Raw genomic sequence first — 115,343 nt, forward strand, 5'->3', positions numbered from 1 at the left:
ATTAGATTTTAACGGATTTCCACAACCCTAAATTATTCATTTCTGGGCGAAAAACACCCTAAAGGAAGGTGATTAAAATTTGAACAAAATATGATATATATCATTTTCAGGTAATTATGAATAGTATCTCCGAATGGATGCTTTCCGGTTTGTGGAGGATTTCCGGAGTCAGTGAGGATAATTGGCTATATGTTTCCAATAATCCAAAGTCTTTTCTTTGAAATTCCAGGCATTGTCAATTCTTTAATAACCGCATTTTCTAACTCATAAACAGTAAAGCCATGGGCAAACATTCATTTGTACTAAGTCTTGTTTTTTATGCAGGGCTGTTGCTGCTCAATTATCCCAAGCCCAATTTGGGAGGAGACGGCGCCATGGGTTACGGACTTGGATTGGCTTTTCTGGGATTTGGCTTTGCTTTGAGCAGTATTGGTCTGTTTGTTGGCTTGGCACGCGTTGGGCTATTTGGATATTTCGTTCCGGATCCTTTTTGGAGAAATCTTTTGGCAGTAATACTCTGCGTCGCATTTGTAATTACTGTGTTTTTTTCAGCCGCACTAAAATGGGACAATATCACCGAGGCAGTGAGTTTTTCCCCTTGGCTAGCCAACATGAATTCCCTGATTTGGTTTCCTTTGTTGATTTTCATTCCCTCGTTTCTGGTGCTTTTTTTGGGGAAAGAGCTAAGTTTTGCACCAGTCAGAATCTTTTTCTCCATAGGATTTTTGTTCAGTCTTGTCTTTACGATCGGCATGTTGATTGATTGGCTTGTCTACCAAAGTAAGCAGCAAAAAGAAATGATTTCCCAAATCCAGACACAGGACAAAGAACAATATGAAACTTACATGAGGGAAATTGAGGGTTTGGATTCTACCCAAAGTATCCTTGGGATTTTGGCGCTCACGGGAAGGTATCACGATGCGGAGGTCAGGGAGGCGGCAGTGGCTAAAATCAAATCAAGGCCTGATTGGGAAAGTGAATTGATCGGGATCCTGGTGTCTGAGTACAATTACCATTATGCCTATGATTTTTTGGATGGCAACATGGTGGACCATCCGGCTTTGTTTACCGAGCCGGTCCGCCTCAGTATCCTGCAGATGGCCGCTGATATCCGTTCGGCAATACCCGATTCAAACAACCTTCAGGAATGGTCATTTGATCATTTTGGGATTGAAAGGTTACTCCGTGTGGTTGACGGGCAACTTGCGGGACAGGGTATGGATTTTTATCCTGCGATTCTCGAAGTCAGAGAAGCCTTGGACACAACACCTCCTGAGCGATTCAAGGGAGTCAAGTATTCAGTTATTCCTGTCTTGGATAAGTGGTTGAAAGATAATCCGCGGTAAGGGTGTTTTCAGTTTTGAAATAGTAGGTTGAGGAAAAAAGTGTTCAGTGTCCAGTTTACAGTGAGCAGAAATAGAAATTCATTTCTGGTTACATCGGTCTTCCGACTTCGGTCTTCCGTCATGACTGAAGCAGAATTTAGGGTCACTGGCAAAGAAGCAGATATCCTATAATTTTTAATACTCCCTCCACCCAAAAACCTCCAAATCAAACCTAGGCTTTTTCCCAAGGATTTTATCAGCAATACCTTCTCCAAGTCCGGCGGAGTGTTTGAACCCATGACCGCTGCAGGCAGACGCCACCAAAACCTCCGGGAAATCAGGCAATTCACCCACCACAAAATACGAATCGGAAGTAACGGTATAGATGCAGACTTTGGATTGGACCACCTTTTTTTCGATGTGGTTAAATCGGTTGCCAATTTTATTTTGGATAAAATCCTCACATTCTTTTTCTGAAACATCCCTCAAAATCGTGTCGGGATGGTTTCTTTCTACAAATGATTCCGATGCGACTTTGATTGTAGCGCCATCCAAAGAAGGAAAACCATAGATAAAATCTTCCGGACCCGAATCATAGCCCCACATGAAGATGGGGGTTTTTCCCAGTTCAAATGCTTTTCCTTTTTTGGGAATCCAATGCAGGATCTGTCTGCAGATTTTGAATTGGGTCTTGACAAAGGAAGGCAGGAAATCCTTGACCCACGGACCTGCGCTGATCACCGCCTGAGCTGCTTCAAAGGTTCCTTGGTTGGTTTGGATCTGCACACCTCCACTCGAAATAGGCGAGATACCCAATACTTTTGTATGGGTTTTGATGACTGCGTCATTTTGTGCGGCAAGTTGGAGTTGGGTCGAAATCGCCAACTCCGGTCTGAGAAATCCTGCACTCGGCTCGTAATAGACTTTGCCGCTCTCTTCCAAATTGAATTCCGAAAACCGCTTTCGGAGTTCTTGGGCATCAAAAATCTCGTAGAGAATGTTTCCCTCTTGGGCGAATTTCACTGTCCTTTCGAAAAACCCTTCCGAGCCATGCTTCGCCCAACTTTGGATTCCGGAGTCAAAAAGCAAACCGCCTGTGGTCGTCATGATGGTAGTCCCGGTTTGGGACTCCAGTTCTTTCCAGATTTCATGGGACCTCTTGACAATGGGCACAAAATCCATTCCTTCACCCACTGCAAGTCTGGTAATCCTTGTTTCCCCATGGGAAGAACCCATGGTATGTGGAGGGGAGAATTGGTCGATGCCAAGAATCCTTTTTCCTGACTTGCTCAGTTGCCAAAGGGTCGATGAGCCCAAAGCGCCAAGGCCTATCACTGCCACATCATACGTATTTCTTTCCATGAGGATTGGATGGATTTTTATTTGTCAAAAAAGGGAGGTCTTTTTTTCTGCCATTCGGTTTTTTCCTGATAAGCTTTGCCCAGCATGACCAGCTTCTCTTCGTCAAAAAGATTGGCGAGAAATGTAATGGAAGTCGGACTGCCGTTTTCAGCAAAACCGTTTGGCATGCAGAGGGCAGGATGTCCGGTCAGGTTGGTGATCTGAAGTTGGTTTCCCGCAAAGGAAGGAGTCACGATAACATCATATTCCTGAAACAAGGCGTGCATTTCTTCGATCAAAATGCTGCGATACCTGTTGGCTTGTATGTATTCGACCGCCGGGATGAACCTTGCTGCACGGAAGAGATTTGGCCAGGCATTGCGGTGTTGGGCGACCATTTGGTCATCGAGATTCAATCTTGTCAAGTCATCAAAAGCCGCGGCACCCTCCACATAGAGCGAAATCAACATGCTGCTCGGATCGACAGAAGTTTTGAGTTCGACAGGATGGAGTTCCAATCCCATCGCCCTCAGGTCTTCCAATACTTTTTTGTCTTTGTCTATATTTTGCCTGTCACCTTCGAAGAAAGGAGCAAAATATCCGATCTTGAGGTCTTTGATGGATTTTTTGGAGTTGTATTGAAATGCTGCGGCGATGGTGCTTTTGTCTTTGGAGTCAAATCCATTAATGATAGAAAGGACAATTCCGTTGTCCAAAGCTGACCTGGAAATTGGGCCGATTTTGTCCATGCTCCAACTCAGTGCCATGGCACCGTGTCGGCTTACCCTTCCAAATGTAGGTCTCAGTCCTGTCACTCCGTTTCTTGTGGAAGGCGAGACAATGCTTCCGAGTGTTTCTGTTCCGATGGCAAAAGGCACCAATCCCGCACTCACGGCAGAGGCCGATCCTGCCGATGAACCGCTTGAACCTTGCTTCATGTTCCATGGATTTTTGGTCACCCCTCCGTACCACACATCTCCCATGGCCAAGGCGCCCAAGGTAAATTTTCCCACCAAGACTGCGCCTGCTTCATTGAGTTTTTCTACTACCGTAGCCGTCTCATCGATCGTTTGATCTTTGTAAGGCATGGCGCCCCATGTGGTTTTGGTACCTTTCACTGCCAACAAATCCTTGATGCCATAAGGAATGCTATGCAGCGGACCACGGTCAATTCCTTTTGCAAGCTCGGCATCCATGGCTTTGGCTTTTTGCATGGCCTCTGTTTCCATTAAAGTGATAAGGCACTGAAGTGTATCCGAATAAGTTTTGATCCGGTCGAGGTAGATTTTTGTCAATCTTTCCGAGCTCAGCTTTTTGCTTTTGATCAAAGAAGAAAGTTCAGCAACAGAAAGGTAGGCGATGTCAGCTTCTTTTTTGGGTAGACTGACATTGACAGGTATTCCCCAATCAATTTCTTCCTGAATCTGGTTTGGTACAAAACCATGGGGAAGGGGGTTGAAACCAATGGCAGGAGCAACTGAATTTGTGATGGGCTGCTTGCGCATGGTCTCGTAACTTGTCCTGTAATTGGTCAGGTTTCGGTTCATGCTGTCCCTCTCGGCCGGAGAAAATTCAAGTCCGATCAGGATTTGGGCGTTGGCAATGTTTTCGGAAGTGATGTCCGCCATCATTTTGCCGCCGACAAACCCTGAAGACAAAAGAAGTATTCCTCCTAGAATTAAACCTATCCGGTTCCTATTTATGATTCTCTTCATGTAGATTTACGTTTGGGTAAAAAACCTATTCGGATGAGTAAATGTTATTTTCGAGGAATATAGCCAATTTAGATTATGGACAAAAACAGCATTACACCAAGTTTTCCAATGCCCCTGCGCGGCCTGTTATTGCTTACAGGGATGTACACCTTTGCTTGGTCGGCTTTCTTCCGATATTTTGGAGAAGACTTTTTGAAATGGCTGTCTATGAATCCGGATTACCTCGCTGAGTCCAATACCAACGTCTTCGGGATTTTCGGGATGATCTTGGGCTTTCTGATTTTTATGAGTGCCTTTTATCCGATCAGTTGGCAGTATTTGATTTTGGTCGGGATCGTCGGGCATCTGGCACTTCTTGTTTGGGTTTTCATTGCTTTTATTCCTGATTTGGGATGGAACAAAAGGACTGTGTTCCAAATCGGTTTCAATCAAATCATCTGGCTGGTGCTCTTGACAATTGTATATTTGAGATCTGTCAAAGTGAAAAAATATCTTCAAACGCTTGAAAGCAAATAACTTTTTGAAGGCCTTTTTTGACATTTAATAAAACGAAGAATCATTAAAATCAAAAATTAGCTGAGTTCAAACTGATTACCATTATTATTTCTGAAATTCGATTTCGCATCTTTAATTCTCAAACAGTAAACCTATGAACAGAAGAATTTTCATCCAAAAAAGTGCCGTTGCGGTAGCCGCAGGTAGCTTAATACCCCATTTGACCATGGCCGATGACATGCAAAAAATCAAATCCCTAGGAGTCGCCTTGTTTACGGTTCCCAAAGCCCTTTCGGCAGATTTTGAAGGAACGCTTAAAGTGATTTCGGAAATCGGCTATAAAGAGTTGGAGTTTTTTGGGCCATATACATTTTCGGATGAAGCGACCAAGGAAGGTTGGAAAATGGCAGCCAATGCATTGGGCTTTTCCGGAAGCGGGTATTTTGGAAAAACACCAAAAGAGGTGAAGGAAATTTTAAACAGGTATGGACTTTCTGCCCCGAGCATCCATGTGGATTTACCGACTTTGAGAAACAACATGGAAGGTGTTGCTGAAGCAGCACATGTTGTCGGGCACAAATATGTGGGTATCGCCATGATTCCGGATGACATGAGGAAAAGCCTCGACGACTACAAAAAAACCGCTGAGATCTTCAATCAGGTCGGTGAATCTGCCAAGAAAAACGGCTTGACTTTCTTCTATCATAACCATGGCTATGGCCACAAAGCCGTAGATGGCGTGGTTCCTTTCCAGATGATACTTGACAACACAGATGCTGATTTGGTCAAAATGCAGATGGATGTTTTTTGGTTTACCGCGGCAGGAATTGACCCCATCAAATACCTCAAGGAAAATCCAAAAAGGTTCCCTTTGCTCCATGTAAAAGACATGCGTGAGAAAAAGACTTTCCCAGGAGATGGTGGGAATATGGGTGAATGGATGGGGTTATTCCCGTACCTGGCGGATGCAGGTGATGGGGTTTTGGACTTGTCCGGTATCCTTTGCGAAGCAAAAAAATCAGGAGCCAAGCATTTTCTGTTAGAAAAAGACCTGACTCCTGACCATGTAAATGCCCTTCAAAAAAGCTTTGATTACCTCTCTGCTTTGAATCTGAAGTGTTGATATTATTCCGATTAAAGTAAGATAATCAATAGGATGATAATGATGATCAAAGCCCCTGTGGAAATGTAAAGACCTGTTCCACGGAGGGCTCTGGCTTCTTTTTCAAGGCTTTTCAATTCTGCTTTGATTTCGGCTTTTTCAGCTTTTTCAAGATTGGATAATTCCATATCTCGGATTTCAAGAACCCGGGCTTCGATTTCCTCAAGTTTTACCTGCTCTTCAGCGGTCAATACTTTTGGTTCTTTTTTGCCTTTGCCTTCAGCAAATGTAGGTGTGGTGGAAAACAGGAGCAATGCGGCCGCTGTCGTCATCAAAATGTTCGATTTTTTCATATGGGGGTAAAATTGATTTGTTTATTTAAGACTGCCGATCATGTCCTCTGGCTTCACCCATTCGTCAAACTGCTCGTTTGTCAATAGACCCAATGCCAAAGCAGCTTCCCTTAGGCTAGTGCCTTCTTTATGCGCTTTCTTCGCAATGGCTGCTGCATTTTCATAGCCAATGTATGGATTTAACGCTGTCACCAACATCAGGGAATTCTCCAAATGTCTCTTGATGAATGGTTTATTTGGCTCAATACCGATAGCACAGTTGTCATTGAAAGAAACACAGGCATCACCGATCAACCTGGCGGACTGAAGGAAGTTGGCAATCATCATCGGTTTGAATACATTCAGCTCAAAATGTCCGTTTGATCCGCCGATGGAAATAGCAACGTCGTTGCCCATGACCTGTGCGGCAACCATCGTCATGGCTTCCACTTGGGTAGGATTGACTTTGCCTGGCATAATGGAAGAACCCGGTTCATTTTCAGGGATCAGTATTTCACCGATACCGGATCTTGGGCCTGAAGAAAGCATCCGGATGTCATTGGCGATTTTCATCAGACTTACTGCCAATTGCTTCAAGGCGCCGTGGGTTTCCACAATGGCGTCATGGGCCGCAAGTGCTTCAAATTTGTTGGGGGCAGTGACCATCGGCTGTCCGGAGAATTGGGCGATCTTGGCGGCCACCAATTCAGAATAACCTGCAGGGGTATTCAATCCGGTGCCTACTGCAGTTCCGCCAAGGGCAAGTTCTGACAGGTGGGACAAAGTATTTCTCAATGCTTTCAGTCCATGTTCAAGTTGCGCTACATAGCCCGAAAACTCCTGTCCCAAAGTAAGCGGGGTGGCGTCCATAAAGTGGGTCCTGCCGATCTTTACGACACCCATAAACTCCTCTGATTTTGCTTTAAGCGTATTTTTGAGGAGCTCCACACCGGGGATGGTTGTTTCCAACACCATCTTGTAAGCCGCAATGTGCATGGCGGTAGGGAAAGTATCGTTCGAAGACTGTGATTTGTTCACATCATCATTGGGGTGGATTTTCTTTTTGGCATCTTCCAATGAACCTCCCAAAAGCACATGGGCCCTGTATGCGATTACTTCGTTTGCGTTCATGTTGGATTGTGTTCCAGAGCCTGTCTGCCAGATCACAAGTGGAAACTGATCGTCATGCTGACCTGTCAAGATTTCATCGCAGACCTTGGCAATGATATCGGCTTTGTCCTGAGTCAATACTCCGAGCTCGGCATTGGCGATGGCAGCGGATTTTTTGAGGATGGCAAATGCCCTGATGATTTCGATAGGCATCCTGTTTTTTTCGCCACCGATTTTGAAATTGTTGATGGACCTTTGGGTCTGCGCTCCCCAATATTTGTCAGCAGGAACCTCAACAGGCCCCATGGTATCTTTTTCTATCCTGATGCTCATATTTATTTGATCCTGTGGTTATTTTTTGATGCGCTAAATTACTACCTGATTGGAAGAATACATAAGGATAAGGGGAATTAATCCTTTCGATCCAAATTGAGCATCTCATGGAATATCTCCTGTGAGATTTTGATTTTCCTTTTGAAATAACTCCATGCAAAATAGTAGTTGCCAATGGCGGCAAGAAGACTGATGCCGGCATAAACCGGATTTTGGGAGACCAAGCCAAAAACCACAGCCAGACCCAAGGTCACCACGGTCCAAAAACCCAAGAAAAATGTAGAACTCGGGAATAGCCTATATCTGAGAAAAAGGATACAACCTTTGGGTGTGGCCTCGATTTTGCCCAAGATCAAGGGCAGAAAACTGTCCGGCTTATTGATGGCCAAGGAGAGTCTGAATGATTCTTTTTCCACTTTTCCGTTGAATTGAAATCCTTTTTGAAGTCTTTGCTCATAATCTAAAAAGTTGACATCCAGGGTTACTTTTTCTAACCGCTGTTCCACTTCCTTTTTGGACAATGCAGATACGAGCACTTCGCTGTGGTTTGGAAATGGATTCATTGGATTTTAACTCTAGCCCACCAAAAAAGTTAGATTCCTCTTTTAAAGTAAGATACCGATTGATGCCTTTAAAATTCTGATTTCCTATTTTACTGCAATACAGGAAATTTCCACATTGACATTCTTCGGAAGTTTGCTGACTTCGACGGTTTCTCTTGCGGGGGGATTGGTTTTGAAATACTGCCCGTATGCTTCATTGATTGTCGCAAACTGACCCATGTCCCTGATAAATATGGTGCATTTGACTACATCGGCAAAGGTAAAACCTCCGGCTCTCAGCACCGCGTCCATGTTTTTCATGACGGCGTGGGTTTCTTCGGTAATATTTTCATTGATCAACTCACCGGTGACAGGATCCAAGGCAATCTGACCTGACAGATAAAGCGTATTTCCGGTTTTAACAGCTTGGCTATAGGGCCCGATAGGCGCAGGGGCATCACTTGAGAAGATGATTTCTTTGGACATGGGATATCTATTTTTGTGCAAAATACAGATTCAGAAACAACCGCCGAAATCAAATCGGTTTTTTTCAAAACGGAAACATGGTAATTTTGATGATGGAGACAAACCTATTGCCTAGATGGTGGTTTAGTCTTTGCCAACACCCTTCTTTCCATTACTAAAAATGAAAAAAACAGACTATCGATTTTCAGAAGATTTTGCCAGAGAAATGGATGAAAAGGATCCTTTAGGTGGATTCCGGTCGAGATTTTATTTTCCCAAAGTCGATGGAAAGGAGGCGATTTATTTTTGTGGCAATTCCCTTGGGCTACAACCCAAAACCACAAAAAAATACATCCAAAAGGAGTTGGATAACTGGGCCAATCTGGCAGTTGACGGCCATTTTCTTGGGGAAGACGCATGGTATCATGTCCGCAAAAAATCCAAACCGGCTTTGGCTGAGATTGTCGGTGCACATGAGCATGAGGTCGTGGCGATGAATAACCTAAGTTCAAACCTTCATTTTTTGATGGTGTCATTTTACCAGCCTACCAAAGAGCGATTCAAAATCATCACTGAAGCTGGTGCTTTTCCTTCGGATATGTACATGCTAGAGACGCAGGTTAAGTTTCATGGCTTGGATCCCGATCTGACCATCATCGAATTAAAGCCAAGGGAGGGAGAATATACGCTGAGAACTGAAGACATCCTTAAAACCATTTCAGAAAATCAGGGCCAACTTGCCTTGGTCATGATGGGAGGTTTGCAATATTATACCGGGCAGGTGTTTGACATGGAGGCGATCACTGCCGCGGGGCATGCAGCAGGAGCAAAAGTGGGATTTGACCTGGCCCATGCTGCAGGAAATGTTCCCCTTCAGTTGCATGATTGGGGAGTTGATTTTGCCACTTGGTGCAGCTACAAATACATGAATTCAGGACCCGGCAACATCTCCGGTATTTTTGTTCATGAGCGCCATGCCGAAAGTCCCGACTTGCCGAGATTTGCAGGATGGTGGGGACATGATGAAGGGCAGCGATTCAAGATGGAAAAAGGTTTTAAGCCGATGTTTGGTGCAGACGGGTGGCAATTGGCCAATTCCAATGTACTTGCCTTGGCTGCACATCAGGCTTCCCTGGATATTTTTCTGGAAGCAGGCATGGAAAAACTGAGGCAAAAAAGTGAACTTTTGACAGGTTATTTGGAGTTTTTACTCCGGGAAATCAACGGTGAACGCGGTGTAATTGAAATAATTACCCCGAAAAACACCAATGAAAGAGGCTGTCAATTATCTTTGCTTGTCAAAAAAGGCGGAAAAGCTGTCTTTGATGAGCTTTACCAAAATGCAATAGTTGGGGATTGGCGTCATCCCAACGTAATCAGAATCGCACCCACACCGTTATATAACAGCTTTCTGGATGTCTATAGGTTTGCCAAAATCCTAGAACAATCCCTTCACAAATTTGCCTGACCAGGCAGAAAGTATCTCTCAAACCATGAAAAAAAATGAAATCAGCATCCTTGGTTCCGGTCTTATCGGGTCATTGTTGAGCATATATATGAAAAAAAGAGGTCTTGACGTAAATGTTTACGAGAAAAGACCCGACAACCGAAAAGGGCAGTACCAGGAAGAAGGCAGGTCTATCAACATGGCCTTGAGCGACAGAGGGTGGAATGCCTTGGAAAAAGCCGGTTTAAAGGAAAAAGTACTCCCCTTGACCATTCCCATGTACGGGCGAAAAGTCCACGATGAACATGGGAAAACGAGTTTTATACCCTACGGAAAAGAAGGTCAGGCGATCTACTCTATTTCCAGAGGGAGATTTACCCAGCTCTTGATTGATGAAGCGGAAAAATTAGGGGTCAAGCAAAATTTTGGATATAAAATAGAAGATGTGGACCTCAGGTCCAATGAGCTTTTGGTCGTGGATCCGGAAGGGAACAAAGAAACAATTTCCTCTAATGTCATTATTGGATCAGATGGAGCCTATTCTGCGCTTAGAAATGCCATGCTGAAGCAAGTCCGATTTGACTACAAGCAGGAATATATCACCCATGGTTATAAAGAACTCAGCATCCCTCCGACGGAATCCGGTGAATTTGCCATGGATCCCAATGCCCTCCATATCTGGCCTAGGGGAAGCTTTATGCTCATCGCACTTCCCAATCCGGACAAATCATTTACCTGTACCCTTTTTCTTCCATTCGAAGGTGAAAGGATAAGTTTTGAAAATATAAGGGATGAAAAGGATGTGGCGAATGTCTTTGAAACCTACTTTGATGATGCATTTAAGTTAATGCCCACCTTGAAGGAAGAATATTTCAAAAACCCTTCCTCTGCCCTTATCAATATAGAATGCTATCCTTGGATGCTCAAAAGCGCCCTTTTGATCGGGGATGCTTCTCATGCCATGGTTCCTTTTTATGGTCAGGGCATGAATTGTGGATTTGAGGATTGTTTTATTTTGGATGAATTGATTGAAAAATTCGGTACCAATGCTTGGGAGTTGGTTTTTGCCAAATTTCAGAAAAAGAGGAAAAGAGATACGGATGCCATCTGTCAGTTAGCAATGGAGAATTTCGAAGAAATGAGAAATGAAGTGTCTGACCCAAAATTCCTGATCAGAAAAAAAATAGAAGCCAAGTTGCATGCCCTTTACCCTAAAGAGTGGATTCCGCTCTATACCATGGTGACATTTTCCAATATGCCTTACTCAGAGGCATATGCCCAAGGGAAGCTGCAGGAAAAAATCATGGACAAGGTCATGTCAAGTCCATTGATTTCCCAAAATTGGGACAAACTGGATTATGAAGACATCCTGTATCAAATGGACAAAGCGAAGGCTGTATAAAATAAAAGACTGCTTCCAATCAAAGCAGTCTTTTTTTTCACCTTATTTATTACCTCCCTGCTAATTTTTCTGAATAGGAGTTTAAGATATGTTTTGAATTTTGAATTGAACATATCCTGTTAAAATTGTATTTTTATTAGAACATACTTGATTTTACAAACAGAAATTTTCTAAATGAGTTTTTAGTATTTTACATTAAGTTTTTTGTGGCGAATAAATCGCAATATTTTTTACTGATTTAGGTATAAAAAACCAATAGAAGGATTAAAAAACTGAAGGCCTTGAGTACTCAAAATTTCCAAAAACTTCTAAATCAGCCTTTAAAGACATATCTTAAAATGCAAGCCTTTTTTATCCACATTTTCGAATACTTTTCCACACACCCTAAAAAAAAGCACATAACCTATTGATAATCAATTAATTAAATCACTTCACTTTTATATGATTTTGTGGATAATTAACTGTAAATGAGAATTTTACGTAATCGTTGTATTTTTTTGGGTTGGAAATTTGGGGAAAAATAGCATAAAAACAGTGGCCTTTATTCTTGATTTTGTCGGATCAGTTTCTTCCTGTAGGCATGGAAAATTCGGGCTTTGGAGATAAATCCCAGGTATTTTCCTGACTCGATCACGGGAAGGTTCCAAGCACCGGATTTTTCGAACTTATCCATCACATTTTGCATATTTTCGTTACTGTTTATCACTTCTGGGGGAGAATGCATCAGTTGCTTGACCTTCAGCGTTTTCTGGCTTTCTGCATCAAACATGAGCTCTCTGATATCGTCTAGGGTGACTATTCCGGTCAGGTCGCCTTTGTCATTCACCACAGGAAAAATATTTCTTCTCGAGAGTTTGACCAGTTCACAGAGGTCGCCCAAGGTTGCTTCAGGCGAAACAGGCAAGAGGTCAGTTTCCATTATTTTTTTGATGTCCATAAGTTCGAGCACCTCTTCATCCTTGGTGGCAGGAAGAAAAGTACCTTTGGCTATCAGTTGCTTTTTGTAAAGTGAGTCCTTGTCAAAATAGGTCGTCGTAACATAGGAGACTGAAGAAACCAACATCAGCGGGATCAGCAATTCATAGCCTCCTGTCAATTCCGCTATCAAAAATATGGCTGATAGCGGCGCATGCTGTACCCCGCTCATGAGCGCGCACATGCCCACCAAGGTAAATGAGGCTAGGGGAAGTTCAATGGGTAGGTTAAAGAGGTTGGCAGTATAGGCAAAGAGAAACCCGGCAATTCCTCCAACAAACAAGGAAGGAGCAAAAATACCACCACTCCCCCCGATCCCAATGGTAATGGCAGATGCGATTGGCTTAATCAACAAGATCATGGATAAAAAAAGAATGATAAAATAAGGGTTGTCTATTTCTGAAAAAAATGGACTCTTCGAGAGGATATTATTGGGTTGACCGGAGACGAGGTGATTCAGCGTATCATATCCTTCTCCATAGATAGGGGGGAAAATAAATAGAATTAATCCCAAAAAGGCTCCGCCGTAAAGTAGTTTTAAATAGGGCTCATCGAATTTTTCCAGCAAACTCTCTGTACTCAGGATGGTTTTATTAAAGTATAGCGATACAAAACCGGTAAAAACAGCCAATAAAAAATAATAAGGGACGTGAGAGGCGATAAATTCTTCTGTGATGGAAAAATTGAACATGCTCTCATTGCCCTGCAACAGAATAGAGGTCAATGCCCCCGCAACGGATGCTATCAACAGAGGTATAAAACTTCCGATGCTTACCTCCATGAGGATTACCTCGATAGCGAAAATCACCGCACCGATGGGCGCGCCAAATATAGCCGAAATGGCCCCCGCGGCCCCGCAACCTATCAAGAGGGTCCGTTTTTTGGCATTGAGATGCATCAGTACTCCCACATTAGAACCGATGGAAGAACCTGTCATCACGATGGGTGCTTCCAATCCTACCGAGCCACCAAATCCGACAGTCAAGGCAGAGGTGATTACCCGGCTGTACATTTTTACCCTTGGAATCAAACTGCTTTTCTTTGAAATGCTCAGCAGGATATCTGCAATCCCATGCCCTCCTTTGTCTTTGAGCACGTAATGTCCAATCAAGTACGCAAGTGAAATCCCTATAATCGGATAGACGATATAAAAAAAATTGGCGTATTCTTCATAAAAGCTATTCGTAAGAAATTCTTGGATAGCATGGACCAACCACTTCAAAATCACAGCAGCAAAACCTGAAGCCACTCCGATCACCCCACTTACAATCAGGACAAAGTTTTTTGTACTCAGGTGGCGAAGCCTCCAAATCAAAAAACGTGTGATAAAGTCAGTTTTAGCCAATGTTACTTATTGATTTTCAGTTAAATATACCCGTTTCATTTTTCTAAAAATCTAATCTTTCTTTAGCTCCTGGTCAAAAGCAATGATTATATCCAAAATCAACCTGACGGCTCCTGTGTAGAATTCGGGTTGTATCCGGTCAAAAGTATCTGTGTCTTTGTGATAATCCTCGTGGTCTTCCACCCCAAAATAAATGAAAGGGATTCCGTTTTTATGAAATTGGGAATGGTCTGAAGCATTGGTCCAATCACCTTTTTGACCGGGGATGTCATGCCCAAACAATAATTTTGGAGAACGTCCTGCCGCGACCCTCTCTATGGTCTGTTTCAATTGAGGATAATGATATGTCCCGACAGCATAGATTTCATTGTTCACATTCCTACTGATCATGTCCATGTTGATGTTTAAAGCTATTTGAGTAAGCGGAAAAGGGAAATCGTTGACCAGTGCTTTTGCTCCTTGATGTCCCATTTCTTCCGCATCTAATGCCACAAACATCATGGAATGGTTTGGGCGGTTTTTAGAAAAATACTCGGCCAAAGCCAATAGTCCCCCTGTACCTGAAGCATTGTCATCGGCCCCGTTGAAAATTTTTTCGCCATCCATACCGATATGGTCATAGTGTGCTATGACCACGATCAGCTTGTCAGTTTCCTTTCCGCCGATAAAGCCGACTATATTGGCCGCCTTTTCATATAATTTGCCCTCTCTGCTGTTATTGAAATCAAAATATTGGGTATAATCCGGGTATTGGGATTTGAGTCCCAATGCCTGAAACCTTTCCTGAATGTATTTTCTGGCTTTCAGACTTCCCTCCGAAAGCGGTTTTCTTCCACCCAACTCATCAGAAGAAAGGTACTCGATATCTTTGAGCAACTTGTTTTGGTCGATTTTTTGTGCGTTCAGTGCAGAAGGGGCAACAAGAAAAAATAGGATTAAAAATTTCAATAAATTTTTCATATATCTATTTAAATTGGTCCGTTATGTATATTCGTAAAAATAGTAAGATATAATCGCTCGAATCTTAACACCTATGAAATATCTTTTGGCCTTGCTGACGGTTTTGGCGTTGATCCAACCTGGTATGGCTCAAAATGCCCTTCCTCAGACTTTTTTGGATGGGAAATCGGTAGTCCTTATATCAAATTCTCCCCAAGCCCGACCGCTGCTTTCCTGGGAGGCTTTGGCCCATGAATTCCATCCTGCTTTGGTTTCGGCTGGAGGAGATCCCATTGCTTATTATGAACTGGAATCGGTCGTGATATCCGAAGAGGTCCAAGCAGGTTTTGCCACCATGTTTTCCAAAAGAATGGTTTCCTCCATTGTGATCTTGACAAGAAAAGCCAATGGGAATGTGACATTAAATATTGGCCCTTTTTCCAATAATAAAAGCATGATTCCCACCAACGGGATGTGGAGCATGGAAGCAGGAAGTATTCAGCAGTTGAATGAAACATTGACAGTCATGGGCCAAAGCATCAAATCCAAAAACCTCATGGTTTTGGAAGTCCCGGAATTCCCCTCAGGAGCCAATGCTACCGCCTCTGCCGCACAAAGGTACCTTAATAGAAATCCGCTCAACCTGGATGTTTTCAAACTTGGAATACCGCTATCCGGCTCCGCAGGGGAAAGTGGCTACCTGAATACTTTTAGATATGACCTTTTGGGTAAATCTGAGGAAAGTGTCTTGGCAGAACAGAATGCCGAAAAGAACGGGCTGCAAGCAATTTTTTCGCAGTTGTATCCACATCAGGTCGAATTCCTCACCGTTCCTAAGACCGATGCGGCATTAATCGGTGAGCGGATTCAGTTTGTTTTGATGCGTGTGGAGGCGAGGGAAGCTGACCTGATGCAAAATATGGGCTTGGCCACCGACAATCTCACAGATGGTGACAGGATTGTGGTGAAATATTACATCCGGTTTTTGGTCCGTAATGAATTGTATATCGGTCCTGTGTGGGATGCTGATCCCGATTGGAGAAAATCCTTGGAGAATTTCCTGAATAACCTGAAAATAAAATGAGCCCAAATGCGGGCTCTTTAAAAATTATAGTTTACTGTTTTGGTGACCAAACACGCTCTGCTATTTATCTTTTTCGGTACTAAAGTAATTTCCTTGAGGGAATTTTAGGACCTATTTTTTTCAAATTTAATCTATCCAAACTTTCAACCACCGGCAAAGCAAAAGGTTTACCTTACTTTTACTATGCCAAAATCCGAACAAAATGCGTCGGGATTAATTCCTTGTAAGTTGGAAGATTTGAGACTTCAAAGCTATGTATATAACTGAGATAAAGCCAATTGAAAAAATCTATCACTTATATAAGGAATTTTAATATAGCTCTTCCTTCAGAAATGGGATCAATGCCAACACGACTGCTTGCTGGTAATAATTTTTTCTGTCGAGGGCTCCTTTGGTAAGAATCCCCACCGCACCGATTTGTTCTTTGGAATTTTCGAGCTTGAAAAATTTATCATCAGCTGCCCCGAGTTCCATGCCACCATCAACCAAATCCGCAATGCCTTTGGGCAAGAAAAACTGGGAAGTCTTGGCTTTGCCGATCTTGCCTTTTTTGTCCAAAACCACCACCCAAGCAAATGCCGTCAATTCTCCCTGGAATTTTTCCACACCGCCTTCTATGCCTACCCAATAATCCGCTTCAGGAAAAACGGCTTTGGAATTTTTGGCCCTGTTCATAGCACCTTTGAAAGTCTGTTCATTTCCGACAGGCTGGGCTTCTACGTCAGAACTTACATTCAGGCCTTCTACCAGGTAAGTACCCTCAAATACCTGATGAAAACCACCATCTGTACAACTGATTTTTACTGGATTTCTACTGCCAACAATTACTAGATTTTGCTTTTGTTGTTCTTGGATATTCTTTCTTTTTGGAAAACTCGTTGTTCCGGTCATGGATGATCAGATGTAAAGATGATATGAATGTGAAATGCTGGATTTTGGGCAATATTATGCGACGTTGGTGAATACTTGGTTTATGTCATCGTCTTCTTCAAGTCTCTCTATCATTTTGTTGATTTCTTCTTCCTGTTCTTCGGTAAGGTCGACAGTAGTAGAAGGAAACCATTGGAAATCAGCATTGATCACTTCGATATGTTTGTCTTCAAGGGCTTTTTGCATCTTTCCAAAATCTTCGAATTCAGTGTATGCAAATATTTCTCCTTCATTCTCAGCAATTTCTTCGAGTCCATGGTCTATCAGTTCCAATTCCAACTCCTCTACGTCCATGTCTTTTTGGGCAAAGCGGAATACTGCTTTTTTGGTAAACATGAAACTTACTGAGCCTGAGGTTCCCAAAGCTCCTCCGGATTTTGTGAAATAACTTCGGATATTGGCTACCGTGCGGTTGATATTATCGGTGGAGGTTTCGATGATAACAGCCACGCCATAGGGGCCATATCCCTCATAAACTATCTCCTCGTAATTTTTTTCGTCCTTGTTTGAGGCCCTTTTGATCGCAGCTTCGATCGTATGCTTAGGCATGGAGGCACCTTTCGCGTTTTGGATTACAGTACGGAGCTTGGTGTTATTGCTTGGGTCAGGCCCACCTGCTTTGACGGCCATGACGATTTCTTTTCCAAGGCGTGTAAAGACCTTGGACATCTGACTCCAACGCTTAAATTTTCTTTCTTTCCTGAATTCAAAGGCTCTTCCCATTTCTGATCTTTTTTAAAAGGTGGGTAAAAATAATAAATCTTTTTAAAGTGCCTAAAAACAAAGAAAACCAATACCAACAATTCTTCTTGGAACGGTAATCATAATGCAAAATTTAATAGATTTACAGGCGTTCTTTAATTAATTTCTTTTACCATGAGCTTTTCTGAGACACTTCCTATACCGAATATACCAACGCCAAAACACAAAAGAATCGTGATCGTAGGAGCAGGATTTGCAGGATTGAAAATTGCCCAAAATCTTGCTCATACTGACTATCAGGTGGTTTTGATGGACAAGAACAATTACCACCAATTCCAGCCTTTATTGTATCAGGTGGCTACTGCTGCGCTTTCTCCAAGTGCTGTTTCCTTTCCCTTAAGAAGGATTTTTCACCAAACAGACAATGTGATTTTCAGAATGGCTGTGGTCAAAGAAATTGATAAGACCCATAAAATTATCCATACCAATCTTGGCACAATTGGCTATGACATCCTGATTTTGTCCCAAGGGGCCAATACCAATTACTTCGGTAATCAGAACATCCAAAAATTCTGTGCCCCGATGAAGTCCACCTCAGAGGCATTGTACATCAGAAATAAAATTATTTCTAATTATGAGCGTGCAGTCAACATCGCTGATGTGGAGGAACGCAAACCCATCATGAATGTGGTTATTGTCGGAGGTGGGGCCACAGGTGTGGAACTTGCAGGGTCTATTGCAGAGTTGAGAAACAAAGTACTTCCCAAAGATTATCCGCAGTTAAGCTTTCAAAACATGAGGGTTATACTCGTTGAATCCGGAAGTTCACTCCTCAGTGGCTTGACGCCAAAGTCAAGGGAGAAGGCGCTTCAGTACCTTATTGAACTCGGAGTAGAAGTTATGCTCAATACTAGGGTCGAAGATTATGATGGGTTTATCGTGAAGCTTCTTGATAAAGAACCGATCAAAACACTGACTTTACTGTGGGCGGCGGGTATCAAAGCCAATTCACTGATCGGTGTGGAGGACGACCAAAAGGCGCCAAACGGAAGGCTTCTAGTGGATGAGTTTAACAGATTGGTCAATGAAAATGATATTTATGTGGTGGGTGACCAATGTGTCCAAAAAGAAGAGGCTTTTCCAAATGGCCATCCCCAAGTGGCCCAAGTGGCTATCCAACAAGCGCGCAATCTTGCCAAAAATCTCAAAAATGAATTGAAACAAAAGCCTTGGCATCCTTTCAAATACAAAGACTTGGGATCTATGGCAACCATAGGAAAAAAAATGGCTGTGGTCGACCTTCCATTTGTGAGTTTTCAAGGCTCTTTCGCTTGGTTGGTTTGGCTTTTTGTCCATTTGATGGCCATTCTGGGAGTGAAAAATAAACTCATGGTTTTCCTCACTTGGTCATGGAAGTATCTTTCTTTTGATCCGAGTCTGCGGCTTTTGATCAGGCCGAGATATGTCAAGGATTTCAAAAGGCAGTGGATGCTGGAGGAGAAAGATTATGAAGATTGATAAGTAATTTCATTAAGCCTTTTAAACATCTAATTTTATGAAAAATGCGATTTCCCTCATCATAATCCTGGTTGCCGCTTTTATATATTTTCCTGTTTCGGGTCAATCAGCCAAAAAAAGGATTCAACCCGGAAGGATGTATAATTCCCTGGATACGCTGTATGCGCCAAGTTATGGATTTACTTCTCAGGTTCCGGTTGGATGGATAGGGACCTTGCCCCGAGAAAGTGAGGTTTTTTTATTGACTTCCTCAAATGGCTCCTTTGGCGAGATATATGTCTTTGGTAGAGCCACGACCGACCTTCAGCAACTTTCGGAACTTTGGAAACAGGGTGTGGATGTCACAGAAACATTAAAGTTGAAAGCAATAGAACCGAAAATTTCAGGACAACTTCTTCAATCGGAAGTCGAGGCTGTAGGTAACTATGTGAAAAATCAAAATAAGGCCTTTGCTGCAACCAAATGTGGCAATCAGGGAACCTGTATCACGATTTTGGCGGTAGGGACAGAGGAATCCTACGAAGCTGTTTCAGGTGCTGCTCTAGAATTTTTAGAGAAAGGAACATTTGCAGTTCCATCATTTGAATCTCCTTTTGAGAATTTTGACTGGAAAGAGTTTCTTTCCAACAAACTGATGATCACCTATGACCAAGTAGTGGGAGGCGCCCGACAAACACAAATCAATCTCTGTGAGAACGGGACTTTTTCTGCCAATGTCAAAAAGCGAGGAATTATGAGAAACGTCAATCCTGAATACAAAAACAGGATGTCCGGCACTTGGACCGTCGTGGGAGAAGGTCCTCAAGCCACTCTGAATTTGACTTTCAACAAAAAGGGTTTGAGTCCATTGTCAGTCCCGCTGACTTTGAAAGAGGAGGCGCTATATGTAGGCGAAGAGCGGTATTATGCAAGTGAGGCCACCGGATGTAAAAAATAGGTAAATGGTATCAGAAAGATTTTCCGGGAAGGGACATTTCCGGAAAATCATATTTTCCCTACTCTGTTTATGATCTGGGCGAGATATGTTTCGGGAATTCCTGATTCTTTGCCCCCTTTCAAAATCACTTTCCAATATTCTTCTTTTGGGAATATGCCTTCCCTCGTTTCGGTGGAGATGAAGACCAAAGCATTGAGCCGTCCCTTTTTTGTAAATATTTCTTTTTCCACCAAATCATATCCCGGCTCAGAACTCAGGAAATAACCCAAGTCTTCATTTTTGATTTCAAAGACAAGCCCATACACCGATTCATTTTCACTTGGTACAATGTTGGCCCTTGCAGAACCGTCCTGATTGGGATGGTTGAACCGAAAACCAAAATGAGGCAATATGCCGATACCGATTTTTAGAGGTTTTGTTTGGAGCCTTCCTTCTAAGGTGCTTATATCCAAATTGCTCGCATACCCAAAATAGTAGAAACTGTCCATTTCCCAATTTAAGATTTGTTAACAGTATTTTCAAAACAAGGGATTAAACCAACTGTCGCAGCCTAAGTCTAATCTTCAAATTTACAGCTTATAGATTCCTTTGATTTGTCCGGGAAATCAAAATTTCTAAAGCTTTCCTTTTAAAAAATTTCTAAAAACAAAATAAAGACATGAAAAAGCTATTGATGATTGCCGCATTATTTACCCTGACAATTGCAGGTGCATTTGCCCAAAGAGGCCAAGGAGGTTCAAAAGAAGGTCAACCGAAAGAATCACTAACTCCCGAACAAAGAGCAGATAAAATGACGACCAGGATGACCGAAGAGTTGGGTCTTTCTGAAGATCAAAAACAAAAAATCTACAAGATCAACCTTGACAATGCTCAAAAAAGAGAGGCCCAAAGAGCAGCCATGGAAGAAGATAGAAAGGCAAAAAGAGCAGAAATGCAGGCTCAGAACCAAGTTCAAAACGAACAGATTGAGGCGGTTTTGACTCCTGATCAAAAAACCAAATGGGAGGAAGTCAAAAAAGAAAACCGAAAGGAAATCCAAGAACGTAGTGGAAGCGGAAGAGGTCACCGAGGAGGCAGAGGTTCATCAGGAGGAAAAGGCAGCTCCGGAAGCAATATTTAAAACAGATTGATTGGGTTTATTTGTAACGAAAAAGCAGGCTATTGGCCTGCTTTTTTTATGAACTCTTAATTTCTATCTCCGGAAGAAAGTGATTGGACCGGTGCACATTGCGTTGGGTGGGCAGGGACCAAAATCCAACACCAATTGAGACTTTCTTTCTTTTAGAGATATTGTTATTTCTGTTTCCCTGTTCCAGTCTCCTCCGACAAGTTTATCCATTCCAGTATACCAAACCGTACTTCCTTCAGGAATTGTTAAAAACTCTTTTTCTTGAAGAGATAGGGTATTCCCTACCAATGAATATGTTCCGCTAGTAAGAGAATTATATCCTAAATCAATGTTGGAATCCTGTTGTCGTGCGGTCACCCTAAGTTCAAATGTGCCGTCTTCATTGAATTCATATGCCTGAACTAAGAAGAGTCCTGATTCCTCCCAATAGGAACTCAGTTCCCATGTTCCATGAAGATTTTCCTGATTGAAATCGTTGTCATCAATACTACAGGAAAGCGTAATACATAGGATGGTGGCTAGAGCAAGTGAAGATGATAATTTCATAGGTTCTACAAGTTATGGTTTTTTGTAAGGACGTAATCAATTAAAAGGATGTCCTGATTGAAGATCATTTTTTTGAAAATGCTTATTTAGAGTGGTTTGCAAGATGGCATCATTGGGTTTTTACCAAAATTTTTAAATGTAATAAACCAAAAAGAGCAGGCCACCGACCTGCTCTTTCTGATTAGATTGCTAAAAAATCATAACAATCACAAACTAAACTTATTATCACGCTTACTCTTATTTTAGGCTTATTGCTTCATTGGATTCAATTATGGATTTGTTGCTCCACTTCATAATATCCTTCATCTTTTCTTGGTAATAAAGAGTTGCCCTGAAGGAATCCATCGACTTTGACTGCCGCTTCCCTTCCTTCAGATATGGCCCATACGACCAGAGATTGACCTCTTCGCATATCACCGGCAAGGAATACTTTCTTATTTGTGCTTTGGTATTCTTTGGATATTGGAAGTGTATTGTCCATGGTCTGTACTCCAAATGCCTCGAGCAAGCCATTCTGTGCCGGACCTCCATACCCGATAGCGATGAAGGCTAGGTCGCAAGGGACTGTTCTCGTGGTACCCGGAATTTCTACAAACTGCATCCTGCCGTTTTGTTCTTTCCATTCCAGATCTACCAATACCAACCCTGTGACTTCCCCCTTGTCATTGCCGACAAATTCCTTTGTCAACACAGAGAATACCCGATCCGCACCTTCTTCGTGGGAGCTTGAGGTCTTCAAAGTCATCGGCCATTCCGGCCAAGGATTCAGTACTGTTCTTTGTTTTGGAGGTTTGGGCAGCAATTCCAATTGGGTGATGCTCGCAGCACCATGCCTGTTGGAAGTGCCGATACAGTCACTTCCGGTGTCACCGCCACCGATGACAAGGACATGTTTTCCTTCCGCCGAAATCGGATTTGAGGGAATTTCTCCGGCTATGACCTGATTTTGTTTCCCAAGAAATTCCATCGCAAAATGGACTCCCTTTAGGTTGGATCCTTTTATTTTAAGTTCCCGGGGCTGCTGCGCCCCTGTGGAAAGTACGACAGCGTCAAAATTCCGCAGGATATTTTCGGCTTTGATATTGAAACCAACTTCGGTCCCTGTACTGAAAATCACCCCTTCTTTTTCCATTATTTCCACCCTACGTTCAATGACCCATTTCTCGAGTTTGAAATCAGGAATCCCATACCGCAGCAATCCACCTACTTTTTTGTCCTTTTCAAAAAGAGTGACTTCATGTCCGGCCTGATTGAGTTGGTCGGCGGCTGCCAATCCTGCAGGGCCCGAACCGATCACAGCTACTTTAAAACCTGTTTTAACTGTTGGCATCTTTGGCTTGACAAAGCCAAGCTCATAAGCTTTTTCCGCGATGTTTTTTTCGATGAGTTCAATGGCCACCGGATCTTTGTTGATACCAAGTACACAAGAACCCTCACAGGGTGCAGGACAGATTCTTCCTGTAAATTCCGGAAAGTTGTTGGTACTTCTCAAAATCTGAAAGGCTTCTTCCCATTCATTCCTGTATACCGCGTCATTGAAATCAGGTATGATATTTCCCAACGGGCATCCCTGATGACAAAACGGAACACCACAATCCATGCACCTTGCGGCCTGATGGTTGAGTTTTTCTCCCTCAAACGGCTTGTAGATTTCCTTATAATCGTGTATCCTTTCTTCCGGCTTTCTGGATTCCGGAAGCTCTCTTTTGAATAAAATAAATCCCTCTTTAGCTCCCATCTTACACCAATGTTGTTGATTTTTCCAATGCTTTCTTTCTCAAAACTTCTTTGTAATCCCTTGGAATCACTTTTAGGAAACGTTCCCTGTATTCATCCCAATTGTCGAGATATTCGATTGCCAATTGGCTATTGGTAAATGAAACGTGTTTGTTGAGTTGTTCTTTGATGGTTACATAATCATCCTCGTTCAGTGGATCGAGATCCACCATTTCCTGGTTGATCAGGTGGATATAATCCTTTAGAATGTATGCGATACCCCCGCTCATACCTGCGCCAAAGTTCCTGCCGATCTCACCGAGGTTGATCACAAGTCCTCCGGTCATGTATTCACAGCCATGGTCGCCGATACCTTCTATGACAGCAGCCACTCCGGAGTTTCTCACACAGAATCTTTCTCCTCCTTTTCCATTGATATAAGCTTCTCCAGAGGTAGCACCGTAAAATGCCACGTTGCCAATAATGATATTTTCATGGGCAAGGAAGTTGGCATTACGGCTAGGATACACAATCAGTTTTCCTCCAGAAAGCCCTTTCCCGAAGTAATCATTGGATTCCCCTTCGAGCTCAAAAGTCACTCCTTTTGTCAGAAAACCTCCAAATGTCTGTCCAGCTGACCCTGAGAAATTGAAATGAATTGTATCTTCAGGCAAACCCGGACTTCCATAAATTTTGGATATTTCGTTGGACAGCATCGCGCCGACAGTCCGGTCTGTATTGTTGATCTTGAACGTACCAACCACTGGACTCGCCTGTTCCAAAGCAGGAATAGCAGCCTGGATCAATTGTCTGTCCAAGACATTTTTTAAGTCAAATTCCTGGTCTATCTGCTTGTGGATCCCGACATGGTCAGGAACTTCCACTTTGTGGAATATCGGACTCAAATCTATTTTGTCCCATTTCCAATGGTTCATATGCCCTGTGGCTTTCAGCACGTCACTTTGTCCGACCATTTCGGATATGGTGCTGAATCCGAGTGAAGCCATGATTTCTCTCAAGTCCTGGGCAAGGAACATAAAGTAATTGACCACATGTTCAGGATCACCGGTAAAGAGTTTTCTCAGTTCCGGATCTTGGGTTGCTACACCGACAGGGCAGGTGTTGAGATGGCATTTACGCATCATGATGCAGCCTTCCACTACCAATGCTCCTGTTGAGATTCCCCATTCCTCAGCACCAAGCAAAGTGGCAATGGCAATATCCCTTCCTGTTCTCAGTTGGCCGTCGGTCTGTAATACCACACGGCTACGTAAGTTATTTTTGACCAATGTCTGATGAGCCTCAGACAATCCAAGTTCCCAAGGCAGTCCGGCGTGTCTGATCGAACTCAAAGGCGATGCTCCTGTACCCCCATCTGCGCCTGAAATCAGAATCACATCCGACATGGCTTTGGCAACGCCTGCAGCTACCGTTCCGACACCTGCCTGTGATACAAGCTTGACATTGATCCGTGCTTTTCTGTTTGCATTTTTCAGGTCAAAGATCAGCTGAGCCAAATCCTCGATGGAATAAATATCGTGGTGCGGTGGTGGGGAAATCAGCCCCACTCCAGGGGTGGAGTGTCTTACCCTTCCGATCCATTCATCTACTTTATGGCCGGGCAGCTGTCCGCCTTCCCCGGGTTTTGCACCTTGGGCCATTTTGATCTGAAGCTCGGCGGCATTGGTCAGGTAATTACTTGTGACTCCAAATCTTCCTGATGCGACCTGCTTGATGGCGGACCTTTCCCAATCACCGTTTGGCTTTTTCTCAAAACGGATCTCATCTTCTCCACCTTCACCGCTGTTGCTTTTGGCACCGATCCTATTCATGGCGATAGCCAAAGTAGAATGGGCTTCATGTGAAATAGACCCAAATGACATTGCACCCGTGGCAAAACGCTTCAGGATTGATTCGACAGGCTCCACTTCATCTATAGGTATGGAAATTCTTTTCTTGAATTCGAACAATCCCCTAAGCGTCAATGCATCTTTGGTTTGGTCATTGATTTTCTGGGCAAACTTCTTGTACATCCCATAATCATTGAGTTTGGTGGATTTCTGTAACAGGTGGATGGTTTCAGGATTGAACATGTGTTTTTCACCACGTCTTTTCCACTGGTACACTCCCCCGGTTTCCAAAATCGGGCTTTCGGTTTCATAGGCAGCATGGTGACGGATAAGCACCTCTTCGGCCAATTCATCAAATGAAATCCCCGAAATCCTGCTGACAGTCCCTTTAAAGCACCTGTCAATTACCTCAGGTCCAAGACCGATGGCTTCAAAGATCTGGGAACCCTGATAGGACTGGAGTGTACTGATTCCCATTTTGGAAAGAACTTTCAAAAGTCCGTTTCCTACCGCTTTCTGGAAGTTATAGAAAAGCTGATTTTGAGGAATGTCTTTTGCAAACGCCCCTTTTTCATTCAGGTGTATTAGGGATTCCAATGCCAGATAAGGATTGATAGCCGATGCGCCATATCCGATGACTGTGGCAAAATGGTGTGTTTCCCTGATGTCTCCGGCTTCCACTACCAAACCTGCGCGTGTTCTGAGTTTCTTCTTTACCAAGTGATGGTGTACTGCGCCGATTGCAAGAAGAGTAGGTATCGGTGCTTTGGATTCCGTACTGTTTCTATCAGAAATAATGATAATATTCTTACCTGCATAGATGGCACCTTCTGCTTCTTTGCACAGATGGTTCAAAGCCTCCAATAACCTGCCCGGCTGGTGATCAGTTTCAAAATGGGCATATAAAGTCACCGTCCTGTATCCCTGATCTTCTAAATGTTTGATCTTTTCCAGGTCTTCATTGAGTAAGACAGGTTGGGAAATGTGGATTTGCCTTGTATGACGCGGACTTTCTGCCAGGATATTGTGGCTTTCCCCGATTCTTGTAAACAATGACATGACCAATCTTTCTCTGATCGGATCAATGGGTGGGTTACTGACTTGGGCAAATAGTTGCTTGAAGTAATTGGATATATGTTGGCTTTGTTTTGAAAGAACGGCCAATGGAGTATCTGCTCCCATCGAACCGACAGCTTCATATCCCGCTTCACCCATCGGGGAAAGGATTACTTTCAGTTCTTCCGAAGTATAGCCGAATATCGTTTGGCGTTTTTTTATTTCTGCGGTAGTGTATGGATACTCTAATTTTTCGGGATCAGGCATCATCCTGAGCTTCAGACGCTCTTCCCTTACCCAAGCTTCATAAGGTTTATTGTCACAGACGGAGGATTTGATTTCATCATCGAAGGAAATTTTACCTTTTTCCAGATCCGCCCAAAGCATTCTTCCAGGGCTGATTCTCCCTTTTTCTTTGATGGTCGCTTCCCGGATGGGCAGAGCACCTGCCTCTGAGGATAAAATCAACCTGTCATCAGTTGTGATAAAATACCTTAGAGGCCTCAGCCCGTTTCTATCTAAAGTTGCCCCAAGGGATTTTCCATCTGTAAACAAGAGCGCTGCAGGTCCATCCCAAGGCTCCATGAGAGAAGCATGGAATTTATAGAATGCCTTGCGGTCTTTATCCATCATCTGATTGTCCTGCCAAGCTTCCGGAACCATCATCATCATCACATGGGGAAGGGTTCTGCTGCTCAAGGTCAGCAATTCCACCATAGCATCAAGATTGGCGCTATCGGAGTTTTTCTTATTGGTGATGGGCATCAGTTTTGAAAGCTCGTCATCTGTAAAGAAAATGGAGCGCATCAATGTCTCCTTGGACTTCATTTTATTGAGGTTACCGCGGATAGTATTGATTTCACCGTTGTGGGAAAGGTATCGGAATGGCTGTGCCAATCGCCAGTTTGGGAAAGTATTGGTCGAAAACCTAGAATGGACAATGGCCAATCCGGAAGTGATGTTTTTGTTTTGAAGGTCTTTATAAAAAGGAAGGACCTGATCGGTTCTTAGCTGACCTTTATAAATCAATGTAAATGCAGAAAAGCTTGCAAAATAAAAGGCAGAGTTGACACCGGGTATGGCCAGGTTGATGGTCCTGGAGGAATAATTTCTCAAAACATACAGTTTCCTCTCCAGCTCTAGGCCACTTAGTCCGTTTTTGTGGGTGACAAAGACCATTTCAATATTGGGCATGACATCCAAAGCACCTGAGCCTGGCACAGTCTCATCTACGGGTACATTTCTGTATCCAATAAGGTTAAAACCAAGTTCATCTATGATTTGGTTAAGCTGTTCTTTTGATTTTTTGTAGAGCTGCCTGTTTTTGGGAAAAAAAGTCATTCCAACGCCATAGCTTCCCTGCTCCGGCAATTGAAAACCTGCTCTAGCTGTTACTTCTCGGAGAAAGGAATGGGGAATCTGTATCAAGATACCTGCTCCATCGCCTGTCTTTGGATCACTACCTCGGCCCCCTCTATGTTCCATGTTGCTAAGCATAAAGAGCGCATCGCTGATTGTCTCATGGCTTTTGATGCCTTTGACATTCACTACAGCTCCTATACCGCAGGAATCATGTTCAAATTCCTCATGATAAAGTCCGTTATTCATTATAATCAGGTTTAATAGGTTTTAAAGATATTGTTGCGAATATTACAAAAAATTTTGTGTTTTTTAAAATACAAGCAACAAAACAGGCTTATAAATACATAGTTTGTACTTAAAAGCGGTATTGATTACATTTAATAAAAATTTTTATTTGGTAAAAATTCAAATCATATTTTGTCTAAATAACAAAATTTACCTGAAAACAGGTGTTCTTTTTATGAAATAATTCAAAATTTTTCGGCGAGGTTTTGAATTCAGGTACCTTGAAAAAAAGTTAAATTTTTTTAAAATTTTTTATATCGTAAAATATAGAAGGGAATCTCTGAAAAATCATCAAGGCTAAAAAGAGAAGAATAATAAGTATATATAGAAAAATTATACAGAATAATCTTCTTTCAAAAAAGTAGATTAATCCACATTATGTCCTCCGTTTTCCTTCTCATTGCCTAGGATTCGGACTTTCACTTTTTTGATCCTTTTGGTGTCAACTGCCAAGATGGTAAATTCAAATTGATTGAATAGTATTTTGGTTCCGTTTTTGGGGAAGCTGGAGTTAATTTCCAATAATAGTCCGCCGAGGGATTCACTTTCACCTTTGACTTCATCAAACAATTGTTGGTCAAGGTCCAGCTTTTTGCAAAAGTCATTCAGAGAAATTTTCCCTTCAAAAATGAATGTGGAAGGATCAAGTTCCTTGAAATAATAATCTTCTATATCATCAAATTCATCGTTGATTTCACCGATGATTTCTTCGATCAGGTCTTCAAGGGTGACCAATCCGGAGGTCCCGCCATATTCATCGACGACAATAGCCATGTGAACCCTTTTCTTCTGAAAATCTTTGAGCAAGGTATCCACCTTTTTGTTTTCAGGCACAAAAAAACCTTTTCGGATCAGAGCATGCCATTCAAAATTCTCATCCTGATCGATATGGGGAAGCAGGTCCTTGATGTATAAAATCCCTTCCACATTGTCAATAGTTTCTTTAAAGACCGGAATTCTTGAGTAGCCACTCTTGTTGATTTTATCCATCAATTCGTGAAAATCAGTGTCAATTTCAATGGCGGTAATATCCATTCTAGACTGCATGACTTGCTTTACGGATAGTGTACCAAAGTTTACAATACCTTTTAGGATGTCTTTTTCTTCTTCAGAAGTGTCTTCTGTGGTGATTTCCAATGCTTGATTGAGTTCATCGACTGACAAGGAATACCCTTTTTTCACAATCCTTTTTTCTACTACATTACTGATTGCCATTAAAAAAGCGGACAGGGGTCCCAAGAAAACCGAAAAAAAGTAAATAAAAGGCGCCATCATGAGCGAAAGCTCAATTTTTGCTTTGGTGGCATAGACTTTTGGGACAATTTCGCCAAAGAACACAATGGCAAAAGTGACCCCGATTGTCTGTATCAATATGACAAGGATTCCTGTTGCATTATTACCAAAAAACTTCCATGTTATAAAAGTCGTCAGGGTCACAATTCCAACATTGATGAGATTATTGAGAATCAGGATAGTACTTAGTAATTTCTTGGGAGACTCCACCAGCATAATGACCTTGGTTGCTCTAGAATCTGCCTTTTCGTCAAAAGAAGCGATATCATCAGAATTCAAGGAAAAAAACGCTACCTCAGAGCCCGAAACCAGCCCTGAGCCGATCAAAAGCAAAACAAAAACCACAGAATTAAACAAAATATAGCTGGCTGAAACCTCAACGATTTCAGCCAGTAAAATAAGACTCGGGTACGGGTCGTCCATTAATTCCAGAATATGATCCCTGCAAAATTAATCAAATACTCAGAAATTTTTCAACTTTTTGATTTAGAAGGGCAAATCGTCATCTTCCATCGGTGGTTCGCTCACTGTGGAAGGCTGATTTGAAGGCACGCTTGCGTTGTAATTTGAGGTATTGGAAGGAGCGCTTCCCCCGCCATCAGGCTTGCCGCCAAGCATGGTGAAACTCAATACCCTGATTTTGGTTCTTTTTCTGTTTTGACCTTGGTCATCCTGCCAGGTGTCGGATTTAATTTTCCCCTCTACAAAAAGTTGCATTCCTTTTTTCAGGTATTGTTCAGCGATACGGGCCTGTCCGTCCCAAAGCTCCAAATCATGCCATTCCGTGTTTTCAACGCGGTTTCCTGACTTGTCTTTATAGGCTTCAGTAGTGGCAAGCCTAAGGTTTGCTACCACTTTGTCTCCCTCCAAATGCTTCACTTCAGGATCTGCTCCCAAGTTGCCTACTAAAATGACTTTGTTTACTCCGGCCATATTGCTGTTTGTTTATATTGTTAACGAAAACTTTGTCTTTAATTTAATGATTATTTCTGATCCTCCAAAAATTTTAAAATCAACCGGGGTTTTCCCAATTGTTCTAATTTTTCGAGGCTTACCAATTGAAAACCGTTTCTCTCTGTCCAAGCATGAAGCGTGGTACGGTTTTCTTTGGGAACAGTTACCGATACAAAGTTGGCGAAAATTCTCTGATGGGTAAGGATATGCTTGTACCACTTTTTGGGTTCAGGGACAGAGATTGTCATAAATTCTCCTATTCCTCCCAAAAAACCTGGTTGATCCTGATTTTCATTTTGCCCTGATAATTCTTCCATAGGAAAATCATACAGTCCCTGCCAAATGTCTCCTTCTCCTCTCCTGCGAACCACCACTTCATGGTCACATATTATAAAGGCATATCTGAAATACCTTTCTTTGATTTTCAGCTTGTTGATTTTCACAGGTAACGAGTCCACCAAATCATTCTTGAAAGCAAAGCATCCTAACCTCATCGGGCAATTGGCGCAATCCGGGTTTTTTGGGACACACTGCAAGGCACCGAATTCCATGATGGCCTGATTGAATTCCGCCGGCCGGGCTTTTGGGATAAGCGTATTCGCCAACGCCTCAAATTCTTTTTTCCCGGAATTGCCCGCGATATCAGTGGAGATGCCAAAGTACCTGGCCAACACCCTGAAGACATTGCCGTCCACCACAGCCACCGGTTCATCAAAGGCAAAAGAAGCAATGGCTGCTGCGGTATAACTGCCTACACCTTTTAATTGAAGCAGAGATTGGTAATTACCCGGAAAGACGCCGCCATGGATATCTCTGATGTCTTTGGCACAGTTGTGGAGGTTTCGGGCACGACTATAATATCCTAAACCCTGCCAAAGCCGCATGACCGTTTCCTCATGTGCATTGGCAAGATCTTCCACATTTGGGAAGTTTTCTAAAAAATTTTCAAAATAAGGCAGGCCTTGGGCCACTCTTGTCTGCTGGAGAATAATTTCAGATAACCAAATGATATATGGGTTTTTGGTGTTTCTCCATGGTAATTCACGCTTATTATGGGGGTACCACTCTAATAAAGTATGGACAAATGGATCAGAAATCAAAATCTAAGCAGTTTAGGTGTTATGGCAATGTTAAACATTTCAATCTAATTTTGGGCATTTTGTTTTTATATTGGATTGCTTCCTTTAAATTTGCAGTCCCAAAAATAGTTGGTTAATAGGTCGTTAAGCTTATTCGATAATAAATTAAATTCATTAAACAGTGACTAAAGCAGAAGTAATCACCAAGATTTCGGAAAAAACCGGCATCCAAAAAGACGATGTAACTCAGACAATTGAGGCATTCTTCAAAGTGGTAAAAGATTCCATGGCGGAGGGAGATAATATTTATGTAAGAGGCTTTGGCAGCTTTGTGAATAAAAAGAGGGCTAAAAAAATCGCCCGTAACATCTCTAAAAACACAGCGATTGTGATCGATGAGCACTTTGTGCCATCTTTCAAACCTTCTAAAGTGTTCATTGAAAAAATCAAAAACAGTAAGAAAATCAAAGAACTAGCACCTCAGGATTAATCCTGAGTGCTTTTTTCCTTATGAAAAAATCCCAAATTCTAGTTCTAATCCTTGGGGTAGCCACGATTACGATACTGTATTTTCTTCCGCGTGTGGTGGTTGACAATGAGGAGGGTACCACCCAAATCACCGAAGAACAAACTTCGGCGCCTGCAACAGCCGAAGAATTGCATGACACGCCGATGGATGCCGCGGACAGAAATGTTCTCAACGGATTGTTATCTGAGCTGGAAAAACAGGATGATAAGGAGAAGATTGCCTCTCTGTCGGAAGAAATTGCCTCCCTTTACATCAAAGCGGGCAAATTTGACAGCGCTGCATACACCTTTGATCGGGCCGCTGCAAAACTTGAAACTCCAGAAAGCTGGGAAAAAGCAGGGGCTGCTTATTATGAAGCCTATACTTTTGCCCTAGATCAAGAAAAAGTTTCTCTTCTTGCAGAAAAAACCCGTACTTACCTCACCAAAGTTTTGGAGAAAGATCCAAAACGCCTTGACCTGAAAACAAAAATGGCGATGACCTATGTATCTTCGGCCAACCCGATGCAGGGAATCACCATGCTAAGGGAGGTATTGGAAGAAGATCCGACCAATGAAGACGGTCTCTTCAATATGGGTGTCTTGTCAATGCAGTCAGGTCAGTACAAAAGAGCTGCTGAAAGATTTGAAGAATTGGTAAAACACCATCCTGACAATGTGCAGGGGCAGTTTTATCTTGGCGTAAGCTACTTCGAATCCAAGCAAAACAACAAAGCAAAACAGCAATTCGAGTTGGTTCAAAACATGAGTAAAGACCCTATGGTTTTGGCAAGTGTAGAGGGTTACCTTGATAGGCTATAAATAATTGTTCAACTTTAAATCCTTAAAACTATGCCTTGCGGTAAAAAAAGAAAGAGACATAAAATCGCTACGCACAAGCGTAAGAAAAGACTTAGAAAAAACAGACATAAGAAGAAGTAGTACACTTCTTCTTTTTGAGTTTTTACACTAAACGTTCATTTACATCATATAAAAACAGACACGATTGAGCACAGAATTATTAATCGATTCTGCTCAGAACGGTAGTCGGATTGCCCTTCTCAAAGACAAAAACCTGGTAGAAATCCACTCAGAAGGTGGAGAAAATCAGTTTAAAGTCGGAGATATTTATCTGGGTACGGTCCGTAAAATTGTCAATGGTCTCAACGCCGCCTTCATTGATGTCGGTTATGAAAAGGATGCTTTCCTGCATTATCAGGATTTGGGTCCCCAAATCACAAGCCTTAACAAGTTTACAAAACTCGTACGCAACAATAATTATCCCAACTTGAATCTTAAAGGATTTGAGAAAGAACCTGATATAGAAAAACTTGGAAAAATTTCCAATGTGCTGACTAAAGGAAATCAGGTTTTGGTGCAGGTGGTCAAAGAGCCCATCTCTACCAAAGGCCCGAGATTATCGTGCGAGCTCTCCATCGCAGGTCGCTACTTGGTATTAGTCCCGTTTTCAGATACAGTCAACGTGTCCAAAAAGATACGCAGCGCTGAAGAAAGAAAAAGGCTGGTACGCTTAATTACCTCCATCAAGCCGGCCAATTTTGGTGTCATCATCAGAACGGTAGCTGAAAGTCAGTCAGTTTTAGAACTTGACAAAGACCTCAGAAACCTACTGTCGACCTGGGAAGAAGGCATGAAAAAACTGGCTAAAGCCAAAGGACGCGACAAAGTAATTGGAGAAATGAGTATGGCTTCCTCTATCATCAGAGACCTGCTCAACGAATCATTCGATGCAATCACCGTAGAGGATGAATTGACCTATGATCAAATCAGGTCTTACATCAGATCTATTGCCCCTGAAAAGGAAAAAATTGTGAAGCTTTACAACGGTAAAGCAAAGCTCTTTGAAAGTTTTGGAATAGAAAAGCAAATCAAAAGCTTGTTTGGACAGACGATAAGTCTTCCACAGGGCGGTTATGTCATTATCGAACATACCGAAGCCCTTCACGTCATCGACGTCAACAGTGGAAACAAGTCCAACCAAGAAAGTGATCAGGAAACAACAGCATTGAAAACCAACCTGGTCGCAGCAAAAGAAATTGCACGACAGCTTCGCCTCCGGGATATGGGAGGAATCATCGTCATAGACTTCATCGACATGAAAAAGGCCGACAATAAAAAGGCCATTTATGATGCCATGAGAGACGAAATGAAAGATGATAGGTCTAAAAACACCGTATTGCCATTGACCAAGTTTGGTCTTATGCAGATTACAAGGCAGCGCGTGAGACCCGAAGTCAACATTGTCACCAAAGAAACCTGTCCGTCATGTAACGGTACCGGAAAGATCCAGGCCTCCATTTTGGTGGCTGATCAATTGGAAAAAGACCTCGAGCATATTGCTACTATCCAGAATGTTTCCAACATCCAGATCGGATTACACCCTTACCTGTATGCGTACTTCACGCATGGAGTCATCTCTCAGAGAGTAAGGTGGTTTTTCAAATACTTTAAGTGGGTAAAGCTGACTAAAGACTCTTCACTCCCGGTGACGGAGTACAAATTCCTGGACGACTCAGGAGAAGAAATAGAACTAACCGTAAAAAGCGAGACCGAATAGGTCCCGCTTTTTTTTTGCCTCATGTATTCCACAAAGTTTCATTTTTTAATTTCACAAGAAAAAATTTTTCAGCGATTGTTGAACATTAGCAATTATGATATTTGAACATCTAGTTTTGAAAATAAAATGAAGGAAATATTTTTTTAATTAACTAAATTCCTTTTTATTGTTTAAAAAATTCACCCATTTTCTTCAAGAAATAAATTTATCGCTTAGTGTCAAATAGGTTCTCTATGAAAATCCATTTACTATTTTCATTTGTTGTTCTTTCTGTATTTCAAGGCTTTTCCCAATCTACCAAAGTTGAGATTAATCAAGTTCCAATAGGCTTCTCTTATTTTCACAATGATTCAATAAATGCCGTTGAATACCGATTTGAACAGATGATTATTGATTATTACCTAGACACACCAAGGAATACATTTACTCTAAAATTGAGGGAACTTAATAAGACTAGGACTAAGCTTTTGAACTCAGGAGAAATTCTATTTTATGATGTCTCTGGCGAGAAAATTAAATGGTCAAAGCCAATAAATTATGCGACCACTGAATTTAAACAATTTCCGGATTACCTTTTAGAATCAAGCCTGACTCATAGTTATAGTCTTACCCTAGATTCCGGAGAGATCAAATGGGAAGCCACATCTGATATTTACCATATTCATAAGCCAACGAATACTGGTATTGGTTATCCTTTTATAAAAGGTGCTCAAAAGCCCTCAAATGTTTTAAAAGGGATTGATATCAGGACGGGCGAAGAATTGTGGAAAAGAATCATTCACAGAGATTACGGCTGGAATGATGTCATTACCTTAAATGATTCAACTGTTGGTATTTTAGCTTCTGGGATTCAGGCAGTAAATATCCATGACGGTTCAGGATGGGCCTACTACACTACTACCGGAACAGAGAAGATTGACGGTAAAACTACTACTGCCATGAATGCGGTAGGATTGGGATTAGGCCTTCTTACAGGATTTTATGTTTACGGCGTTAGCTACAACATCGTAACGGGCGTGGTATCCAACGTGATTTATGAGGATGATAAGCTATTTATCTCTTCTTATGAAAAAATTTCCTGTATTGATGCCAAAACGGGAAAAGTAATTTGGAGCAATCCATTATCAAGTAAATTCGTCAGTTCGGGGCATCTTTATTTGGATAATGGGATATTGTTTCAATTAAATCTGGGCAAGGCACAAAACAACGGGAGGCTAATAAAAATGGGTGTTCCCTACATTGTAGTATATGACCAAAATACTGGCAAACAAGGTTTTTATACCCCCTTTACTTTTGATGGGTTTGTTATCGACCACCAAATGAATGAAGTTTCGATAGATATTATTTCAAATCAAGAATTTGTCAGAATTGATAAAATAACTGGAAAAATAATCAAAGAGCTTAATTTGACATTGGAAAAAGGAGAGGAATATGTGTCCCGTTTAGATTTTCCCATTTATTTTAAAGAAAATGATAAATTTTATAATCCTCAGGAGGAGAATCCAGATGACCATTTTATTATCACTGCCAAAAACCAACTGATAATGATAAATGATGAGTTGGAATATGAAGGTAAATTTTCTCTTAGTGATTTTTATACTGTGGTAGGGAGGTATAAAGACCTTTTGATTTTACAGAAAGATGGCATTATATCGGTAATTGATGAAAATCAAATAGAAATAGCTACAGTCAAGAATCTGGGAGCAGCAATGGTTTCCGACAAATTTTTGCTAATAATTCAGGATGAGGCGGTAAAAAAACTAAACCTAGATCTGCTGAAACAGCTATAGAATGGTTCAAATTTGTTTGATTCCAGATATGGTAATTTGGGTCTAAGGCTCTTATTATTGTTTGGTAAATCGACCAATCAAATTCCCACCTCACTTTTTCTACTTACCTGAAAATTAAGTTTGTCAGGAGAGGTTGTATAAAATTGTTGGGTCAGGTGATATATTTTTCCTTCTGGATCAACCAAAAATATGGTGTATTGCTACTTTTTAACCTATTTGTTATTTGGAACTGCCATTCCCATAATACTACCACTTGAAATATTAAAAAAGGTTTATCCTGAAACATATCAATTTCCTATCCTTTTGGATTTTACATTTTAGTCTAAAAAATTTCAATTGGTAGCAAAGGATTTTTACCTTCTCTTTTTTTGGCGGGAAGCATTTTTTCACTCTTTGTATTGTTTCGGCCAAAAAACCAGAATCGTTTTGTTTTTTTTATCCCCGAGTTTCGTACCTCACTCGGGGCTACCCATATTTGATCCCTATGGGATCATTCTTCGCCAATGTATGTGTTACAGACAAAAATTAAAAAAGTCAGTGGCGACACTGACTTTGGCAGAATTAATCACCTCACCCCATAACTCAACCGCATCGTGATCGAAGCGGTTTTTTCTTTGGAAGAGGTATTGAAAGTGCCACCCCAAGAATAGTCCTCAGCGGAATTTTGACCTGTGATCTGGAAAATTCCCATGTTGGCGGAAAGTAAGTTACCAAGTTTGGCTCCTGAGTTTTCGGCTATTTTTTCAGCCCTGACGCGTGCGTCCTCTGTTGCTTTGGAGATCATTTCGATCTTGAGGCTTTCCAATTGGGTATAGTAATAGCGCGGTGGTTGGGAATAGAATTTCACTCCCTGAAGCAGGAGTTCGGTGATTTCCCTGGATATTTTTTCTACTTTATCCACTTCAGTCGATTCTATCGAAAGATTTTGATTGAGTTGGTATCCCAAAAAAGTCTGTCCGGTGAAATTTCCGCTGCTGCTGTAGTTTTGTTGGTAAAGTGGGTTGGTGTTCACTGCCTGAAAAATGATTTTTTCCTTTGGAATGCCTTTGGAAACCAAGTAGTCTGTAACGGCTTTTCTGTCTTTCTCAAGATCAGAATAAGCTGTTTTGATATCAAAATTGTCCCTGCTAAAATTTCCCTCCCAAACTACCAAGTCAGAAGTAAAGTTCTTTTCACCCAAACCAGTGACATCGACAGTTCCTGATTTCTTGTTTCTGTTTACGATCGAATTACCAAGAATTGCAGCAGAAACAATGATGGCAGTAGCAAAGATGATTGCGGTCAGGTGTTTTCTCATGGTTTGCATAGTTTGGAAATAATAAGAAAGTGATTCTTAAATTTAGAATAAAACAGGAGGATTAACTTCAATTAAGTCAAATGATTTCAATTGACGCTCATTCTATAATTTTTCCCAATTGGCTTTTCAAGATCCACTAGGTATCCGTTCACCATTGCATATTTTAACACACCGTCTTTGGAAAGGAAGAAATTCGGACTTCCTCCTGTACGGATCCCAAAAGGTATTGAAGTGGCGTTTTTAAATACCAAAATCGGTAAACCATGTAATTCTCTGGCTTCCGATTCCTTTACTTTGACGGCTAGATAACCGGCTTTCAACAATTCCAAAGCTTTTTCAGCACTGATATCGGAGACTTTCGCAAAAGCAGTTTCATAAATTTTACCCTCTGTGATTTCCATTCCGCTTGCATCCAATTCTTCATAGCCATAGAAAATCGACAAATCACCCAAGTCGTCAATTCCTCCACTCACATAGAAAGCGCCATTGGCGTCTATTTCTCTTCTTCGGATACCCAAGTCAATTGGGTAGGACAATGAATCTTTTTTCATCGGAAGGTTTCTGATCATGACATCCATCAGCCTAGTGGCATTTTCGGGAATGGAGTCATATTCGTCCAAAGAATAATTCACAAATGACTGATCGGCGATTTCTTCCATGGCGTGGAGCATGATCATAAAATTGAGTTTGCGGATATATTGCTTTTCAGGATCGTTGGGATATCCGCCGGATTCGATCAGGATGGTGCTGGTACCCCATTTCTGGAAATTGTCTCCAAAAGCCCTCGGCTCAAAAGCATCGTCGTATTTGCCCACATGGCCCGGTGCGACGGCCTCCATCATCCTGTTCATCCCGACGATCACCTGCATGGCTTTTTTGCGGACATCGTTGATTTCTGTTTCGAAATTGTAGGCAGGCGCCAATATGGATATGGTTGCCGGAGTAGCTACTTCCCCTGCAGTGTAATAGGTCTGTTGGTCGTGAAGGTTAAACCCAAATGCCGGAGAAAATGTATCTCTTGCATTTTTCAAGATTACTGCTTCAGGTGAAGCGAGTTTTGCTGCATCTCTATTGAGGTCAATATCCAAAGCATTTCTCCTCATCCAATTATCCATGCCGTCGGGATTGACGATGGGAATAAAGCGGATGGTCAGCTTTTCCAACAGTTTATTTCTCAACTCATCCAAGCCATCATTTTCCCCTTCAAAAAAGTTGAAGAGGTCAAACAAGGCCATCGTCGCCGTGCTTTCATTGCCGTGCATCTGGGACCAAAGCATGACCTTGGTTTCGCCTGTGCCAATGGTCATCTGATAGATTTCCTTTCCTTCTACAGATTTCCCGATTTCTTCCACTGCGAATTTACCTTTTCTGTCTTTGACCAAATGGATCACATCCGCATGCTTAAACCTGCGTTCTGTGATGCTTTTTTCCTGGTATTTCTCATAGGCAAGGTCCAATTCGGTCACATCAACAGCCGTCGATGCTGTTTCCGATTCCTTTGGCTGACAAGAAATGCTGAAGTATAAAATCAAAGAAAAGGCAATCAGGGAAATGGATTTCTGAAGGATTTGCATGGTATCTTAGTGAATGAAATTAATTGTCTAAGTTATAAACTTAGCCAAAAAAATAAATTTACTTTTGCCACAATTCCAAAATAAACCGAAATGAAGCTTTCTTTCTTTGTCCGCGATTTAGTTCTCAAACATACTTTTACCATCGCCCATCAAAGCCGTGATGTGCAGGATACGATCATCGTCAAGCTGGAAGACGGGGATTTTTATGGTTTGGGAGAGACGACGACCAACCCTTTTTACGGGATGACGGCGGAGAATATCTGCAGCAAACTCGAAGAAAGCAGAAGCATTGTTGAGAATGGCAATTGGTCTTCACCAGAAGAACTTTGGGAGATGGGCAAAGGCGTTTTTAAAGACAATCCATTCGCTCAATGTGCTTTGGACTTGGCCGCTTGGGATATTTTTACCAAGAAAAAAGGAAAGAAACTCTACGAGTATTTGGGTTTGGATCCTCAAAATATTCCCCTGACCAATTTCACCATCGGGATTGATTCCCTTGAAAAAATGGTAGCTAAGATGAAAGAAGTCGATTGGCCGCTGTATAAGATCAAACTTGGAACAGGTAATGACCTTGAAATCATCCGTGAACTGAGGAAGCATACCAATTCAAAATTCAGGATTGACGCCAACTGCGCTTGGACTGCACAGCAGGCGATTGCTTATTCGGAAGAACTCGCCCGACTCGGTGTAGAATTTATGGAGCAGCCTTTGGCAAAAGATGACCTCGAAGGAATGAAGGAAGTTTTCAAATATTCCAAACTGCCTGTGATGGCGGATGAAAGCTGCATCGTCGAATCAGACGTCAAAAAATGCCATGGACTTTTTCACGGGATCAACGTGAAGTTGGTAAAGGCAGGAGGAATCACACCTGCCTTGAGTATGATCCGGGAGGCCAAGTCATTGGGCATGAAAACAATGGTCGGCTGTATGACCGAATCATCGATTGGCATCACGGCCATCGCCCATATTGCACCATTGTTGGATTATGTGGATATGGACGGCGCAATGTTGCTCGCAGAGGACATTGCTAAAGGCGTGGTCATTACTCCCGATAGCGTGACTTTTCCTGCGGGAAATGGAATCGGAGCGGAGTTGGATTAGAAATTTTGGATTCAGAGTGGTTCAGACCTTTCGCCACAAAGTGTTTTATTCCTTTTGATCGATTAATCCGTTGATAAGAGAAATTCTTATCGATTTAAACTGAGTTTAATCGTAAGTCCATTTTAAATTTCAAAATCATTAACTTAAAACATCTGCAGTTTATTCCAATATGGTTGTAAGAGACAATTATTGAAATTATAATCTTTGGATATTTCTATTTTTACCAATGATTTTTCATGATGGGCAAAAACCTGTATTTGGTCTTCCAAGACATTTAATTGGAGAGGTTTAATTACCCCTTCAATTGTTCTTTCTTTATTTTCCTCCCACCAATTCCAGGAACCACTTTTGGAAGATCTGAGAACCAAAAAATCGTAATACCCCCAAAACCCATCTGATAGCACATGAATATCCCCAGTAGAATCCATCTCGACATCTTTGATCCCTCCCATTGCAATTTTTTGTTGATTAGGAAATTCGAGTGGGCCCTTCATCGGAAATTCTCCAATTTTTTCTTTGGAAATGATAGTGTTCCCTTCTTTATCCAACAAATCATAAAACCAATAAGAAATCTCAACAATCGAGTTGTACTCAGAGTAGGCAAAGCCTAGAATATCTTCATCAGATTCAAAGTAGTTGCGTGTCACATTATCAGGCCATTGTCGTATTAAGGTTTTCTGGCCATCTTTATCTATTTTGAACAAATTGGGGATTTCCATTCCCAAAGCTCCAGTACAGAACACAGTACCATTCGTGAAAATCTTTTCAATCACAAACCCATGGTCTGCATTGAGTTTCCAAATCAATTGTCCTTCTGGGTCATATTTGATGAAATTATTTTCAGGAGGATTTCCCGTTTGATCAAAAAAGGAAAAATAAAAATCACCTTCAGGACCAAGCCCAAAAGAACCAACTTTCTTGTTTGTCGGAATATTAATTTCTTTAATCACATTCCCATCCAAGTCCAGGATTATTAGATTGGCATACCTTGCCCCCCCCACTTTAATCGCCTGTCCTGCCAGATATATCAATTGATCTTTGATCTTCAAAAACTCCGCATTACCCGTTCCCCAGGATTTTTTCCATTCCAAGACACCCTTGTTTGAGTATTTTTGCAATTCAAATTCATTGGTATTTTCATCTCCTCCATGTTGTTTGGAAGACATTAAAACTGAACCATCATCCAAAAATTTATATGGTCTTCCTTCGTCTTCATTATAAAATCCAAAAGGGGTTCTCGTAATAGAGCTTTTTAATTTTGATGGTGTATTGGCTTTTTCAATATCTAAATGGACTGTATTAGGACTGATAATTGACTTTGATTTATAGCTACCTAAAATGGGAATTATTGTTGCATCAGGTTTGATTTCCGGAGTAGCAGCAGTAAATATCCCCTCTGAATTAATTGAGCCTAATAGAGGGTCTATTGGATCAAAAGAAATTTGAGAAATAGGAATTTCAAGCTTTTGGGAAAGAGAGAAAGCCCTTATCTGAGTACTTTGACCGGCACAAATAGATTGGCGATCCGCAAAAAGGTAAATATCTTGGTCAAATCCCCCTAAATCAGGACCCATTTCACTTTCGTCACAGGAAATTAAAGCAATAAGAAAAACAATCAATAACCTTTTCATATCCTTTTTTTATGAAATTTCGACAATAAAAAAGCTATTAAATAGAATTAAAATTGATTGTTTTAGGAAAATATCCAAGTTAAGATTTTTATTTTTGCATTTTTTGCAAATTAAATATTGAAAGGATAAAGAAATTTGAACTCTTGAAATTTTGATTTTGGTTATTGATAATTTAATACTTTGGTTATCCGAAATCCAACTGTTAGTATTTCAAATAACCATATAGGTTTTCCTTCATATTCATTCTCTTACAACAAATCCTTAAAAAACCGGTGTCGCCAGTGACTTCACTGACGTCCTCCTCAATTCAACTTAAAACGAAATTGAATGAGGACACTCACTTTGGCTTAGAATCAATACTAAATCTGTTGGTATTTTAAAGAAAGGTTTTAAAAAACCGCTGACAGTTTTTGTAGGCTAATTTTTCCAATTGTGATGGAGGAAGAAGATCCGACAATTCATCCAAAAAGGAAGGATATTTGGAGGCGTCCTCGACCAAAGGGAAATAAAATGGATGGCGCTTTTTGTCAGGGAAATCCTTGGTATAGAAGAAATCTGCACCGAAACAGAGACAATCTTCCCCGCCGATTTCGATTCCGTGAAGGATATGGTCGATGATCGTTTCAGGATTTTTATCATCCAAAAATGCCCTCAGGAAGTTGATGCCGATGATTCCTTTCCTCCTGATTACCTCTTGGGCAAATTCATCCGTAAGGTTCCTCTTATGTTTCCAAATGCTCCGCATATTGGAATGGCTTGCGATGACAGGGATATGAAGTTTGTTGGTATCGATGTGCTTCAGGATTCCTTCCGCCAATAAATCAGAAGTATGCGACAGGTCAATGGCGATGTTCCTGCCTGAGATATAATCCAAAATCTTCTTTCCGTCATCTTTCAGGCCGATGCCTTCGGTGTAATTGCCGCCGCCAAACCTGTTTTCGGTATGGTGGGTAAGGCTGATGTAGACAATTTTAGAAGTCAGCTTGATCAGGTTTTCCAATTGGTCAAAAGCTGCCGCAATCGGTGCTTTTTCATCTGCCAATCCTGCAGCATTTTCAACCGCTGCGATCAGACCGATCTTACTGTCCAAATCCATGCTTTCCAAAAAACCTTTGTCCACCTGAGAAACGTCCTTTGCGTAATCCCTGAGCAGCATCCTGTACTTTTCTGCTTGGCGGGTGGCGGATTCCATGCTTCCCGCAGCGACATCTGTGTAGATGGCACAGACCTGCATTTTGACATTACCTTTTTTCAATAAAGGCAGCGCACAGGCAATGTCGCTGGATTTGTCAGGGGCGGCATTTGGGATTTTGGCCAGGTAAGATAGGATGTCGCAATGGGTATCGATGATGGGAAGATTCATAAATCAGAAGGATTGAGCCTCAAAGTAAGGCATAAAATGAGAGTTTTTTTATACTTTTAAAATTCATTGCAGATGAAAACCTAAGTCAGTCATCTGTTGTTTTTTTCTTTAAACCAATAAAAAAATGTCCATTTCCAAACCTATCAATTTTCAAAAGTGGATCGAAGAAAACCGTCACCTGCTCAAGCCCCCTATCGGAAATCAGGTCATCTATCAGGGCAATGATGATTTTATCGTCATGGTCGTCGGCGGACCCAATTCGAGGAAAGACTTCCACTATGATGCGGGCGAGGAATTTTTTTATCAGATCGAAGGGGATATCACCTTGAAGGTTGTCGATGAAGGCGAGGTAAAAGAGGTGCAGATCAAAGAAGGTGAAATGTTCCTCCTTCCGGCTAGAATGCCCCATTCACCAAGAAGACCTGCGAATACGATCGGGTTGGTTTTTGAGCGGTACCGAAGAGCGGGAGAGAAAGATGGATTTATCTGGCACTGTGAAAACTGCGGCAACAAGCTCTATGAGGAATATGCCGAAATCACCGATATCGTCAACCAACTTCCTCCGATCATGGAGCGGTTTTGGAATAATCCCGAGCAAACCAAGTGCAAAAAATGTGGAACGGTGATGCAGAAGTGAGTGAGAACACGGGGCTTTTTTTTAAGCGTTTATTGACACTACTCCTTCACTTTAGCGTGGTTTATTATGTCGTTTTCTGACCAAATCCATTTCCCGTTGTTATTTTATTTCATGAAAGGCCTCCTTTTGATCTTTATTGGATGGTCATTAAAAACATCTGAAAGATCAATTTATACGATTCCACTTTGGCTTTTTTTATTTTCGGAATCTTACCTTTTGGTTAGACTTCAAATACTTGGAAGTTGGAAACCGATATTTTCAATAATTGGGTTTTTAGCTGAGCTGTTTGTCGCAGTGATATTTATTTACGAGGGATTTAAAAGTAAAAAGCCGGAAAAAGATAGGCTGTTTCTGTTTGCGGTAGCATTACTTATTTTCCTCAGGTTTATTTTTATCGGGTTGTTTTTTCAGGAAATGGAAGCAGGAATGAATTACTTTCTTGTGTCAAACATAATGCTTTCGTTTTGCTGTATTGCTTTTATCGGAATTCCCAATGAGAAAGAGAATTTTGGAATTCAGTCTAAAATATGCGTTATTGTTTTGGTCAATTCAATGATCGGCTTTTTCAACCTAATTGTTTGATTGGGGCATTTTTCCCGACTTTTCTATTCAGGAAATCCATAAATTAGTTTGATGACGAGAAATCAAAAAGTTTCGCCGATCGCAAAATAGAATCCCCTAGAACCGTTTTGTCCAAAAGCCATATCCACGGCTAGATTCAGCCTTCCGGTTTTATTTAACATCACTCTTGCACCAAATCCTCCGGCCGGTTTTGTCGCTTCAAATAAATTAAGCTTGGGAGCGTCAATGTCAAATACCTGAAGTGCATTTCTGGAGGTAGAGGTGATACTTCCAAACAAAACCCCGCCAATCAGCCCATTTCTTGTAACAGGAAACCTATATTCTCCCTCTGCCGATACCCAATTTGGGCCTCTAAACCTTCCTGCAACATATCCTCTACCCATCCGATTCCTCATGTCACTTGCATTGAATGGCAAGTGCATGTAAGGAACTTCGCCCGACAAAATGAAATGTCCGATGCCCCAAAATCCAAGAATGTGCCGTGGCCTATTGGGGGACAAGGTTTTGAACAGACGGGTTTCCAGATACAACTGATCAAAATTCGTACTTGAGGCAAGAAATCTTGAATTGACACGGTAGGAAACCTGCAAAAATTTTCCTGAATAGGTATTGACAGTATGGTCCCTACTATCGAGGACAAAGTTGACACTAGTGCCGGAGGTTTTATATCCTGTGGGGTCGATTCCGTAAACCCATGAATACCCGTAGTGACTTGTAATGACCGGTTCTGGGGCCTCCAAATCAAGCAGGAGATCTTTGATATTGATATGCGCGTCGAGGTGATAACCGATCCCTGCGTATATTTTTTTGCCGATGGATCTTAAGGCCGTATAATGAAACCTGAGCTGATTGAATTCCAAAGGCTGAGATCCTTCAATTCCACTCGTCACAAATTCTCCAATATTCCAGGCATCCTGTACCGGTTGGTTGTTGTCGCTTCCCAAGCCATAGGTGTTCTCCGTAAACTTGGCATATTTGATATCGACGAGCATTTCCCATTTGTTCTCATTGGTCATGATGGTCCCCCGGATATTGGCAATGACCTGGTTTTTGGTGGTGAGAGAAACCGAGCTGGTGATGTTGGAAACATTGGTGGTCTTGGGATCCCCCAAATACATGGCTCCTGTGAATCCTACTCCGTAAAAGAATCCCAATAATGGATTGGACCCAATAGTCGGGACCAAAAAGTACATCAGTTTTCCTTTTTGGGGCATCCCGGATGCTGCATCTTTTGCGGCTTTATTTCTCCTGATGACTTGGATCAGATCGGTGGAGTCCATATAATTCAACACGTTGGGCTGAGTCCGGTTGACTTGGGCTGAAACATAATTGTTGTCAAGGAAACACCCTAAAAGCATTACAGAACCTAACAGAAAAGTTAAACGGGTTTTGAATTTGATTATACGCATTTTCGGTTAGGTTATAGAGTAAAGTTAATGACAAGAATTTGAGAAAAATGAACAGTTCCGTCTAGAATTTTTGATTCAAAACGGGATTTTGTTTAAAATACACTGGTCTATTTAATACTTCTTGATAGCGAAGTTTCTTATACTATGATTATTGAAATTATAAAGCCCTCAAAAATTCAGTTCTCCCTTTTCATTGTCTTTGTATAATATCAGGCTTTTCGGACTTTTTTCCAGATAAAAATTAATGATGTTTTGTTGGCTTTCAAAATTGGAGATCAAAACCTCATTTTTGATTCCAACATTTTTTGGTAGAGGAACATTTGATGCTTCCAAATAGAACCATGCCGCTTCCTCCTCGATCTCATATCCCAAATAGGATAGTTTTGCTGTTTGACCATTGACCTTGATTTCGTTTTTCTCCAAAAGGTAAGCTTTTACCATTTTCTCCAGGTCAGCTTTATTTTTTGGATTCAGGAAATCCACTTTGGTGTTGAATTTTTCTCCTAAAGCAATTTCCAGGTCGTCCCAAAATATCTTTTGGGCAATTTCAAGACTTTGGTTGGTTTGGTTGTAGCGGATTTCGGTCAGACTGATGTAGAAGGGATGAAATAAGACCTTCCATCCCAAAAAGAACATGAATATGTAATTGAATTGCATTTGGGTCACCATATTTTATTTTCTTTGCAAATTAGACAGAAATCAAATAGTCTTGTGCGCCTTTTGGGCACAATAATCAAAAAACGCAAATGGGACAGTTTCAGCTGTATTTTCAGTTAGGCATTCAACATATATTGGATTTAAAAGGATTTGACCATATCCTCTTCGTGGTGGCGCTTTGTGCGATTTACGTGACGAGGGACTGGAAAAAAATCTTGATTTTGGTTACCGCATTCACCATTGGTCACTCGATTACCTTGGCTTTGGCAACGCTGAAGTTGGTAAAAGTCAATTCTGACTGGATCGAATTTCTGATTCCGGTTACCATTGCGGTGACTGCAGTGAGCAATATTTTCAGCCCAAAACCAAGTTCGGGCAGAGGCATTCAGATCAATTATGTCTTTGCGCTTTTCTTTGGCTTGATCCACGGATTGGGTTTTTCCAATTACCTCAGGTCACTTTTGGGCAAGGAAGCATCGATTTTCCAACCATTACTTGCTTTCAACCTTGGTTTGGAAGTAGGGCAGTTGGTTATCGTGACGATCACGGTGGTAGTTGCCGGATTGCTTGTAGGCCTCGTTGGCGTAAACAGAAAGGATTGGGCGCTTGTTATCTCTTCCATCGTATTGGGGATGGCTGTCATGATGATGATTGATACCAAGTTTTGGTAGCCAAAATAAAATTTGCCTTTGGTAAAATATTGAATACATCATTTATAAAAAAAGTATTAATTCGAGTTTGGATTAAAATTATACCGATTTCAGAATTCACCCGCTTTAGAATAATTACCATAATATGAAAAGAATCTTATCAGGAGCAATTATTGCTTTTAGCTTAATGCTCTCCCTGCCGGCTTTGGCACAATGGTCAGAGCAAAACCATGCAGAGCGTTTTGAGCAGCTCGGCCCCATGCTCCGCAGTCCAAATGTGTACCGCACTGCATCAGGTGCACCAGGACACCAATATTGGCAGCAAAAAGCCGATCACGAAATCCAAGTAGAACTGAATGACGAAAACCAATCCATCAAAGGCTGGCAGAAAGTCACTTACTACAACAATTCCCCTGATCCGCTCAAATACCTTTGGATCCAACTCGATCAAAACGAAAGGGCGAAAGATTCCAACACCCCAAAAATTGCTCAAAGCAATATCGATGAAAGAATGAACCTCCGTCAATTGGAAGGCATTCTTTGGCATGACCTGGATTTGGGATATAAAATCCTTTCTGTGAAAGACCTTTCCGGAAAAGATATTCCGATCACCATCGTCAAAACCATGATGCGTGTGGATTTGCCACAGCCGCTGATGCCCGGTCAGAAGACAGAATTTACCATGGATTGGACTTTCAATATCCATGACAGGATGAGCTTCATCGGCGGACGTCCTGGATATGAGTATTTTGAAAAAGACGGAAACTACCTCTATACCATGGCTGAATGGTTTCCAAGAATGGCTGTTTACTCAGATTTCCAAGGATGGCAACACAAGCAATTCGTCGGAAGAGGGGAATTTGCTTTGACATTCGGAGATTACAAAGTGAAGATCACCGTTCCTGCTGACCACATGGTCGGTTCTACAGGGGTTTTGCAAAATGCGGACAATGTACTCAGCGCAACAGAACTCGACCGTTGGAAGGCTGCACAGAAGACTTTTGACAAGCCTGTGGTAATCCGTACCCAAGCAGAAGCCGAAAAATTAGAAAAAACCAAAGCCAAGGACAAAAAGACCTGGGAATTCCATGCTGAAAACGTAAGGGATTTTGCCTGGACTTCTTCCCGCAAATTCATTTGGGATGCTATGGCGGTGAAGCAAGGTGGCAATGAGGTAATGGCCATGTCTTACTATGCCAAAGAAGCCAATCCGCTGTGGGGACAGTATTCTACCAAAGTGGTTGCCCATACTTTGAAGTCTTATTCTTCTAGAACTTTTGATTATCCATACCCTGTGGCAATCTCTGTGGAGGCTACCAACGGCATGGAATACCCAATGATCTGTTTCAATTATGGACGTCCCGATGCGGACGGTACCTATTCCGATGCAGTCAAATACGGCATGATCTCCGTGATCATCCACGAAGTGGGACACAATTACTTCCCGATGATCGTCAACTCAGACGAAAGACAGTGGTCTTGGATGGATGAGGGTTTGAATACTTTCATGCAGTTCCTAGCCGAGCAGGAGTGGGACAGAGACTATCCATCAAGGAGAGGTCCTGCCCATAAAATCGCCCCTTACATGGCGAGTGAAAAAAGCACCCTCGAGCCGATCATGACCAACTCAGAAAACATCATCCAATTTGGACCAAATGCGTACGCAAAACCTGCAACGGCATTGAACATCCTGAGAGAAACCATTATGGGCCGCGAGCTTTTTGACTTTGCGTATCAGGAATATGCGACACGTTGGATGTTCAAGCATCCAACTCCCGAAGATTTCTTCAGGACAATGGAAGATGCTTCAGGAGTGGATTTGGATTGGTTTTGGAGAGGTTGGTTCTATGGTACTGAGCCGGTTGACATCTCTTTGGAAACAGTAAGCTGGTACAAACTCGACAACAGAACTCCGGCAGAGAAAAAAGCAGACCAAAAGAAGGAATTTGACAAAGAGGAAACTTATGTCAGCAAAGAGTACAACCGAAAGGACATTCCGCAAACTGTGGTGGAAGCCGATCCAAGTACCAAGGACTTTTACAATAGCTACAATCCGTTTTCTGTGACTCCTGAGGATGAAAAAGCCTACAGGGATTTTATGGCAAGCCTCAATCCAAAGGAAAAAGAATTGGTCAACTCAGGTATGAATTTCTACGAAATGAAATTCAAGAATGTGGGTGGATTGGTGATGCCTTTGATCATTCAATTCAACTATGCAGACGGAACTTCTGAGGTCGAAAGAATCCCTGCCGAAATCTGGAGATTGAATGAATCTGAGGTAAGCAAGGTATTTGCCAAGAAAAAAGAAGTAAAAAGCATTGTCCTCGATCCGTACCGCGAGACTGCTGACATCGACGAATCCAACAATGCCTGGCCAAGACAGCATGCGCCAAGCAGGTTTGAGATGTTCAAAGGAGGAGGAAGAGTGAGAGGCGCTTCTGCCGGAGATAATCCAATGAAGAAAGCGGCTTCTAAGAAGTAAGCAGTCTCAGTATGCAGTAATCAGTTTTTGATAGCGTCATCCTGAAGGAGGTACGACTGAAGGATCCCTTTTATTTTAGGAGAGACTCTTCGTTACACTCAGAGTGACGGCGCAGAAAAATTCGTCATTGGGAAGGAGATAAGACCGAAGGATCTCTTTAGGAAATGTATGCTTGACAAAAGAAGAAAAAGAAAGGGAAGCAGGTATTCAATCTGCTTCCTTTTTTTTCTTCCATTGACCGGATATCAATTTATTAACGGATTTCTGAATTTCCTTCTTTAGAGAAATTTTATAATGGAACTACTGTGGGGAGGAAGAAATTTTTCCGGGCCGGCGCGGGCTGTGTGGGTGGGAGGATTAAAATTTCTTGAACTTTTTGGTTACTTTTTGTTTCAAGACAAAAAGTGACTAAAGGTAAAACCTTAAAAAAATTTTGATTTTATCGGCTGAAATAACAATTGTTTAGAAATAGTGGCTGTAATTGAGAAACATAATCCTTTATTCAAGGATATAATTCCATTCAAACATTATCCCTGCCTGAAAATTCAATGTGCAGTATTTATTCCATGCTCCATATAATCAAGAAAAGCCAAAATCAATGACCCGATAATCATCAATAAATAAAACCTTGTCCACCAAGTAACCCTAGAGGAATTGTAGTATTTATTCCAATATTGTGTGAAAACCCATCCAATAAGGCCAGAGGATATCAGTTGGAAAAATGTATTTACTATTGAAAGGCTAAATGTGGAATCAGATAAAAAATACTGTACCAAAAAAGATACTGGGGTTAAAATTAAAATCCACTAGTACTTTTTTATTTTAGACATCTTTTGTTGGAATGAACTTTAAGTAAAGTTCTAAAGATCTTTTAAAAATCAAGTTTTTTAAGACAAAATCTTTTTACCATAGAATAGTAATAGCCAAATCATTTCCTGATCCATCATGAGATAAGTCTATCCACTCTTTATCTAAATCCATTGGCATTTTCCAACCAAAAGCCTGTTATTTGGTTCTCTTTAAAATTATAAAGAATTCGAAACAGAAATGAGTAAAAATAAAGCAAAAATCGGTGTGCTATTGGTCAACCTCGGAACTCCCGACAGTACAGCCACCGGCGATGTCAGGAAATATTTAAGGGAATTTTTGATGGATGGAAGGGTTATCGATTTTCCATTTATCCCAAGATGGGCATTGGTCAACCTCATCATCGCACCATTCCGTGCTCCAAAATCCGCGCATGAATACCGAAAACTTTTTACCGAAAGGGGTTCACCGCTGATGTACCATACCGTAGACCTGACCGAGAAACTTATCAAAGTCTTGGACCCTGAAAAATACCATGTGGAATTTGCCATGCGCTATCAGACGCCAAGTATCGAACAAGGCCTGGAAAAGCTGAACAAAGCCAATGTCAAAAAAATCATCGTACTTCCGCTTTTCCCGCAATACGCTTCCGCTACCAACGGTTCTGTGGTAGACAAGGTCATGGAAATAGCACGTACCTGGCAGATCATCCCGAATATCACTTTTATCAACAACTTCGTCGATCACCCGCTTTTTGTGCAGGCATGGACCGAATTGGGAAAAGAAATGATGGAAAAGGAAGAATACGATACTTACCTTTTTTCTTACCATGGACTTCCGGAGCGACAGATCCGAAAAGGTTCTGTGGATGGATACTGCCAACTCAGTGACAAATGCTGTGGCAACTATACCAAGAAAAACCAGTTCTGCTACCGCGGTCAGTGCTTCCATACCACAAGATTGATCGCTGCCAAATTGGGTTTGCCGGAAAATAAAGTTGTGACCTGCTTCCAGTCCCGACTCGGGAAAGACCCTTGGATCAAACCCTATACCGAAGACCTGATCAAGGAATTATCCGCAAAAGGAGTAAAAAAAGTACTCGTTTTCTCCCCTGCTTTTGTGGCGGATTGCTTGGAAACTACCGTGGAGGTAGGCGAAGAATACAAGGAGCAATTTGAAGAACTTGGCGGTGAAAAATGGGATTTGGTTCCAAGCTTAAACTCAAGAGATACTTGGGTGGCCTGTGTCAAGGATTTGGTGGAGGAGAATTCATAGGGTAGAATTGGAAGATTGGAAGATTTGAAAATTGAAAAATTACCTTGTATTCATTCTCGCTTCTCGTCTCTATTTTTTTTAAAAAAATGGAACCTCCTATAAATATCAAACCCAGTTGACTCCCTATCCCCAACCTTTCTACAAAAAACCTTGGTTCCTGATTTTGGGGATTTTGTTGGTTTCTTTCAACTTGCGACCTTCCATTACTGCCGTCGGACCATTGATACCCATGATCCGGGAGGACTTGGGCCTTTCCAATGGTTGGGCAGGATTTCTCACCACCTTGCCACTGTTGACCTTTGCTACGTTTTCTCTTTTTTCGGCAGCCATAGGAAAGCAACTCGGCAACTCAAAAGCCATCCTTTATGCCTTGGCTCTAATCCTTATCGGGACAGTCATTAGGGTTCAGGGAGGTCCGGAATGGCTTTTTATAGGCACAGGCCTGACCGGAATCGGGATTGTCATCTGCAATGTGTTGTTGATTCCTTTGATCAAGCACCTTTTGCCCACCCAGATCGGGCTGATTACTGCGTCCTATACAACAGGCATGAGTTTATTTGCAGCCGTGGCATCCGGCATTTCTGCCCCCATGGCCATTGACTTGGGTTGGGGATGGAGAGGATCGCTGTTGACTTGGGCGGGATTGTTGGTATTGGGGATTTTGATTTGGTGGCCTCAGGTCAAGCTTCATCCCAAAAACAAAAAGACTGTAGATACCCATGCAAAGGTAAATGTCTGGAAATCGAGCTTGGCATGGAATATCTGCCTATTTATGGGCGTGCAGTCTTTGCTGTATTTTACCATCATTGCCTGGCTTCCTGATATGTTGGTTTCTAGGGGATTTTCAGCAGTTGAGGCAGGATTGATCCTTTCCATCATGCAGATGATCGGATTGATCGGTTCATTTTTGGCGCCGATGATTGCGGTCCGATTCAAGGACCAAGTCGGTATCGTCGTGGTGATAGGTTGCATGTACCTGATCGGCTTTTCCTCTCTTTTCAGCCAAAACCATTGGGTGAATTATGCCGGACTTGCCTTGGCGGGATTGGGATTGGGTTCAAGTGTTTCCCTTGCCTATACCTTGATCGGATTGCGAACCCACCATCAAAAAACTACTGCCTCACTATCCGGAATGGTCCAATCCACCGGTTATTACCTTGCAGCATTAGGACCGCTGCTTTTTGGGATTACCTTTGATATTTTTCACGATTGGGATTTTCTCATCTACCTGATGCTCACCTGCTCTGTATTGTTTATCTATTTTGGAGCAAAATCCGGAGTCGCCAAAGTCATCTGATTTCCAAAACGCAAGTTGTCAAAATCCCTTTTCTTAAAAATTAGATGGCTTGAAGTTCACTTAAGCCAGCTGTTGACCGTCGTCAGTGGACAGTGGACGAATTCAAAGAATAATCTTTGGTTTCGAACGTTTCCAACTTGTGAAGCTGTTACCTTTGTAAAAAAATAAACTGCGATGCAAGAGTATTTTACTTCGTTGGGGATCCCGCCTGAAGTATTCAATTACGTGATTATGCCAATCCTGATTTTTTGTGCCAGGGTGATGGATGTGTCTATCAACACGCTCAGGATCATGTTTGTCATGAACGGCAAAAAGAAAATCGCTCCAATTTTGGGTTTTTTCGAGTCCCTGATCTGGCTTTTGGCAATCGGGCAGATATTTCAGAATATCGACAACCCCATGTCCTATGTGGCTTACGCAGGAGGATTTGCGATGGGAACATTTGTCGGTATGACGATTGAGGAGAAACTCGCTTTGGGAAGAGTCTTGGTCCGAGTGATCACTCCCGAACCGATGCCCACTCTCATAGAATACATGAAAGAGCATAATTTTAGGTTTACCTCTGTAGGTGCCGAAGGACGCTATGGAAAAGTAAACCTACTTTTTACCGTTATGAAGAGGGATGACCTCACCGGTTTTATCGGAAAAGTAAAGTCAATCAATGACAAAGCATTCTACACCATCGAAAGCGTCAAAAGAATCAGTGAAGATGACCTCAATGTGATGGACGACAAACCGAGATTTACGACGAAGGTGTGGAGTAGGGTGAGGAAATAATTTGGTTATTGGTTAAAAGTAATTGGTAAATGAAAAAGGCAGGTCATTTTTTCTGACCCGCCTTTTACTTTTTACCTCTTACCTATCGCCATAAAATGGTTAAGGTTTCGCCTGCGGAATAAAGCTCATCAGTTCTTTGGCGGCGCCGTCGAGTAAGGTAAGTTTGTTTTTGTTGACTTTGAAGTTGGCAACTTGGGATAGGGCGGAGGTGAAATTTTTTTCTCCATCTCCCGGACAGGCTTTTCTGGTCATGGCACCCGGGTCCAATTTCAGGGATGTTCCTTCAAGGTTGAAGTTGCCGTTGAAATTATTGCATCCCGCAAAACCTGCCAGTTTTCCACCTTCCTGAAAATTGAGAAAAGGGAGACCTCCTGCGAACTTTGCAGGATCCAAAGCTTTTCCCAACATGGAGTTCAGCACCCAATTGTTTCCGGTCAAAAGACTCAGCGGGTTCAAATTTCCAACCGAGCTACAGGAAGATAAACCCAGGAAAATCGTCAAAATAAAGATACCTGATAATTTTTTCATAAGATTACATGTAAAGAGTTGACCTAATTTAGTGAGGGAATTCCAAAAAAATCAAATTTCAATCCTTTATTTTAACCCCATGAAAAGTACGCCATTTCAATTTGAAAATGATCTGCCATGGCAAGAAGCCGATCAGGGAATCCAAAGGAAAATGTATGGTCATGATGAGCAGGTCATGATGGTCAAAGTCAAATTTGAGGCGGGCGCGATCGGTAACCTACACAGCCATCATCATAGTCAGGTGACGTATGTGGAAAGCGGTATTTTTGATATGACCATTGGTGTGGAAACAAAAAGGATCAAAACAGGGGATGGGTACTATGTCAAGCCACATGTGATGCATGGAGTGGTGTGCATCGAGCCTGGGGTGTTGATCGATGTGTTCAGTCCCATGCGCGAGGATTTTTTGAAGACTGAAGAATAACGGCCGTTATCCCAAGTCAGGTCAGTATTCCAATATCCAAATAATATTTTGTACAAAACATTAAAATTAAATTAAGATTTCTCCATATTGGCTGATGAAATGGTAATCAAACTCCTGATTCTTTAAAATAACAGCAAAACATTTTTGCATTTCGGGAAATTGTCCTTAAGATTGCCGCATCAAAAAAAAGCATTTTATGTTTTTCACAGCAAATGACCTCAATAATTGGAATCTCTCCCTTGCCGGAGAAAGCTGTGTTTTGGGTGGATCTACTTCCATGTTTTTTATAACCACCACCATTACGGGGTAATCCCGTTTTCAAATCCATATAGACCCCTTATCTTTAGGTCCATTTTGGACCTCAACAGCATATTATATTCACCAAAATCAAAAAATTCATTTTTATGAAAATCTTAAAATTCGGAGGATCGTCAGTAGCCAATCAGGAAAATATCCGGAAGGTGTTTCAGATCATTAAGAAACAGGCCAAGAAGGATGAAATCGCAGTTGTTTTTTCTGCATTGGGAGGCGTCACGGAAGTTTTGCTCCGAAGTGCGGTCAAGGCCCGCGAAGGTGACAAATCCTACACCGATGAGATCAAGGTTTTGGAAGACAGGCATTACGATTTGGTCAGACAACTGATACCGATTCAGCAGCAATCCACCGTCCTGACTTATGTAAAAGTCCGCTTCAATGAATTGGAGGACCTTTTCCATGGTATTTACCTGATCAAAGAATGTTCTCCCAAGACTTTGGATTATGTGGGAAGTTTTGGCGAAAGGTTGTCTGCATTCGTTTTGGCGGAAGCCTTGAAAGTCGAAGGTTTGGATACCCACTACCTCGATGCGCGGGAAGTCATCCGTACCAATAACCGCTTTGGCAATGCCAAGGTAGATTTTCCAGTCACCAATGACCTGATCCAGGATTATTTCCACTCCCATCCCGGGATGAAAATCATCACTGGCTTTGTAGCCTCCACCGAAAAAGGCGAAACCACCACCCTAGGTAGAAGCGGCTCGGACTATACTGCTGCAATTTTTGCGTCAGCCCTTACTGCAGATACTTTGGAGATTTGGACAGACGTGTCCGGCGTGATGACTTCGGATCCAAGACTCGTGTATTCAGCTTTTACCATTCCTCAGTTGACATACAACGAGGCCATGGAGCTTTCCCACTTTGGGGCAAAAGTAATTTTCCCTGCCACCATGCAGCCTGCGATGCGCAAGGGAATTCCGATTTACATCAAAAACACCTTTGAACCCGAGCACCCCGGAACCCTGATCAACAGTGACGCGCCAACCGGAAAACTGATCAAAGGGATTTCTTCTTTGGCAGGAATATCACTTCTGAATATTCAGGGGGCAGGATTGATTGAGGTGGTCGGAGTGAGCCGTAGGGTTTTTGGGGCTTTGGCAGATGCCGGTGTCAATGTCATCCTCATCAGTCAGGCTTCTTCAGAGCACAGCATCTGTGTGGCCATCCGTACCAATGAAGTCCATCTTGCCAAAGAAGTGATAGAAAAGGAATTTATCAATGAAATCCGTAACGCAGAAATGGATCCTGTGATTGTGGTGTCGGAGATGGCAGTAGTCGCAGCGGTGGGAGAAAATATGAAACACAATCCCGGTGCGAGTGGCAGGATGTTTATGGCTTTGGGCAGAAACAATGTCAACGTATATGCCATTGCGCAGGGAAGCTCAGAATTGAATATCTCTGCTGTCGTCTCCCAAGCTGACCTTCAAAAAGCCCTCAACGCACTCCATGAGGCATTTTTCCTTTCCGAAAACAAAGTCCTACACGTCTTTTTGGTAGGGGTCGGATTGATCGGAAAGGCTTTGATCAAAATGATTTCCCTGCAAAGAAAGAAGCTTCAAAAGGAAAACGATTTGGATGTGCAGATCCACGGCATTGCCAATTCAAGATTTATGGCTTTCCATGAAGATGGTTTTGACCTTGCCAATTGCCCGGCACCTGAAGATGCCAAAGGTGCACAGCCGATGGATTTACAAAAGTTTATCACACAGATGGAGGACATGAATTTCTCCAACACGGTTTTTGTGGATTGCACAGCAAGTCAGGCGGTGGCAGATACCTACGAGCAGGTTTTGGAAGCCAAAGTGGCAATTGTCACTCCAAACAAAAAAGCCAACTCAGGGTCTTTGGAGAATTACAAATCCCTGAAAAAACTCGCCTACAAGCGGGGAGTGAAGTTTCTCTATGAAACCAACGTGGCTGCAGGCCTTCCGGTCATCAACACCCTTCAGGACCTCATGCTGAGCGGAGACAAGGTGTTGCGGATTGAGGCAGTGTTGAGCGGATCGATGAATTATATTTTCAGCGAATTGGAAAAAGGAGCTCCTTTTTCCGAAGTAGTCAAAATTGCCAAGGAAAAAGGCTACACCGAACCGGATCCAAGGGATGATTTAAGCGGCATGGATGTGGGGCGTAAAATCCTGATTTTGGGAAGGGAAGCGGAGCAGGACTTACACTTTGAAGATATTACTATTCAAAGTATGGTACCGGAAGATTGCAGGGAAACAGCCTCAATAAACGAGTTTTTTGTCAAACTTCAGGCGCACGATGGTGAGTTTGCCCAAATGCTGGAAACAGCCAAATCCAAAGGTGAGAAGCTCAGGTTTATGGCCACTTTGGAAAACGGCAAAGCAAAAGTGGGTTTGAATTCTCTTGACAGCACGCATCCTTTCTATACTTTGAAAGGATCTGACAATATGATCTTGTTTACCACCGAGCGCTACCATGACTTCCCGATGATCATCAGAGGTCCGGGTGCAGGAGCAGATGTGACCGCCGCCGGAGTATTTGCAGATGTGATACGATTGGGTAATTTCTCCAGATAATGGGACAATTCGTTACAGCTTTCGCCCCGGCAACTGTCGCCAATGTGTCCTGCGGATTTGATATCCTTGGATTTGCCATCGATAGATTGGGCGACAAGGTGACGGTGTCCTTCAATCAGGATGGGATATTGAGGGTGACAGGTATCGAAGGGGATGGGGGAAAGCTTCCCTTGCAACCGGAGAAGAATACCTGTTCTGTAGCCATTCAGGCCATGCTCAACAAATTAAGTTCTAAGCAAGGCATTGATATTTTCCTTGAAAAAGGATTGCCGCTCGGTTCAGGAATGGGTTCCTCGGCTGCAAGTGCCGCTGCGGCATTGGAAGCTGCGAATGTGCTTTTGGGCAATCCATTTACCAAAGAAGAGTTGGTTCCTTTTGCAATGGAATCAGAGCGGATCGCATGCGGTTCAGCCCATGCGGACAATGTCGCACCCTCTATTCTGGGAGGCTTTGTGCTGATTAGGGATTATGACCCATTGGATATTGTCAAACTTCCTGTTCCTGAAGGTATCTTTTGTACTTTGGTCCATCCCCATATTGAATTGAAAACATCCGATTCTAGAAGTGTGCTGCGCAAGCAGATTTCCCTCAAAGAGTCCGTGATGCAATCAGGAAATATTGCCGGGTTTATAGCGGCATTGTATAAGTCAGACTTGGCTTTGCTTAGCAGGTCATTGAAAGATGTCATCGCAGAGCCTTCCCGCGCATTGCTGATTCCGGGATTTTATGAATTGCGGGACGCAATTAAGTCCATCGGGTCTTTGGGTTCGGGAATATCAGGTTCAGGACCGACCATATTTGTCCTTTCTCCAAATGGGGACATCGCACATGAAGCAGGTGAAAAAGCCAAAGAAGTATTCCAAAAAATCGGCCTTGGCGTAGATGTGTATGTGTCGGAAGTGAATAAACGGGGAGCATTCATAGTATCTAGATAAAAGTATCAAATATCAAGAAGCGAATTGCGAGAAACGAGATGCGAGAGAAAAGGCAGTTGGCAGTCTCAGTAAGCAGTTAACAAAAAACCAAAAACAAAAGAAACCTCTTAATACTTCGCATTCCATTAAGTTGAAGGGTCTAAAACAACTACAACAATTACAACTAATACAACAATTAAAACCCGACAACTTAACAGCCCGACAACGCGAAGCAGACAACAATTCCAACCACTACAACCCATCCAACCCCCATGCCCTTCTACAGCACCAACAACCCCCACCATATAGTCAGCCTCAAAGATGCCGTGGTAAAAGGACTTGCTCCGGATCAGGGATTGTATATGCCTACGGAAATTCCGGTTTTGCCAAAGGAGTTTTTTGAGAAGTTGCCGAATATGTCTTTCCGGGAAATCGGGTATGAAGTGATCGGGGCGCTTTTCAGTGGTGATTTGACCAAAGATCAGATCAAAGAATTGGTGGACCATACCTTGGCTTTTGATGCGCCATTGGTAAAAGTGGAGGAGGATGTCTATGCCTTGGAACTGTTTCACGGCCCGACATTGGCATTCAAGGATTTTGGGGCGAGGTTTTGCTCCAAGTTGATGGGGATCCTGATGGAAGGAGAAGAAAGGAAAATCCGGGTTTTGGTGGCGACATCCGGTGATACAGGGAGTGCTGTTGCCAATGGATTTTTTAAAGTAAAAGGCGTGGAGGTCATTGTCCTGTATCCAAAAGGGAAAGTGAGCAAATTGCAGGAAATGCAGTTTACCACCTTGGGAGAAAACGTGACCGCCCTTGAAGTCGATGGTGTATTTGATGACTGTCAGACTTTGGTGAAGCAGGCCTTTTCCGATGCCGAACTCAACCAAAAAATGTTGTTGACTTCCGCCAATTCCATCAATGTGGCTAGGTGGATTCCACAGTGTCTGTATTATTTCTATGCCTATTCCCGACTTCCAAAGAACAATAAAAAATTAGCGATCTCCGTTCCAAGTGGGAATTTTGGAAATCTCGGAGCAGGGATTTTGGCAGAGAGAATGGGTTTGCCGATAGACACTTTTATTGCTTCTACCAATGTGAACCGGGTTGTACCGGATTTTTTGGAGGGAAACCCATTTCAATCCAAGCCTTCAGTGGCCACCATCAGCAACAGCATGGATGTCGGCAATCCGAGCAACTTTTCAAGGCTTTTGGCATTGTATGGCAATGATGAAAAACTTTTCCGCAGTAAAGTAAAAGGCTTTTATTTTGACAATCAGGATACCCAGAGAGCCATGGTCCAAATCAAGGAAGAAACGGGATATATCATGGATCCACATGGTGCTGTGGGCTATTTGGGATTGAGGAATTACATGAAAATGAATCCCGGTGAATATGTCGGTATTTTCCTGGAAACCGCCCATCCCGCCAAATTCAAATCCGTGGTAGACGAAACTTTGGGCATTGATTTACCTATCCCAGAAAGATTGATGGCCTTTATGAAAGGTAAAAAGCAAGTTTTGGAGATGGGGAATAGCTTTGGGGAGTTTAAGAGTTTTTTAACCACAGATTTCATAGATGGGCACAGATAATAAAAGTCTTGATCCAATTTGAGTTTCTTCACTCACTCTACCAGTCAATAAGCGAAAAGATCCCAAGGGGATCAAAATATTTATTTACCCCGAGTGAGGGACGAAACTCGGGGATAAAAGATCGCCATTCAGGCTCGCGTTTTTGGCCGAGAAAATGCCTAGAGAAAATTAAGGTTTCCGCCAAAAACAGGGAAGTTCTAAATCCTTTGCACCCAATTGAGAAACCTTTTTTTAAAAAATTGTCCTACAAAAAAACAACCCAAACTTTTCCCCCACTCTTGTCCCGATCAGGAATTCCTTTCCACCGTCTTGAAGCTTGTATTTTTTCTTGAGTTCGTCGGCAGATAAAGCGTAATTTCTGGTAATGACATTGACTTTTCCCGCAGGGAACAGTTGCTTCAGCTCTTTTTTGGGATTGCTGATTTCTTGGATTACTTCGAATATCCTTCCGGGAATTCTCTGAGCCAAATCCTCACAGGCATACAGATGGGAATTGGGATGGAGCTTTTTCAGTCCAAACCTTTTCCCGAAACTCTTGAATGCCCCGGCTTTCAAAACCGAAGCATAGGGCTCGATCAGGAATTTACCCACCTCCCCGAATATGCTCTCGCTTGATTCCTCCTCTTCGTAAGTAAAAGAAAATCCCTTTGGACCATCCGATTGCAAGTCGAACGCTTGGATAATTCTTTCCCCGGCTTCTTTTCCTTTTTCCCAAAGGAGCAAAACTTCCTTCACTTCATTTTTGACGGAAATAATCCATACTTTCTGGATCTCCGGAATTTCATGCAACGCCTGCTTGATGTCCAACATCGGGGACGCTTTGATCAGAATGGCATTGGACTTCGATTGGAGGAGGCTCCAATTGCTGACAATATCCGGTTCGCAATCAGCCAACTTGTACAGCTTCTGATTGTGTTCGCCCCTTCTTGCAGGATCCACATAAGTCAGGTCAAAGATTTCATCTGATTTGGAAAAGTATGCCAAAGAATCACCTTCTACAATTTCAAATTTTCCGGGTTTGAGCAGGGCAAAATTGTGACGGGCGATGGCTGCCAATTCTCCGTTCCTTTCACAGTAAATGGCTTTTTGGAAATTTTCCGAAAGGAAAAAAGTATCCACACCAAATCCTCCTGTTAGGTCAATCATGGTTTTCCCATTGACCAAAGCTGATTTAAATCTGGCAGTTTCTTCCGAAGAAGCTTGCTCCAATGAAATGCTAACAGGAAAGAGAATTTCTTCATTGGCAGTCCATGAAGGGAGTTTGTGTTTGGCTTTTTGGCGGGACTGTATCTGCTGCACAGCTGCTTTGAGGTCAAAATCGGTTTTTCCTGAATAGGCAAAAAGCAATTGTGCAGGATCCTCCGATTGGTGGTCCTGCACAAATTGTTTCAATTCATCTGTATATTTCTCAATGGCCATGACCTGACAAAAATGTGGATTATAACCGGGCTTCAAAAGAAGTGGACAATTATTCCTATCCGCTGAAATGGAAAAAATCGAAAATCACGGGTTATGGTCAAATGTTGAAAATAACATTAATCAACATCCGTCATAGGTCATCGGTCTTTTCCCCCAATCACGCCATGCTGTGTTCCATAAGGTATTCTGCAATTTGCACCGCATTGGTAGCGGCTCCTTTTCTCAGGTTATCCGCCACGATCCACATGTTCAAAGTATTCGGTTGGGATTCATCTCTTCTCAGCCTGCCTACAAATACCTCATCCCTTTTGTGTGCCGTCAGTGGCATTGGGTAGATGTTGTTGGCAGGATCGTCCTGTAAGATAACGCCAGGTGTATTGGAAAGGATTGCCCTCACCTCATTCAAATTAAAGTCCTTATGGAATTCCACGTTTACCGCTTCTGAATGTCCGCCCATGGTAGGAACCCTGACCGTGGTAGCAGTCACTTGGATACTGTTGTCGTTGAAGATTTTCTTGGTCTCATTGATCATCTTCATCTCCTCTTTGGTATACCCATTTGGTTGGAAAACATCGATATGAGGCAATACATTCAGGTCAATTTTATGGGGATAGACCATTTGTGCAGGAACACCCGCACGCTCAGCCATCATTTGGTCCACAGCTGCCTTGCCCGTTCCGGTCACAGATTGGTAAGTGGATACCACGATTCTTTTGATGCCATATTTCAGCCTCAATGGATTCAAAGCCAATACCATCTGGATCGTAGAACAGTTTGGATTGGCAATGATGCGGTCGTCAATTCTCAGGTCTTTGGCGTTGATTTCAGGAACCACTAGTTTTTTGCTCGGGTCCATTCTCCAAGCGGAAGAATTGTCAATCACGATCGTCCCTACTTCGGCGAATTGAGGCGCCCATTCTAGGGAAGTACTTCCACCGGCGGAAAAGATTGCAACGTCCGGCTTCTCAGAAACAGCCTGTTTCAATCCAATTACCGTGTATTCCTTACCCTTGAAAGTCATCTTTTTACCTGCAGACCTTTCGCTTGCGACAAGGAGTAATTCATCAAATGGGAATTGGTGCTCTTCCAGCACCTCGAGGATTTCTGAGCCTACCAATCCGGTAGCTCCTACAACGGCTAGTTTCATTTTGTTTTTGGATTGTTTTTTTAAAATTGAACCGCAAAGGTAAGTCAAGAATTCTCAATAATGATAGCAAGTCGATAGATAATTGCTTTATTTTCAATAATTCAGCTGATTTTTTGTCGGTTTGAAATTTATACAACTTAAACGTTTAAAATCGGATTGGCTAAAACCTGTTCTTTATTTTTAGTCATATGGAATCCCGGTTATTTGTCAAAGTCTTATTTATAACCTTTCTCTTTCAGGGAATGTTCGGATCGGAAAAGGGATTTTCCCAGATCCAGGATTTCGAAGCAAACTTCCAAATTGTCAACCACCCTGCGGAATTTCTGGAAAATTGGTCCGCCAATGAGGTGAGAAGTACTGCAGCAAGGGTTTTTCAGGCATCAGGGGAAGGGCTGCTTGGCTCCAAGGCCTTGGCAGTGCAACCCATCAGTTCCTTTAATGGAATCATTTATTTGAAAACAGAAACACAGGGCAAGTTCGAACCGAAAATCGCCTTCTTCGCAAAATCAAATCAAAACGGAACCGGTACGAGGCCGGCAATAGTTGAAATTTCATTCGCCAAAACGTTGTCAGATACTTTTCAAAATCTGACAGCTGTAGGAAGCAGCCAGACTTTCTCCAATCAGAACAATGAGTACCAACTATTTGAAATTCCTATCCCGAAGGAATTTCATGATTTGGCCGAGCTTGTGGTCAAGATTGAAGTTAAATATGGGCAGGGAACAGGTTCAGCGGCACGGTTCTTTATGGATGACTTCGGGATTTTTGATGGGGAGGAAATGATCGATCCTGTCCGTATCACAAAAGCAAAGCTATTGACACCCTATTCGGTGGAGGTGATCTTGGACAGGGAAATAACGGCGGTGACCAAGGAACAGGTTTCGATCACCAATTTTCCGGTGGAGGAAGTTTTGTTTTACACAGATTCCTCTTTTATGGTTTATTCCAATTCGGTGATCGATAGCGAAAACGTCGCGGTCATTTTAGAAAATATCCAGGAAAAAAACGGACGGATTACCGGGGTGATTGAATTTGAACTCGACAATTCCCACATCAAAATTGGAGATCTTCAGGTGGAAAAGTCAGACCAAATGAAGGTCAGTTTCAGCCAATTTTACCTTCCTGCTTCCGTCAGCCAAACCTCCCATTTTCTGATTAATGGCAAAAATCCGCTCAATGTCGAGTTGTTGCCAAACGGATTCGAAGTCGTTCTGAAGCTTTCCGAAGAACTGCCCTTAGACAGAAATTTTCAATTCTCGGTTTCCAATATTCAGAACCAAACAGGAAAAGCCAATCCTGAACCTGGCCAAATGAATCTCCTTTACACGGATTTTGTGGAAGAAATTGTTTTGATCGATGACCAGACCATCCACCTTGAACATCGGGTTTCCTTAGACCAGAAGACCCTGAGTTTTGAACTCGAAGAAAAGCCTGAATTTGTTTTTGAGACCAGTTTTCCCAAATCCGAGGTAATCGAATTGAAAAGCAATCTACCTTTTGAGGAAAGTCTTACCTACAGGTTGAACCTTCCCACAAGGACAACGGAAAGAGGATATCCCATTTCCGGTTCTTCCAGGGATTTTGTGTGGGACATCACGCCGCCCGCTTTGGTCAATATCATCCCCCTGTCCACCAATAAGGTTTTGGCAATTTTTTCCGAACCCTTGGACATGGTGTTTGCCTCGGTTTTTTCCAATTATTCCGTCTTGGATCAAAATCCCCGTTCTGTGGTTTTACAACAAAATGGCACACAGGCTTTATTGGAATGGGATTTTGATTTTGAATCAGGAAAAGAATATGTCCTCCAAGTGGAGAATTTGGCAGATTTAAATGGGAACTTTTTAAGCAGCCAATCCTTTCCTTTTCTTTTTGAATCCCCACCCCAACTCAACTTCAAGGACATTGTAGTCAATGAAACCATGCCTGCACCGCGCTCAGGGAATACACTCCCAAATGTGGAATATGTCGAAATTTTCAATCCCGGCGACCGATCTATCTACTTGGGAGGATTTCAGTTGGCCAATTCCAAGCGGAAAACCACGCTTCCCTCTTACCTTTTGGAACCGGGAAAATACCTCATTCTGACCCCTAGGACCTCTGCTTCTCTTTTTGCGAATTTTGGATCGGTACTTGGATTAGCCAATTGGCCCACATTGCTCAATTCCGGAGATCAGGTGAAAATCCTTGATCCTGAAAACCGTGTCATCGACAGCTTGGCATATACCACAGCTACATTCGGGGGAAGTACTTTCGCACAGGGTGGCTATAGTTTGGAAATCGTAAACCCGTATTTGGATTGCAATATTGCCACCAACCTCAAGCCTTCCGCAGATCCCAAAAGAGGTACTCCCGGAAAACAAAATTCCGTATACGAAGAAATACCTGATTTGATTCCACTCCAATTTGTCAAATCTACAGTAACAGGTGAGAAGACTGTTATTCTGGTTTTTTCCAAAATCCTGAATCAAAATTTAAGTCAGTCCGCTTTCGATTTTCAGCCTTCGATTACCATCCAAAGCATCAAAATCGGAAGTAACCCCAATGAATTGGTTCTGGAGTTTGAGGAAAAAATACTTGAAGGAATTTACTATGAATCGGGGGTGACTAATCTGAGGGATTGTACCGGAAACTTATTTGAATCAGACCAAAAGGTGTTTTTTGTCATTCCTTTATCCGCACAGAAAGGAGACTTGGTATTGAATGAAGTCCTTTTTAATCCACGCACAGGTGCGCCGAAGTTTGTTGAAATCTACAATGCCTCCCAAAAATTCATTAACCTGAAGGATTGGAAATTGGCAAATCTTGACGATGAAAGCGCTGTTGATAACAGACGGGTTTTGTTCAGTGAGGAATATATTATCCGGCCGGGATCCTTTTTGGTATTTACAACGGATGCAGAAAAACTCAAACAGGAATATCCCAAAAGCAAAGAGGAAAGGTTTATGGAGTTTTCTTCCATACCAAGTTATCCGATTTCTACCGGTAATGTGGTTTTGTTAAATCCAGATGAAACGATTGCAGAAATTCTGAGCTACACCGAAAAAATGCACCACAGGCTTCTGAAAGAAACCAAGGGAATTTCATTGGAAAGACTTTCACCCTTTCAGCCAATCGATGATCCGAACAATTGGCATTCTGCATCTTCGACCGAAGGTTTTGCAACGCCGGGTTACCAAAACTCCAATGTTTTTGAAGGAAACGGGCAGATAGGAATCGAGGTCGACCCAAAGGTTTTTGTGCCGGATGCCCCCGGTACCCAACCTTACACCACCATCAGCTACAAATCCGATCAGCCAGGGAAACTAGCCACCATCAGGATTTATGGAATTGACGGCACTTTGATCAGGGAATTATTCCAAAATGCGGTTTGGGGGAATGAAGGTTTCTACCTTTGGGACGGAACTAATGCCAACGGTGCCAAAGTCAGACCCGGAATTTATATCATATGGGTGGAGATTTTTGACTTGCAAGGGAAGGTAGACCAAATAAAAAAAACCGTGGTTGTGGGCACCAGGTTTTGAGATTGTAGGGATAAATGGGATAAAATTTGTAATTTGGAATAAGCCATCCAAATTTCTCCTCCAATGAAACCTGACCTAATTTCACAGACACTCAAAACATATTTTGTCCAAAAAGGCAAAAGCTTAAAGACAATCCAGCGGTACCTCAGCATCAAATACAGGCTATATTTGGATGAAAAGCTGTTAGAGAAAAGGTTACATATGCTGCTCACCCAATAAAAAACAAGGGATAAACTTTTTATAATTTTTGATTTTAAATAGGTAAGTGTATTTTAGGGAACTTTTCAGTCACCCCAAACATGATTGGAATCAACCATATTAAAGGAAAAGTTATGAACCAAGAAGGAAAGACCGCATATTCTCCTGAGGAATTGAAGGAATTTGAAGATATTATTTTGAAAAAGATCGGTGTTGCCAAAGAAGAGTTGTTAATCTTAAAGGAAACCCTGAGCAAAAAAAATGACAGCGGTACGGACTTTACTGCATCTACTTCCAAATTGTTGGAGGATGGTGCCGATACTTTGGAAAGGGAAAGCATGAGTCAACTTGCGGCCAGGCAACAAAAATTTATCATCAATTTGGAAAATGCCCTGGTCCGTATCAAAAACGGAACTTATGGTGTTTGTGTAGACACCGGAAAATTGATTTCCAAAGAACGTCTCCGGGCTGTACCACATACGATGCATTCCATTGAGGCAAAGCTTGCCAAAAAATAATTGGACTTTTTACCAAAGCATATTGAAGCACTGATTTTCTGTTCACCGTCTCCGTTGGGTATTGAAGAAATTCAAAAATGCCTGACGGAGATGTTTGAATCAGAAGTGCCTGTTGCCCATATTTTGGAAGCGATTGATGCTTTGCAAACTAAATATAACCATGAGGACTTCTCCTTTGCTTTGGAAAACCTTGCAGGAGGGTATCAGTTTTTGACCAAACCCGCCTACCAGGCAAGTATCTCCATACTTCTCAAACAACAATCCCACAAGAGGCTTTCCACCGCCCAATTGGAAACATTGTCCATCATTGCCTACAAACAGCCCGTGACCAAAACCGAAATCGAACATATCCGGGGCGTGAATTGTGATTATTCCATCCAAAAGCTTTTAGAAAAAGAACTCATTACCATCAAAGGAAAGTCTGATAGTGTCGGACGGCCTTTGCTGTATGGAACAAGTGAAAAGTTCATGGAATATTTCGGGATCAATTCATTGGTGGATTTGCCTCAGCCCAAAGATTTTTCTCAGGAAGAAAATCAGATCGGAGAAGAAAAAGCTTAATTCTTGTCGATTTTTTTCACCTCAGCATGGGCTGAAATCAAAAACTTCCTTCCCGTTTTTACCTCTTGACAAAGTACCCTTGTTCTCCTTGTCTCCTCTTTCTTGAAAGACCTGCCCTGCAGTTCAAAAAACGTTCCCGGTGTCAGGTCAGCAAGCAATGCAATATCAAAATCCCGGTTTTCATCATACCTCTTGATGGATTTACTCAAAAACAGATCTGCACCTGAACTTGCTTTTGGGTTGGCAATATGCCTTTTGAGGGGAATCAGGATGTCTTTGGGAAAAACCTGATCGATCAAGAGCGGCGAAATCAAATCCCTGAAAGTTGCTTTCCATTCCAATCCATGGGGCTTGATGCTTAGCCCAAATTTTTCAAAAGCCCTGTAATGCGCCACTTCATGGACATAGGTGATCAAAAATTGGTAGGGGTTCAGGTCGTGGTTGATGGTGATGGTTTGGATTTTTTGATCCCTGCGGTACCTGAAATCCCCCAATTTAGTCTGCCTGGTACGGGTGATGTAAAAATTAAAAGGTACTTCCTTCCATAAATTCCAACAATATTCTGCCGCAGGCAGCGGCACATGTTTTTTGAAAGTTTCCAAAAACCGTAACTCATGATTCATGGGCTGAATATAAGACAATGCAAAAAAAAAGTCCCACATTTCTGTGGGACTTTCTTGAGAATAGGAAGGAATTAACCTTTAACTTCTTCTTTAACCTCTTCTTTAACTTCTTCAGTAGCACCTTCAACCTCTTCAGTAGTTTCTTCAACTGTCTCTTCAACAGCTTCTTCAGTCTCTTCGATGACAACTTCTACTTCTTCAGTAGTTTCTTCTGTAACTTCTTTGTTTCCGCAAGAAGCAGTGAATAATAAACCTGCTACAGCGAACATTGCAAATACCTTTTTCATAATTTTTTTCTTGATTTTTGAATCAGGTTGCAAAGGTAATGCCATCCATCATATTATCAAGCAATTCATCAAAAATAATTTAAATGTATGCACGCAAAGATGCCGGTAAAGTAGAAGTCAATATAATTCTTGGCACGAGGCTGAAATTTACGTTACATCCCTGCCCGACGGCAGGCGGGGGTCTTCCGACTTCGGTCTTCTGTCCAGCATGAAGAAGAATACGGGGTTATTGGCAAAGAAGCGGATAACCACAAAATCTTATTTCTTTTTATAAGTAATCTTGATTGGGACTCCATCAAAATCGAAATTTTCACGGATCCGGTTTTCCAGATACCTGTTGTAGGGATCTTTGATATACTGGGGCAGGTTACAGAAAAACGCGAAAACCGGGTTTTTGGTAGGGAGTTGGGTAATATATTTAATCTTGATGTACTTTCCTTTCCAAGCCGGTGGCGGATATTTCTCAATTTCCGGCAACATGATGTCATTCAGCTTTGAAGTAGGCACCTTTTTGGTCTTGTTTTCATAGACTTTCACTGCCAGTTCAATCGCCTGCATGATCCGTTGCTTTTCTTCCACAGATGTGAAAATGATGGGAATCCACTTGTTTTCGCCCAACTTTTCGATCATCTCCTTTTTGATCTTGTCCATGGTCTTGTGGTCTTTTTCGATCAGATCCCACTTATTGACCATGATGACAATGCCTTTGTTGTTTTTGATTCCCAAGGAAATCAGGTTCACATCCTGCGCCTCCAAACCCCTCGTGGCATCAATGATGATGATCAACACATCGGATTCTTCCAAAGTCCGTAAAGAGCGCATCACCGAATAAAACTCGATGTCTTCTTTTACCTTCGCTTTTTTCCGGATCCCTGCTGTATCGGTGATGATAAAATCCTGACCAAAGAGTTTGTACCTCGTGTGGATAGCATCCCGTGTAGTTCCTGCTTCATCGGTCACGATGGACCTTTCCTGTCCCAAAAGGGCATTGAGGAAAGAAGATTTTCCCACATTGGGTCTTCCCAAAATGGCGATTTTAGGTATTCCCGCATCCGGATCTTCTTCCCCTTCATCGGGAAAATGTTTGATCACTTCATCCAATAGGTCACCTGTACCGCTTCCGCTGACTGCTGCAATCGGATAGACGTCATTGTCACCCAATCCCAAACCATAAAACTCTGCCGCCAACATGGACTTCTCCGGGCTGTCAGCTTTGTTGGCCACGATGAAAATAGGCTTTTTGGAAGACCGCAGTTCCGCTGCAAAATCCTTGTCCAAATCTGTCAATCCATCCAGGCAGTCTACCACAAAAAGGATCACGTTGGCTTCTTCTATGGCCAACTTCACCTGTTTTCTGATTTCTGCTTCGAAGACATCATCTGATCCGATCACGTATCCACCGGTATCTATGACAGAAAAATACTTTCCTCCCCACTGTGCATGGCCATAATGCCTGTCACGGGTTACCCCGCTGACATTGTCCTCAATGGCCTTTCTCTCTTCTACCAACCTATTGAAAAAGGTAGATTTGCCTACATTCGGCCGCCCAACTATTGCTACTATATTTGCCATTTTTTTATTTTCTTATTGGTCGTAACCAAATTTTCTCAATTTATTTTTATCCTTTCTCCAGTCATCTTCCACCTTGACGAAGGTTTCGAGGAAGATTTTTTTGCCAAAGAATTTTTCCATTTCATGCCTCGCTTGGGTTCCGACCCTCTTGAGCGCTTTGCCGCCTTCACCGATGATTATTCCCTTTTGGCTGTCTCGCTCTACATAGATGACTGCCCGGATGCGGATGATTTTTTCTTCTTCGAAAAAATCCTCAATGGACACCTCTGAACTGTAAGGGATTTCCTTTTTGTAGTTGATGAAGATTTTCTCACGTATGATTTCAGAAGCAAAGAAACGCTCTGGCTTGTCGGTAAGTTCATCCTTATCATAAAAGGGTGCGTGAAAGGGAAGCCTGTCGAGGATTTCCTGTAGAATGCGCTCGGTGTTGAAACTTTCGGTGGCAGAAATGGGGATAACGGTATCTGCTTTGATTCTTTGGGTCCAATAGGCTGTCACTGCTTCAAGCTGCCCTTCTTTAGAAAGGTCAATCTTGTTGATGACAAGCAGTATGGGAACTCCGGAATGGTTGATCTTTTCAATTACGTCTTCTATTTCCTCGTCGGATTCATATAGATCGGTTACGAAAAGAATCACATCTGCATCTTCCAATGACATGTGGACAAAACTCATCATGCTTTTGTGAAGCTCGTATTTGGGCTTCAGCATGCCGGGAGTATCAGAGAATACAATCTGATAGTGCTCGTCATTGATAAGTCCCATAATCCGGTGACGGGTGGTCTGTGCCTTGGAAGAAATGATCGAAAGTCGCTCACCGATAAGCACATTCATAAGCGTTGATTTGCCGACATTGGGTTTTCCAATGATGTTTACAAAGCCTGCTTTATGTGTGTTTTCGGTCATGACAATAATTTTTTTCTGCAAAGGTACTTGATTTTTTTGTAGAACGATGAGGGGTTTCAGAAAGTGACCAAATAAAATTCGGAAAAACCCGTCTTTATTCCCTGTTAAGGGGTTTTTGGTTTCGGGAAAACCGGGAAAATGTCTGTTTGAAACTGCCTTTGATTGAAGAGGAAATTGTCATTATTTGCAGACCAAAAATGTTTTTTAGGAGGAGGTCTTTGTTTTTTTGATAAATACCCTTACTTTTGTACCACAAATCGCGGGATGGAGCAGTTGGTAGCTCGTCGGGCTCATAACCCGAAGGTCACAGGTTCGAGTCCTGTTCCCGCTACTACAAGGATACTAGAAATAGTATCCTTTTTTTATTGCCTTTTGGATAAGAATTTAAATGGGATAGAAAGGCCAAAGGTTCGACCCGAGATGGCTATCGGGGCTGTTGTCGCTACTTCGAAGGATACTAGAAATAGTGTCCTTTTTTTATGCTTTAAATGGAGAGAGTTTGGAAGGTATTAAGTTACAGATTCCACACAGGAAAGGAATAGGAGCTATACTGGCTTTATAGAACCCTACATATTCCTCCCGAATTACCCAGGCTAGGTGTATTTTTAAATTCCACCTTCCTGTTTTCAGGAATTTTTAATTCGTCATTTTTCATTGATTTTCCCTACCCTTTTCACACCTCCAAAACCCTGACTGCACCGCCACTTTTTAGGGGATAATATTGTCCATTGCTTTCTTGGAAAAAGTAGATGCCTACCATAACCGTCCGAGGACTGTCTACCTTGGACTATCGACTATGATCTGTCGACCCTTTTAAAACCACTCACTCACCATCGCATCTACCTCTGTCAGTACGACTTTGAGTTCATCGTAAGATTTCCCCGATATCCCCATCAAAAACTCATGATTCGCGACCTGCATGCCGCAGAACCCAAAAATCCCGATCCCCATCAATTTCCTCACGGATTCATCCATGCCATTTTCTTGGATAAATGTTTCATCCGCACCTGTGGTCTGAATGATACTGACCTTTTTGTCTCGGAGCTTTCCCCTTATTCCTGCTACATCGGCTTCAAATGCAAATACAGGCGTAAATACCCGGTCCAAATATCCCTTCATCATCGCCGGGGGTGACCACCACCAAGTCGGATAGATCAGGATCAGGTGATTCGCCCATTGGATTTCGGCCTGTTCGGCTTTCACATCTGCTGAAGTTTCTCCGGCTTGGGATTCGTACCTTTTCCACTCTTCCAGGGAAAGAATGGGATCGAAACCCATTTGGTATAAATCCCGGACACGGACAAGATGGCCTTTTTGGATCAACCTTTCTTCCACAGTTTTGGAAATGGCGTGGTTGAAACTTTCAGGATTGGGATGCGCCAGGATGATCAGGACATGTTGCTTTTCTGTCTCGGCAAATAAATTTTGGAAGCCAAGAATGAAAGTCAAAAAAAAGAGCACAGTCAATTTTTTAAAAAATGAAGGACTTTGGAGTTTTTTCATGATATGAGAGGCTTATATGGATGTGCATTGATACCAATAAATGGATTACCTATAATATTTCAAAGAAGCAGACCCTGCTATCCGTTACATCCCTGCCCGACGACAGGCTGGGGACTTCTAACTTCTAACTTCTGACTTCCAACTTCCCACTTCTGACTTCCAACTTCCCACTTCCTACTTCCTACTTGTGTCTTCGGTCTTCCGTCCCGCCTGAAGCAGAATATTGCCCTACCGGCAGGAAAGCCGCTAACCACAAGACAATTACATTTTCTTGACAACCTCTTTCTTTGGAATCCGGATGCTCCACATCCCTCTCAGGTCACCGATTTTGTGTCCAGTGGCCTTGTCTCCGGGATACAGTTCGGCAAGGTCTTTTTGCGTTTCGGCACTGATGTCAGTTCCGGGTTCACCATGGCAATTGAGACACATGCCATTGGGTATTTTGATGGCTTTGGTATACAGATAGACTTCTCCGTTTTCAAACTTTTGGATACTTGGGTCAAGTGCAAGGTTATTTTCAGCATTGTATTCATAGGCTTCCAATATCCCCTTTTCTTCCTCAGTAGGTTGGTCTTTGGGATTACGGAATTGGTTGGATACCCTGCGAATGGTTACCCCGTATTTTTGACTTACTTCTGCCAAGATCGGAAGGGCCTGTACATTACAAAATTGGATGGCACCCGGAACACCTTTTTCTTTAATCGCTTTTTGTAAGGAGCTGACCAATTGCTGCTGCGCTTCGGTGCTCATTTCATCCCCCCACTTCATGCCTGCCTGAAGGATGTCTGCCTCATTGAGTTTTTTGACTTCCATGCTTTTGTTTACCTCCTCAAAAACCTCCTTACTCACCCTTTCATTTGATCCACAGGAAGATAAAAGGGATACCATCAACAAAAACTCGAATATTTTTTTCATTTTTTTTTAATTTAATATGGATAAAAATAAGGCTAAAAGATGAGTTAATAAAAAGTTTATTGCTGTTTGTATCCCGAATCTACTAAGAATAAAGGTTTCAAACCTTGCTGACGATTCCGAAACCTTTCATTTTTGGTTTTAAGTCCTATTTTTGCGTGTGTTGAATCCCCATTATTGATGACAAAACGCTTCATAACTCTTCTGATTTTTATCCTTATCCACTCTTTTGGCTATTCCCAAACCTGGAAAAGAGTAGGTGGTCGCGGAAACCAATTGACAGGGATTTCCTGGGCAACAGAGGAAACGGGCTTTGTTTCCGGCAACCAGGTTATTTTAAAAACCATAGACGGTGGATTGAGTTGGACCGAACAGGAAGCTCCCACCAAAACCAGAATGTGGGCAGTTGATTTTTTTGATGAAAACCTCGGCTTGATGGTGGGTGAAATGGGTGAGATCTTCCGCACGACGGACGGAGGGACCAATTGGCAGCTGATTAATGTAGGGACAGACAAGACATTGCGAAGCGTAAAGTTTTTAACCCAAACCCGGGCATATGCCGTGGGTGATGGTGGGGAAGTGTACCGCTCTACCAACAGCGGACAAAGTTGGGCAAAGCAATCTGTGGGAACCACCGTTGACCTGAAGCGTTTGTTTTTTGCCAATCAGGACACAGGTTATGTGGCCACTGCAGACGGAAAAGTCGTCAGGACATTCAACTCAGGAAACAATTGGTCAATCCAAAATACAGGGCAAACCAATCCCCTGAATGACATCTATTTCTCTTCCGGAAAAATTGGATTTGCAGTAGGTCAGAGTGGGACAATCGTCAAATCAACAGATGCGGGAACCACATGGAGTCCCGTGACAAGCGGTACGGAGAGGAACCTGACTGCAATGTCTTTCAACAGGACCAACCCAAATATTGGGGTCGTATTGGGAGAAAATGGAACTGTACTGAGAACAACCAATGCAGGGACGACTTTTGACGGTGTCAATATCTCCAATACGCAAACCTATTTTGGGGCAAGTTTCAGAAAAACCTCCAATGTGATTTTTACTGTCGGGACCAACGGGACCATCATTTCATCTGTCAACTCAGGCGTGAATTGGGTAGTCAGACAGACAGGATTGGATGTCAATTACAAAGCAACCCAGTTTAGGACGGCGACGCTTGGCTATATTGTTGGTGATAGGGGTTTGTTTTTGGTCACGACCAATGGCGGAACCACACTTACCAACAGGTCTAGGCCAGTTTCAGGTGCATTTCACGACTTGGCTTTCACGACCAATGCTTTTGGATATATCGCCGGTGACAATGGCATTGCGCTCAGGACCGCCAATTCGGGTGCAAACTGGACTTCTTTGAATCCCCCGGCAGAAAATGCCATTTACGGATTACACTTTTTTAACAATACCTCAGGTTATGCGGTGGGCGAAAACGGATTTATGGCAAAGACGGCAGACTCCGGCGTGATTTGGGAGAAGCTATCCGTCGGAGGAACTACGGAAAGACTCCGGGACCTGGTATTTTTTAATACGCTTACGGGTCTGGTTATCGGGCAAAATGGATTTTTGGCTAGAACAGAAGACGGGTCGCAGTGGCAGAAAGTAACTGTTCCTACTACGGAAGACCTATTTGATTTGGATACCCTGGATCTCAATTCTGCTATAGTGGTAGGAAACAACGGCACCATTTTAAAAACCGTTGACCGGGGAGTTTCTTGGTCCAAAATCAATTTGACTGAGACGAAAAACCTTGCGGCTGTAGAATTTTTGGATGAGTCAATAGGTTTTATTGCCGGGGAAAAGGGTCTGATGATGATGACGCGGGATGGGGGACTCACTTGGACCAACATGCCTACCGGAACATTCCAGGACTTTGCAGGGATCAGTTTTGGGAGTCTGAGCAGCGGCTTTGCCGTGGGGGAAAACGGGTCCTTATTCAACTACAGCTGTCAGGTTCCTGAAATGCCTACGGTTATTTTTGGAGAAAACAATATTTGTATCAGCCAACAAGTCTATCAGGTTCAAAACACCGATGTCGATGCTATTTTTGAATGGCGTGTAGATGGGGGAACTATTTTGGAAGGACAGGGCACCAGTAGGATTGTGGTAAGGTGGGACGCACCTGGAAGAAATGCGGTTTTGGTAAGAGGGGTGAACAACTGCGGTAACGGCGGGACCAAAGGCCTTGAAGTCTTGGTGTCTACCACGCCAAAAAATATCACTGAAATCCAAGGTGAAGGAGTCGTTTGTATCCAAGGTTCTGTGGAATACTTGGTCAACGATGTCCCCGGCACAATTTTCATTTGGGAACTCACCGGAGGAAACATCACAGAAGGGCAGGGAACTGCCAAAGTTAAGGTTCAATGGACTGAAGGAGGGCAAAAGGTATTGAGAGTGAAACCAACCAATCCATGTGGTGAAGGCACATTTTTCTCCAAAGATATTCAGGTAATTGCTCCACCAAGTAAAACTTCCGATATCACCGGTCCTGAGAGAGTGGGCTTGACAGAGGAAGTTTACGAAGTGACCAATATGGTGGACATCAATTTCCAATGGCTCATCAGTGACAATGCTGCAGAAATAATTTCAGGACAGGGAACCAACAGGATCACTGTTTTATGGAAAAAGCAGGGTGACTTTACCATATCCGTAAAGGCAATGAACAGCTGTAATTCAGGTCCCGAAACTACTTTAGAGGTGAATGTCAATTTCATCACCTCTGTACAACCAGAACCTTCAGATTCCAAAACTAAAATCTATCCAAACCCATCGCAAGGAGATGTTTGGGTTTCTTTTGAAGGTATTTATGGGGTCAGCCTGATAAAAATTGCAGATATCATGGGCAAGGAAATCCAGGAAACCAAACCGGAGATGGGAGTGGAAACCATAGTCTTCAGGGCACTTCCAAAAGGATTGTATATCATCACGATCAGAAGCAAGGAAAAAGAGTACAAACACAAACTTTTGGTAAGATAATTTTTTCCTTATTTTAAGGAACTGCAGGCTTCCCAAAAATGAAGTAATTGAAATTAAATTTCTCCATTTTAGAAATTGCGATTTTATGTTCTGATTTTAAGGAATGATTATAAAGTTTTGTCTATAAAATCAGAATAATATTTTTTTATCTCTATTGACAATATTCAATAATTTATTGTCATTTGCCTGCATAAACCCAAATGAAATGCAAGAGAGATATTTCCAGCCTGAGAGTTTGATGATGACTCATGGGTATAAGCCTGAATTGTCAGAAGGGGCTGTAAAATGCCCAATTTTCCAAACCAGTACTTTTGTTTTTAAAACAGCCGAAGAGGGCAAAGCCTTTTTTCAGGTGGCCTATGGCAAAAGAGAAAAAGAGCCCAACGAGGAGTTGGGATTGATCTACAGCCGACTCAATAACCCCGATTTGCAGATTTTGGAAGAGCGCTTATGCCTTTGGGATCAGGCCGAGGAATGTGCCGTGTTTGAGAGCGGCATGTCTGCCATTTCCACGGTCATGTTGGAGTTTTTGAGACCCGGCGATGTATTGCTATACAGCAAACCTGTCTATGGCGGCACGGACCACTTTATCAACAAGGTTCTCCCCCAATACGGCATCAATGGTATTGGATTTACCGCAGACCAAACTTCTGCCGAAATACTCGAGAAGGTCACAAATATGGGATTGGCGACCCAAGTAAAAATGGTCTACGTCGAAACCCCTGCCAATCCGACCAATGCACTTTTTGACCTTTCGGTATGCAGAGAGGTGGCAGACCGTCTGAGCTCCGCTGAAAAAGAAGTGGTGGTCTGTGTGGACAATACCTATATGGGACCGCTTTGGCAGCATCCGCTGAAGCATGGTGTGGATTTGATAGTGTATTCCGCGACCAAATATATCGGCGGGCATTCTGACCTGATCGCAGGAGCAGTATTAGGCAATTCCAGGCACATGAAGCGGGTGAGGACGCTAAGGACATTTCTTGGGAATATGGCCGGCCCTTGGACAGGATGGCTGTTGATGAGGAGTCTGGAGACACTCAAAGTCAGGATGACCAAGCAGGCAAGCAATGCCGTGGAGGTGGCGGATTTTCTAAGGTCACATCCAAAGGTCGAAAAGGTTTATTATCTCGGACACCTTGAGCCGGGAGACCCACAGTATGACATCTTCAAAAAACAACAGACCTGTGCCGGCGCGATGCTCTCATTTGATATCAAGGGAGGAGAAAAGGAAGCGTTTTTGTTTTTGAACAACCTCAAGCTCATGAAGCTTGCCGTATCCTTAGGCAGCACAGAATCCCTTGCGGAGCATCCGGCTACGATGACGCACAGTGATGTATTAGAAGACGATCGCAAACTTCTCGGCATCAGTGAAAAGTTGGTCAGGCTTTCTATTGGTGTGGAGCACCACTCGGATATCATTTGGGATATCCAACAGGCCTTGGAAAAAGTATAAATAAAAAAGAGCTTCCCAAATCGGGGAGCTCTTCTCTTTTAATTTTCAAGATTGGTATGTTTTTTTGAATTTAGACTATTCTGCCTCTGCCTAAAAAAAACGACCAATGCCGAAATTATTGGGGTCGTCACCCTGAGTAAAGCGAAGAGTCTCTTTTATTTTGAGATCTTTCTCCCGTACAGCTGTCGGGATCGTACTTAGGATTCAAGATGACGCGAGGTGATTTGCAATTTGCGTGGCTGTGGACTATGGACTGCCAGCTATGGACTATTGATTACTTTTTCCCCAACACATCGCACCTGTCATAAGCAGGATCTAAATCGATGAAGACATCTTCTTTTGCGGTGACAAACCATCGGCTCAGCATTCCCTCCTCTTTTCTTCTTTTGGTGGCGGCTTTCATTTTTTCGTAATCGTCCTCCAGGTTGGCCCGGTGTGCAGGAAACCTTTCTTTGTAGTACAATATCCTGACTTGGGGTCCTTCCCTTTCGGTTTCAAATCGAATCGGTGGGGTGATAGAGCCGACTTTCATGCTGTCCAAGGTGAAGTATAAAACAGGATCATCAAGGGTCCTTAGTGTAAGCCTGCTTGAATTGTTGTTGGGATCCACAAAGAAACCGCCGTTGTCAGAAGTCGCTCTGTCTTCAGAGCTTTCTTTTGCAGCTTTTGCAAAATCTATCTTTCCCGAAATGATAGCTGTCCTGATGCTGTCCAAGAACCTTTCGGCATCAAGAATATCCTGTTCGGAAGGTTCGGGGCGGATCAGGATATGGCGGGTATTGAAAGTGTTTCCTCTTTTTTCCAAAAGCTGGATCATGTGAAAACCAAAAGAGGTTTCTACGGGATCGCTGATTTCAAGTACTTCCATGCCAAGCGCTGTCGCCTCATACTCGGGAGCAAGTTCACCCCTTCGGAAAAATCCCAGTTCACCGCCCAAAGGTGCTGATCCGGGGTCTTGTGAATATTGCTTTGCAAGGGTCTGAAAATCAGCTTTCCCATCCATGATCTGATTTTTGAGCTCCCTGAGTTGGGCTGTAATCTCGTTTTTTACTTTTTGGTTTACCTGGGGTTTTTTGACGATCTGTCCCACCATCACTTCTGCAGAAAAGAAAGGAAGCGAATCCTTTGGAATATCATTGTAAAATTTGCGGACGTCAGCAGGAGAGATAGAAAGCCCCTCTGTAATTTTTGCCTGCATTTTTTGGACAATAAGCTGCTCCTTCAACATGTCATGAATCTCAGTTTTCAATTGGTCAGCGGTCTTTCCGTAAACTTGCGCAAGCATGGCTTCGTCTCCACCAAACTGCTGCATCACCATGGAGAACCTTTGGTCTGCTTGGAACATCACCTCTGCATCTGTGACCATGACAGAGTCAATTTCTGCCTTGGCAATCATCAATTTATTGATAAGCAATGACTCAAACACCTCACACCTCGTGGGAGGCTGAATGTCCTGTTGGGCTTGTGCAATGGCCTCAATGTAGGTTTTTTGAACCTCGGACTCCAACAGAATGTAATTATTTACTTTGGCTACTATTTTATCCAGTACCTGACCGGTGGGAGGGGGAGTTTCTGTTTTTACTTCCGTCTGTGCTATAGCCTGAATCATGGTCAGGTTCAAGAAACAAAAGGCCAGTAAATAATTTAATCTACTCATATATTTTGAATTCATTTTTTTCAAGTGCTCGGTTATAAACTTCTTTCTGTAATTGATCGACGAGTTCAATCCTCCTTTTGTTGATCAGGATTTTGGTTATTTCATCCCTGACAAATTCTAGTGGTGGAACTTGTTCCTGCAATTTGTATTCCAATATCCTGAAATAATACCTGTAGCGGTCGTCATCAGTAATCACATGCTTGTTGTTTCGAACCAGTTCCACCTTATTGGGATGGTTGGACAAAGGCGTTTCAATAATGATGTCATCTAACCTGACCCAAGTAGAATCCTCAAGAAAATGGTTTGCTCCGGCACTGACCGCCAAAGCTTTAAAGGACTCTTTGTCTTTTTGATTCTGTGACCGCAGCAACCTTTCAATCTGTCGGTTTTGCGGGGATTCTTTTTCGATTTTCACAAAATTCACCCTGACAATAATTTCTTTGAGGCTGAAATTGACTTTGTTGACCTGGTAATAATCTTCAATTTCCTGTTGACTGACGTCGTTGTTCAGGTTTTCCGCCACATACTTTTTTTCAAATTCATAGACCATCAGGGCATACTTGTAGTCCAGAAGTTTCCTGTTGATTTCGGCTTCGTCAAAAGCCATTGATTTGCCCGCTTCTTTGATAAGGAGTTGCTTTCTTACCCAAGACTGAACATACCTCTCGGCGATATTTGCACTGTCTTCCTCAGATTTACTTTCTGATTTGATAAAAGAAAGCTCTGATAAGTGTAAGTTTTGGTTTCCTACTGATGCGATTATTTGGTCTTCTTCGTCATTTCCTTCGGATTTGAACCTGAAGAAATCACATGCCCCAATCGTTGCCAAAAGGAGGATAAACAAGAGACTACTTCGCCACTGCAAGGTCAAATATTTTCTGTTTTTCTGCTTCATTGATCTGGACAGCGTATTTCTCCTTCAGGGTAGAGATAAGTTGCTTGTCCAGGAATTCCTGATAGTCCTGTATCACCTTGCCTCGGGTTTCTTCAAATTTCTTTGGGCCGGGCAATACCTTTTCCCCCAATACCACCATGTAGGTTTTGTTTTCCAGCCTCAGTTCTTGAAAATTCAGTGCCATATCAGCATTTTTCAAGATGGGATGTTGCTGCCATTCAAAGATGCCCTCCGATACCGTAAAGGCCAGGGGGTTGTTGATCAGGAATGTATTTTCCAAACGGTCAACCAAATTGGGCTGGTATTTTTTGTCAGACAAAAATTTACGGACGGAAGGAATGCTTTCTTCTTTTGCCATCGTGAGTATCAAGGCCTGAATTCTTTCATTCCATTGGTATCTTGAAATATTCTCTTGGTAGAATTTCACCTGACCCAAGCTGTCCTCGATGGCTTTTTGCCAAACTTGCTCATTCATAAGGGAGAAAAGCAGGATTCCGTCTCTGTATTCCTGAATCATAAGCCTGTATTCCTCATTGTTGGTCATCAGATCATTGATCTCGGCTTCCTGAAGGTTGACTTCTACATACTTGTCAAACCATGTTTGGAAATAATTCTGGGGATTGGTCCGGACGACTTGCTTGTCTTCTGCAATAAAATCCAAGAGACCTTTCACGGTTTTTGGTTTGTTGTTGATGCTGAATAAAACCGAATCCAACAGATTTTTTGATTTTAGGATTTCTGCTATTTCCTGCCTGGAAGTAGTTGTAAACAGGCCATTGACCGAATCTACCAATACTTCATTTTCAACAAATCCATATTTTGATTTTTGGATAGCCACTACCTGTGATTGGATCAAGGTGGACCTGCTGTCTCTCAGAATCCTTGATTTGATGGAAGACTCCATTTCCTCATAACTTGCAAGAGGTTTTTTGCCTTCCAATCTGATGATATGGTAACCAAATGGAGTTTTGACCGGAGGTGAGATTTCACCTTCCTCCTGCAATGAAAATGCAGCCCTTTCAAATTCCGGAATGACGGATCCCAAGCCTATCCAAGGCAAGGTACCTCCTGTGTTTTTGGTGCCTGCATCTTCAGAATACAGCTCACAGATTTCTTCCCATGAACTTTCAGGTTTTTGCAGTTCGGTGTAGATTTCACTTACTTTTCTTAAAATTCTTTCCTCTGTGACGGGATCATTTCCCTGGGAGCGGACCAAAATATGGGAAACTTTTACTTCGCCGGGATTTGGCTGACGGTCTTCCAATTTGATGATATGGTATCCGAAATTGGTCAAAATAGGATCAGAAATCTGACCTACCTGCATGGAATAAGCAGCATCCTCAAAAGAGGAAACCATCTGTAAGGCGGTGAAATACCCAAGATTTCCTTTATTGTCCTTTGCGGAGGGATCATCAGAATGCTCAAATGCCAATTCATTGAAGTCTGCACCGTTTTCAGCTTCCTCTTTCAGTTTCAGTGCCATTCTCAAAACAGAGATCGTATCAGCCTGACTGGCATTGGGAGGAAACTGCAACAGGATATGGCTGGCTTTGACTACTTCCTTCATCCGGTTGTAGGCTTTCATGAGTTCACCTTCCTGCAGGGAATTTTTAATCAAAAATGGCTGGGTCAGGTCGTCTTTGAACACTTCGAATTCTCTTTCAAACTCTTCAGTTTTGTCCAATCCAAGGCTTTCTGCCTCTTTGACTTTGAGTTTGTAATTGATGAAAAGTTCCAGGTTTTCAAAAAATTCCTCTTCAGAAATCTTGTTTTCAGAGTTTTTGAATTCCCTGTTTTTGGACAGCATATGCAAAAATTCATCACCGAATACGGCATTGTCACCAATGGCCAATAATGGCGAAGGGATATCCTCCTGTATTTCTACCGGCGCAACTGTGGATTTCGGGCTGCATGAAAATGCTAAAATCAGGAGTAAATAAAGAAATCGACTTATATTAATCATAAATGAAAGGCCGGAAAACAAGTGCAATGTTACAAATTAAATTGAAAAATTCGGGTGGCACTGACTAATAAGATGCCTTAATTAACAATTATTTGGAATTCAGAATTTTATATAACCTGCAGATATTTTTGTTTTCAAAGGATTCAAACTCGATTTTATCCATAATCCTTTTCACCAGGATGATACCAAGGCCACCCTTTCTTTTGGATTTGATGACCTGGGATATCTCAGGTTCCTGGTACTCCAGGATATTGAATCCCTCACCAAAATCCAGAATTTCAAAAACAATCAATGCTTTGGAAGAAATTACATTGAGGTCAATATATTCATTGGAATTGCAGTCATGGGAGTGGATGATCAGGTTGGCACAGACTTCTTCCACCGCCAAGATCACTTGATGTTGCTCAATTTCAGACAATTGGGTCACCTTTAGAATAGATTCTAAAAACTGTCTCAGGTCAGACAATTGGGCTGTATCGCAATATACTCTTAATTGGGAATTCATATTTAACCCTTCAGGGCTTCTTCTTTAGAGGGCCGGATATCGATCAGTTGGTCAAGTCCCAGGATATGAAATACCTGAAACACCTTATCTTTTAGCGCGAAAATGACCATTTTGACATTGTTTTCTTCAAATTCATCGAGGTAGGACATGAATACACCCAAGCCTGCTGAAGAGATATAATCAAGCGCTGCACAGTCAATCAAAATGCTTTTTGCTCCATCCTGAACCACCTCACTGATGGCGGCATCCAATTCGACGGAGTTGCTGGCATCGATCTCCCCGGTCAAAATGAGATTCCAAATGTCATTTTCTAAACGTTTTTCTATGTTAAGCATCTTCCTAATTACGGTTTTGTTAATGATTGGTTATGGGTTAAACTTGATCACCATAATCGAAAAGTCATCATCGGGAATTCCTCCCTCGCCAACAAATTGATATACTTGGTTGATAATCCTTTCCTTGATTTGGTCTGCACTCAGATTTTTATATTTCATCAGGGATGCTTTCAGGTTTTCATAACCGAATTCCACTCCTTTTTTGTTGGTAGCTTCTATGATGCCGTCTGTATACAATACAAGAATGTCCTCGCTTTCGTACCTGAACTCAGACTCATGGATGTAATTCCTGTAATTTGCATTCCTTACAATTCCCAATCCCAATCCATCCGCACTCAGGTATCCTGCTTTGTCCTCACTGTGGTCATAAAACAAGGTGGGACAATGTCCTGCACGGCTATATCTAATGGATTGTCGGTTGGTATCCAACAGAAAGTAGGAAGTGGTGATAAAGTGGTTTCTTTCCAGGCATTGGCTCAGGGCAATATTTGCTTTGTACAAAAATTCCCCCGGGTTTGGTTTGAGCTGAACCAGACTGTGGAAAATACCCTTCATCTGGGACATATTGAAAGCTGCCGAGGTACCTTTACCGGAGACGTCCCCGATGATAATGGCAAAAACACCTTCATCCAGGTCTTTGGTTTCATAATAATCCCCACCGACTTCATCTGCCGCTACTGAAAATCCGCAAATCTCAAATTTTTCATTGTGGTGAAGCTCCTTGGGCAATAAACTCCGCTGTACCCGCTGCGCAATTTTTAACTCCTCTTTGTACCTTTCTGTTTTGATGGCTTCATTGAGCAGCCTGTAATTTTCGACCGAAATGGAGGCCTGCCCGACAAATGTGGTGATGATATTGATCATTTCTTTGTTGAACCCATCCCGCACTTCTTTGACCAGATACATCCTTCCGATGGTTTTTTTATTGACTACCAAAGGAATCAAAAAGGCCGATTTGTAGATATTGTGGGGAATTTTTCCATAGAATTTCCTGATATCATTATCCTCCATCGACCAATCAAACTCCGAGAATGGCTTGATGGTTTGGAACAAAGCCACAATCTCCTCCCGTATTTCCTCATCAATGAACCTTTTCTGGATCATTTGGGGAATATTGTCTTTGTCCAATATCTCCAGCCAACCTCCATCGGCGTAGGAGGCACTCATACTGGAATCTATCAATATATCCAAGACCTGGTTTTCGTCCTGTCCGGGTTTGATGGATTGGCTTAGCCTTTGAAAATTGATGGCTTCCACCAGTTTTTGCTCAAAGACTGAAGAGGTAGGCAGATTGAACAACGTCACCAAAAAACTGAACAGGGCATAGATAAATACAAAGGCAAAAAGCCCGACCAAAAACAAATTATCTGTCAGGTTGACAAATGAAGTAACTCCGATGTCGGTGTAAGACGATAAACTGGAAAATAGAAAAGTGGTACAGACTAAGATAATAACCAGAAATAGGATGGATTTCCATTTCTCCTTGAAAGTCAGGTAAGGAATCCACTTCAGGTTGATGGAGAGGGAAGCAGAAAATATCGTCAGGAATACAAATCCGAAAATAAAGCTGTAGTCGAAGTTATTTTTGTTGATGAATACAAAAAACATACTCATCAGCATCAAAACCTCAAAAGCTTGCCATTGCTGCACCACCTTTTTGGATTTTTGATACAGGATCAGGTGCTTCCAAAGCAATGAAGTTGAAATCAGAAAAAGGGAAATAAAGGCAAAATTGACATGGTAGAAGAAATTACTCAACAAAGGATCGGAACCCAATTTGCTTTCCCCCAACATTATGTAAAAAATTTTGATCCCAAAGGAAATGATGGTCGCCAAGAGCCCTGTCGATACACCGCGCCAGATTAGGTTTAGAAAATCAATATTTTCGTTTTTGTTGATCGAGTAATTGTAAAAGACATAAACAAGAATAAAAAAGAGAACCTCAAGGATATAGGATATCTCGGGAGCGAGGGTATTTTCCATCTGATTTACTGATTGGAAAATCCTCGTGATGTCTACAAAAAGCAAAGCCAACCAAGTCAGGATGGCTACCAAAATACTTATTTTACCGATATTTGGAGTAGGGAGTTTAAGCATTCTTGGAAATTGAATACAATAATACTGAAACAAACTTAATTTTCCTGAAAGCGTTAAATGCCATAAGTCTAAATAAATGTTAAAAAACCATATGCGATTTTACAAGATTTCTATTCTGATATTTTTTGTTTTTCTATACAGTTGCTCCTCCGCCCAAATCAATAAACTGATCAAAGATGTCACCTCCGGACAGATTCCTTTGTCTCAGGATGAAGTTGCTGCGGGATTGAAAGAGGCGCTTGAGCAGGGAATAGTGAAGGGGACTGACCTGGCATCCAAGACAGATGGTTATTTTAAGAACGACCTGATCAAAATCCTCCTTCCTGAGGATGCTCAAAAAGTAGAAAAAACCCTTCGAAATATGGGTTTGGGCAGCGAAGTGGACAGGGCCTTGCTCGCCATCAACCGCGGTGCGGAAAGAGCAGCCATCGAGGCAAAGCCGATTTTTGTGAATGCTATTAAGCAGATGAATATCCAGGATGCTCTCGGAATATTGAAAGGAGATGCCACAGCTGCCACAGATTATTTGAAGAGGACAACCAATGCCCAATTGGTAGAACTCTTCAAACCGAAAATCCAAGCATCCTTGGATGAAGTCGGTGCGACCAAGTACTATGGAGACCTGGCCAATTCCTACAATAAAATCCCGCTCACCAAGCAAAAAGTCAATCCTGACCTGAATGCTTATGTGACCCAAAAGGCCATTGACGGTTTGTTTGTGCTGATTGCGGAGGAAGAAAAAAATATCCGCGAGAACCCATTGGGAAGAACTTCAGACCTAATGAAAAAGGTATTTGCGCAGCAGGATTGATTTAAAGAAAAACAACATCTTCAATCACCCCTTTGCCAAACTTGGATTCGATTAGTTCCATGACTTTGGTCCGGTTCATTTTCAGTTCGTTCTTGACAGGTCCGGAGCTGATTTTGACAAAAAGTTTCTTTTCCTTGATATACAGGCCTGTGGTGCGTGAAGCAACCATTTTGCCCATCAGTTCCGGCCAGGCCTGCAAAAGCAACCTTTCGTCAAATTTATCCTTGAGCCGGTAAGCTTTCAGCAAATCATCAAAAGCCTCCTTCAGCGGTGTCGCTTCTTTCTTTCTTCCTCCGTTGTTGCCGTACTTTTCCATCATGTCCAAAGGTAATTTTATTTAAGGTAAAAAAAGAGATTCAGCAATGCTGTCTGCCAACAATCTTCCTTTTTTGGTCAGGATAATTTTGTTGGTTTCTTCCAGAATGAGTTTTTCTTGCCTTAACATCTTGAAGGTATCGTTTTTCAAATCTGCCAGATCATAACCTGAATTGTCCTTTAGATAAGTCAGGTCTGTTCCCCAGATGGTTCTCAAAGAAGTCAAGATGTAATCATTGGCCGTATCTTCTCCGCTGAGAATTTCCTTGTTATAGATGGATTCCGCGTTTTTTAGCTTTTTGATGTACTGGGCATTGTTGGCAATATTCGATCCCCGGCTTTTTCCGTCAAAAGAATGCGCACTTGGGCCGATTCCCAGATAAGGAACACCAAGCCAATAATTGGTATTGTGGAGGGCAAACTGTCCAGGCTTCCCAAAGTTAGAAATCTCGTATTGGACATAGCCGGCATCTTCCATGGACTGCATGAGGATTTCAAACTGTTCGGCAGCAAAATCCTCCGAGGCAGCCTTGTACTTTCCTTTTTTGTGCCAATTTCCCAATGCCGTCCTAGGCTCCACGGTCAGGCAATAGCTGCTGATATGTCCGGGGTTTTGGGACAATGCGATCTCGAGGTCTTTTTTCCAGATATCATGGTTGGCGGAGGGAAACCCATAGATCAAATCAACGGATAACTTTTCAAATCCTGTTGACTTGGCCGATTCGATGGCTTTCAATGATTCCTCCGCTGTATGGGCACGGTTATAAAATTTTAGGATCTCAGGATTGAAGGTCTGTATACCGATGCTCAACCTGTCGATTCCCAGAGCTTTCCAGTTTTGGAGGTTTGAAGTATTGAGGTCATCGGGATTTGCCTCTAAGGTCACTTCTTCCAAATTCAAAGGATAATATTTGGTGGCTGTATTCAAGATTTTTTCCAATTGGGATTTGGAAAGCAAGGAAGGTGTACCGCCGCCAAAATATATTGTCTTGACTGAACTTCCTTGAGGCAGGAAATCTTTTCTTCGCTCTAATTCCAAGCAGATGGAATCTACCATCTCCTCGATCAGGTCTTTGTTGGTGCTAAAGTGAAAATCACAATAGTGACAGGCTTGCTTACAAAAGGGGATATGGATGTAGATACCGGACAATTTATTTACTTTTAGCCTTCAAAGATACTTAAACCTAGCCGGTCAAAGGTGAAAAGAATCCTCATTTTCCTGTTTCCATTATTTTGCGCATTTGGTTCTCCCGGATATTCCCAGGGAGGAAAATGGTTCCGTTGGGAATTGTCAGGGGCTTTGGCGGTGCAGGAAGAGCAGGTTTTTAGGGATTCTGTGGAGGTTTCTAATTTTATTAGAGGAAAATACCGGGAGTTATATAGTTTGGGCTATTTGGCACCTTTGGAAACAATTGTAAAATCTACACCGGATTCACTATGGATCAAAGTGGCTACAGGTGAAAGGTTTGAATGGGTAGTGCTCAGGCCGGGCAATGTCGACCCTGTATTGATGGTCAAGGCCGGTGTGGACCTGAAAAGGTTTTCAAGAAGGCCTTTTGATTACAGGCAAATCTCAAGACTTTTTGAATCCATATTAAAGGAATCGGAAAATAGGGGCTATCCTTTTGCAGCGGTCAGGATTGACAGTTTGGAAAGAAGCGGTAAAGGGTTTTCCGGTGCTTTGGACCTCGATTCCGGTCCCTTGATAACTTTTGATTCCTTAAAAATCACCGGAGGGACCAGAACCAAGCCGGAGTTTCTATCCCGTTTTTTACAGATCAAGCCGGGACAGGTTTTTTCGCAGAAAAAAATCGATGAGGGAATCCGGCAAATACGCGGACTGCCTTACCTGAGATGGGGCGGTGAACCGGAACTCAGTTTTCAGAATGAGCAAGCGACGATGTACCTTCCGATTGAAGACCGAAGAATCAATTCCATCGATGGCATCATCGGTTTTTTACCCAATGAAAATGAAGGGGGAAAACTTTTGGTAACAGGTCAGTTTGATATTGCATTATATAATGTAGCCGGAACAGGCCGGAATTATGAACTCCATTGGCAGCGGTTCAACCAACTTTCCCAATCATTGAAGATTTCGGGATTTGAACCCTTGCTCTTGGGCTCAAACATCGATGCAAGCATTTCTTTTTCTCTGTTGAAAGAGGATACCACTTTCCTCAACAGGGATTTTAGACTCAATTTTGGTTACAGGTTCAGCTCAGACGGATATCTCAGTTTTTTTACAAGACGTCAGGCAGGAGACTTGCTGGCTGTCAATGGACTTGAAGAAATCACCCAGCTGCCGGATGCAGGTGATTTCAGGTTCAACAACTACGGGCTCAACTACCGACATATCTGGTTGGATGATGTTTTTTTCCCGAGAAGAGGGGCTTTGGCCCAAGTTGAATTTGCCATTGGCAACAAAAACATATTGCAGAATACCGGCCTTCCGCCTGAGCTGTACGAGAGCATTGAACCCAAAACCCTTCAATATTATATGGAGGCAAAGTTTGAAAAGCATTTTTATCTCTCCCCCCGTTGGGGAATTTTCACCAGATTGGCAGGTGGAACAGTAGAAAACAAAAATTTGCTCTTGAATGATTTGTTCAGGATTGGTGGACTTCAAAGCATCAGGGGATTCAATGAGAATTTCTTTTTTGCCGACAAATACCTCTATCTCAATTTTGAGCCAAGGTTTTATTTTGATACCTACTCTTATTTTATGATTTTTGCCGATATGGGAAGATTAGAAAACAGCGTTCAAGGTTTTGGAGTAGATCAAACCTTCTCAGCGGGGTTGGGATTCAGCCTTGAAACAGGTAATGGAGTTTTCAACTTTATATATGGCCTTGGCCGTTCCAATGCGCAGGATTTTTCTTTCAACCTTTCCAAAGTCCACTTTGGATATACCGGTAGATTCTAACAGATGAAAACATCCTATTTCAGTATCTTACTTTTTTTGGTTTTCTGGAGTAGCTCTCTTGGGGGTTTCTCGCAGGTCTTGGAAAATTATAATCCGGAAATTCGGGAAATGTATCCTGAAACTATCCGAAAATCCAATGACAAAATTCAGGTAAAATTAGATTTGAAGACCTTTCCAAACAGTACTTTTAGATTTGTGTTTCCCGGTCAATCCACTTTGTTTTTAAAAGACAAGCTTTGGCTTCAAACCACTAAGGACACCACTTTTGTAATGCCTTTGGCAGATTTTCAAGGATTTGTTTCAGAGGCTGATTCTGCAGGAACATTGATGACCATTATCAAAACAGGGATCAATGGAAGTAATGTCTCTATTGAAAAAGGATTTTTTGAAAATTACGTAGCTCCAGTCGCAGCAGCGGGACCTTTAAAGCCGATGCCTGAAAGGCGGGAAGTGGATGGTTTCAATGACTTTTTCTTTTTTGCCATTGTCAGTATCCTGTTTTTGATTGCGGTGTACAAGTTGATTTATCCTTTGGTGTTGAAATTGATCCTGATGCCCACTTCCGTCTTTTCTGCGGAGGATTTTTCGGAGTCTAATTCTGTTCAAAAGTTCTTTTCCCTTGATGTAATCTTTTATTTGTTGCTGATGAATATGATGGCGTTTTTGTTGCTGATGCTTTTTGTAAAGACATTGGGCAATGAAAGTCTGCAATTTATCGTCAGCGGAGATGTGAACCAATATTTTCTAAGCTGGTTATTGGGCTCAGCCTTACTGATAATTTTTGCTGTGTTGAAATTTGCCTTATTGAGATTTTTGGGGTTTGTGTTTGATTTGAAAAAAATTGTGATCCCCCACTTTTTTTATATGCTCAGGATTATTTCCATAACAATATTCGTTATGGCCTTCATTATTAGCATTATTGTTTTGAACGGATTCGTGGAATTAGAAATAACAATTAAATATTTGCTTTATGGCTTTTTTTGGATTTATATGGTCGGGGTCCTGATGCTATTTCTAATCATGTCAAATCGGGTGTCCTTTAAAAATTACCATTTATTTGTTTACATTTGCAGCGCAGAAATAGTCCCCCTTTTATTCCTTTCGAAGGTAATCATAGGGTGAATTCAAGTGAAAAAGTCCAAATGCTGAAGTGAAATATGACGACTAAATCTACCAAAGACAGATTAAACCAGGTAAAAAGTATCTTAGTTTCTCAGCCAAAGCCAACAGATGAGAAATCACCATATTTTCAATTAGCTGAAAAGTATAATTTAAAAATAGATTTCAGGCCTTTCATTCAGGTTGAGCCGGTCTCAGTCAAGGATTTCAGGAGACAAAAAATTGATATCCTCAAGCATACGGCGATTATCTTTACAAGCCGCAATGCGATTGACCATTTTTTTACGATCTGTAAGGAATTAAAAGTAGAGATGCCGGCAGACATGAAATACTTCTGTATCTCAGACCAAACGGCACATTACCTTCAAAAATATATCGTGATCAGAAAGAGGAAACTCTACGTAGGTCAAAAAACAGCCGCTGATCTTTTCGATTATTTTAAAAAGCATAAATCTGAAAAGTATCTCTTTCCATGCTCCGATATCCGCAAGGATGAAATCCCGGAATACATGGCAAAGAACAATATTGCCTACACGGAAGCCATCATTTACCATACTGTAGCCGCAGATCTTTCAGACCTCAGGGATATCAAATACGATATTTTGGCTTTTTTCTCACCTTCGGGAATCAAATCATTGAAGCAAAATTTCCCTGATTTTAAACAAAACAACACCAGAATTGCTGCTTTTGGACCGACCACAGCCAAGGAAGTCAGGGAGCAAAACCTTATTCTTGATATTGAAGCCCCGATGCCAAACGCGCCAAGCATGACGGGTGCACTTGAACTTTACATAAAAAAGGCAAATAATTTGTGATGTTTCCAATCTTTTGTGGCGAAATTGAGTTTAATTGTGTAGAATAGAGTTTACATCATCAGTTTTATTGATACATGGTTAAACATGATTTTACGATATTGAAATGTCTCCTGCTGATATGGACAGGGAGTTTTTTTTCTTCAAAAGCCCATGGCCAACAAGATGCCCAGTTTACCCAATACATGTATAATGGCGGATATTTCAATCCTGCCTTTGCCGGAAAGGAGGCTGGATATAGATTTTCAGCACTTCATAGGTCACAGTGGCTAAGTTATTCCGGTACCAATGGACCTGCTCCCATTACCCAACTGGTAAGTGCCAGCGGGTCTATTGACAAACTCAAATTGGGAGTTGGCCTAAATCTTGTTAACGACAACATCGGCCCTACGACCAATCAAGAAGTAAACTTATCGGTAGGATATCACAAAAAACTAAGGCGGGGAGTTTTGAGTTTAGGGGTTATGGGAGGAGTTTTTGCGACTACGATACGGTTTGATGAACTGGATTTTGTAAATCCGGATCCGAATTTGCCGGATACTGGCAGTGAAACACAGATGAATTTCAACTTTGGCGCCGGAGCTATTTACGACCGTACCAAATACTATATAGGAATAAGCAGCCGACATTTGAATGAGCCAGGGTTTGATTTTGGGGAGGGTTCTCTTGAAAACCAACTCAAAAACCACACCTACATTTTGGCAGGGTATAGAATAAAAACTTTTGCCCAATGGAATTTCGAACCAAGTGTTTTATTGAAAACAGTATCATTTGATAATTTTTCATATGACATCAGCGTTATAGCCACATACAATCAAAAAGTAAGCGGAGGATTGGCTTTCAGGGGCGAAGAATCCGTGTCTTTATTGATGGGTTACAGTATCCTCAAAGACAAATCTCTAAGAATAGGATATGCATTTGATCTGGTAGTTGGAGGCATAGAAGCCAAAGCTCCGACAAGCCATGAATTTATGTTATCCTACGTACTCCCCGACGTGACCAGGCAGTTCCAAAGAACAATCCAACGCACTCCTAGATTTAGGTTCTAAAAAATAATTATTGGAAATTCAGCAATTAAATTTGTGTATTTCTAAGAATTTACTTTAATTTTCGCTCTTGTTGCTTATCCAAAAAGTGGCATGAATTTGATAAATGGTTTAATGTAATTTATGTCTAAAAAAATGAAGACACGCGTTTTAAGCATAATTTTAGCGGTTTTGGTAGTGGTAGTACTACCGAGCTGCGGACTTTTGGGCAAGAAAGGATCTGCCAGTGAAAAAGACAATAGAAGGGGTGAAGTTACGGGTGTTCCCAAGAGGGTTATCTGGCAACAAATCCTTCCTCAAGAAATGGTACCGGTCAAAGCCGGGACTTTTTGGATGGGGCAAGCGGATGAGGATATTGCCTTCTCCCAGTCCTCTTTGAATAAGCAGATTACGATCTCCGAATTTTATATGGATAAGTATGAAGTATCCAACAACAAATACAGACAATTCATCGAAGCAGTCAGGTTAGGAGAATACACCTACAGTACCCCTACTACTTTGAAAGAAGCACCGACTTTTGATATCAACACCGTGCTTCCAGATACTACTGTGTGGAATACCAGTTTTACCTATCACTATGGTGATCCTTTGATGGAGTTTTATTTTGACCACCCTGCTTTTGACAATTATCCTGTAGTAGGTGTCAGCTGGGAGCAGGCCAATATGTACTGTCAGTGGAGAACCTACCATTTGAACGCTAACGACAAAGCTGACTTTGACTATCCTCCTTTCAGATTACCATCTGAGGCAGAATGGGAATACGCAGCCAAAGGCGGAAAAGAAGTAGCGAAGTATCCTTGGGGTGGTCCTTACCTGAAAAACAAAAGAGGATGTCTGATGGCAAACTTCAAACCAGGTAGAGGAAATTACATTGACGACGGATTTGCATACACTGCGCCGGTAGATGTTTTTGCTCCAAATGGATTTGGATTGTACAACATGTCAGGCAACGTGGCGGAATGGGTATTGGATTCCTACAATGCAGTCAGTGGATCAGTGACATGGGATTTGGATCCTAGGTATGATGATCCAAATGAAAAAAGAAAAGTAGTACGTGGCGGTTCTTGGAAAGATATCGCTCATTACCTCGAAACAAGTACAAGAACTTACGAATTCCAGGATGTAAAAACAGCACACATCGGATTCAGAACTGCGATGACCTATTTGGGTAGATCAGGTTCAATGGATATCAGTAACAACAGAAGAAGAAAAAAGTAAATCGAATAACATCTTAATCACTCACTCACCTCTAAATTTTTAAAAAAAAATGGCAACAAAAAACAAATCATTCATGAACGTATTTTACGGGGATATCATGCCAAAAATATATGGTATCGGTGCTGCCGTAGTTATCCTGGGAGCTATGTTCAAAATCCTAGATTGGCCTTTCGCTAGTTTGATGATCGGTGTGGGTCTATCCACAGAGGCCGCAATATTTTTCTTATCGGCATTTGAGCCCAAGCACGAGGAAGTGGATTGGTCTAAAGTATATCCTGAATTAGCCGGTGAAGAACCTGCTGAGCGTAGATCAACCAAAAAAGAGCCAAAAGATAATCTTAGCCAAAAATTTGACGAGATGTTGGCCAATGCCAAAATCGGCCCCGAGTTGTTTGACAGCTTAGGTAAAGGAATCCAAAATCTTGCGACCTCCGCTGAAAAAATGGGCACAATTGCCGATGCAGCTGTTGCAACCAATGAATATGCAAGCAATGTGAAGACAGCTTCAAAGACTTTGGTGGATATCAACCAGTCTTATGGTAAAACTGCCATGGCCTTGACCGAACTTTCTTCTGCTTCCGCAGATGCAAAAGAATACCATAGCCAAGTGGTCACAGTAACCAAAAACCTTTCTGCATTGAACAATGTGTATGAAATGGAATTATTGGATGCCCAATCACACCTCAAAACCCTGAATAAATTCTATTCCAACATTTCTACAGCAATGGAAGGTCTGAACGAAGCAGGAAAAGAAACAGAACAGTTCAAAACAGAGTTGGCAAAACTCAATTCCAATGTTAGCTCATTGAATAAAGTATATGGCGGAATGCTTTCAGCCATGAAAGGTTAAGCCTTGTTCATATTTATATTTAATCTTTTAGAAAAATAATATGGCAGGCGGAAAAGAAACACCAAGGCAGCGGATGATCGGTATGATGTACCTTGTATTGACAGCTTTGCTGGCATTGCAGGTAAGCAACCAGATCCTCCAAAAATTTGTGCTGTTGAACGATGGACTGGAAAGGACTTCCAAGAATTTCATCAATAAAAATGAATTCACTGTTTCCTCAATTGCATCCACAGTAGAGAATCAGGGAAATAACGCAAAAGACGTACCCAAAGTAGATGCAGCCAAAGAAGTCAGGCAAGCTACTTCTGAGGTATATGCTTATTTGGAAGAATTGAAACAGGAATTGTTAACTGTTTCTAACGCCAAAGATGAAGAAGGGCAGTTTAGCAATTCAGCTTTGAAAAACACTGATATCCCGGGCAATATCTTCAATAACAACAAAAAGGGATTCGAAATGCAGGAAAGGTTAAATGCCTATCCTAAGCAAATCAGTGAAATCTTAAAGAAAGCGGGGATCGAAATGACTTTCGGAGACATTGCCAAAGATGCCAAAGACATTGAAATTTTTAAAAATGACAAAGAAGTCAGAAATAAGAATTTCGTGTTCCTGAACTTTGTAAAGTCTCCCGTCGGTGCGGTAATGGCATTGATTTCGCAGTATCAAAATGAAGTTTTGAACATAGAAAGTGAATCTTTGGGAGCAATTACGGCTTCAATCGGATCGTTCTATTACAAAGCTGATATTGTGGAAGCTAGAATTGCTGCCCAATCCAATGTGGTTGCAGCAGGGACCAAGTTCCAGGCAGATATGTTCATTGCTTCATCTTCTTCTTCAGATGCTCCTCAGATGACTATTGACGGAAGGCCGGTGACAGTAGAAAACGGATTCGGTAAAATTGAATTTACCGCTACTCCTGCTTCTCAATATGATGATAGAGGACTTTCAAAGCGAGTTTTGAAAGGTGAAATCGTGACGAATGTTGGTGGAGAAGACAAAATACTTCCTGTAGAATATGAGTATTTCGTTGCCCAACCAGTCATCAAAGTCACTTCGGAAGTAGTCAATCAGCTTTATGCGGATTGCGCCAATGAATTGTTGATTGATGTTCCTGCATTGGGAAACAGCTATGCACCAAGTTTTACAGTGTCTAATGGTTCTTCTATCCAAGGAAGCAAGCCAGGTCAATTGACTGTAATTCCCGGAAATTCCGGTAAGGTTTTGATCGGAGTAAGCAGTGGAGGCAATAAAATCGGGGATGTATCGTATGATATCAAGCCGGTTCCTGCACCAACTGTCAGGTTGTTTGATGGCAGAGGCCCTATTGATTTGAGTCAGGCTTATCCTGCACCGGGACCGTCTTCATTGATAGTTGAGGCGATTCCTGAGTCAAACTTTGGAAGGACCATGGCGAAAGATGCCAAATTCGAAGTAACAGGAGGAGAAGTAATCCTTCTCAGAAATGAGGTTCCAAGAGAGAAAGTTGCCATCAACGGTAAAAACGTAGCAATCAGAAACCTCTTAGCTTCTGCAAAAAGTGGAGATGCTTTGGTTATACGTGTCACACAAGTAACCAGAACCAATTTCAGAGGCAATAAAATAACGAATAATCAGCCTGAGATTATCAGGATGGCGATTAAATAAATGATCGATGATGTCTTTTGGGCATGATCATAAACAAAAATGAATATGAAGCTTTATTCAAAAATCTTTGGCCTTTTATCCCTTGGTCTTTCCCTTGTCAGCATAGGTAGCTATGCCCAAGTGGCGACAAGTGTGAATCCGTCCGGAACTGGCGATAGACAGTTCAAAATGGACACTGTTTTTTCGGCTCATCCGATTCGTGAAGACGATAAGATGTATCAGATCTCCGTGTGGAGGAGAATTGATCTTAGGGAAAAATACAATCAGCCACTTTATGGGTCAGGTGATACCAAAAATGATGGGATCGTCAATCAGATATACAAAGCCATTGTAGAAGACAATGCGCTTGAGGTATTTGCTGATGATAAATTCACCCAACCTCTGTCTATAGCTGACTTCCAATCCAATTTTTGGTTGGCAGCCAATGGCGACAGCATTTTTGTGAAGCAGCTCTATTACCTTGATTTCATGGAAGATTTTGTGTTTGACAAGCATCATTCACAAATAAAATTTGATGTCAAATACATCGAGTTGGTCATGCCATCTCAAACCAACGCCAACGCGGGTCAAAAGACCATCGGTTATGTGAGGTTTAAGGATTTCTATTATCACTTCAAAGACCACCCTGAAGCAAAATGGCTGATTTTCCAAAATACAGCCAAAAACTTGACTTACGATCAGGTTTTCGATCAGAGGTTATTCAGGTCTGTAGTGAGAAGATACACCAATCCTGACAATGCCTATGTAGCAGATTTGGTCAATTCCGCACACCCCAACCCAGAATTGCAGGCGTTTTTGAATTCCCTGGAGTTTGAATACAAACTGCTGGATTTTGAGAACGGACTTTGGGAATGGTAAAAAAACCTAATTCAATCAATACATGATTTATAAAGGCTATCAGGATTCTGGTAGCCTTTGTTTTTTTGAACTGGTTTTTCTTTTCCGCTAAACAAAAAATTCAGCTTTTTAGTAAACTTGATTTTTATGCTTGATTAAAAAGCCAACCAAAAAAAGTCTTTCATCAATCTTCTTTCAAAGCTTATCCTCCATAAAAAAGAGACAAAAAAAGGCAGTCAGGTTAAACTTGCTGCCTATTTTTCTTAATGTTTGGACCGGTTTGTTTTCCTAGATCCTTAAAATTATAGAACCCTTTCGAACTGGCTAAAATAAAAATTCCCTTCAATCTGGGCATTTTCATCTGAGTCAGAACCGTGTACGGCATTGGCTTCAATAGAAGTGGCAAACATTTTTCTGATGGTTCCCTCAGCAGCATTTGCAGGATTGGTAGCACCGATCAAAGTCCTGAAATCCTCTACTGCATTTTCTTTTTCCAATATCGCAGCAATGATAGGTCCTGATGACATATACTTGCAAAGATCCGCGTAAAACGGTCTTTCTTTGTGCACTTCATAAAATTTTCCGGCCAATTCTGGTGTCAGTTGAGTTGCCTTTAGCGCAACTATTTTGAATCCTGCGCCTTCAATCATTTTTAATATTGCCCCGGAATTGCCGGCACCAAATGCGTCCGGCTTGATCATGGTGAAAGTTCTTTTACCTGCCATTGTAATTATTTTTGTAGGTTTAAATGTGGCTGCAAAAATACAGTAATTCATCGAATCTCCGAATAATGGTTATAAAATCTGTGTTATCTTATTCAGATTTAGACTTTTAGTGGCATTGGGATTTTTCAAAAATTATCCTGACCTTTGCGGACTGTGTTCCTCAAGGGGAGTGTACAAAGGCAATCAAATGCAAGAATTAGAGTCATTTAAAGATATCATTTCCTCACCCCAGAAAGTTGTAATTACCACTCACCATAAGCCTGATGCAGATGCATTGGGATCTTGTCTGGCGATGTCAAACTTCCTGATTAAGCTGGGTCATGAGGTGCAGGTAATCACTCCTTCCGACTATCCTTCCTTTCTTCATTGGATGAAGGGCAATGAGGATGTAATCAACTTTGAAGATCTATCCAAAAGACAGGAGGCTATTGGTATCATCCAACAGGCTACGATGATTTTTTGTTTGGATTTCTCCTGTCCCAAAAGGATGCAGGATATGGAAAAATGGGTGGAAAAGTCAGATGCTTATAAAGTAAACATTGATCACCACCAAGACCCAAAGGATTTTGCAAATTTCAGGTATTGGAGTACCACTGCTGCGGCTACCTGCGAATTGATATTCGAATTGATAGTGGCTATCGGCCATAAAGATTTGATAGACAAGGATATTGCAGAATGTCTTTATGCGGGGATCATGACTGATACAGGGGGATTTAGGCACCCGAATACCACCAAGAATGTTCACCTCATCACTGCCGAACTGATAGGAATAGGTGCTGACAATTCCAAGATTTCAAGGCTGATCTACGATACCAACAGTGTCAATAGGTTGAAATTTATCGGATTTGCTATCACAAGAAGGCTAATCATCATGCAGGATCTGCAGACTGCTTACTTTGCGATCAGCAAAAAAGACCTTCGAAAATATTCTTCCCAGACAGGAGACACCGAAGGATTGGTCAATTATGCATTATCATTGGATGGCATCAAGATCGCAGCGCTGTTTACCGAACGTGAGGATGGAGTCAAAATATCTTTCAGGTCTACTGAAGATATCGCTGTCAACAAATTTGCCGCGTCCTACTTTGATGGTGGAGGACACAAGAATGCTTCCGGAGGAAAATCCCAGATGACACTCCAAGAGACCACAGAAAAATTTGAAACACTCATAAAAGAAAATTATAATTCCCTATTTATTCAATCTGATCTACTTCATGAAAAAAATTAAATTCTACGTATTGCCTGCCATTGCTATGGTGTTGGCAACCGGCCTGATGTCTTGTAAGAAAAAACAGACAACCTCTGATGGCATCGAGTATACCTATATCAAAGAGGGAGATGTAGCTCCTAAAAACGGAGAATACATCCTCTATCACCTTATCGTAAAAACAGATAAAGATTCCACATTTATCTCTACTTATGACCAAAACATGCCAGGTTATATCCTATTCAATGATTCCTTACCAAAGGAAAGCGGCATGGATGAGATTTTCCTGAGCTTGAAAAAAGGAGACAGTATTGCATTCGAAGCCAATTCCATGAAGGTATTTGGCGAACAGAATATGCCTTTTTTCTTGGATAAAGAGAAAAATGTTAAAATCCAGATCGGCGTTGTGGATATCACTGACCAACAAGGAGTGGAAGCCTATTTCAATTCCCTTCAGGAAGCACAAATGAAAAAGCAGGCTGAAAATTCCGTTAAGCAATTGGAAATAGATACAAAAATCATTGAGGATTACCTTGCTGAAAAAAATATCAAGGCTACCAAGACAGAATCAGGCCTTTATTACGTCATTGAACAGGAAGGTACAGGTCCGGAGATTGAATCAGGCGATTTGGCTTTTGTTCATTATGCAGGTTATTTATTGGATGGAACCCTATTTGATTCAAGCATCAAAGAAATTGCACAGGCCAATAATACATATAATGAGCAGAGAGATGCACAAGGTGGATACGGTCCATTGGAAGTTTCTGTAGGTCAGGGAAGAGTTATTTCAGGATGGGACGAAGGTCTTGCACTTTTGAAAAAAGGTGACAAAGCCAAATTCTTCATCCCTTCTACTTTGGCTTATGGAGATAGAGACTCTGGACAGATCACAGCAAACTCTGTACTGATCTTCGACGTAGAAATCACAGACGTACAAAAATAAACATATGAAAAGATTAAGCGCGTTATTATTATCAGTGGTTTGGGTGTTTTCCGGATGTGTTTCTGACGAGGAAAATGCCCAGATTCTTTTTGAAAGGGATATTCAAAAGATTGAAACATATGTAACGCAAAACCCCATTGCTTCCGTTAAAGATGCCATCGACGGGAGTACAGGCATGCGGATTTATTGGACCCAACTATCAGGAAGCGGACACAAAGTGGCTTTGGGAGATACTGTATTTGTAAATTATACAGGAAAGCTATTGAATAACAGCGTTTTCGATACTTCCAATGAAGCCACGGCCAAGGCTAATAACATTTTCAACGCCAATCGTGATTATGAGCCTTTGGAGTTTATAATAGGTAGAGGAATGGTTATCCCAGGCTTTGAATTTGCTGTTTTCAATATGGAAAAGGGAGATAAAGCTACCGTGATAATGCCTTCATTATATGCTTATGGATCGCAGGGAAATGGGGGTATTCCACCAAATTCACCATTGCTGTTTGAACTTGAACTTGTAAACATCAAGGACAATCCTTTGGCAGACGACTGATAAATGAGAAATTTTAAAATATTTATTACATCTCTCTTTGGGATTCTTTTGATGGCTGCCTGTGATACGCCAAATCCTTTTGGAGGACCTGTGTATGACACTGCGGGAAACCTTGCCATTGATCGGGTTAAGATAGACGAATTCCTAAGGACTGCCCAGATAGATAGTCTGTACCGTGTCCATGATCCTAACGGTGTTGTTATTATCGTTCAGGAAGAAGGAACCGGAGGAAAACCAGCTTCAGGTATGTTGCTCTATACCAATTATACAGGGAAATTGTTGGACGGGACCGTATTTGATACAAACAGGGAAGATGTGGCTAGAGAAAATAATGTGTATGATCCTTCCAGGACTTACAGGATTTTCCAGTTTACACTTGGAACTTCTGAGACTATACAGGGTTTTAATATCGGGTTTAGACAAATGAAAAGTGGTTCCAAAGGCGTTTTGATCATTCCTTCCCCTTGGGCTTACCGTGACAGCGGTACGATCCCCGGTGTCCCGGCCAATTCCGTCTTGATGTTTGACGTGGAATTTCTTGGAATGGATTGATTTTCAAAAATCACCAAATCATTGTATAAAAATAAACCTCCCTTTTTTATAAGAGGGAGGTTTTTTTGTGTCAAAACCAATTTCATAAAAAATCATTTTATGGCTTTTGCGATTTCGGCGGCCATGATGCCAAGACCTTCTTTGTTGGGATGGATTCCGTCAGGCAATAGCGCCGATTTGTCTAACAATGGAGTATACAAATCTATAATCTCAGATTTTGTCTTTTTAGCAATTTCCATCAACATCGGGCGCATTTCGTTGAGAATTACCTCACCATTGATGTCAAAGTTTCCCTGGAACACAGGAACAGGAAGGCAGATGTACACCTTTCCTTTTTTAGGCATCGATTTCTTGAAAGTCTCGATCATCTCGATATAGTCAGCAGTGAACTCTTCTTTGTATTTCCAGTTTTGGGGTTTCGAGTCATTGGTACCCAACTTGATGACTAGGATATCGGGGGCAAAAGATTTGGTCTCTTCAAATTGGGGTTCGTTCCAAAAAGGATAATCCCCTTTTTTAAGTAAAGTCCTACCACTTACTCCAAAGTTTTTGACATCATATTTGTCACCAAGAATTTTCTGCATCTGAAGTGGATAGCTGTCAGGATTGTCCCTCCCCGGACCCTGTGTAATGCTGTTTCCAACACAGGCAACTTTTATTTTTGATTGTGCGGAGGCGGAAAAGCCGATTGAAAGTAAAAGGATTGTTAGAAAAAGCAGATTTTTCATAGGTTGATTTTTTCTTTCAATTTAAAAAGTTTTGATTCTTTAAAATCTTTTGAAGCTAAAATTATTCTAAGGGGATATCTTTAATGTCAAATGGGGATTATCAGGAATATACTTTATTATTTCAACCTCTTGTCTTTGGATGTGGTTTTAGGAGCAATGGCGGGGATGTTGTTTTTCTCTGATTTGTTGGATATGGATATACCTGGTTCAGCCTATTTTCTGTTGGGAATGGCGGTGTGGAGTATCTACACTTGGGATCATTTGATGGATGCCCGAAGTGCTTTGGATATGCCTCAATCCCCCAGACATCAATTTCATCAGAAATATTTCCGGTTCCTGCTTCCTCTTGTCTTTTCCTGTATTTTGATAGGGTGTGTGCTTTTATTTTTTTCCGAGGAATTAAAGTTTCTCTTTACTCCGGGAATAGTATTGGGAGCTGTTATCGTGGTTTGGATGGGATTCTTGAAAATTAACGGAACGAAGGTTTCCTGGTTAAAAGAAATATCCACAGCCCTGATTTATGTTTTGGGTATTTCCCTAGCCCCGTTTGCAAGTTTGGATTTTGAACTGGTGGACCAAAATTTCTACATTTTTGCTTTCATTTACTTTTTGGCTGCATTGGTCAATCTTCTGATGCTCTCTTTTCTGGATGCGGAAGAAGACCAAAAAGACGGTTTTGGGTCTGTGTTGGTGTTGATCCCAAAGGCTGGTTTAAAAAATCTTATCTTGCTATTGGCGATAACCGGAATCGGCATATTGGTGGTTCTTGCAATTATTCTACCATCCTTTTATCATGTCCATTCAGTGATTTTGGGATTGATTCTTGGCTACCATTTGATTTTGTTTTTCTCCAAAAATCAAACCAAAGACCAAGTCAGAAGAAAATCTGAGGCATTGTTTCTATTGCCTTTCTTGTTGCTTTTATTTTAATGCTTTGGATCCTTGCTCGGCAGCTTTATCGATCATTTTCCTGATCATTTCATCAAAGTAGGCACCGTTATACGGACCAAACCAATTCATGTCCCGGGTTTCATAAAGTGGGTAATTGTAATAATTGTCTGGGGTAATATATCCGATGTAGCCCCCGTTAAAACAGGTGATGATGAGATGGAGGCCTTTTTCTGCTGCATAAGCTTCCCATTCTTTCATAAAAACCCCTGAAATTTCACCACTTGAACTGATAAACAATGTTTTTCCGATTTGGACCATGTCAAAATGGGCATTTGTTTCTCCGAAAATTGAATTGAAAATCCAAGGCCGGATGCGGACTTTTTCACTGATCCTGAAATGCGCCTTTCTTAGGCCAAGAGGTAAACTCCCAAACTTAAGGTTTGGCTCTTCCACTGGAAATACCTCGTGGATATTTTCAGAAAGATTCCTGTTCAAAGAAAGGGCATAAGATTCGACATCATTGGGTTGATTTCCGGTAGCCACAGGGCGATGGCTGCCGACTGTACCTGCTGCAAAAAGGGAAAAGTCATATCCCTCCTGCTCCATCAATTTTGTCAGGTAGTTGGGATAATCTCCTGACAAGCCCATAAATTTTGAATTTAAAATAGTCGGATGGGCACTGTATGTCAGGATTGTTCCTTTTTTCCCATTCCGCTTTTCAAATATCAATTGCCTGATGTAAGGATCTATGGGGTCTTCAGCGATCAGCCTGTTCGCAACAAGGGTGTCTGCTTTGGTTTTTCTAAAAAAAACTTCTACAGTGTCTCTGCTAGCCATGGCTGATTTCAATCCTTCTAAGGTTTTGGCTTCCAGGAATTTGACGATTTTTTCATCATAGCTTCCAAAAGCCAATTTGCCGAGAAGACCGGGAATATGTCCTCCGATGCCACTGTGGGTATGGGTTGCGGTAAAATAGACATTGTCCAATTCCAAACCTGATTCTCTGATAGCCCGATTGATTCTTCCCTGCAGGTAAGGATGGACGATCATCAATTCATAGTTCAAAAAAGCAACCGTAGAGATTCCGTTGCTGATGACCATCGTTTTGACAAAACTACTATCCTGCACAAATTTATATCTTCCCCGAGGTTTATATCCCACCAATTTGGCAGGTTTTGCAGGGGTTGTGTTTATAGCTGACCATCCCGCTAGCCATATTTCGCCTTCAGAAGATTCAAGGTCTAAGGAGTCAAGATGGGAGACAGTTTCCAAGTAATAATCCATCTCTTTGTAATCTCGCCAATCTATCTTGGTCAAAGTGGTCAAGGCTAAAAAAACAATGATACCAAAGGTCCAACCGAAAATTCTAAATATCTTTTGGGCAGTTGTCCTTGGCATATATTTATCAAAAATCTACAGGTTGTCTCGGTCGTTTAATATTCAAAAGTGCCATGCGCACCCTGAACAGTCACTTTTTTACCCTCATGTGGAAGGACCCTTCCGATGATTTTGGCTTCCACACCCAATCCTTCGGCGATGTCCATGACTTCCTCGGCATACCTTTCTTCAAGGTAAACCTCCATCCGGTGGCCCATGTTGAACACCTTGTACATCTCTTTCCAGTCCGTGCCGCTTTCTTCTTGTATCATTTTGAATAATGGCGGGGTATCAAACAAATTGTCCTTGACCACATGCACATTGTCTACAAAATGGAGGACCTTTGTCTGCGCACCTCCGCTGCAGTGAACGATGCCATGGATGGCAGGTCTCAGGTATTTCAACACATCAACCATGATCGGGGCGTAAGTTCTTGTAGGAGAAAGTACCAATTTTCCCATATCAACCGGAAGTCCGGGTGCAGGGTCTGTCAGGTTGTATTTCCCTGTATAAACCAGATCGGATGGAACCGCTGGGTCAAAGCTTTCAGGGTATTTGCTTTTCAAAAGTTTGTTAAAAACATCATGTCGTGCCGAAGTAAGGCCATTGCTTCCCATGCCTCCATTGTATGAATTTTCATAAGTAGCCTGTCCAAAGGAGGCCAATCCTACCACCACATCACCCGGTCTGATTTTGTCATTGGAAATGACATCTTCCTTTTTCATCCTGCATGTCACCGTACTGTCTACAATCACAGTCCGGACCAAATCTCCGACGTCTGCGGTTTCTCCACCTGTCAGGATGACATTGACGCCATGGTCGCGCAGCATCTGCAAGACTTCCTCGGTTCCGTTGATGATGGCGGAGATAACTTCGCCGGGAATCAGGTTTTTGTTTCTTCCGATTGTGGAGGAAACCAGAATATTGTTGACAGCACCTACACAAAGCAGGTCATCGGTATTCATGATGATGGCATCTTGGGCGATACCTTTCCATACACTCAGGTCCCCTGTTTCTTTCCAATACATATAAGCAAGAGAAGACTTGGTACCGGCCCCATCAGCATGCATGATGTTGCAGTAATCAGGATCATTGCCAAGCGTATCTTCTACTATTTTGCAGAATGCCTTTGGAAAAAGTCCTTTGTCCAATTTGGAAATGGCCTGATGAACATCTTCTTTGGAGGCGGATACGCCCCGCTGCATATACCTTTCGTTCATTGAGAATTTGGGGATTGGTTGTATAGGGGCAAAGTTAAGGATTCCCACGGGATTGAAGGATGGAAAAACAGGAAGATTGGTAAAATCGATTATTCAATTTTATACTTTTGGTATTCAGTACTGCCCCTTCCTTTTTTTATATTTATTTGTCTACCAAAAAGAAAACTTGATTTAAACTCCAATCCTACTCAGTCTATATAATTATCAGAGCGGAAAAGGGGTTTTATTTGATTCATTTGGATAAAGTTCAAATACAAGGGCTCTAACCGCGATATCCAATTTTTTATTTCCCTTCGAAACCTTATTTTTACGACCCAATTGAAAACGCATTAAAAACTTTCCCATATGCCATATTTATTTACATCAGAATCAGTCTCTGAAGGTCATCCTGACAAAGTCGCTGATCAGATTTCAGACGCTTTGATCGATAATTTTTTAGCATTTGACCCCAATTCCAAAGTCGCCTGTGAAACATTGGTGACCACAGGACAGGTGGTATTGGCCGGAGAGGTAAAGTCTGAAATATACCTTGATGTTCAAAAAATTGCCAGAGATGTCATCAACAGAATCGGATACACCAAAGGAGAATACATGTTTGACGGGAATTCCTGCGGGGTCCTTTCTGCCATCCATGAGCAGTCTCCTGATATCAACCAAGGTGTAGAAAGGGCAAATCCTGAAGAACAAGGTGCCGGTGACCAAGGCATGATGTTTGGCTATGCGACAAAAGAAACTGATAATTTCATGCCATTAGCACTTGACCTTTCCCACAGGATTTTGAAGGAATTGGCAGCAATGAGAAGAGAAAGCAAAGAAATTGCTTACCTCCGTCCGGATGCTAAATCCCAAGTGACCATTGAGTATGGAGATGACAACCAGCCTTTGCGTATCGATGCCATTGTGGTTTCGACGCAGCACGACGACTTTGATGAAGAACCGGCGATGTTGGCCAAGATCAAGCAAGACATCATCAAAATACTAATCCCAAGGGTAAAGGCACAGTTGAAGCCTGAGATTCAGGCCCTGTTTACAGATAAGATTACCTACCACATCAATCCCACCGGAAAGTTTGTGATCGGCGGACCACATGGAGATACAGGATTGACGGGAAGAAAAATCATCGTTGACACCTATGGGGGAAAAGGCGCCCATGGAGGCGGTGCTTTCTCGGGCAAAGATCCATCAAAAGTGGACCGTTCCGCAGCTTATGCCACCAGACATATTGCCAAAAACATGGTCGCTGCAGGGGTAGCGGAAGAACTTTTGGTGCAGGTATCATATGCCATCGGGGTAGCCAAGCCAATGGGAATCTATGTCAACACCTACGGAACTTCAAAAGTGAACATGAGTGACGGCGAAATTGCCAAAAAAATCGAAGACATCTTCGACATGAGACCTTATGCTATCGAACAGCGCCTGAAGCTTAGAAATCCCATCTACGAAGAGACGGCAGCCTACGGTCATATGGGACGCGAAAATGAGACTGTGACCAAAACTTTCAAAAATCCTTATGGTAAATCCAAAACCATAGAAGTGGAATTGTTCACTTGGGAGAAGCTGGACTTTGTTGATAAGATTAAAAAGGAGTTTGGAATATAAGGGAAAGCGGCTAAAGGGCCGCTTTTTTTATGCATTATGGCTTTGCAGATTTTCGCATTATTTTGGGTAAACTTAATTTGTGTTTATCCGTTGATTTTGTAATTATTTGATCCCTCAAAATGAAATCATTTTCGTTCACCCTGCTCTTGTTTTCCATCGTGCTTTTGGCCCAAGCCCAAACAAATCCTAGGATTTCATATCGGGAGAATTTTTTCGGAAACCATGTTTACCTGGCAAATGGCCAAAAAGTGAAAGCTTCAGAAATAGAAAAATTGATGTCCACTTTTCCTGAAGACGCTTATCTGTTTTCAAAAGCCAACCAAAAAATGGTGATGGGGGAATCTTTGCGGTGGGGAGCTTGGGTCATGGCTACCGGTTCTTTGGTATATCTCTTTTCAGGAGAAATCAACCAACAGCGGGCGCTGATTGTGGGAGGATTGACCCTTGGGGCTATTACCTTAAGCACTATTTCTGTATCCATGAAGAGAAATGGAAAAAGGGAAACCTCCCATGCGATCGAAAGCTTCAATTATAAAGTCTCACGGGGTTTTGGGTATGAACCTTCACTCAAAATAAAAATATCCCCCTTAGCAATGGGTTTAAGTCTAAATTTCTAATCAGATGAGAAAAATTGTATTTGCATTGTTAATGGTTTGTGTCATGACCAATGTGTATGGTCAGGAATATCCTTTTTTGAGGATTGAATACAGGGAGACCTTGATCGGGGACAGGATCGATATTTTGGATGGCCCCAAAGTGCTGACCAAACAGGAAGTTTATCAGCTGATGCAGGCCCAGCCAGAGGCGTTTGAGAAGTATCAAATGGCGATGAAAAAGCAAAGAACAAGCAAATTGTTGGATGGAGCCACAGTTTTGACTTCTGCCGCAGTGCTGGTTTTGAGTTTGATTCCCCCCCAATCTTCCTCCTACAATACCAGGAATAACCTTTTACTTCCTGCCATGATTTCTACTCTTGGATTAGGGATCGCATCTGGATTTTATAGACGAAGCAGCCGTAACATTACCCGAGAGGCGGTGGATTTGTATAATTTCTCTGAAAAAAAGGCCGATCCAATTTACTTTGACGATGGGCTGACTTATTACAGAATCCCTGATTTCATTGGGATTCAGATCAGGTTTTAGGTTAAAAAAAAGTTTTCAAATAAACTTCAGGACTCATTGCCGGCAAGGCTGATTTCCTAAAATCTTTGGTGTTTCTGCTTATTATTATCTCAATTCCAGGATTTAAAATGGCCACTGCATTTTGAATCCCATCTTCAAAATCGCTGAACTCGAGATCCAGGGCCATCAAAATGGAGGCTTTATCCGAGTTTAAAATTTCAACAATTTCAAGTAATTCTTTAATTAAGTCGATTGATTTTTGGTGACCAATGAGCTTTCTTGATATGTAATAAATATTGTTGACAGTCAACGAAGAGATAAAAAGCTCAATTTCTCCCGATTCTGACAAATCAAAAATTCTACTTGCTTCCTCCGAAAAAGGCCTCCTGTCCAACAAAAAGTCAAGTACCACATTTGTATCAAGAAACACTTTATTCATGGTGCTTTTTGATAATTTCTTCTTCTAATATTTCTTTATAATCTAAATCAATATCTGTCTTTAACAAACCCCTGAGCCTGCTTACTTTCTTTGATATGATGGGAGTTTTGGTCAATTCATCTTTTTCAATCAGTAACTTAAAATAGTTTTCTACCAATTCTGAAAGGCTGCTTCCTTTTTCGGATGCAAACTTTTTTGCCTCTTCGATAATTGCTTTATCCAGGGAGAGTGTAAGCTTCGTATTCATACGTATCCATGTATTAATAATTAGTACGTGAAATTTAGTAAAATTTCTAAACCCCGCCAACTTTGGATCAATACATAATTCAAAACATTTCCTCAATCAGGGCATTGTAAAAATCCTTTACATCGATCCCCAAAGCACGCACTTGTTGGGATATCAAGCTGGTTTCAGTTTGACCCGGGACGGTATTGATTTCGATAAAATAGAACTTGCCTGTTTCGTGTTCCAAGAAATAGTCAATCCTGACCGCACCCTTGCAGTTTAACTTTTGATATACTTTTTCAATAATTCGTCCCACCATTGCCACTTCCTCTTGGGTCATTCTTCCGGGGGTTATTTCTTCACAAACACCGGGAGAATACTTTGCCTCAAAGTCAAAAAACTCATTGCTGCTGATGATCTCTGTAGCCGGAAGGACAGTAGTGATCCCTCTTGACCGATAAACACCAATCGAAAATTCCCTACCTGAAACAAATTCTTCCACCAATACCTGTGAATCCTCCGCAAATGCCTTATCCAAAGCTTCCTGAAGTTCATTCGGTTCTTTGACTTTGGTCATTCCGATGCTGGATCCACCATTATTTGGTTTGACAAAAAGGGGAAGACGTAGTTCTTTTAAAATGCGGCCTCCATTTTCAGAATGGTTGCCAAACAATTGGATGGACCTCGCGACAAACAATTCGTCGATGTCCTGGACTATTGCTTTGGTGTAGCCTTTGTTCATGGTGATGGCAGAGGTCAGCGCATCGCATGTGGTATAAGGTAACCCGATCATGTCAAAATAACCCGCCAGCTTGCCGTCTTCTCCCGGCGAACCATGAAGAATATTGAAAACTCCGTCAAATTTTATTTTTTGATCCGAAATTTTGATCGAAAAGTCGTTGAGGTCTACAGGGGTTTTTTCGCCTGTGGCAGTTTGGTGATACCAGTTTCCGGGATAAATCAGGATTTTGTAGATATCATAGAGGCTTCTGTCGAGGGTCTTTTCGACTACTGCAGCACTTTTTAGGGAGATGACAGATTCTCCGGTAAATCCACCGGTCACTAAGGCAATTTTCTTCTTCATGGCATGTAAAAGTAAAAATCAATCTCCATTTATCATTGTATGGCATCAAAAAATAGAGGTTAAAAATACCCAATAAAGCTACGCCTGTCTCTGTGATTTTTATTTTAAAAAAATTGTATATTCATCATCGGTTTTTGGACCAAATCCGACAATTGATTGAAAATCCTCCTTATTTTAAATCAAAGCACATGAAATTATCCCTAAAAATTCTTTTGCTCATAGTTTGTTTCCCTTTTTTAGTAGGGAGCGTTGTAGCCCAAAACCAAGGAAATGCCATTTCTGAAGGGCCGTATATATTTTTTCAGGGAGATCAGGTAAATGTCAAATGGGTTGAAAATGGACAAATGAAAGAGAAATTGAACCCTGATCTGGGTTTTCTTCGAAGTGAATTTAATCTGGGCCTCGACCCCAAAGTTTTCTTTGAAAATAAAGAGGAGGAGGTTGATTTCTATCAGGAATACAGGAATGTTCCCAATCTGGCGGTGATTTCTGACATTCATGGGCAATATGGATTGTGCGTGGAATTGCTAAAGGCACACGGCATTATCGACGAAAATGCAGATTGGAAATATGGCAAGGGGCATCTTGTAGTCAATGGAGATATTTTGGGAAGGGGCGACATGGTCACCGAAGTGTTGTGGTTGGTATACAAACTCGAACATCAAGCAAAAGGTCAGGGAGGGAAAGTTCATTTCTTGATCGGAAACCATGAATTGATGTTTATTGAAAGTGATTTTCGATTTTTAAATGAAAAATATGTGGGCGCCACCAAACTTATGGGAATCAGGACAAGCGACCTTTATTCGGAGAATGCAGTCTTGGGCAATTGGCTACGCAAACGCCCTGTTATCATTACCATTGATGATTTGTTATTTACCCATGCCGGTATTTCGCCTTCATTTTTACAAAGAAAACTACCAGCTAAAAAAGTCAATAAACAATTTTATTCCCATATCCTCAAGTCCTCCAGCAGGAGAAAAAATGCCCTTCAGACCTTTTTGACAAGTGATGAAGGACCGCTTTGGTATCGGGGCTATTTTGTTGAGCCATTTCCTTCGACCCAAAATCTGGATGATATTTTGGATTTTTTTGAATCGAAAAAAATTATAGTCGGCCATACTTCATTGAGATCCATTACCTCACTTTTTGAAGGACGTGTAATCGGAGTGGATGGCAATATCAAAGAAGGAATCACGGGTGAAATCCTGATTATCGAAAACGGTGAGACATTCCGAGGCAGGAGGGATGGGAGTAGGATTAAACTCTGATTTTTCATCTTGTTCGAATGCTTCTTTCCAATTTGGGTTTTCCTTTGGAGTAAATTTTTTTTCGGTATTGCTGCTTTTTTATACTTTTAAAGCTGATTATAGACCTAGATATTTATGAGTAAAATTAAATTGATTGCCTTTCTGGCATTTATCCTTGTTTGGAATTTTGAGACCCTTGCCCAACAGAAAGTCACCTTAGAGGATGTTTTCAAAAGCAATACCTTCTCCCAAAAGTCTGTTCAAGGCATCAATTGGATGAAAGATGGACAATATTACAGTTCTTTGGTAAGAACACCATCGGGTTCCAAAGTAGTCAAAATCAATGTGGAGACTGGAGAAGAAACAGGTATTCTGATCAATGGGGAAGCTTTGGGAGTGAATTTTTCAAGTTATGCTTTCAATGCCGATGAGAGCAAAGCCTTGATTGCCTCTGAAGTGGAAAGGATCTACCGAAGGTCTAGCAAAGCTGTCTATCATGTGGTAGACCTTGCTACAGGAAAGGCGCAAGAACTTTTGGACGGGGAGAAAATCATGTATGCCACTCTTTCCCCGGGAAATGACAAGGTGGCATTTGTGAAGGAAAACAACCTGTTTATCATCGAACTCAATACCGAAAAAGTAATTCAAATCACTACCGACGGCAAAGTAAACCATGTGCTAAACGGTGCTGCAGATTGGGTGTATGAAGAGGAGTTTTCCATGGCAAAGGCTTTTGATTGGTCTCCGGATGGTCAAAAAATTGCTTTTATCCGATTTGATGAGTCGGAAGTTCCTGAATTCAACATGCAGCTATGGGGCAAATTATATCCCCAGGATTACAGATTCAAATACCCCAAAGCAGGCGAGGCAAACGCCAAAACCAGCATCCATATTTATAATTTGGAAAGTAAAAAAACCGTGAAGGCAAATACCGGTACGGAGACTGACATTTATTTACCAAGAATATATTGGACAGGGGAAGCCAACATTTTGGCTTTTTTGAGAGTCAACAGGCTCCAAAATCAGATCGACCTGTTGTACACAGATGCCCAATCAGGTCAGAGTAAAGTCATCCTGGAAGAAAAATCCAAGACCTATGTGGACCTCAATTACAATGACGACCTGCGGTTTTTGGGCGAAAACAAAGGATTTATCCGTACTTCAGAGCAGGATGGTTTCAAGCATATCTACCACCATGACAATACCGGCAAACTGATACGGCAGATTACTTCCGGCAATTGGGAAGTGACAAATCTGGTCGGGATAGATGAGAAAGGAAAGAAAATCTACTATATCTCTACCGAGGCTTCTCCACTCGAGCGGAATCTGTTCGTAATCAATATGGATGGAAAGAATAAAAAAATCCTGACTCAGGAGAAGGGCACTTTTTCCATCAACATGAGCCGGGATTTCAAATATTACATCGCAAATTTTACAAATTCTGATACCCCGCTTAAGGTGACTTTGAATGAGTCTTCCGGTAAATTGGTCAAAGTATTGGAAGATAATCAGGAATTGAAAAACAGGCTTTCCAATTTTTCACTTTCAGGTAGGGAGTTTTTCACCTTCAATACGGTCGATGGCACACTCCTCAACGGGTATATGATCAAACCATCGAACTTTGATCCCAACAAAAAATATCCTGTATTGATGTATGTGTACGGTGGTCCGGGCTCCCAAAATGTCACCAACGCTTGGGGCGGTGCAAGGGACTTTTGGCACCAACACCTCGCCGCTGAAGGATACATCGTGGTCTGTGTGGACAACCGCGGCACCGGCGCCCGAGGTAGGGATTTCAAGCATGTAACTTATGCCAATCTTGGTAAACTGGAAACTGAGGACCAAATCGCCGGAGCAAAATACCTCGGCACTTTGGGATATGTCGATGCATCCAGGATTGGAATCTGGGGTTGGTCATATGGTGGCTATATGTCTTCTCTTGCATTGATGAAGGGAAATGATGTTTTCAAAGCAGCCATTGCGGTTGCTCCTGTGACGACATGGAGGTATTATGACACCATTTATACCGAACGCTATCTTCAGACTCCCCAGCAAAACGCCGCAGGATATGATGACAACAGCCCGATTACCCATGTGGACAAATTGAAGGGAAATTTGTTGCTCATTCATGGCACCGGTGATGACAATGTCCATTATCAGAATGCGGTAGACCTTGTTGATGCTTTGATCAAAGCTGACAAACAGTTCGAAACCATGTATTATCCAAACCGCAACCATGGGATTTCAGGCGGCAATACATCATGGCACCTTTACTCACTAATGACTGATTTCATTAAGAGAAAGCTTTAAAAAAACGAGAAGCGGTGATCCATGAAACGAGAGTCATAATCCCAGAAAAGAGATTGATGGGGCCAGAAGCGAGGAATGGAAAATGAGATGGATTTGGAAAGTGATTTTGGAATGGTATAGGTTTATTCCACTATTTGGTATGAATACCTTTGACCTTAAAACCATATATGAATGAACCAAGGTAAAAACTGCCTTGGTTCATTTTTTAAAAGGAAATAACCATTAATCGACTTCAATAGCCACCTGTGTCTATTTTATTTTTTACCCAAATTAATGGGCTTAGCTTTCGGGTTCGGAACTTAAATCAAACTGTTCGGTTATTACTTGGTCAAGATGAAAAGCAGTATGTTATACTATAAAACTTACAGGCATTCTACAAGTAATGAATGGGTGGTGTTCATCCATGGAGCCGGAGGATCGTCTTCCATATGGCACAAACAGATCCGGGAATTCAGGCAGGAATTCAACCTTTTGCTTATCGATCTGAGAGGACACGGTAAGTCTGCAGGGTCTATCAAGAACATCTGGAAGGAAGAATATACCTTTCCGGCAGTTACAAAGGATATTATTGAAGTCCTTGATCACCTTCAGGTGCCCCCTGCCCATGTGATGGGTGTTTCTCTCGGGACGATTTTGGCAAGGCAACTTGCGGAAATGGAACCCGAAAAGGTTAAATCTTTGATTTTGGCCGGTGCGATCACAAGGCTCACTTTCACCTCACAGATTTTGGTAACTCTGGGAAATACATTCAAAAGTGTAGTGCCTTACATGTGGTTATACAGTCTTTTTGCATGGATCATCATGCCAAGAAGGCATCATGCAGAGTCGAGAAATCTGTTTATCAATGAAGCCAAGAGACTTTGCCAAAAGGAATTTATCAGGTGGTTTAAGTTGACAAAAGACATCAACCCCCTGCTGAAATTTTTCAAAGAAAAAGACCTTTCCATTCCAACTCTTTATGTGATGGGAGAGGAAGACATCATGTTTCTTGAACCGGTAAAAAAAATTGTCAAAGAGCATAAACTTTCAATTCTCAATATTGTCAAAGCTTGTGGACATGTGGTCAATGTCGAACAACCAGAAGTTTTTAATCAATTGTCGCTTCAGTTTCTTAGAAATCAACAACCAGCCTTAAATGGATTTTCTGAATAAATAGAATGAAAAAACAAACCAAAGTCATTTTAATTGTTGCCATAGTCCTTGTATTGGCGGTGATTTTCATCTACCCAAGATGGGATCAGTTTATGGGAAAACCCGCTGAAACTTCCACTTCCGGCCAACCGGGAGGACCGCAGGGTTCAGGTCAGCCTATTCCTGTCAATGTGGTTGAAATCCGTCCCGAAAGACTGGAAAATAACCTCAGCGTAACAGGAACCATTATTCCAAATGAAAGTGTAAACCTGAGGGCCGAAATTTCAGGGCTAGTAAATAGGATTACCTTCAATGAAGGCCAGTTTGTAAAGAAAGGAACTCCTCTTCTTTACCTCAATGACGATGAACTCAATGCCCAATACCAAAGGCTTGACTTCACCAGAAAGCTTTTTCAAAGTCAGGAAAACAGACAAAAGCAACTGTTAGCAAAAGAAGCGATCAGCCAGGAAGAATACGACATCGTGCTCAACCAATTCAATACCAACCTTTCTGATATCAAATTGGTCGAAGCCCAATTGACCAAAACAGTTATCAGGGCTCCATTTGATGGGGTTTTGGGTTTAAGGATGATTTCTGAGGGAAGTGTTATAGGGCCTTCGGATGTGATTGCGAGTATTGTCAATATTGATCCGATCAAGATTGAGTTTTCAATTCCGGAGAGGTATGCCAATCAGGTAAAGGTAGGCTCCAAGATTATTTTTTCGAATGAATCAGAAGGAATTGATGTCGAAGGAACAGTCTACGCTTTTGAGCCTACCATTGATACCGGTACCAGGACGCTGAAGATCAGAGCGCAAAGCCCTAATAAGCAAAGGAAATTTTTGCCGGGCATGTTTGTAAGGATAAAGTACATCCTTGGTGTGGAAGAAAATGCCCTCATGGTTCCTGCTGAATCTGTGATTCCTGAATTGGCAGGATACAAGGTCTTCGTGGTAAACAAAGAGAGCAAAATAGAAGAAAGAAAGGTGTCTATCGGAACCCGTACAGAAAGTTTTGTGCAGATTGTCGATGGGCTAAAAGAAGGTGACCTGGTTTTGAGCACCGGAGTATTGCAAGTAAGAACAGGTATGCCTGTCACTTATACTAAAATCAATTAAAATATGGCTAGTTTATCAAGTATCAGTATCAGCAGACCCGTCCTTGCCATAGTCATGTCATTGACCATCATGCTGTTTGGTGCGATTGGGATCAGTTTTTTGGGCATTAGGGAATTCCCAAGCGTTGATCCTCCGATTATCAATGTCAGGACCGCCTATGTAGGTGCTAATGCCGATGTCATAGAAGCGCAGATTACTGAGC

General features: G+C 41.9%; 100 protein-coding genes and 1 tRNA gene (1 of these 101 cut by a window edge). 54 read left to right on the plus strand and 47 right to left on the minus strand.

Going from position 1 to position 115,343, the window contains the following annotated elements; genetic code table 11:
• The first annotated feature begins 281 nt into the window (after positions 1-281).
• Positions 282-1,346: a hypothetical protein gene (locus DQW11_RS08265; protein WP_113923578.1), complete on the plus strand. Its 1,065-nt coding sequence runs from the start codon at positions 282-284 to the stop codon at positions 1,344-1,346.
• 174 nt (positions 1,347-1,520) lie between these two features.
• Here DQW11_RS08265 and solA read toward each other — a convergent pair whose 3' ends face one another.
• The gene (gene solA, locus DQW11_RS08270) at positions 1,521-2,687 is read right to left on the minus strand and encodes an N-methyl-L-tryptophan oxidase (protein ID WP_113923579.1); all 1,167 of its coding nucleotides are present in this window, start codon (positions 2,685-2,687) and stop codon (positions 1,521-1,523) included.
• 17 nt (positions 2,688-2,704) lie between these two features.
• Positions 2,705-4,381, minus strand: coding sequence for an amidase (locus DQW11_RS08275; RefSeq protein ID WP_113923580.1), 1,677 nt, complete (start codon positions 4,379-4,381; stop codon positions 2,705-2,707).
• A 75-nt stretch (positions 4,382-4,456) separates the two neighbouring features.
• On the opposite strand from DQW11_RS08275, the gene DQW11_RS08280 reads away from it, so the two are divergent.
• Both DQW11_RS08280 and DQW11_RS08285 read left to right on the plus strand, forming a co-directional pair.
• Positions 4,457-4,897 (plus strand): hypothetical protein, encoded by a 441-nt coding sequence (locus DQW11_RS08280; protein ID WP_113923581.1) that lies wholly within the window; start codon positions 4,457-4,459, stop codon positions 4,895-4,897.
• A 133-nt stretch (positions 4,898-5,030) separates the two neighbouring features.
• Positions 5,031-5,999, plus strand: a complete 969-nt coding sequence (locus tag DQW11_RS08285; protein WP_113923582.1) for a sugar phosphate isomerase/epimerase family protein — start codon at positions 5,031-5,033, stop codon at positions 5,997-5,999.
• Between the two features lie 11 nt (positions 6,000-6,010).
• Here DQW11_RS08285 and DQW11_RS08290 read toward each other — a convergent pair whose 3' ends face one another.
• The 4 genes from DQW11_RS08290 to DQW11_RS08305 form a co-directional block, all read right to left on the minus strand.
• Positions 6,011-6,331 carry a hypothetical protein gene (locus DQW11_RS08290; RefSeq protein ID WP_113923583.1) on the minus strand — a complete coding sequence of 107 codons (321 nt, stop codon included), beginning with the start codon at positions 6,329-6,331 and terminating at the stop codon, positions 6,011-6,013.
• A 21-nt stretch (positions 6,332-6,352) separates the two neighbouring features.
• The gene (gene fumC / locus DQW11_RS08295; protein ID WP_113923584.1) at positions 6,353-7,753 is read right to left on the minus strand and encodes a class II fumarate hydratase; all 1,401 of its coding nucleotides are present in this window, start codon (positions 7,751-7,753) and stop codon (positions 6,353-6,355) included.
• 77 nt (positions 7,754-7,830) lie between these two features.
• Positions 7,831-8,316, minus strand: a complete 486-nt coding sequence (locus DQW11_RS08300) for a hypothetical protein (RefSeq protein WP_113923585.1) — start codon at positions 8,314-8,316, stop codon at positions 7,831-7,833.
• A gap of 84 nt (positions 8,317-8,400) precedes the next feature.
• Positions 8,401-8,781: a RidA family protein gene (locus tag DQW11_RS08305; RefSeq protein ID WP_113923586.1), complete on the minus strand. Its 381-nt coding sequence runs from the start codon at positions 8,779-8,781 to the stop codon at positions 8,401-8,403.
• Positions 8,782-8,941: 160 nt separating this feature from the next.
• Here DQW11_RS08305 and kynU point away from each other — a divergent pair, with 160 nt between their 5' ends.
• Entirely contained in the window at positions 8,942-10,228 is a 1,287-nt protein-coding gene (gene kynU / locus DQW11_RS08310; protein WP_113923587.1) for a kynureninase, read from the plus strand.
• Positions 10,229-10,253: 25 nt separating this feature from the next.
• Positions 10,254-11,609, plus strand: coding sequence for an FAD-dependent oxidoreductase (locus DQW11_RS08315; protein ID WP_113923588.1), 1,356 nt, complete (start codon positions 10,254-10,256; stop codon positions 11,607-11,609).
• A 541-nt stretch (positions 11,610-12,150) separates the two neighbouring features.
• On the opposite strand, the gene DQW11_RS08320 is transcribed toward DQW11_RS08315, so the two are convergent.
• Positions 12,151-13,929, minus strand: a complete 1,779-nt coding sequence (locus DQW11_RS08320; protein ID WP_113923589.1) for a chloride channel protein — start codon at positions 13,927-13,929, stop codon at positions 12,151-12,153.
• Positions 13,930-13,980: 51 nt separating this feature from the next.
• The gene (locus DQW11_RS08325; RefSeq protein WP_113923590.1) at positions 13,981-14,889 is read right to left on the minus strand and encodes a M28 family peptidase; all 909 of its coding nucleotides are present in this window, start codon (positions 14,887-14,889) and stop codon (positions 13,981-13,983) included.
• A gap of 73 nt (positions 14,890-14,962) precedes the next feature.
• On the opposite strand from DQW11_RS08325, the gene DQW11_RS08330 reads away from it, so the two are divergent.
• Complete coding sequence (locus tag DQW11_RS08330) at positions 14,963-15,952, plus strand: NTPase (protein ID WP_113923591.1); 990 nt, start codon at positions 14,963-14,965, stop codon at positions 15,950-15,952.
• Positions 15,953-16,261: 309 nt separating this feature from the next.
• Here DQW11_RS08330 and yjjX read toward each other — a convergent pair whose 3' ends face one another.
• On the minus strand, positions 16,262-16,843 hold the full coding sequence (gene yjjX / locus DQW11_RS08335) for an inosine/xanthosine triphosphatase (RefSeq protein ID WP_113923592.1): 582 nt from the start codon (positions 16,841-16,843) through the stop codon (positions 16,262-16,264).
• A gap of 54 nt (positions 16,844-16,897) precedes the next feature.
• Positions 16,898-17,605 (minus strand): YebC/PmpR family DNA-binding transcriptional regulator, encoded by a 708-nt coding sequence (locus DQW11_RS08340; RefSeq protein ID WP_113923593.1) that lies wholly within the window; start codon positions 17,603-17,605, stop codon positions 16,898-16,900.
• A 153-nt stretch (positions 17,606-17,758) separates the two neighbouring features.
• On the opposite strand from DQW11_RS08340, the gene DQW11_RS08345 reads away from it, so the two are divergent.
• Both DQW11_RS08345 and DQW11_RS08350 read left to right on the plus strand, forming a co-directional pair.
• On the plus strand, positions 17,759-19,102 hold the full coding sequence (locus DQW11_RS08345) for an NAD(P)/FAD-dependent oxidoreductase (protein ID WP_113923594.1): 1,344 nt from the start codon (positions 17,759-17,761) through the stop codon (positions 19,100-19,102).
• 37 nt (positions 19,103-19,139) lie between these two features.
• Positions 19,140-20,039 (plus strand): hypothetical protein, encoded by a 900-nt coding sequence (locus tag DQW11_RS08350; protein WP_113923595.1) that lies wholly within the window; start codon positions 19,140-19,142, stop codon positions 20,037-20,039.
• Positions 20,040-20,086: 47 nt separating this feature from the next.
• Here the strand turns inward: DQW11_RS08350 and DQW11_RS08355 are convergent, their stop codons facing one another.
• Entirely contained in the window at positions 20,087-20,527 is a 441-nt protein-coding gene (locus DQW11_RS08355; RefSeq protein WP_113923596.1) for a gamma-glutamylcyclotransferase family protein, read from the minus strand.
• 170 nt (positions 20,528-20,697) lie between these two features.
• On the opposite strand from DQW11_RS08355, the gene DQW11_RS08360 reads away from it, so the two are divergent.
• Positions 20,698-21,159, plus strand: coding sequence for a DUF4890 domain-containing protein (locus DQW11_RS08360; protein ID WP_113923597.1), 462 nt, complete (start codon positions 20,698-20,700; stop codon positions 21,157-21,159).
• Positions 21,160-21,231: 72 nt separating this feature from the next.
• Here DQW11_RS08360 and DQW11_RS08365 read toward each other — a convergent pair whose 3' ends face one another.
• From DQW11_RS08365 to mutY, 6 genes are all read right to left on the minus strand, one after another.
• Positions 21,232-21,714 carry a hypothetical protein gene (locus tag DQW11_RS08365; RefSeq protein ID WP_113923598.1) on the minus strand — a complete coding sequence of 161 codons (483 nt, stop codon included), beginning with the start codon at positions 21,712-21,714 and terminating at the stop codon, positions 21,232-21,234.
• Positions 21,715-21,979: 265 nt separating this feature from the next.
• Positions 21,980-23,452 (minus strand): glutamate synthase subunit beta, encoded by a 1,473-nt coding sequence (locus DQW11_RS08370; protein WP_113923599.1) that lies wholly within the window; start codon positions 23,450-23,452, stop codon positions 21,980-21,982.
• 1 nt (position 23,453) lies between these two features.
• Complete coding sequence (gltB, locus tag DQW11_RS08375) at positions 23,454-27,944, minus strand: glutamate synthase large subunit (RefSeq protein ID WP_113923600.1); 4,491 nt, start codon at positions 27,942-27,944, stop codon at positions 23,454-23,456.
• Positions 27,945-28,349: 405 nt separating this feature from the next.
• Entirely contained in the window at positions 28,350-29,699 is a 1,350-nt protein-coding gene (gene gldE / locus DQW11_RS08380; RefSeq protein ID WP_113923601.1) for a gliding motility-associated protein GldE, read from the minus strand.
• Positions 29,700-29,762: 63 nt separating this feature from the next.
• On the minus strand, positions 29,763-30,209 hold the full coding sequence (locus DQW11_RS08385; RefSeq protein ID WP_113923602.1) for a single-stranded DNA-binding protein: 447 nt from the start codon (positions 30,207-30,209) through the stop codon (positions 29,763-29,765).
• 50 nt (positions 30,210-30,259) lie between these two features.
• Entirely contained in the window at positions 30,260-31,330 is a 1,071-nt protein-coding gene (mutY, locus tag DQW11_RS08390) for an A/G-specific adenine glycosylase (protein ID WP_113923603.1), read from the minus strand.
• 160 nt (positions 31,331-31,490) lie between these two features.
• On the opposite strand from mutY, the gene DQW11_RS08395 reads away from it, so the two are divergent.
• The 4 genes from DQW11_RS08395 to DQW11_RS08410 all read left to right on the plus strand — a co-directional run bounded on the left by DQW11_RS08395 (position 31,491) and on the right by DQW11_RS08410 (position 36,184).
• Positions 31,491-31,799 (plus strand): HU family DNA-binding protein, encoded by a 309-nt coding sequence (locus tag DQW11_RS08395; protein ID WP_113923604.1) that lies wholly within the window; start codon positions 31,491-31,493, stop codon positions 31,797-31,799.
• 20 nt (positions 31,800-31,819) lie between these two features.
• Complete coding sequence (locus DQW11_RS08400; protein ID WP_113923605.1) at positions 31,820-32,638, plus strand: tetratricopeptide repeat protein; 819 nt, start codon at positions 31,820-31,822, stop codon at positions 32,636-32,638.
• Positions 32,639-32,822: 184 nt separating this feature from the next.
• Positions 32,823-34,394, plus strand: a complete 1,572-nt coding sequence (locus tag DQW11_RS08405) for an Rne/Rng family ribonuclease (RefSeq protein ID WP_113923606.1) — start codon at positions 32,823-32,825, stop codon at positions 34,392-34,394.
• Between the two features lie 233 nt (positions 34,395-34,627).
• Entirely contained in the window at positions 34,628-36,184 is a 1,557-nt protein-coding gene (locus tag DQW11_RS08410; RefSeq protein WP_113923607.1) for an outer membrane protein assembly factor BamB family protein, read from the plus strand.
• A 565-nt stretch (positions 36,185-36,749) separates the two neighbouring features.
• On the opposite strand, the gene DQW11_RS08415 is transcribed toward DQW11_RS08410, so the two are convergent.
• Complete coding sequence (locus DQW11_RS08415) at positions 36,750-37,481, minus strand: SIMPL domain-containing protein (protein WP_113923720.1); 732 nt, start codon at positions 37,479-37,481, stop codon at positions 36,750-36,752.
• A gap of 86 nt (positions 37,482-37,567) precedes the next feature.
• Positions 37,568-39,055, minus strand: coding sequence for a M14 family zinc carboxypeptidase (locus tag DQW11_RS08420; RefSeq protein ID WP_113923608.1), 1,488 nt, complete (start codon positions 39,053-39,055; stop codon positions 37,568-37,570).
• 90 nt (positions 39,056-39,145) lie between these two features.
• Here DQW11_RS08420 and DQW11_RS08425 point away from each other — a divergent pair, with 90 nt between their 5' ends.
• Complete coding sequence (locus DQW11_RS08425; protein ID WP_113923609.1) at positions 39,146-40,156, plus strand: dipeptide epimerase; 1,011 nt, start codon at positions 39,146-39,148, stop codon at positions 40,154-40,156.
• Positions 40,157-40,299: 143 nt separating this feature from the next.
• On the opposite strand, the gene DQW11_RS08430 is transcribed toward DQW11_RS08425, so the two are convergent.
• Positions 40,300-41,787, minus strand: a complete 1,488-nt coding sequence (locus DQW11_RS08430) for a hypothetical protein (protein ID WP_113923610.1) — start codon at positions 41,785-41,787, stop codon at positions 40,300-40,302.
• Between the two features lie 376 nt (positions 41,788-42,163).
• Entirely contained in the window at positions 42,164-43,150 is a 987-nt protein-coding gene (locus DQW11_RS08435; RefSeq protein ID WP_113923611.1) for a dipeptidase, read from the minus strand.
• Positions 43,151-43,274: 124 nt separating this feature from the next.
• On the opposite strand from DQW11_RS08435, the gene DQW11_RS08440 reads away from it, so the two are divergent.
• Positions 43,275-43,787, plus strand: a complete 513-nt coding sequence (locus DQW11_RS08440; protein WP_113923612.1) for a 3-hydroxyanthranilate 3,4-dioxygenase — start codon at positions 43,275-43,277, stop codon at positions 43,785-43,787.
• Between the two features lie 644 nt (positions 43,788-44,431).
• On the opposite strand, the gene DQW11_RS08450 is transcribed toward DQW11_RS08440, so the two are convergent.
• The gene (locus tag DQW11_RS08450; protein ID WP_157966074.1) at positions 44,432-45,778 is read right to left on the minus strand and encodes a BamA/TamA family outer membrane protein; all 1,347 of its coding nucleotides are present in this window, start codon (positions 45,776-45,778) and stop codon (positions 44,432-44,434) included.
• A gap of 168 nt (positions 45,779-45,946) precedes the next feature.
• Positions 45,947-46,435, minus strand: a complete 489-nt coding sequence (locus tag DQW11_RS08455; RefSeq protein ID WP_113923721.1) for a DUF6702 family protein — start codon at positions 46,433-46,435, stop codon at positions 45,947-45,949.
• Positions 46,436-46,524: 89 nt separating this feature from the next.
• On the opposite strand from DQW11_RS08455, the gene DQW11_RS08460 reads away from it, so the two are divergent.
• The 5 genes from DQW11_RS08460 to DQW11_RS08480 all read left to right on the plus strand — a co-directional run bounded on the left by DQW11_RS08460 (position 46,525) and on the right by DQW11_RS08480 (position 53,723).
• Entirely contained in the window at positions 46,525-47,106 is a 582-nt protein-coding gene (locus DQW11_RS08460; RefSeq protein WP_113923615.1) for a HupE/UreJ family protein, read from the plus strand.
• Positions 47,107-47,230: 124 nt separating this feature from the next.
• Positions 47,231-49,567, plus strand: coding sequence for a M1 family metallopeptidase (locus tag DQW11_RS08465; protein WP_113923616.1), 2,337 nt, complete (start codon positions 47,231-47,233; stop codon positions 49,565-49,567).
• A 1,047-nt stretch (positions 49,568-50,614) separates the two neighbouring features.
• On the plus strand, positions 50,615-51,649 hold the full coding sequence (gene hemH, locus DQW11_RS08470; protein ID WP_113923617.1) for a ferrochelatase: 1,035 nt from the start codon (positions 50,615-50,617) through the stop codon (positions 51,647-51,649).
• A gap of 115 nt (positions 51,650-51,764) precedes the next feature.
• On the plus strand, positions 51,765-52,946 hold the full coding sequence (locus tag DQW11_RS08475; RefSeq protein ID WP_113923618.1) for a CynX/NimT family MFS transporter: 1,182 nt from the start codon (positions 51,765-51,767) through the stop codon (positions 52,944-52,946).
• Between the two features lie 174 nt (positions 52,947-53,120).
• Complete coding sequence (locus DQW11_RS08480; protein ID WP_113923619.1) at positions 53,121-53,723, plus strand: DUF2179 domain-containing protein; 603 nt, start codon at positions 53,121-53,123, stop codon at positions 53,721-53,723.
• 99 nt (positions 53,724-53,822) lie between these two features.
• Here DQW11_RS08480 and DQW11_RS08485 read toward each other — a convergent pair whose 3' ends face one another.
• Positions 53,823-54,251, minus strand: a complete 429-nt coding sequence (locus tag DQW11_RS08485) for an META domain-containing protein (RefSeq protein ID WP_113923620.1) — start codon at positions 54,249-54,251, stop codon at positions 53,823-53,825.
• Between the two features lie 79 nt (positions 54,252-54,330).
• On the opposite strand from DQW11_RS08485, the gene DQW11_RS08490 reads away from it, so the two are divergent.
• From DQW11_RS08490 to thrC, 4 genes are all read left to right on the plus strand, one after another.
• Positions 54,331-54,675, plus strand: coding sequence for a cupin domain-containing protein (locus DQW11_RS08490; protein ID WP_113923722.1), 345 nt, complete (start codon positions 54,331-54,333; stop codon positions 54,673-54,675).
• A gap of 404 nt (positions 54,676-55,079) precedes the next feature.
• Positions 55,080-57,533 carry a bifunctional aspartate kinase/homoserine dehydrogenase I gene (gene thrA, locus DQW11_RS08495; RefSeq protein WP_113923621.1) on the plus strand — a complete coding sequence of 818 codons (2,454 nt, stop codon included), beginning with the start codon at positions 55,080-55,082 and terminating at the stop codon, positions 57,531-57,533.
• Positions 57,533-58,468, plus strand: coding sequence for a homoserine kinase (locus tag DQW11_RS08500; RefSeq protein WP_113923622.1), 936 nt, complete (start codon positions 57,533-57,535; stop codon positions 58,466-58,468). Before thrA ends, DQW11_RS08500 begins: the two co-directional genes overlap by 1 nt.
• Positions 58,469-58,719: 251 nt before the next feature.
• Positions 58,720-60,039: a threonine synthase gene (gene thrC / locus DQW11_RS08505; protein ID WP_113923623.1), complete on the plus strand. Its 1,320-nt coding sequence runs from the start codon at positions 58,720-58,722 to the stop codon at positions 60,037-60,039.
• A gap of 231 nt (positions 60,040-60,270) precedes the next feature.
• Here the strand turns inward: thrC and DQW11_RS08510 are convergent, their stop codons facing one another.
• Together DQW11_RS08510 and DQW11_RS08515 are read right to left on the minus strand one after the other, a co-directional pair.
• Positions 60,271-61,458 carry a class I SAM-dependent methyltransferase gene (locus DQW11_RS08510; RefSeq protein ID WP_113923624.1) on the minus strand — a complete coding sequence of 396 codons (1,188 nt, stop codon included), beginning with the start codon at positions 61,456-61,458 and terminating at the stop codon, positions 60,271-60,273.
• A gap of 157 nt (positions 61,459-61,615) precedes the next feature.
• The gene (locus DQW11_RS08515; protein ID WP_113923625.1) at positions 61,616-62,605 is read right to left on the minus strand and encodes an aspartate-semialdehyde dehydrogenase; all 990 of its coding nucleotides are present in this window, start codon (positions 62,603-62,605) and stop codon (positions 61,616-61,618) included.
• A gap of 188 nt (positions 62,606-62,793) precedes the next feature.
• On the opposite strand from DQW11_RS08515, the gene DQW11_RS08520 reads away from it, so the two are divergent.
• The 4 genes from DQW11_RS08520 to scpB all read left to right on the plus strand — a co-directional run bounded on the left by DQW11_RS08520 (position 62,794) and on the right by scpB (position 67,403).
• On the plus strand, positions 62,794-66,126 hold the full coding sequence (locus tag DQW11_RS08520; RefSeq protein WP_113923626.1) for a lamin tail domain-containing protein: 3,333 nt from the start codon (positions 62,794-62,796) through the stop codon (positions 66,124-66,126).
• Between the two features lie 63 nt (positions 66,127-66,189).
• Positions 66,190-66,345: a hypothetical protein gene (locus tag DQW11_RS22375; RefSeq protein WP_198669870.1), complete on the plus strand. Its 156-nt coding sequence runs from the start codon at positions 66,190-66,192 to the stop codon at positions 66,343-66,345.
• A 113-nt stretch (positions 66,346-66,458) separates the two neighbouring features.
• A complete protein-coding gene (locus DQW11_RS08525; RefSeq protein WP_113923723.1) occupies positions 66,459-66,842 on the plus strand; it encodes a TraR/DksA family transcriptional regulator in 384 nt (127 codons plus the stop codon).
• On the plus strand, positions 66,843-67,403 hold the full coding sequence (gene scpB / locus DQW11_RS08530) for an SMC-Scp complex subunit ScpB (protein WP_113923627.1): 561 nt from the start codon (positions 66,843-66,845) through the stop codon (positions 67,401-67,403).
• On the opposite strand, the gene DQW11_RS08535 is transcribed toward scpB, so the two are convergent.
• On the minus strand, positions 67,400-68,026 hold the full coding sequence (locus DQW11_RS08535) for a SprT-like domain-containing protein (protein ID WP_113923724.1): 627 nt from the start codon (positions 68,024-68,026) through the stop codon (positions 67,400-67,402). The two genes, scpB and DQW11_RS08535, sit on opposite strands and share 4 nt — an antisense overlap.
• Before the next feature lie 71 nt (positions 68,027-68,097).
• Positions 68,098-68,313 (minus strand): hypothetical protein, encoded by a 216-nt coding sequence (locus DQW11_RS08540; protein WP_113923725.1) that lies wholly within the window; start codon positions 68,311-68,313, stop codon positions 68,098-68,100.
• A gap of 83 nt (positions 68,314-68,396) precedes the next feature.
• Between DQW11_RS08540 and DQW11_RS22535 the strand changes: the two genes are divergently transcribed.
• Positions 68,397-68,525 (plus strand): hypothetical protein, encoded by a 129-nt coding sequence (locus tag DQW11_RS22535; RefSeq protein ID WP_262511051.1) that lies wholly within the window; start codon positions 68,397-68,399, stop codon positions 68,523-68,525.
• A 46-nt stretch (positions 68,526-68,571) separates the two neighbouring features.
• On the opposite strand, the gene der is transcribed toward DQW11_RS22535, so the two are convergent.
• Positions 68,572-69,885 (minus strand): ribosome biogenesis GTPase Der, encoded by a 1,314-nt coding sequence (gene der, locus DQW11_RS08545; RefSeq protein WP_113923628.1) that lies wholly within the window; start codon positions 69,883-69,885, stop codon positions 68,572-68,574.
• A 12-nt stretch (positions 69,886-69,897) separates the two neighbouring features.
• Positions 69,898-70,788, minus strand: a complete 891-nt coding sequence (gene era / locus DQW11_RS08550; protein ID WP_113923629.1) for a GTPase Era — start codon at positions 70,786-70,788, stop codon at positions 69,898-69,900.
• Between the two features lie 258 nt (positions 70,789-71,046).
• On the opposite strand from era, the gene DQW11_RS08555 reads away from it, so the two are divergent.
• Positions 71,047-71,119: transfer RNA gene (locus DQW11_RS08555), tRNA-Met, on the plus strand.
• A 482-nt stretch (positions 71,120-71,601) separates the two neighbouring features.
• Here DQW11_RS08555 and DQW11_RS08560 read toward each other — a convergent pair.
• Positions 71,602-72,291 (minus strand): NAD(P)H-dependent oxidoreductase, encoded by a 690-nt coding sequence (locus DQW11_RS08560; protein ID WP_113923630.1) that lies wholly within the window; start codon positions 72,289-72,291, stop codon positions 71,602-71,604.
• Positions 72,292-72,552: 261 nt separating this feature from the next.
• The gene (locus tag DQW11_RS08565; protein ID WP_113923631.1) at positions 72,553-73,206 is read right to left on the minus strand and encodes a Tll0287-like domain-containing protein; all 654 of its coding nucleotides are present in this window, start codon (positions 73,204-73,206) and stop codon (positions 72,553-72,555) included.
• Between the two features lie 177 nt (positions 73,207-73,383).
• Here DQW11_RS08565 and DQW11_RS08570 point away from each other — a divergent pair, with 177 nt between their 5' ends.
• Together DQW11_RS08570 and DQW11_RS08575 are read left to right on the plus strand one after the other, a co-directional pair.
• Complete coding sequence (locus tag DQW11_RS08570) at positions 73,384-76,188, plus strand: YCF48-related protein (protein ID WP_113923632.1); 2,805 nt, start codon at positions 73,384-73,386, stop codon at positions 76,186-76,188.
• Between the two features lie 205 nt (positions 76,189-76,393).
• Positions 76,394-77,644 carry a cystathionine gamma-synthase family protein gene (locus tag DQW11_RS08575; RefSeq protein WP_113923633.1) on the plus strand — a complete coding sequence of 417 codons (1,251 nt, stop codon included), beginning with the start codon at positions 76,394-76,396 and terminating at the stop codon, positions 77,642-77,644.
• Positions 77,645-77,918: 274 nt separating this feature from the next.
• On the opposite strand, the gene DQW11_RS08580 is transcribed toward DQW11_RS08575, so the two are convergent.
• The 6 genes from DQW11_RS08580 to DQW11_RS08605 form a co-directional block, all read right to left on the minus strand.
• Positions 77,919-79,301, minus strand: coding sequence for a peptidylprolyl isomerase (locus DQW11_RS08580; RefSeq protein WP_113923726.1), 1,383 nt, complete (start codon positions 79,299-79,301; stop codon positions 77,919-77,921).
• Positions 79,294-80,196 carry a peptidylprolyl isomerase gene (locus DQW11_RS08585; protein ID WP_113923634.1) on the minus strand — a complete coding sequence of 301 codons (903 nt, stop codon included), beginning with the start codon at positions 80,194-80,196 and terminating at the stop codon, positions 79,294-79,296. The genes DQW11_RS08580 and DQW11_RS08585 overlap by 8 nt, the downstream gene beginning before the upstream one ends.
• Positions 80,150-82,159, minus strand: coding sequence for a peptidylprolyl isomerase (locus tag DQW11_RS08590; protein WP_113923635.1), 2,010 nt, complete (start codon positions 82,157-82,159; stop codon positions 80,150-80,152). The genes DQW11_RS08585 and DQW11_RS08590 overlap by 47 nt, the downstream gene beginning before the upstream one ends.
• Before the next feature lie 88 nt (positions 82,160-82,247).
• Complete coding sequence (locus DQW11_RS08595) at positions 82,248-82,664, minus strand: ATP-binding protein (protein WP_113923636.1); 417 nt, start codon at positions 82,662-82,664, stop codon at positions 82,248-82,250.
• A 2-nt stretch (positions 82,665-82,666) separates the two neighbouring features.
• Positions 82,667-82,999 (minus strand): STAS domain-containing protein, encoded by a 333-nt coding sequence (locus DQW11_RS08600; RefSeq protein ID WP_113923637.1) that lies wholly within the window; start codon positions 82,997-82,999, stop codon positions 82,667-82,669.
• Between the two features lie 30 nt (positions 83,000-83,029).
• A complete protein-coding gene (locus DQW11_RS08605) occupies positions 83,030-85,096 on the minus strand; it encodes a GAF domain-containing SpoIIE family protein phosphatase (protein WP_113923638.1) in 2,067 nt (688 codons plus the stop codon).
• Between the two features lie 91 nt (positions 85,097-85,187).
• Between DQW11_RS08605 and DQW11_RS08610 the strand changes: the two genes are divergently transcribed.
• Positions 85,188-85,907, plus strand: coding sequence for a DUF4197 domain-containing protein (locus DQW11_RS08610; RefSeq protein ID WP_113923727.1), 720 nt, complete (start codon positions 85,188-85,190; stop codon positions 85,905-85,907).
• Position 85,908: 1 nt separating this feature from the next.
• On the opposite strand, the gene DQW11_RS08615 is transcribed toward DQW11_RS08610, so the two are convergent.
• Together DQW11_RS08615 and hemW are read right to left on the minus strand one after the other, a co-directional pair.
• Complete coding sequence (locus DQW11_RS08615; protein ID WP_113923728.1) at positions 85,909-86,223, minus strand: DUF721 domain-containing protein; 315 nt, start codon at positions 86,221-86,223, stop codon at positions 85,909-85,911.
• A gap of 21 nt (positions 86,224-86,244) precedes the next feature.
• Positions 86,245-87,372 (minus strand): radical SAM family heme chaperone HemW, encoded by a 1,128-nt coding sequence (gene hemW / locus DQW11_RS08620; protein ID WP_113923639.1) that lies wholly within the window; start codon positions 87,370-87,372, stop codon positions 86,245-86,247.
• A gap of 48 nt (positions 87,373-87,420) precedes the next feature.
• Between hemW and DQW11_RS08625 the strand changes: the two genes are divergently transcribed.
• The 8 genes from DQW11_RS08625 (at position 87,421) to porN (ending at position 96,690) form a co-directional block, all read left to right on the plus strand.
• Positions 87,421-89,145 (plus strand): POTRA domain-containing protein, encoded by a 1,725-nt coding sequence (locus DQW11_RS08625; protein WP_113923640.1) that lies wholly within the window; start codon positions 87,421-87,423, stop codon positions 89,143-89,145.
• Positions 89,146-89,148: 3 nt separating this feature from the next.
• Positions 89,149-90,267 carry a DUF4271 domain-containing protein gene (locus DQW11_RS08630; protein ID WP_113923641.1) on the plus strand — a complete coding sequence of 373 codons (1,119 nt, stop codon included), beginning with the start codon at positions 89,149-89,151 and terminating at the stop codon, positions 90,265-90,267.
• A gap of 35 nt (positions 90,268-90,302) precedes the next feature.
• Positions 90,303-91,079 (plus strand): uroporphyrinogen-III synthase, encoded by a 777-nt coding sequence (locus DQW11_RS08635; RefSeq protein ID WP_113923642.1) that lies wholly within the window; start codon positions 90,303-90,305, stop codon positions 91,077-91,079.
• Between the two features lie 74 nt (positions 91,080-91,153).
• Positions 91,154-92,125 carry a PorP/SprF family type IX secretion system membrane protein gene (locus tag DQW11_RS08640; RefSeq protein ID WP_113923643.1) on the plus strand — a complete coding sequence of 324 codons (972 nt, stop codon included), beginning with the start codon at positions 91,154-91,156 and terminating at the stop codon, positions 92,123-92,125.
• Positions 92,126-92,245: 120 nt separating this feature from the next.
• Entirely contained in the window at positions 92,246-93,340 is a 1,095-nt protein-coding gene (porK, locus tag DQW11_RS08645; protein ID WP_113923644.1) for a T9SS ring complex lipoprotein PorK/GldK, read from the plus strand.
• A 49-nt stretch (positions 93,341-93,389) separates the two neighbouring features.
• Complete coding sequence (gene porL / locus DQW11_RS08650) at positions 93,390-94,190, plus strand: type IX secretion system motor protein PorL/GldL (protein ID WP_113923645.1); 801 nt, start codon at positions 93,390-93,392, stop codon at positions 94,188-94,190.
• 40 nt (positions 94,191-94,230) lie between these two features.
• A complete protein-coding gene (gene porM / locus DQW11_RS08655; RefSeq protein WP_113923646.1) occupies positions 94,231-95,832 on the plus strand; it encodes a type IX secretion system motor protein PorM/GldM in 1,602 nt (533 codons plus the stop codon).
• A gap of 45 nt (positions 95,833-95,877) precedes the next feature.
• Positions 95,878-96,690: a type IX secretion system ring subunit PorN/GldN gene (porN, locus tag DQW11_RS08660; protein WP_113923647.1), complete on the plus strand. Its 813-nt coding sequence runs from the start codon at positions 95,878-95,880 to the stop codon at positions 96,688-96,690.
• A 281-nt stretch (positions 96,691-96,971) separates the two neighbouring features.
• On the opposite strand, the gene DQW11_RS08665 is transcribed toward porN, so the two are convergent.
• Complete coding sequence (locus DQW11_RS08665) at positions 96,972-97,394, minus strand: nucleoside-diphosphate kinase (RefSeq protein WP_113923648.1); 423 nt, start codon at positions 97,392-97,394, stop codon at positions 96,972-96,974.
• Between the two features lie 187 nt (positions 97,395-97,581).
• Here DQW11_RS08665 and DQW11_RS08670 point away from each other — a divergent pair, with 187 nt between their 5' ends.
• Genes DQW11_RS08670 through DQW11_RS08685 form a run of 4 tightly spaced genes read left to right on the plus strand, consistent with a single transcriptional unit; the run spans position 97,582 to position 100,649 of the window.
• The gene (locus tag DQW11_RS08670) at positions 97,582-98,622 is read left to right on the plus strand and encodes a DHH family phosphoesterase (RefSeq protein ID WP_113923729.1); all 1,041 of its coding nucleotides are present in this window, start codon (positions 97,582-97,584) and stop codon (positions 98,620-98,622) included.
• Entirely contained in the window at positions 98,609-99,544 is a 936-nt protein-coding gene (locus DQW11_RS08675; protein ID WP_113923649.1) for an FKBP-type peptidyl-prolyl cis-trans isomerase, read from the plus strand. The genes DQW11_RS08670 and DQW11_RS08675 overlap by 14 nt, the downstream gene beginning before the upstream one ends.
• A gap of 4 nt (positions 99,545-99,548) precedes the next feature.
• Positions 99,549-100,097: an FKBP-type peptidyl-prolyl cis-trans isomerase gene (locus DQW11_RS08680; protein ID WP_113923650.1), complete on the plus strand. Its 549-nt coding sequence runs from the start codon at positions 99,549-99,551 to the stop codon at positions 100,095-100,097.
• Positions 100,098-100,100: 3 nt separating this feature from the next.
• Entirely contained in the window at positions 100,101-100,649 is a 549-nt protein-coding gene (locus DQW11_RS08685; RefSeq protein WP_113923651.1) for an FKBP-type peptidyl-prolyl cis-trans isomerase, read from the plus strand.
• Between the two features lie 92 nt (positions 100,650-100,741).
• On the opposite strand, the gene DQW11_RS08690 is transcribed toward DQW11_RS08685, so the two are convergent.
• Positions 100,742-101,377, minus strand: a complete 636-nt coding sequence (locus DQW11_RS08690) for a GDSL-type esterase/lipase family protein (protein ID WP_113923652.1) — start codon at positions 101,375-101,377, stop codon at positions 100,742-100,744.
• A gap of 90 nt (positions 101,378-101,467) precedes the next feature.
• On the opposite strand from DQW11_RS08690, the gene DQW11_RS08695 reads away from it, so the two are divergent.
• Positions 101,468-102,307, plus strand: a complete 840-nt coding sequence (locus DQW11_RS08695) for a hypothetical protein (protein ID WP_113923653.1) — start codon at positions 101,468-101,470, stop codon at positions 102,305-102,307.
• Here DQW11_RS08695 and DQW11_RS08700 read toward each other — a convergent pair.
• The gene (locus tag DQW11_RS08700; protein WP_113923654.1) at positions 102,299-103,666 is read right to left on the minus strand and encodes a neutral/alkaline non-lysosomal ceramidase N-terminal domain-containing protein; all 1,368 of its coding nucleotides are present in this window, start codon (positions 103,664-103,666) and stop codon (positions 102,299-102,301) included. The genes DQW11_RS08695 and DQW11_RS08700 overlap by 9 nt on opposite strands.
• A 35-nt stretch (positions 103,667-103,701) precedes the next feature.
• Positions 103,702-104,865 (minus strand): AIR synthase related protein, encoded by a 1,164-nt coding sequence (locus tag DQW11_RS08705; protein WP_113923655.1) that lies wholly within the window; start codon positions 104,863-104,865, stop codon positions 103,702-103,704.
• A gap of 345 nt (positions 104,866-105,210) precedes the next feature.
• Between DQW11_RS08705 and metK the strand changes: the two genes are divergently transcribed.
• The 3 genes from metK (at position 105,211) to DQW11_RS08720 (ending at position 107,607) form a co-directional block, all read left to right on the plus strand.
• On the plus strand, positions 105,211-106,464 hold the full coding sequence (gene metK / locus DQW11_RS08710; protein WP_113923656.1) for a methionine adenosyltransferase: 1,254 nt from the start codon (positions 105,211-105,213) through the stop codon (positions 106,462-106,464).
• Between the two features lie 119 nt (positions 106,465-106,583).
• Complete coding sequence (locus DQW11_RS08715) at positions 106,584-107,081, plus strand: hypothetical protein (RefSeq protein ID WP_113923657.1); 498 nt, start codon at positions 106,584-106,586, stop codon at positions 107,079-107,081.
• Positions 107,082-107,085: 4 nt separating this feature from the next.
• Positions 107,086-107,607: a hypothetical protein gene (locus DQW11_RS08720; RefSeq protein WP_157966075.1), complete on the plus strand. Its 522-nt coding sequence runs from the start codon at positions 107,086-107,088 to the stop codon at positions 107,605-107,607.
• A 1-nt stretch (position 107,608) separates the two neighbouring features.
• Here DQW11_RS08720 and DQW11_RS08725 read toward each other — a convergent pair whose 3' ends face one another.
• The 3 genes from DQW11_RS08725 to DQW11_RS08735 all read right to left on the minus strand — a co-directional run bounded on the left by DQW11_RS08725 (position 107,609) and on the right by DQW11_RS08735 (position 109,335).
• Entirely contained in the window at positions 107,609-108,025 is a 417-nt protein-coding gene (locus tag DQW11_RS08725) for a type II toxin-antitoxin system VapC family toxin (RefSeq protein WP_113923659.1), read from the minus strand.
• A complete protein-coding gene (locus DQW11_RS08730) occupies positions 108,018-108,272 on the minus strand; it encodes a DUF6364 family protein (protein WP_113923660.1) in 255 nt (84 codons plus the stop codon). The genes DQW11_RS08725 and DQW11_RS08730 overlap by 8 nt, the downstream gene beginning before the upstream one ends.
• 79 nt (positions 108,273-108,351) lie before the next feature.
• Complete coding sequence (locus DQW11_RS08735; RefSeq protein ID WP_113923661.1) at positions 108,352-109,335, minus strand: D-alanine--D-alanine ligase; 984 nt, start codon at positions 109,333-109,335, stop codon at positions 108,352-108,354.
• Positions 109,336-109,523: 188 nt separating this feature from the next.
• Here DQW11_RS08735 and DQW11_RS08740 point away from each other — a divergent pair, with 188 nt between their 5' ends.
• From DQW11_RS08740 to DQW11_RS08760, 5 genes are all read left to right on the plus strand, one after another.
• On the plus strand, positions 109,524-110,603 hold the full coding sequence (locus DQW11_RS08740) for a metallophosphoesterase (protein ID WP_157966076.1): 1,080 nt from the start codon (positions 109,524-109,526) through the stop codon (positions 110,601-110,603).
• A 114-nt stretch (positions 110,604-110,717) separates the two neighbouring features.
• Positions 110,718-112,892: a S9 family peptidase gene (locus DQW11_RS08745; RefSeq protein ID WP_113923663.1), complete on the plus strand. Its 2,175-nt coding sequence runs from the start codon at positions 110,718-110,720 to the stop codon at positions 112,890-112,892.
• A 345-nt stretch (positions 112,893-113,237) separates the two neighbouring features.
• Positions 113,238-114,044 carry an alpha/beta fold hydrolase gene (locus tag DQW11_RS08750; protein WP_113923730.1) on the plus strand — a complete coding sequence of 269 codons (807 nt, stop codon included), beginning with the start codon at positions 113,238-113,240 and terminating at the stop codon, positions 114,042-114,044.
• Positions 114,045-114,049: 5 nt separating this feature from the next.
• Entirely contained in the window at positions 114,050-115,141 is a 1,092-nt protein-coding gene (locus DQW11_RS08755) for an efflux RND transporter periplasmic adaptor subunit (RefSeq protein WP_113923664.1), read from the plus strand.
• 3 nt (positions 115,142-115,144) lie between these two features.
• Positions 115,145-115,343, plus strand: the 5' portion of a protein-coding gene (locus DQW11_RS08760) for an efflux RND transporter permease subunit (RefSeq protein ID WP_113923665.1). 2,864 nt of this gene lie beyond the right edge of the window; only the first 199 of its 3,063 coding nucleotides appear in the window; its start codon is at positions 115,145-115,147; its stop codon lies off the right edge, out of view.

Origin of the sequence: Cognataquiflexum aquatile, from assembly GCF_003316845.1 — a bacterium.
Classification (GTDB): Bacteria; Bacteroidota; Bacteroidia; order Cytophagales; family Cyclobacteriaceae; genus Cognataquiflexum; species Cognataquiflexum aquatile.

Excerpts from the sequence above, each read along its gene's own strand:
- porK (WP_113923644.1), top strand. The coding sequence starts at position 92,246 with ATGTCTAAAAAAATGAAGACACGCGTTTTAAGCATAATTTTAGCGGTT.
- DQW11_RS08360 (WP_113923597.1), top strand. The coding sequence starts at position 20,698 with ATGAAAAAGCTATTGATGATTGCCGCATTATTTACCCTGACAATTGCA.
- DQW11_RS08595 (WP_113923636.1), bottom strand. The coding sequence starts at position 82,664 with ATGAATTCCCAATTAAGAGTATATTGCGATACAGCCCAATTGTCTGAC.
- DQW11_RS08685 (WP_113923651.1), top strand. The coding sequence starts at position 100,101 with ATGAGAAATTTTAAAATATTTATTACATCTCTCTTTGGGATTCTTTTG.
- DQW11_RS22535 (WP_262511051.1), top strand. The coding sequence starts at position 68,397 with ATGTATGCACGCAAAGATGCCGGTAAAGTAGAAGTCAATATAATTCTT.
- DQW11_RS08265 (WP_113923578.1), top strand. The coding sequence starts at position 282 with ATGGGCAAACATTCATTTGTACTAAGTCTTGTTTTTTATGCAGGGCTG.
- DQW11_RS08670 (WP_113923729.1), top strand. The coding sequence starts at position 97,582 with ATGCAAGAATTAGAGTCATTTAAAGATATCATTTCCTCACCCCAGAAA.
- DQW11_RS08720 (WP_157966075.1), top strand. The coding sequence starts at position 107,086 with ATGAGAAAAATTGTATTTGCATTGTTAATGGTTTGTGTCATGACCAAT.
- DQW11_RS08280 (WP_113923581.1), top strand. The coding sequence starts at position 4,457 with ATGGACAAAAACAGCATTACACCAAGTTTTCCAATGCCCCTGCGCGGC.
- DQW11_RS08275 (WP_113923580.1), bottom strand. The coding sequence starts at position 4,381 with ATGAAGAGAATCATAAATAGGAACCGGATAGGTTTAATTCTAGGAGGA.
- DQW11_RS08520 (WP_113923626.1), top strand. The coding sequence starts at position 62,794 with ATGGAATCCCGGTTATTTGTCAAAGTCTTATTTATAACCTTTCTCTTT.
- DQW11_RS08725 (WP_113923659.1), bottom strand. The coding sequence starts at position 108,025 with ATGAATAAAGTGTTTCTTGATACAAATGTGGTACTTGACTTTTTGTTG.
- era (WP_113923629.1), bottom strand. The coding sequence starts at position 70,788 with ATGACCGAAAACACACATAAAGCAGGCTTTGTAAACATCATTGGAAAA.
- porL (WP_113923645.1), top strand. The coding sequence starts at position 93,390 with ATGGCAACAAAAAACAAATCATTCATGAACGTATTTTACGGGGATATC.
- DQW11_RS08665 (WP_113923648.1), bottom strand. The coding sequence starts at position 97,394 with ATGGCAGGTAAAAGAACTTTCACCATGATCAAGCCGGACGCATTTGGT.
- DQW11_RS08410 (WP_113923607.1), top strand. The coding sequence starts at position 34,628 with ATGAAAATCCATTTACTATTTTCATTTGTTGTTCTTTCTGTATTTCAA.
- thrC (WP_113923623.1), top strand. The coding sequence starts at position 58,720 with ATGCCCTTCTACAGCACCAACAACCCCCACCATATAGTCAGCCTCAAA.
- DQW11_RS08600 (WP_113923637.1), bottom strand. The coding sequence starts at position 82,999 with ATGCTTAACATAGAAAAACGTTTAGAAAATGACATTTGGAATCTCATT.
- DQW11_RS08420 (WP_113923608.1), bottom strand. The coding sequence starts at position 39,055 with ATGCAAATCCTTCAGAAATCCATTTCCCTGATTGCCTTTTCTTTGATT.
- DQW11_RS08740 (WP_157966076.1), top strand. The coding sequence starts at position 109,524 with ATGAAATTATCCCTAAAAATTCTTTTGCTCATAGTTTGTTTCCCTTTT.
- DQW11_RS08635 (WP_113923642.1), top strand. The coding sequence starts at position 90,303 with ATGACGACTAAATCTACCAAAGACAGATTAAACCAGGTAAAAAGTATC.
- DQW11_RS08460 (WP_113923615.1), top strand. The coding sequence starts at position 46,525 with ATGGGACAGTTTCAGCTGTATTTTCAGTTAGGCATTCAACATATATTG.
- DQW11_RS08750 (WP_113923730.1), top strand. The coding sequence starts at position 113,238 with ATGTTATACTATAAAACTTACAGGCATTCTACAAGTAATGAATGGGTG.
- solA (WP_113923579.1), bottom strand. The coding sequence starts at position 2,687 with ATGGAAAGAAATACGTATGATGTGGCAGTGATAGGCCTTGGCGCTTTG.
- DQW11_RS08730 (WP_113923660.1), bottom strand. The coding sequence starts at position 108,272 with ATGAATACGAAGCTTACACTCTCCCTGGATAAAGCAATTATCGAAGAG.
- DQW11_RS08680 (WP_113923650.1), top strand. The coding sequence starts at position 99,549 with ATGAAAAGATTAAGCGCGTTATTATTATCAGTGGTTTGGGTGTTTTCC.
- DQW11_RS22375 (WP_198669870.1), top strand. The coding sequence starts at position 66,190 with ATGAAACCTGACCTAATTTCACAGACACTCAAAACATATTTTGTCCAA.
- DQW11_RS08350 (WP_113923595.1), top strand. The coding sequence starts at position 19,140 with ATGAAAAATGCGATTTCCCTCATCATAATCCTGGTTGCCGCTTTTATA.
- DQW11_RS08515 (WP_113923625.1), bottom strand. The coding sequence starts at position 62,605 with ATGAAACTAGCCGTTGTAGGAGCTACCGGATTGGTAGGCTCAGAAATC.
- DQW11_RS08485 (WP_113923620.1), bottom strand. The coding sequence starts at position 54,251 with ATGAAAAAATTATCAGGTATCTTTATTTTGACGATTTTCCTGGGTTTA.
- DQW11_RS08385 (WP_113923602.1), bottom strand. The coding sequence starts at position 30,209 with ATGGCCGGAGTAAACAAAGTCATTTTAGTAGGCAACTTGGGAGCAGAT.
- DQW11_RS08675 (WP_113923649.1), top strand. The coding sequence starts at position 98,609 with ATGAAAAAAATTAAATTCTACGTATTGCCTGCCATTGCTATGGTGTTG.
- DQW11_RS08565 (WP_113923631.1), bottom strand. The coding sequence starts at position 73,206 with ATGAAAAAAATATTCGAGTTTTTGTTGATGGTATCCCTTTTATCTTCC.
- DQW11_RS08610 (WP_113923727.1), top strand. The coding sequence starts at position 85,188 with ATGCGATTTTACAAGATTTCTATTCTGATATTTTTTGTTTTTCTATAC.
- DQW11_RS08465 (WP_113923616.1), top strand. The coding sequence starts at position 47,231 with ATGAAAAGAATCTTATCAGGAGCAATTATTGCTTTTAGCTTAATGCTC.
- DQW11_RS08585 (WP_113923634.1), bottom strand. The coding sequence starts at position 80,196 with ATGAAGCAGAAAAACAGAAAATATTTGACCTTGCAGTGGCGAAGTAGT.
- DQW11_RS08315 (WP_113923588.1), top strand. The coding sequence starts at position 10,254 with ATGAAAAAAAATGAAATCAGCATCCTTGGTTCCGGTCTTATCGGGTCA.
- DQW11_RS08345 (WP_113923594.1), top strand. The coding sequence starts at position 17,759 with ATGAGCTTTTCTGAGACACTTCCTATACCGAATATACCAACGCCAAAA.
- DQW11_RS08365 (WP_113923598.1), bottom strand. The coding sequence starts at position 21,714 with ATGAAATTATCATCTTCACTTGCTCTAGCCACCATCCTATGTATTACG.
- DQW11_RS08500 (WP_113923622.1), top strand. The coding sequence starts at position 57,533 with ATGGGACAATTCGTTACAGCTTTCGCCCCGGCAACTGTCGCCAATGTG.
- DQW11_RS08690 (WP_113923652.1), bottom strand. The coding sequence starts at position 101,377 with ATGAAAAATCTGCTTTTTCTAACAATCCTTTTACTTTCAATCGGCTTT.
- DQW11_RS08330 (WP_113923591.1), top strand. The coding sequence starts at position 14,963 with ATGAAATATCTTTTGGCCTTGCTGACGGTTTTGGCGTTGATCCAACCT.
- DQW11_RS08430 (WP_113923610.1), bottom strand. The coding sequence starts at position 41,787 with ATGAAAAGGTTATTGATTGTTTTTCTTATTGCTTTAATTTCCTGTGAC.
- DQW11_RS08560 (WP_113923630.1), bottom strand. The coding sequence starts at position 72,291 with ATGAAAAAACTCCAAAGTCCTTCATTTTTTAAAAAATTGACTGTGCTC.
- gldE (WP_113923601.1), bottom strand. The coding sequence starts at position 29,699 with ATGGACGACCCGTACCCGAGTCTTATTTTACTGGCTGAAATCGTTGAG.
- DQW11_RS08580 (WP_113923726.1), bottom strand. The coding sequence starts at position 79,301 with ATGAGTAGATTAAATTATTTACTGGCCTTTTGTTTCTTGAACCTGACC.
- DQW11_RS08440 (WP_113923612.1), top strand. The coding sequence starts at position 43,275 with ATGTCCATTTCCAAACCTATCAATTTTCAAAAGTGGATCGAAGAAAAC.
- DQW11_RS08575 (WP_113923633.1), top strand. The coding sequence starts at position 76,394 with ATGCAAGAGAGATATTTCCAGCCTGAGAGTTTGATGATGACTCATGGG.
- DQW11_RS08340 (WP_113923593.1), bottom strand. The coding sequence starts at position 17,605 with ATGGGAAGAGCCTTTGAATTCAGGAAAGAAAGAAAATTTAAGCGTTGG.
- der (WP_113923628.1), bottom strand. The coding sequence starts at position 69,885 with ATGGCAAATATAGTAGCAATAGTTGGGCGGCCGAATGTAGGCAAATCT.
- kynU (WP_113923587.1), top strand. The coding sequence starts at position 8,942 with ATGAAAAAAACAGACTATCGATTTTCAGAAGATTTTGCCAGAGAAATG.
- DQW11_RS08605 (WP_113923638.1), bottom strand. The coding sequence starts at position 85,096 with ATGCTTAAACTCCCTACTCCAAATATCGGTAAAATAAGTATTTTGGTA.
- DQW11_RS08455 (WP_113923721.1), bottom strand. The coding sequence starts at position 46,435 with ATGCAATTCAATTACATATTCATGTTCTTTTTGGGATGGAAGGTCTTA.
- porN (WP_113923647.1), top strand. The coding sequence starts at position 95,878 with ATGAAGCTTTATTCAAAAATCTTTGGCCTTTTATCCCTTGGTCTTTCC.
- DQW11_RS08290 (WP_113923583.1), bottom strand. The coding sequence starts at position 6,331 with ATGAAAAAATCGAACATTTTGATGACGACAGCGGCCGCATTGCTCCTG.
- DQW11_RS08715 (WP_113923657.1), top strand. The coding sequence starts at position 106,584 with ATGAAATCATTTTCGTTCACCCTGCTCTTGTTTTCCATCGTGCTTTTG.
- DQW11_RS08745 (WP_113923663.1), top strand. The coding sequence starts at position 110,718 with ATGAGTAAAATTAAATTGATTGCCTTTCTGGCATTTATCCTTGTTTGG.
- hemH (WP_113923617.1), top strand. The coding sequence starts at position 50,615 with ATGAGTAAAAATAAAGCAAAAATCGGTGTGCTATTGGTCAACCTCGGA.
- DQW11_RS08700 (WP_113923654.1), bottom strand. The coding sequence starts at position 103,666 with ATGCCAAGGACAACTGCCCAAAAGATATTTAGAATTTTCGGTTGGACC.
- DQW11_RS08535 (WP_113923724.1), bottom strand. The coding sequence starts at position 68,026 with ATGAATCATGAGTTACGGTTTTTGGAAACTTTCAAAAAACATGTGCCG.
- metK (WP_113923656.1), top strand. The coding sequence starts at position 105,211 with ATGCCATATTTATTTACATCAGAATCAGTCTCTGAAGGTCATCCTGAC.
- DQW11_RS08615 (WP_113923728.1), bottom strand. The coding sequence starts at position 86,223 with ATGGAAAAGTACGGCAACAACGGAGGAAGAAAGAAAGAAGCGACACCG.
- DQW11_RS08480 (WP_113923619.1), top strand. The coding sequence starts at position 53,121 with ATGCAAGAGTATTTTACTTCGTTGGGGATCCCGCCTGAAGTATTCAAT.
- DQW11_RS08305 (WP_113923586.1), bottom strand. The coding sequence starts at position 8,781 with ATGTCCAAAGAAATCATCTTCTCAAGTGATGCCCCTGCGCCTATCGGG.
- DQW11_RS08525 (WP_113923723.1), top strand. The coding sequence starts at position 66,459 with ATGAACCAAGAAGGAAAGACCGCATATTCTCCTGAGGAATTGAAGGAA.
- DQW11_RS08510 (WP_113923624.1), bottom strand. The coding sequence starts at position 61,458 with ATGGCCATTGAGAAATATACAGATGAATTGAAACAATTTGTGCAGGAC.
- DQW11_RS08300 (WP_113923585.1), bottom strand. The coding sequence starts at position 8,316 with ATGAATCCATTTCCAAACCACAGCGAAGTGCTCGTATCTGCATTGTCC.
- DQW11_RS08695 (WP_113923653.1), top strand. The coding sequence starts at position 101,468 with ATGGGGATTATCAGGAATATACTTTATTATTTCAACCTCTTGTCTTTG.
- DQW11_RS08570 (WP_113923632.1), top strand. The coding sequence starts at position 73,384 with ATGACAAAACGCTTCATAACTCTTCTGATTTTTATCCTTATCCACTCT.
- DQW11_RS08640 (WP_113923643.1), top strand. The coding sequence starts at position 91,154 with ATGGTTAAACATGATTTTACGATATTGAAATGTCTCCTGCTGATATGG.
- DQW11_RS08285 (WP_113923582.1), top strand. The coding sequence starts at position 5,031 with ATGAACAGAAGAATTTTCATCCAAAAAAGTGCCGTTGCGGTAGCCGCA.
- thrA (WP_113923621.1), top strand. The coding sequence starts at position 55,080 with ATGAAAATCTTAAAATTCGGAGGATCGTCAGTAGCCAATCAGGAAAAT.
- porM (WP_113923646.1), top strand. The coding sequence starts at position 94,231 with ATGGCAGGCGGAAAAGAAACACCAAGGCAGCGGATGATCGGTATGATG.
- DQW11_RS08325 (WP_113923590.1), bottom strand. The coding sequence starts at position 14,889 with ATGAAAAATTTATTGAAATTTTTAATCCTATTTTTTCTTGTTGCCCCT.
- gltB (WP_113923600.1), bottom strand. The coding sequence starts at position 27,944 with ATGAATAACGGACTTTATCATGAGGAATTTGAACATGATTCCTGCGGT.
- DQW11_RS08415 (WP_113923720.1), bottom strand. The coding sequence starts at position 37,481 with ATGAGAAAACACCTGACCGCAATCATCTTTGCTACTGCCATCATTGTT.
- DQW11_RS08590 (WP_113923635.1), bottom strand. The coding sequence starts at position 82,159 with ATGATTAATATAAGTCGATTTCTTTATTTACTCCTGATTTTAGCATTT.
- DQW11_RS08705 (WP_113923655.1), bottom strand. The coding sequence starts at position 104,865 with ATGAACGAAAGGTATATGCAGCGGGGCGTATCCGCCTCCAAAGAAGAT.
- DQW11_RS08735 (WP_113923661.1), bottom strand. The coding sequence starts at position 109,335 with ATGAAGAAGAAAATTGCCTTAGTGACCGGTGGATTTACCGGAGAATCT.
- DQW11_RS08400 (WP_113923605.1), top strand. The coding sequence starts at position 31,820 with ATGAAAAAATCCCAAATTCTAGTTCTAATCCTTGGGGTAGCCACGATT.
- DQW11_RS08630 (WP_113923641.1), top strand. The coding sequence starts at position 89,149 with ATGAAAACATCCTATTTCAGTATCTTACTTTTTTTGGTTTTCTGGAGT.
- DQW11_RS08490 (WP_113923722.1), top strand. The coding sequence starts at position 54,331 with ATGAAAAGTACGCCATTTCAATTTGAAAATGATCTGCCATGGCAAGAA.
- DQW11_RS08450 (WP_157966074.1), bottom strand. The coding sequence starts at position 45,778 with ATGCGTATAATCAAATTCAAAACCCGTTTAACTTTTCTGTTAGGTTCT.
- DQW11_RS08755 (WP_113923664.1), top strand. The coding sequence starts at position 114,050 with ATGAAAAAACAAACCAAAGTCATTTTAATTGTTGCCATAGTCCTTGTA.
- DQW11_RS08425 (WP_113923609.1), top strand. The coding sequence starts at position 39,146 with ATGAAGCTTTCTTTCTTTGTCCGCGATTTAGTTCTCAAACATACTTTT.
- DQW11_RS08370 (WP_113923599.1), bottom strand. The coding sequence starts at position 23,452 with ATGGGAGCTAAAGAGGGATTTATTTTATTCAAAAGAGAGCTTCCGGAA.
- yjjX (WP_113923592.1), bottom strand. The coding sequence starts at position 16,843 with ATGACCGGAACAACGAGTTTTCCAAAAAGAAAGAATATCCAAGAACAA.
- DQW11_RS08540 (WP_113923725.1), bottom strand. The coding sequence starts at position 68,313 with ATGAAAAAGGTATTTGCAATGTTCGCTGTAGCAGGTTTATTATTCACT.
- DQW11_RS08355 (WP_113923596.1), bottom strand. The coding sequence starts at position 20,527 with ATGGACAGTTTCTACTATTTTGGGTATGCGAGCAATTTGGATATAAGC.
- DQW11_RS08435 (WP_113923611.1), bottom strand. The coding sequence starts at position 43,150 with ATGAATCTTCCCATCATCGATACCCATTGCGACATCCTATCTTACCTG.
- fumC (WP_113923584.1), bottom strand. The coding sequence starts at position 7,753 with ATGAGCATCAGGATAGAAAAAGATACCATGGGGCCTGTTGAGGTTCCT.